Genomic DNA, 113191 nt, shown 5'->3' on the forward strand with positions numbered 1-113191 from the left:
CACAAGACCCATAAATATGACTCAGAGGCATAACGCCGAGAAGTGCATCATCTTCCGGGAGCCGGGAGCCGGGAGCCGGGAGCCGGGAGCCGGGAGCCGGGAGCCGGGAGCCGGGAGCCGGGAGCCGGGAGCCGGGAGCCGGGAGCCGGGAGCCGGGAGCCGGTCCGTCAGCGGCCGCCGCGCAGCCCCAGGCCGCGCAGCTCCAGCGCGGCGAGCGCGTCGACAGTCTCGTCGTCGCCGCGCCGCCACGCCTCGGCGACGTCCGGCGCGATCCGGGTCAGCTTCGACAGCGGCTGGCCGGCCAGCGCGCGCAGCGCCAGCAGGTCCCGGCCGGCCGGCACGCCGGCCAGGGCCTTCGCCGCGCCGGCCCGGCGCATCCAGCGCACCCGCAGCGGCAGCCAGCCGAACAGCACCAGGCCGAGCGGGAACACCAGCACCGCGATGGTCAGCCCGAGCGCCAACTGCCCGACCAGCTCCTGCTGGTCGCGGCCGGCCTCGGCGACAGCGCGGGCGGCGTCGGCGGCCCGGGTGAACGGCGCGGTCAGCTCGTCGCCGACGATCGGCACCCGGCCGACCTTGCCGCCGGCGTCGGCCAGGTTGTCGGCGAGGCCACCGCCGGCCCCCTCCAGCTTCTGCCCGGGTACGGCGAGCTTCTCGACCACGTCGTGCAGCCACAGCGCGAAGCGGATCGCCGCGTACACCCAGGCGACCACGAGCAGGTCGGTGAGGAACTGGCGGACGGCGGTGGGAAAACGGTCGGCGTAAATCTTCACGCCGGACAGCCTGCCACGACGCGGGCGCCCCGGCACGAGACAGTTTCGCGCCTCAGGACGGCCCTTCACCGGCGTGGCTGACCGCGTCCGCCACGATGTGCGCGACGTGGTCGTCCACCAGGGCGTACGCGATCTCCCGGCCGCGCCGCGACCCGCGTACCACCCCGGCGCCGCGCAGCACGCGCAGGTGCTGGGAGACCAGCGGCTGCGGCGCGCCGAGCTTCTCGACCAGTTCGTGCACGCAGCGCTCGCCCTCGGCCAGTTCGCTCACGATCGCGAGCCGGATCGGGGCCGAGAGCGCGCGCAGCAGGTCACCCGCACCCTCGAAGGCGTCGTACCCGTTCGTGCCGGTCACCCTGTAACGGTAACCAATCCCAGCTGCGTCAGCCGGTAGGGCCTCATCCGAGCAGCACCTCGTGCTCGGCGGGCTCGGCCGGCGGCGCGATCCGGTCGTTCCCGGTCCGGCGCCGCACCGCCCGCACCCCGGCCGCGCCGAGCGCGACCAGCAGGAACGAGCCGATCGCCACCAGCACCACCGACGCGCCGGGCGCGGTGTCCGCGGTGGCCGCGACCCAGACCCCGGCGCCGGCGGCGAACAGCCCCAGCGCCATGGCCGCCGCCATGGTGGACCGGAAGCCCCGGGTCACCTGCTGCGCGGCGGCCACCGGCACCACCATCAGCGCGCTGATCAGCAGCACGCCGACCGCCCGCATGGCGATCGTCACAGTGATCGCGGTGCCGACCGCGATGATCAGGTTCAGCGCGCGTACCGGCAGGCCGGAGACGCGCGCGTACTCCTCGTCGTGACAGACCGCGAACAGCGCCGGACGCAGCACCAGCATGGTCACCAGCAGCGCCGCGCCGAGCACGCCGATGGTGACCAGGTCACCCTGCGAGGTGGTGGTCAGCGACCCGAACAGGTACGCGTTGAGCGCCCCGCTGCTGGCGTCGGAGAGCCCGACCAGCACCACGCCACCGGCGATGCCGCCGTAGAACAGCAGCGCCAGCGCCAGGTCGCCGGAGGTGCGCCCGTACGCCCGGACCAGCTCGATGACGATCGCGCCGAGCGTCGCGGCGATCACCGCGACCAGCACGGGGGAGCGGTTGAGCAGCAGGCCCGCGCCGACGCCGGTGAGCGCCACGTGCCCGATCCCGTCGCCGATCAGCGCCAGCCGCCGCTGCACCAGGTAGATGCCGAGCGCGGGCGCGGCCAGCCCGATGATCAGCGCGCCGACCAGGGCGCGGAGCATGAAGTCGTACTGGAAGAGGTCCATCTCAGATGCCTGTCCAGAGCCGGGCGGGCTCCTCGTCGCAGTGCGGGTGCACGTGCTCGTGGTCGGGGTCGGCGTGGTGGCCGGCGGGTTCCGGCACCGCGCCGTCATGGGCGATGCCGCCCTGGTGCACCACCACGGCCCGGCTGATCAGCGGGCGCAGCGGGCCCAGCTCGTGGGCGACGAGCAGCACCGTGCCGCCGCCGTCGCGGAACGAGCGCAGCGCCCCGGCGAACGCCTCCTGGCTGGCCGCGTCCACCCCGGCGGTCGGCTCGTCGAGCACCAGCAGCTCCGGCCCGCCGGCCAGCGCGCGGGCGATCAGGGTGCGCTGCTGCTGGCCGCCGGAGAGCGTGGACACCGGGTCACCGGCCCGGTCGGCGAGCCCGACCGCGTCCAGCGCCGCCGCCACCGCCTCCCGGTCCGCCCGTCCGGCGGGCCGCAGCACGCCGCGGCGGGCCAGCCGCCCGGACGCCACCACCTCGCGCACGGTGGCGGGCACCCCGCTGCCCGCGCCGAGCCGCTGCGGCACGTACCCGATGCGGTGCCACTGCCGGAAGCGGCGCTGCGGCGTGCCGAACAGGGCGACCGACCCGGCGCCGACCGGCACCAGGCCGAGCGCGGCGCGCACGAGCGTCGACTTGCCGGAGCCGTTGGCGCCGAGCACGGCGACCACCTCGCCGACGGTCACTGTCAGCGAGACGTCGCGCAGCACCGGGCGGCCGTCGTAGCCGACTGTGGCGTGCGCGATCTCGATCACGGGTGAGGTCATGAACAGTCCAGGGCGGTTCGCAGGGTCTGCAGGTTGGCGCGCATCGCGGAGAGGTAGTCGCGGTCGGCGGGCGGGCCCTCCAGCGGGTCCAGCACCGCCGTCTTCGCGCCCACCTCGCGCGCGATCGTCTCGGCGACCTTCGGGTTGACCAGCGTCTCGAAGAAGATCGTGCCGGCCTGGTGCTCGCGGGCCTCCTCGGCGACCTCGGCGAGGCGCTGCGGGGACGGCTCGGACTCCGGGGTGAGCCCGCTGATGCCGATCTGCTCCAGCTGGTAGCGCTCGGTGAGGTAGCCGAACGCGGCGTGGCTGGTCACGATCTCCCGGCGCGCGCAGGTGCGCAGGCCGTCGGTGAACTCGGTGTCCAGCTTCGTCAGCTCGGCGCGCAGCGCGCCGGCGCGGGCGGTGTAGTCGGCGGCGTGCTCCGGGTCGGCCTTGCCGAGGCGCTCGGCGAGCTTGTCGCCGATGGTGGCCAGCCGGGTCGGGTCGAGCCAGACGTGCGGGTCCTTGCCGCCGCCCTCCCCGGAGTGCCCGGCCTCGCCCTCGTGGTCGTGGTCGTGACCACCGGCGGCGGCGTCGCGCAGCGGCGTGACGCCCGCCACGTCGAACGCGCGGTCGCCGCCGTTCTGCTCCACCGCCTCGTCCACCGCCGGCTGGAAGCCGCTGAGGTAGACGACCACGTCGGCGTCGACGACCTGGCCGACCTGCCGCGGGTTGAGTTCCAGGTCGTGCGGCTCCGCGCCGGGCTTGGTCAGGTTGCTGACCGTGACAGTGTCGCCGCCGATCCGCTCGGACAGGAACTGCAGCGGGTAGAACGCGGCCACCACGCCGACCTTGCCCGGCTCGCTCGCGGCGCCCGTGCCGTCCGCGCAGGCGGTCAGGCCGGCGGCGGCGAGCAGGGCGGTGGCTGCGGCGGTCAGGATACGGCGAGGTGCGCGAACGGTCATGGGCTCAACTGTCCGCGACAACGAAAACTATTGTCAAAAACGCATGATTGCATGTCAGCGCAGGTCAGCTCGGCTCTGCTCCCGCACTCAGCCGACCATGAGCTTCGCCAGCGCCACCGTGATCAACAGGGTGAGCATCACCAGCCGGAGAATCCGGGTCGCCGGGGCCTGCACCGGCCAGGTGACCGACATCAGCCAGACCAGGCCGCCGGCCAGCGCCAGCAGCAGGACGCCGCCCGCCGGGCCGGGCGCGAAGAGGCCGACCAGCATCAGGGCCAGTACGGCGAGGAACACCGCCGTCGGGTTGAGTCGTGCCAACCGGGACAGCACGGGACTCTGCGTACGCTGCATGCCACAAACTCTACGAGGAGGAACGCCGTGCTGGTCACCAACCGGTTCGTGGTGGAAGCCGAAACGGTGGACGAGTTCACCCGGGAGGCGCACGCCGCGCTGGCCGCGCTGGCCGCCCGCCCCGGCTACCTGCGCGGTGAGCTGCTCCGCGCGCTCGACGATCCGGACCACTGGCTCCTGGCCACCGAGTGGGAGTCGGTCGGGGCGTACCGGCGGGCGCTCGGCGGGTTCGACGTCAAGGTCACCGCGGTGCCGCTGCTCGCCCGATCGGTGGACGAGCCGTCGGCGTACGAGACGCTCGCCGGCGCCGCCCCCGAGGGGGAGATCGTCGTCGTCGCCAGCGATCGGGCCGCAGGTCCTTACCGGTGAGTGCCGGGGCACTACCCTGGCGCGTATGACCGCTCCCGGACCGGCCGCGCCACCCCCGTCGTCAGTGCCGCCCGCGCCGCCGGCGGACCCGGGGACACCCGCGCCGCCGCAGGGGCCCGGCGCCGCGCCGCCGTTCGCCGCCCCGCCCACCGAGGGCGGGCGGACCCGGCTCTGGCTCGGCCTCGGCGCTGGCGCGCTGGCCGTGCTGATCTGCTGCGGCGGGGGCGGCGCGGCGGTGGTCGGCCTGGCGGTGAGCAACGCCCAGGCGATCGGCGAGCAGGGCCGGGCCGTCACCAGCGACTACTACCAGGCGCTCGTGGCCCGGGAGTGGTCCAAGGCGTACGACACGCTCTGCGCCGACCTCCGCCGACGCGAGCCCCGGCGGGAGTTCGAGCGGCGGGTGGCCACCGAGCCGCAGATCTCCGGCTACCGGGTCGGCGAGGTCGACATCACCACGCTCACCGTGCCGGTGGACGTCACGCTGGCCGGCGGCCGGCGGGAGGCGCAGACCGTGACGCTGGCCCCGGACCAGCAGACGGGCGGCGTGGAGGTCTGCGGGGTGAGCTGACCGGCCCCCGGTATTCTGCTGGGCCCGGGGCGAACGCGGTCGTACCGTTGTCCCGAACAGCCCGGTTCCATCCATCTCAACCGCGCCGACCGCCAGCCGGCGTAGGAGGAAACATGCCAGCCGACCGTATCGACGCCGTCACCAGCCTCGCCAAGCGCCGGGGCTTCGTCTTTCCCTCCAGCGAGATCTACGGGGGCACCCGGTCGGCCTGGGACTACGGTCCGCTCGGCGTCGAGCTGAAGGAGAACGTCCGCCGGCAGTGGTGGCGCACCATGGTGCAGCAGCGTGACGACGTCGTCGGCCTCGACTCGGCGGTCATCCTGGCCCGCAAGGTGTGGGAGGCCAGCGGCCACATCGCCGAGTTCGTCGACCCGCTCACCGAGTGCCAGTCCTGCCACAAGCGGTTCCGGGCCGACCACCTGGAAGAGGCGTACGAGGCCAAGCACGGCAAGCCGCTGACCTCGCTGACGGAGCTGAACTGCCCCAACTGCGGCAACAAGGGCACCTTCACCGAGCCGAAGATGTTCAACGGCCTGATGAAGACCTACCTGGGCCCGGTGGAGAGCGACGAGGGCATGCACTACCTGCGCCCGGAGACCGCCCAGGGCATCTTCGTCAACTACAAGAACGTCGAGACGGTCGCCCGCAAGAAGCCGCCGTTCGGCATCGCGCAGACCGGCAAGTCGTTCCGCAACGAGATCACCCCGGGCAACTTCATCTTCCGGACCCGCGAGTTCGAGCAGATGGAGATGGAGTTCTTCGTCGAGCCCGGCACCGACGAGCAGTGGCACGAGTACTGGCTCTCCGAGCGCTGGAACTGGTACCTCGACCTCGGCCTGTCCGAGGAGAACCTGCGCTTCTACGAGCACCCCAAGGAGAAGCTCTCCCACTACTCGAAGCGCACCGTCGACATCGAGTACCGGTTCCGGTTCGGCGGCAGCGAGTTCGCCGAGCTGGAGGGCATCGCCAACCGCACCGACTTCGACCTGTCCACGCACAGCAAGCACTCCGGCGTCGACCTGTCGTACTTCGACCAGGGCAAGGGCGAGCGCTGGATGCCGTACGTGATCGAGCCGGCCGCCGGTCTCACCCGCGCGGTGCTGGCGTTCCTGCTCGAGGCGTACGACGAGGACGAGGCGCCGAACACCAAGGGCGGCGTGGACAAGCGCACGGTCATGCGCTTCGACCCGCGGCTCGCCCCGGTCAAGGTCGCGGTGCTGCCGCTGTCGCGCAACGAGGCGCTGTCGCCGAAGGCCAAGCAGCTCGCCACCGACCTGCGCAAGCGCTGGGTGGTCGAGTTCGACGACTCGCAGGCGATCGGCCGCCGCTACCGCCGGCAGGACGAGATCGGCACGCCGTTCTGCGTCACGGTCGACTTCGACACGCTCGACGACAACGCGGTGACGGTCCGGAACCGGGACACCATGGCCCAGGAACGCGTCTCGCTGGACCAGGTCGAGCGCTACCTGATCGAGCGCCTCCCCGGCTGCTGAGCTGATGTAAGGAAGGGCCCCTTCTTAACGCCTCGCGTAGAGAAGGGGCCCCTTCTTAACACCCGTCACCCGGGGGAGATCGGCTCCGCCCGTACACCGGTCCGGGTGCCCACGCCGCGCCGGGCCGCGTACGCGTCCTCCACCGTGCGCCGCACGCGGCCCGGCTCCCGGCGGATCTGCGCCGGCGTGAAGTGCAGGACGAGCACCCCGTGCCGGCTCAGCTCGTTGTGCCGGTCCAGCGTCCGCGCCCAGTCGGCCGGGCCGAGGTGGTACTCCCGCGAGTCGACCTCCAGCGCCACCGCGCACTCGGCGAGGTAGCCGTCCGGCGTCGGCAGCCGGGCGCCGTCGGCCGCCGACAGCCGCGGATTCCACAGGATCTCGGTGAGCACGCGGCTGCTGCCCAGGCACTCCCGCAGCTCCGTCTCCGGGGCCGAGCGGACCCCGTCGGTGATCTCCGCGAACGCCTTCCGGATCAGAGCGGTGCGGCTGCGCCGGGCCCGCCGGATCTCCGCGTCCAGGCTGTCCAGGTCGGTGAAGCCGCGCTGCACGGCCTCGGCCACCGTCGCCCGTACCGGCCGCAGGTGGCGCAGGTCGCGGGCGGCGTCCACCACCGCCCGCGCCGGCGAGCACACCGGATAAAGCGCGGTCCGCCGGGCCCGCGGATCAAGCTCCAGGGCCCGCGCGATCACCGCGTGACCGGCCGAGCGGCGTCGCACGTGGTGCGGCAGGATCAGGTGTACGTCAGCGGTGCGCGGGCTGTGCCGGAAGCCGTACCAGATGAGGGCGGCCAGGCCGGTGAGCTGCGCGTCGGCGCCTGCGTAGAGCGCCGCCGAGATGCGTCGCTGCTCGTCGGTGAGGGTGCCGCTGACGAGCGCGTACGTCGCCGGCAGCACGCGCTGCCACAGGCCGCGCCGGGTCTGCCGGTACAGGTACATGTCGTCGAATCCGACGCCGAGAAGCTGCGTCCGCGTGACGATCTGCTGCTGGCGTTCCGCCAGGTCGCTGAGTTCGGGTGGCTGTTCAGGCATGCGCGGCAGCCTGCGCGTTCGACCGCTTCTCTTCCGGCCCGCGCGCCCGCCCTGTGGACACCGGGCCCTGGTGTGGAGAACCGTCTCGTGGCGGGCCGGCTGTGATATGGGTCCTGTTAAGAAGGGGCCCCTGCACTACCGGAGACGTTAAGAAGGGGCCCTTCCTTACACTTGGGCGGTGACTGCCCCGACGCTGCCCGCGCTGACCATCGGCCCGCACCAGGTGTGGCCGCCGGTGGTGCTCGCGCCGATGGCCGGGATCACCAACGTCGGCTTCCGCCGGCTCTGCCGCGAGCAGGGCGGCGGCATCTACGTCTGCGAGATGATCACCACCCGGGCGCTCGTCGAGCGGAACCCGAAGACGCTCCGCATGATCGCCTTCGGCGCCGAGGAGCAGCCCCGCAGCCTCCAGCTCTACGGCACCGATCCGGAGATCACCGCCGCCGCCGTGCGGATCGTGGTCGAGCGCGACCTGGCCGACCACATCGACCTGAACTTCGGCTGCCCGGTGCCCAAGGTCACCCGCCGTGGCGGCGGCTCGGCCCTGCCGTGGCGCCGCCGGCTCTTCGCCCGGCTGGTCAAGGCCGCTGTCGACGCCGCGTCACCCGCCGGGGTGCCGGTCACCGTCAAGATGCGCAAGGGCATCGACGACGACCACCTGACGTACGTCGAGGCGGGCCTCGCCGCGCAGGACGCGGGCGTCGCGGCGGTCGCCCTGCACGGGCGTACGGCCGCGCAGCGCTACTCCGGCACCGCCGACTGGGACGCGATCGCCACGCTCAAGGCGGCCCTCGACGTGCCGGTGCTCGGCAACGGCGACATCTGGGAGGCCGACGACGCGCTGCGGATGGTCGCGCACACCGGCGTCGACGGCGTGGTGATCGGGCGCGGCTGCCTGGGCCGGCCGTGGCTCTTCGCCGACCTGGAGGCCGCGTTCAACGGCAGCCCGCAACGGCGGCTGCCCTCGCTCGGCGAGGTGGCGGTGACCATGCGCCGGCACGCCGAGCTGCTGGTGGAGCAGTTCGTGGCCGGCGCCCGCAACCCGGCCCGGGGCGAGCGGGACGGCTGCACCGACTTCCGCAAGCACGTCGCCTGGTACCTCAAGGGCTTCCCGATCGGCAGCGAGCTGCGCCGCTCGCTCGCCATGATCGAGAGCCTGGCACAGCTCGACGACCTGCTCGGCAAGCTCGACCCGGCCGTACCGTTCCCGGTGGAGAACCTGGGCCAGCCGCGCGGCCGCACCAACTCCCCGGGCAAGGTGTTCCTGCCCGACGGGTGGCTGGCCAGCCGCGACGACGACACCCCGCCGGACGGCGCCGAGTTGGACGACTCCGGCGGCTGACCCCTGACACGCCGAAGGGCCCGACCCCGCGGTGGGGGTCGGGCCCTTCGGCATGGTCGTTCGGTCAGGAGCTGTAGCCGCGGCTGGCGATCCAGCGGGCGAGCTCGTCGACGTCCATCCGGTAGGAGGCCTGGGTCGGGTTGGCCGAGTCGGCGATCGTCACGATCTTCCCGCCGTCGCGGTAGCCCACCACGCTGATGTAGTGGCCGCCTTCGAAGGAGTGGGTGTTGCCGTCGGTGTCGGTGGCGGTGCCGGCGATGTTGGCCACCACGGCGCGGCCGTCGTCGACGGTCTTGACCACGTCGGCGCGCAGCTTGTCGACCTTGTCGCGGTCGCGGGCCTTGTCCACAGGGATCTCGGTGGACTTGTAGACGTCCTTGCCGGTCTCCTTGTTCAGGATCGGGGTGATGTCGTTGATGGAGTTGGTGCCGGCCTCGGTGGTGCCCATCTCCTCGGCCATGGCGTGCACGTCGATGTTCTTGCCCTGCACGCTCAGCGCGTTACGGGCGGCGGCGGGGCCGCAGAAGTAGAAGTTGGGCTGCGCTTCGTAGCGCACGTCCAGCTCCCGCTCGCCGTGCTTGCGGTCGGTGGTGACCTGGGCGGCGGCGCGCTCGGCCGGGGTGGCCTGGGCGGCGATGGCGGGGCCGGCGATGCCACCAGCGGTGGCGACGACACCGGCAGCGGTCAGAACGGTCTTGCGCAGCAGAGTGGTAGCCATGATCAGTTGCCTCTCTGTCGGGGGTACGCGGCGATGGGGGATGCCGCGGAAGTCGAAGGGGCCCGGTGTGTGCTTCGGGCCGGTGGCCTGCACGGGCGACCAGGGGGTGGCCTGCTCCGGCGGCTCGGGGATGTAACGACCGGGGGCCCGGGGTCATTCCCGGCGGGCGTCGCCCGGTCTGGCGGCCCGCTCGACAGGCGCTGTCGGCCTGCTCGGCGGCCCGGGGATATAACGACCGGCGTACCGACCTGATTCCCTGCCCGCTGGGGGCGGGGCGGGGTGGTCGGCGGGGGTGCGGCGCGGTCTGCCATGTACAACGCCCCGCACCCGGCCCCGATTCCAGCCCAGCCGTGGCGCCCACCACCCCGAATCCAGACAATCCACCCAACGCCCGCTCGGTCAGCGTTGATCAAGGAGTTTGTGTCCGACGGAGCGCCCAGAACGGACGCAAACTCCTTGATCGCCGGGGTGGGGTGCCTGTGTGGGCGTGGGGTAGCCGCGCCCCGAGGCTGCGGTGATCAAGGAGTTTGTGTCAGTCGAACGCCCCGAACAGCCACAAACCCTTGGTCAACACGTGCTTGGCTGTCCCGCCCGACATGATCAACTCCAGCTCGCCGAAGTGGTGGTGTCGCGGAGCCTCCGATGCCGCCACTTCGCCGAGATTGTGTTGATCAAGGGTGATTTTCGGTGATCATGAAGTTGGCGGCGTTTTGTGTCCGGTTTGTCGCCGTCAACTTCATGATCGGCGCGGGCTGTCCTCCGGGTGGGGTCGGGGGGTGGGGATGGACGAGGGGGTGGAGGGCCAGGGGATGTCGGGGGCGGTGTGGAAGGTGATGCCGGCGGTGGTCCAGCGCGGGCCGTGGCCGGCGAGCCGCATGCGGAACCGGGACCAGTCGTGCGTGGCGCGCGGTGACCAGCCCAGCTCCGCGACGGCGGGCAGGCGGGGAAAGAGCATGTACTCGACCTCGGCCCGCGTACTCACCGACTCGGTCCACAGCGGCGCCTCCACGCCCAGCACGGCCTCGGCCGGTACGCCCCGCACGTGGGTGCCCGGATCCCACTCGTACGCCCGGCGCACGTCGATGAGGCCCGCCCAGTCGTGCCCGATCGGAGTGTCCGGCGCGTACTTCATGTCCAGGTACGCGTGGTTGGCGGGGGAGAGGATCAGCCGGGCGCCCCGGCGTACCGCGTCGGCCGTCTCCGGGTCGTCGCCGTTCGTGCCCCACCACTGCAGGACGCGCCCGTCGACGTGCCCGGCCGGGGCGAGCTGGTGCCAGCCGACCACCGTCTTGCCGGTGGCCTGCACCAGCCGCTGCGCCCGCTCCACGAAGGCGCGGTAGCTCTCGGCCGGCACCTTGAACGCCTCGTCGCCGCCGAGGTGCAGCCACGGCCCCGGCGTCAGCGCGGCCATCTCGCCGACCACGTCGGCGACGAAGGCGTACGTCTGCTCGTCGGCGGGGTCGACGTAGCTGAACCCGACCTCGGTGCCGGTGTACGGCGGGGGCGCGACCTTGCCGGGCGCCAGTTCGGGATACGCGACGAGCGCCGCGTTGGTGTGGCCGGGCAGGTCGATCTCGGGCACCACAGTGACGTGGCGGCGGGCGGCGTACGTGACGATGCGCCGGTAGTCGTCCCCGGAGTACCAGCCGCCGGGGCCGCCGTCGACAGCCGTCGCGCCGCCGACCTCGGCGAGCCGGGGCCAGGAGTCGACGGCGATCCGCCAGCCCTGGTCGTCGGTGAGGTGCAGGTGCAGGTGGTTGAGCTTGTAGCGGGCCAGGTGGTCGACCACCCGCAGCACGTCCTCGACGGCGAAGAAGTGCCGCGCCACGTCGAGCATGGCGCCCCGGTAGGGGAAGCGCGGACGGTCGACGATAGTGCCGCCGGGCACGGTCCAGCGCGCGGCGACCGGCGTACGGTTCTCGACCGCCGCCGGCAGGAGCTGCCGCAGCGTCTGCGCACCGTGGAACAAGCCGGCCGAGGTGGCGGCGGTGATCCGGACGCCGGTGGCGGCCACGTCGAGGCGGTAGCCCTCGTCCCCGAGCCCGTCGCCGACCGACCCGCCGGAGCCGTCGTCGGTCGCCCGGGTCCCGGGAGCAGCGTCCGGTGCGGACGGCGACAGCGTGAGCGTCAGCGGGCCGTCCTCGCCGGCGGGGGCGTCGGCGACCGGCAGCGGGAAGCCGGTGGCCGGGCGCAGCCAGGTGGCGAGCTGCTCGGCCACGTCCCGCCCGGCGGGGCTGACCCGCAGTGCCGCGTCCGCGCTCAGCGTGAAGTCGCCCGCGGGGTCCGGGAACACCTGCTCGGGCGCGGGCACCACGTCGTCGAGCCGGACCGGCGCCGGCCCGGCCAGCGCCTCGGCGGCCCGGCCCGCGGCGACACGCGCCAGCTCGGCGGCGGCCGTCGGCACGCCGGGCAGCACCTCACCCGCGGCACCGGGCACGCCTTCGCTCGCCGCCGCGTCGGCGGACCGCACCGCACCGGCGGGCGCTGCCACGTCGGCCGCCGCCGCACCAGCCGAGGGCGCCGCGCCGGTGGACGGCGGGGCCTGGTCGTGGGTGGACGTGCTGGTGGGGCGGGTGTCGGTCGGCTCCGGCCCGGTCTCCGGGGCGGCGGGTGTGGTCGGCACGGCGACGGCTCCGAGGGGTGTATTCGCGCGGGATATGGCAAAGGTGAGGATCCGCGAGACGCAGTGAGTCAAGAGTACGAGAGGAACGGTAATTGCGTGATCGTGCTCGTGGAAGCGTTCCCAACAACCCGTACGAACGCGCATAGTGGCGACCGTTGTGCCGAAAGTCACCGAACGCTCCCAGGTTTCACGAAACTGGCCTAGCCTTCGGCCCACCGACGCTGACGAGCCGGGATTACCGGTGGTCACTCCCGGGGTATGTCCGAACTAAACCTTCGTTAAGTGTCAATGGCGCGCGTTGGAGGCTCTGGTGGAAGCGCAGGAATCGGGCGAGCACAAGTACGTGTACGACTTCGCCGAGGGCAACAAGGAGCTGAAGGATCTGCTCGGCGGCAAGGGGGCCAACCTGGCCGAGATGACCAACCTCGGCCTGCCGGTTCCGCCCGGCTTCACGATCACCACCGAGGCGTGCAAGGCGTACCTGACGACCGGGCGTGAGCCCGACGGCCTGGCCGGGCAGATCGAGGCGCACCTGGAGTCCCTGGAGCGCGAGATGGGCCGCCGCCTCGGCGAGCCGGACGACCCGCTGCTGGTCTCGGTACGCTCCGGCGCCAAGTTCTCCATGCCCGGCATGATGGAGACCGTCCTCAACGTGGGCCTCAACGACCGCAGCGTGATCGGCCTGAGCGCCCAGGCCGGGGGGAACGACAGGTTCGCCTGGGACTCCTACCGCCGGCTGATCCAGATGTTCGGCAAGACCGTCTGCGAGGTGCCGGGCGAGGAGTTCGAGCACGCGCTGGACGAGATCAAGAGCGCCAAGGGTACGCACAACGACCTCGACCTGGACGCCGACGACCTGCGCGGGCTGGTCGACGCGTACAAGAAGATCTTCGCCAAGCACACCGGCCGCGAGTTCCCGCAGGAGCCGCGCGAGCAGCTCGACCTCGCCATCCGCGCGGTCTTCGACTCGTGGAACGCGGAGCGGGCGGTGCTCTACCGCCGGCAGGAGCGCATCCCGGCCGACCTGGGCACCGCCGTCAACGTGGTGGCCATGGTCTTCGGCAACCTCGGTCCCGACTCGGGTACCGGCGTCGCGTTCACCCGCGACCCGGGCAGCGGCGCGCAGGGCATCTACGGCGACTACCTGGCGAACGCCCAGGGCGAGGACGTGGTGGCCGGCATCCGCAACACAGTGCCGTTGCAGGAGCTGGAGCAGCTCGACAAGACCTCCTACGACCAGCTGCTCGGCATCATGGCCCGGCTGGAGGAGCACTACAAGGACCTCTGCGACATCGAGTTCACCATCGAGCGCGGCAAGCTCTGGATGCTCCAGACCCGGGTCGGCAAGCGCACCGCCGCAGCCGCGTTCGTCATCGCCGGGCAGCTCGTCGACGAGGGCCTGATCGACCTGGACGAGGCGCTGCACCGGGTCAACGGCGCCCAGCTCGCGCAGCTCATGTTCCCGCGCTTCCAGCTCGACCACGAGTTCGAGCCGGTCGCCAAGGGCATCGGCGCCTCCCCGGGCGCCGCGTCCGGCAAGGTCGTCTTCACCTCGGCCCGCGCGGTCGAGCTGGCCGCCGAGGGCGAGGCGGTGATCCTGGTCCGCCGGGAGACCAACCCGGACGACCTCAACGGCATGATCGCCGCCCAGGGCATCCTCACCTCCCGGGGCGGCAAGACCAGCCACGCCGCGGTGGTGGCCCGCGGCATGGGCAAGACCTGCGTCTCCGGCGCGGACGAGCTGGAGGTCAACGTACCGGCGAAGAAGTTCACTGTGGGCGGGCACGTGGTGAACGAGGGCGACGTGGTCTCGATCGACGGCACCACCGGCAAGGTGTACCTCGGTGAGGTGCCGGTCATGCCGTCGGAGGTGGTGCAGTACTTCGAGGGCGAACTCGACCCGGAGACCATCGACGACGCGCTGGTCCGCGCCGTACACCGGATCATGACGCACGCCGACGCGGCGCGGCGGCTGCGGGTGCGCACGAACGCCGACACCGGCGCGGACGCGGCCCGGGCGCGGCGTTTCGGCGCCGAGGGCATCGGCCTGTGCCGCACCGAGCACATGTTCCTCGGCGACCGTCGCGAGCTGGTCGAGCGGCTCATCCTGGCCTCCGGCGAGCGGGAGCGGGAGGACGCGCTCGCCGCGCTGCTGCCGCTGCAGCGGGCCGACTTCATCGAGATCTTCCGGGAGATGGACGGCCTGCCGGTCACCGTGCGGCTGATCGACCCGCCGCTGCACGAGTTCCTGCCCCCGCTGGAGCAGCTCGCGGTGAACGTCGCGGTGGCCCAGGAGCGCGGCGAGGACGTCGCGAAGGAGGAGGCGCTGCTCGCCGCCGTCCGGCGGATGCACGAGGAGAACCCGATGCTGGGCCTGCGCGGCGTCCGGCTCGGCCTGGTCATCCCGGGCCTGTTCGCCATGCAGGTCCGCGCGATCGCCGAGGCCGCCGTGGCCGTCGTCCGCGACGGCGGCACGGCCTGCCCGGAGATCATGGTGCCGCTCGTCGGGGCCGTGCAGGAGCTGGAGACGGTACGCGCCGAGGCCGAGCGGATCATCGCCGAGGTGGTCGGGGACAGCGGCGTCGAGGTGCTGATCGGCACGATGATCGAGGTGCCCCGGGCGGCGCTGACCGCCGGGCAGATCGCCGAGGCGGCGGAGTTCTTCTCCTTCGGCACCAACGACCTGACCCAGATGGGCTGGGGCTTCTCCCGCGATGACGTGGAGGGCGCGTTCTTCTGGCGCTACCTGGAGCTGGGCATCTTCGGCATCTCGCCGTTCGAGTCGATCGACACCGACGGCGTCGGCCGGCTGATCCGCATCGCCGCCGAGGAGGGCCGGGCGGCCCGCCCCGGCCTGAAGCTCGGCGTCTGCGGCGAGCACGGCGGTGACCCGGACTCGGTGCACTTCTTCCACTCCGTCGGGCTGGACTACGTCTCCTGCTCGCCGTTCCGGGTGCCGGTGGCGCGCCTGGAGGCCGGACGGGCCGCGATCACCACCGCCGGCTCCGACTCCCGCTGACGCCGACGCGGGGCCGCCGGTGTCCATCGACGGCCCCGCGTACCGCCCGGCGCGCCTTTCCGGCCACCTCGGCGTAACCTGAGCTTCCGCCGCGTGTCGATCAGGAGGGGTGTCCACATGACCGCCGTCTGGGAGAACCTGGTAGTCGACGCCCGGGACCCGTCCCGGCTCGCCAGTTGGTGGGCGGAGGCGCTCGGTTATCAGGTGATCACCGACAAGCCGGACGAGGTGGAGATCCGCCGCACCCCCGACACGCTGCCCGGTCTCGTCTTCGTCCCGGTCGCCGGGGCGAAGGAGGGGAAGAACCGGCTGCACATCGACCTGCGCCCGGCCGACATGGAGGCCGAGGTCGAGCGCCTGGTCGACATGGGCGCGCGGCACGTCGACATCGGCCAGGGAGACGTGGAGTGGACGGTGCTCGCCGACCCGGAGGGCAACGAGTTCTGCGTTCTCCGGGAGCGCGAGGAGTGAGGCGGTCTTGCGAGCCCCGCAGTCGCGACCACCTGCCAGTCCGGCAGAGGTGAGCGACGCGGCGCGGCTGGTCGACGAGGCGCCGAAGGACACCGGGTACGGCCGGTCGCCGTTCGAGCGGGACCGCGCCCGGGTGCTGCACTCGGCGGCGTTCCGGCGGCTCGCCGCGAAGACGCAGGTGCACACCGCCGGCACGAACGACTTCCTGCGTACCCGGCTGACCCACTCGCTGGAGGTCGCGCAGATCGCCCGCGAGATGGGCGCCCGGCTCGGCTGCGACCCCGACGTGGTGGACACCGCCGGGCTGGCCCACGACCTGGGTCACCCGCCGTTCGGGCACAACGGCGAGTACGCGCTGGACGAGCTGGCCGCCGCCGGCGGCGGGTTCGAGGGCAACGCGCAGACGCTGCGGGTGCTCACCCGGCTGGAGGCCAAGGTGCTCACCCCGGACGGGCGCTCGGCCGGGCTGAACCTGACCCGGGCCGCGCTGGACGCGGTGAGCAAGTACCCGTGGCCGCGCCGCCCCGGCGAGCGCAAGTTCGGCGTGTACGCCGACGACCGCCCGGTCTTCGACTGGCTGCGCGAGGGCGCCCCGCCCGGCTCGCGGCGCTGCCTGGAGGCCCAGGTGATGGACTGGGCCGACGACGTGGCGTACTCGGTGCACGACGTCGAGGACGGCATCCACGGCGGGTACGTGGACCTGCGCCCGCTGCTGGCCGACCCGGACGAGCGGCGGGCGCTCTGTGCCGACGTGGCCGCCACCTACTCCGGTGAGGCGCCGGAGGACCTGGGCGAGGTGCTGGCCGAGTTGCTCGCCGATCCGGTGCTCGCGCCGCTGGCCGCGTACGACGGCAGCCACCGGGCCCTCGCCGCGCTGAAGGCCACCACGAGCGTGCTCACCGGTCGGTTCGTCTCCAGCGTGGTGGCCGCCACGCAGCAGCGCCACGGTCCCGGCCCGCACCGCCGGTACGCCGCCGACCTGGTGGTGCCGCGCCGGATCCGGGCGCAGTGCGCGCTGCTCAAGGGCATCGCCCTGCGGTACGTGATGCGCCGCCCCGGTGCCGAGGGCCGGTACGCGCGGCAGCGCGACGTCCTCGCCGGGCTGGTGACGGCGCTGCTGGACCGGGCGCCCGACGTGCTCGACCCGGTGTTCGCGCCGCTGTGGCGGGACGCGGCGGACGACGCCGCGCGGCTGCGCGTGGTGATCGACCAGGTCGCCTCGCTCACCGATCCGGCCGCGCTGGCCTGGCACGCCCGCCTGGTGTCGCCGGGCTGACCGCACCGCCCCGGGACCGGATCCGTGAACTTAGGCTAGCCTAAGCAGCATGACGGACCGCCCGAAGAAGCTCACCGCCGCCACGGTCGTCCGGACCACGCGGCCCACCCCACACCTGATCCGCCTGGTCCTGGGCGGCGCCGAGCTGGCCGGGCTGCCGGTGGGCGCGTACACCGACCACTACGTGAAGTTCGTCTTCCCGCCGGCCGGGGTGACCTACCCGTACCCGGTCGACCTGGCCACGATCAAGCGGGAGTTCCCGGCGGAGCAGTGGCCGCGGCTGCGCGCGTACACGGTGCGGGCCTGGGACGCCGCGGCCGGTGAGATGACCGTGGACGTGGTGCACCACGGCGACGAGGGGCTGGCCGGGCCGTGGGCGGCGGCGCTGCGTCCCGGCGACCGGGTGTTGTTCACCGGGCCGGGCGGCGCGTACGCGCCGGACCCGGCGGCCGACTGGCACCTGCTGGCCGGTGACGAGAGCGCGCTGCCGGCCATCGCCGCCGCCCTGGAGCGGCTGCCGGCGGGCGCGCGGGCCAAGGTGTACGTCGAGGTGAGCGGCCCGGCCGACGAGCTGCCCCTGGCCGGCGCGGGCGCTGTCGAGGTGCGCTGGCTGCACCGCGACGGCCGCTCGTACGGCGAGCCGCTGGTCGAGGCGGTCCGGGCGCTGGAGTTCCCGCCCGGCCGGGTGCACGCGTTCGTGCACGGCGAGGCCGGCGCGGTCAAGGAACTGCGGCGGCTGCTGCGGGTCGAGCGCGGCGTGCCGCGGGACGACCTGTCCATCTCCGGCTACTGGCGGCAGGGCCTGGACGACGAGGGCTGGCGCTCCACCAAGCCGGCCTGGAACGCCGCCGTCGAGGCCGAGGAGGCCGCCGCCGTCCCGGCCTGACCAGGATCCGCTGACCGTCCCACGGCGAGCGGGTATACCTCGAATTGTAGTAGGGATGCTACATTCCGGGGCATGACTGCGGTCGAACTCCCGGGGGCCGTCGCGTCCCCCCGACCTCCCGACGAGGATCTCGTCCTCGACGTGCGGGATCTGCGCATGCGCTACGGCGCCGTCGACGTGCTGCACGGCGTCGACCTCACCGCCCGGCGGGGCGAGGTGCTGGCGCTGCTCGGGCCCAACGGCGCGGGCAAGACCACCACCATCGAGATCCTCGAAGGCTTCCGGCTGCCCTCGGCCGGCACGGTACGGGTGCTCGGCGTCGACCCGGCCCGCGGCGACGAGCGGTGGCGCGCGCGGCTGGGCGTGGTGCTCCAGTCCTGGCGCGACCACGGCAAGTGGCGGGTGCGGGACCTGCTCGCCCACCTCGGCGACTTCTACGCGCCGTACGCCACCGACCGGATCCCGCGCCCGTGGCCCGTGGACGACCTGCTGGAGACCGTCGGGCTGAGCGCGCACGCCGGCAGCAGGGTGGCCAGGCTCTCCGGTGGCCAGCGCCGACGCCTCGACGTGGCGGTCGGCATCGTCGGCCGGCCGGAACTGCTCTTCCTGGACGAGCCGACTGTCGGCTTCGACCCGGCCGCGCGGCGCGAGTTCCACGAGCTGGTGCACCGCCTGGCCGACCTGGACGAGACCACGATCATGCTGACCACGCACGACCTGGCCGAGGCGGAGAAGCTGGCCGACCGCATCCTCATCCTGGCCGGCGGCCGGATCATCGCCGAGGGCTCACCGGACCAGCTTGCCCGGCGCGTCGCCGGGGACGCCGAGGTCCGTTGGACCCGCGACGGCGAGCGGTACGTGCACGCCACCGCCGACGCCACCGCGTTCCTGCGCGACCTGCTCCGCGAACACGGAGACCGGATACGCGAGCTGGAGGTGCGCCGGGCCAGCCTGGAGGACGCGTACCTGACGCTGGTGCACGAGGAGGAGACCGGCATCCGTACCGGCCGGACCGAGCGGGTGTGGCAGCAGGAGGCGAACCGATGAACCCGACCACCAACGCGCTGCGGGCCGGGCTGCGGCGCGGCGTGATCGAGCTGCGCGCCACGTTCACCAACGGCCAGGATCTCTGGACCTACTTCTTCCCCACAGTGGTGCTGCTGGTCGCCGTGTTCTGGATGCGCGGCTCGACGGTGCCCGGCACGGACTTCTCCCTCGGCGCCCGTACGCTGCCCAGCGCGCTCGGCATGGGCCTGCTCTTCGGCGGTCTGCTCGGGCTGGCCAACCAGCTCGTCATCGACCGGGAGGACGGCACGCTGCTGCGCGCCAAGGCCATCCCGGACGGCATGCTCGGCTATCTGGTCGGCAAGATCGTGCTGGTCTCGGCGGTCGCGCTGATCGGCGTGGTCATCCAGCTCACCCCCGGCCTGTTCTTCCTCGACGGGCTGCGGCTCGGCGACCCCGGCGCCTGGCTCACGCTCGCCTGGGTGGTGCCGCTCGGACTGGTGGCGACGCTGCCGCTGGGCGCGGTGATCGGCTCACTGATCGAGAACCCGCGCAACATGGGCCTGGTGGTGATGCCGATCTTCGGTCTCATCGCCCTGTCCGGCATCTTCTATCCGATCAACGGCCTGCCCGGCTGGCTCCAGGGCGTCGCCCAGGTGTTCCCGCTCTACTGGCTAGGCTTGGGCATGCGCTCGGCGCTGCTCCCGGGCGACCTGGCGGCTGTCGAACTCGGCGGCTCCTGGCGGCACCTGGAGACGGTCGGCGTGCTCGGCGCCTGGGCGGTGCTCGGGCTCGTGCTGGCCCCGGTGGTGCTGCGCCGGATGGCCCGCCGGGAGTCCGGCTCGCGGGTCGCGGCCCGGCGGGAGCGGGCCATGCAGCGGGTCGGATGAGAGGGCGTCGATGAGCGAGACCGTGCACAACCGGATCGCGGTGCTGCGCGCCGAACGGGGCATCTCCCGGCGGCAGCTCGCCGACGCGCTCGGTGTGCACTACCAGACCGTCGGTTACCTGGAGCGTGGCGAGTTCCGGCCCAGCCTGCACCTGGCGCTGCGCATCGCCGCGTACTTCGAGGTGCCGGTCGAGGTGGTCTTCTCCATCGAGCCGTTCCCGCGCATCGGCGACCCCGCCGCCGCCCGCTCGGCCTGAGCCGGCGGGCGGGCGAGGTCGGCCACACGCCCGTCCCCCCGGCCGCCGGAACGTCGGTCCGGCAGGGCAGGATGTACGCCGAGGGGGTGGCGGTCATGGCGGGGCGGATCCGGGACGAGGACATCGCGCTGGTCCGCGAGCGCACCGCCATCGCGGACGTCATCTCCGAGGTGGTGACGCTCAAGTCGGCTGGCGGCGGCAACCTCAAGGGGCTCTGCCCGTTCCACGACGAGAAGAGCCCGTCGTTCAACGTCTCGCCCGCCCGCAACGTGTTCTACTGCTTCGGCTGCGGGGTCGGCGGCGACGCGATCAAGTTCCTGATGGACGCCGAGCACCTCAGCTTCGTCGAGTCGGTGGAGCGGCTGGCCGACCGCGCCGGCATCCAGTTGCGCTACGTCGAGGAAGACCGGTCCACGCCGCGTGCCCGCCCGCAGCAGGGGCAGCGGCAGCGCCTGGTGGCCGCGCACGCCGCCGCCGTCGAGTTCTACCGGGCCCAGCTCACCACCGCCGGCGCCCGCCCGGCCCGCGAGTTCCTCGCCGGGCGCGGCTTCGACCGGGCCGCCGCCGAGCGGTACGGCTGCGGCTTCGCCCCCGACGGGTGGGACCTGCTCACCAAGCACCTGCGCCAGCAGGGCTTCACCCACGACGAGCTGGTCACCGGCGGCCTGTCCCGCCCGGCCCGCTCCGGTTCGCTGATCGACCGGTTCCGCCGCCGCCTGATGTGGCCGATCCGGGACATCACCGGTGATGTGATCGGCTTCGGCGCCCGCAAGCTCTTCGACGACGACGACGGCCCGAAATACCTGAACACCCCCGAGACGCCGATCTACAAGAAGTCGCACGTCCTCTACGGCATCGACCAGGCCAAGCGGGAGATCGCCAAGCAGGGCAAGGTGGTGGTGGTCGAGGGCTACACCGACGTGATGGCCTGTCACCTCGCCGACGTGCCGACAGCGGTGGCGACCTGCGGCACGGCGTTCGGCGGCGACCACATCTCGGTGCTGCGCCGGGTGCTGTTCGACAGCGACGAGCGGGCCGGCGAGATCATCTTCACCTTCGACGGTGACGCCGCCGGTCAGAAGGCCGCGCTGCGTGCGTTCGAGGACGACCAGCGCTTCGTCGGGCGTACGTTCATCGCGGTCAGCCCCGACAACATGGACCCGTGCGAGCTGCGCCTGGCCAAGGGCGACCTGGCCGTGCGCGACCTGGTGGCCCGCCGTGAACCGCTCGTCGACTTCGCCCTCCGGCACGTGATCAGCCGGTTCGACCTGGACACCGTCGACGGCCGGGTCGAGGCCATGCGCCGCGCCGCGCCTCTCGTAGCGAAGATCAAGGACCGGGAGAAGCGCCCGGAGTACGTGCGCAAACTCGCCGGTGACCTCGGCATGGAGATCGAGCCCGTGCAGCGCGCGGTGCTCGGCGCGGCGAACGGGCAACCGGCACCCGGTACGCCTGCCGCGTCCGCGCGCCCCGGCCGGAATGCGCCCAGTGTGGACAGCCCTCGGTCCATGGTGGAGCGGGAGGCGTTGAAGCTGGCGTTGCAGGAGCCGGTGCTGGCCGGTCCGATGTTCGACGCGGTCGAGGTGACCGACTACCAGCACCCGGTGCACGTCTCGGTACGCGCCGCAGTGGCCGCGGCGGGCGGCGCGTCCGCCGCCACCGGCGGTGCGGTCTGGATCGAGCGGGTCCGCGACGCCTGCGACGACCTGGCCGGGCAGGCGCTCATCGGTGAGCTGGCGGTGGAGCCGCTGCGCATCGACGGCGAGCCGGACCCGAGGTACGTCTCGATCACCATGGCGCGGCTCCAGTGGAGTTCGGTCACCGGCCGCATCCGTGACCTCAAGTCGAAGATCCAGCGGGTCAACCCGGTGAGCAACAAGGACGAGTACTTCGCCCTGTTCGGGGAACTGCTCTCGCTGGAACAGCACGCACGGGCACTGCGCGAGCAGGCCGCCGGAGGATTGTGATGGGACTGTTCAACCGCCGGCCGAAACTCCCGTCGGCCGACCGGCCGCCGCTGGCCGCCGACGAGCGGGTGCTCGCCTGGGCCGCCGCCGGCACCGGCGAGGGCGGCAACGACGGCGTGCTGGTCGCCAGCAACCGCGGGCTCTGGCTGCCCGGCCGGGTGGACCGCCTCGGCTGGCACGACATCCTCAAGGCGGTCTGGTCCGGCCGGGAACTGACAGTCACCCCGGCCGAGCCGGTCGCCGAGCGCGACGGATACCTGGTGGTGGCGGACAGCCACCCCGAGACGTACCTGCTCGTCGACCCGGGTGACCTGCCGCACCAGGTCCGGGACCGGGTCACCGGCTCGGTGGCGTACACCTCGCACCACGAGATGCCCGGCGGCTCCGGCCGGATCGCGGCCCGGCGGGTGCCCGGGGTCGACGGCCTGACCTGGACGGTCCGCTACGACCCGGGGACGCCCGCGGACGACGAGGACGTGGCCGCCGAGACCGCCCGGCTGGTAGCGGCGGCGCGGGCCGCCACCACGCCCGCCGACGTCTGAGGTCTACACCTTGAGGACGTCGACCTCGTAGAGCGGGATGGAGGCGTCGCGGGTGGCCAGGGTCAGGTTCTCCGTGACCGCCTGCGCCACCAGCATGCGGTCGAACGGATCACGGTGATGCGGCGGCAGGCGGCCTGCGGTGATGGCGTGGTCGTGGGTCACCGGGAGTTCACGGAACCCCATGTCCCGCACCCGTTCCGCGAGGTCGGGAGGACCGGAGAGCTTTCCCGCCTGCTGCTTGATGGTGATCTCCCAGAGGCTGACCGGGGAGAGGAAGACATCGGGGTCGTGGCGTAGCCGGTCGAGGAACTCGACGCCGAGGGTGGCGTCGCCGGTGATGGCCCAGAGCGCGACGTGGGTGTCCAGCAGCAGGGTCATGCGCCGATCCCGAAGTCGGCGGCGATCTCGGCGTTGGTCTGAGGCGAGTCCCAGTCACCCGAGAGGTCCACCTGCCCCGCGAGGGAGCCGATCGCCGTGCGGTCGGTCCGGCGCACCAGCGGTACGACCTTCGCCACGGGGGTGCCCGCCCGGTCGATGATGATCTCTTCGCCGCGTTCCACCCGCTCGATGATGCGCGACAGATGAGTCTTGGCATCATGCATGTTGTAGTGCACAGCCTCGGCCGACATGGCGCAACCTCCTCGGTTAGCTAAGTCCTTAGTTTAGGCACGTGGGCGGGCGCCGTCGAGGAAGAGCGCGACGACCCGGGCGGGTCCGGTCCCGGCGTCACGTCGCCCGGGCCGGTAGGGGACCAAATCCGATTGTCGACCTCACAGTCGCGCGGTTAGCGTCGCGGGATGTTCGCCACCGAGCGCGTCCGGCTGCGCCCGCCCACCCCCGACGACGCGCCGGCCATCTTCCGCCTGGACAGCGATCCGGAGTTGCACCTGGTCACCGACGACGAGCCGTTCCTGCCGCAGCACGTGGGCCAGGTCCGGGCCCGGCTGGAAAAGCGCGCCGGCGAGCAGCCGGACGCCCGGTCCTCGGTGTCGCTGCTGGCCGAGACCGTCGCCGACGGCACGTTCCTCGGCGCCGGCACGCTGTGGGGGATCAACGCGTTCAACGGGTTCGCCCACCTCGGCATCACGCTGCTGCCCGAGGCGCGCGGCCAGGGTCACGGCACCGACGTGATCCGGCTGCTCTGCCGGTACGGCTTCCGCAACCGCAACCTGCGGCGCCTGGAGATCGAGACGCTGGCCGGCAACACGGCGATGCGGCGTACCGCCGAGCGGTGCGGCTTCGTCCACGAGGGCACCCTGCGGGAACGCGGGTACGACGGCGACGGCTTCGCCGACATGGCGCTCTACGGCCTGCTGCGGCGCGACTGGACGCCGTAGGGGACCGCCCCGCGCTCAGCCGCCGTCGCGGTAGAACCGGGCCGCGCCCGGGTGCAGCGGGATCGGGCCGGTCGCGGCCGCGCTGGCCCGGTTGAAGTTCGCCGCCTCCGGGTGCACCTGGATCAGGTCGCCCTGCCAGGTGAAGAGCACCCGGGTCAGGTCGTACGCGAGCTGCTCCGGCATGTCCGCCGCCACCAGGATCACGTTCGCCACCGTGATGGTGGGCGTCGGCGCCGCCGTGCCGTAGACCTCCTTCGGCAGCGTGGCGGTGGTGTAGACGCCGCCGAACCGGGCGCCCAACGGCTCGATCAGCTCGTTCAGCGGCAGCAGCCGGAACTTCCCGGGCGCGGAGGAGAGCAGGTCCTTCACGCCGGGCGTGGGCAGGCCGCCGGAGAAGAACATGGCGTCCAGGGTGTTCGCCCGCATCCGCTTGACCGTCTCCGGCAACGACAGGTTGAGCCGCTGGATACCGGTGTTCGGGTCGATGCCGCCGGCGGTGAGCAGACGCCCGGCGATGATGTCGGTCCCGGACTTCGGCGAACCGGTCGAGACGCGCTTGCCGCGCAGGTCGGTGAAGCTCTCGATCTTGCCGTCGGTACGGACGATCACGTGCGTGTAGTTGCTGTAGACGCGGGCCAGCGCACGTACCGGCTGCGGCTGCTTGTCGAACGCCCCGCGGCCGTCGACCGCGTCCGCCGCCGTGTCGGCCAGGCTGAACGCGATCTCCATGTCGCCGCTGGCCACCCGGGTGATGTTCTCCACCGACGCGCCGGTCGGCTCCGCGCGCGCCTCGTACCCGGGCACGTGCCGGGTGATCAGGTCGGCGTACCCGCCGCCGAGCTGGTAGTAGACCCCCGTGGTGTTGCCGGTGGCCAGGAAGATCCGCCCCCCGTGCCACGCCTGCGGAGTGGTGTCCTCGGCGCCGCAGCCGGCCACCAGCACCGTCGCCAGCAGCGCCGCCACCAGCCGCACCGGGCGGCGGCTCACCGGCGGACCGCCGGTTCCAGCGCCTCCGCCACCCGCTGCACCAGCGTCGCCGTCTCGTAACCGATCTGGCCCAGATCGCAGCCGGGCGCGGCCAGCACGCCGAGCAGCGCCCGTTCGCCGACCGCCATCACCAGCATCACACCGCCGTCCATGTCGACGATCTGCTGGCGCACCCGGCCGGCGGACATCAGCCGCGCCGCGCCCACCGTCAGGCTCGCCAGGCCGCTGATCACCGCCGAGAGCTGGTCGACCTGGTCCGTGGAGAGATCCGGCGACGACGCCAACCGCAGCCCGTCCTCGGAGACCGCGAGCGCGTGCGAGACGTCCGGCACCTGCTCGGCGAAGTTCGCCAGCAGCCAGTCGAGCCCGGTGGAAGCGGGTGGGTTCATGGTCTTCTCCCGTTGGGTGGTGTGGTGTTCGGGGCACGGCGCGTCGCGCTGGCCACCCCCTCGGCGAGGGCGGACAGCCGGGCGCGTACCACTTCGGGGTCGAGCAGGTCGGTCGCGGGCGGCGGCGCGGCGGCGGGCGGCATCGACCCCGGCAGGTGCCCGCCCAGCGGCCGCCGGGGCAGCCCGGCGGCGGTGGTCGACACCGGCGCCGGGGGCACGCTCACCGGCCGCATCCGCGCCGCGCTCGGCGCCAGCAGCGCGCCACCCGGCGCCCGTACCGTGGCGACGCCGCGCACCGGCCCTCCGGCCGCCGGGGCGCTGGTGACCAGGTCGCGGGAACCGACCTGCGGCCGCAGGACAGGCGCGTTCTTGAACCACGGCGCGCCGCGCCCGTGCGGGCGCCGCTCGGCCGGCGGCCGGGACGCCACCGACTCGACCCGGGTCAGCACCGACTCCGGTACGTCCACCTGCGCCACAGTGCCGGCGCCGGGGTTGTGCAACTGCACCCGGATCCCGTGCCGGGCCGCCAGGTGGGCCACCACGTGCAGGCCCATGCTGCCGGCGGCGGCGCTGGAGAGCATCGCCGGCGCGGCGAGCCGTTCGTTGATCTCGGCCAGCCGGCTCTCGCTGATGCCGATGCCCTGATCGTGCACGCGCAGCACCAGCCCGTCGACGGTGCGCCGGCCGTCCACCAGCACCCGCGCCTCCGGTGGCGAGTAGACGGTGGCGTTCTCCAGCAACTCGGCCAGCAGGTGCACCAGGTTGCCGGCCGCCGCGCCGTGCACCGCCGCGGTCGGCACGTCGATCTCCACCCGCGGGTAGTCCTCGATCTCGGAGGCAGCCGCCCGTGCCACGTCGTCCAGCAGCAACGCGCCCTCGTGCCCCCGGCCCGGCTCGCCACCGGCGAGGACCAGCAGGTTCTCCCCGTTGCGCCGAAGCCGGGCGGCGAGGTGGTCCAGCGCGAAGAGCCGGGCCAGCGCGTCCGGGTCGGTCTCCTCGCGTTCGAAGTCGTCGAGCAGCCGCAACTGCCGGGTGATGAGCGTACGGATGCGCCGGGCCAGCGCCTCCGCCATCCGGGTCACGTCCAGCCGCAACTCGGCCTGCTGCCCGGCGAGCCGCAGCGCGGCCCGGTTCACCGTGTCGAACGCCTCGGCGACCTGCGCCACCTCGTCCTGACCCCGCCGGATCCCGTCGGTCATCCGGGTCGCCGGACCGTCGGCCGGCGCCCGCTCGCCCGCGGCGATCGCGGTGATCCGCTCCGGCAGTTCCCGGTTCGCCATGGTCAGCGCGGCCACCCGCAGCCGGCGCAACCGGCGGCTGGTGCGCACCGCCAGCAGCACGGCGGTGACGAGCGAGCCGAGCGCGACGGTGCTCGTCGCCCCGGCGGTCAGCACCGCGCGCAGCCGGGCCGCGGCGGCCAGGTCGGCCGCGTCCCGGTCCAGCCCGTCGGACAGGTCCCGGCCGAGCAGGTTGTACCGGCGGATCGTGCCGCTCTGCGCCACGTACCAGGCGTCACCGTCGGTCTTCAGCGCCTCCGGCGTGCCGTCGGTGTCGAGCACCGTGTCGCGCATCCGCCGGGCCGCTGTCACGTCCGCGCCGTCGACCACGCGGTACCAGGCGGTCCTCGCCGGCCCGGCGGCGATCCGCAGGAACTCGGCCTGCCGCTGCTCCCGGGCACCCCGCAGCCGGCCCAGCCGGGCCAGCTCGCCGCGTTCCAGTCCGCCCCTGACGAACACCGCCCGCAGCAGGTCGCGTTCCAGCGCGGAGAGGTGTTCCTGGGCGGCCACCGAAGCCACCTCGCGGGCCTGGTTGGCCAGGTCGGCGTCGCGCAGCTGGCTCGGCAGCGCGTCCGCGACCGCGAGCAGGGACTCCACGAGCGACACGTATGCCGGATCGGCGTCCGCGCCGGCCACCGCCTGCTCCCGGGTGGGCGCGAGCTTGTCCAGGCGCCGGCTGGCGTCGTTGAGCACGGCTGTCAGGTTGGGTGCGGCCCGGCGGGCGTCACCCTGCGCCGCGCGGTACCGCTCGGCAGCGGTGTCCACCCGGCGCCGCTGCGCGTCCACGAGCGGTCGGCCGGACGTGCCGCCACGCTGGCGTAGCGCGGCCGTCTCGCCGAGCTCGCGTTCCAGCTCGTGCACCAGGCGTACGGTCGCGGTGGCGGTGCCGGCGAGCACGCGGGCCCGGTCGGCGTCGGCGGACGCGTCCAGCGCGGCGTCGGTCTGCGCCCCGCCGAGCACGACCAGGCCGGCCGTGGCGACCAGGATCGGGGCCAGCAGTTGGACGCGGACCGAGCGGAGGCGTCCGGTGCGGTCCGCGGAGCGGTGGTGCCGGCGTACGCGAGCCGGATGGGGCAGCGGCACGGGGGTCTCCGGGTCGGGTCGGGCGGGCCGGGCCCGGACGCGCGTCCGGACCCGGCCCGTTCAGGTCAGCTCGCGCCGAGGTCGCTCAGTGCCCGCTCCGCGCCGCGGTGCAGCGGCACCGGGTCGGTCTTGCGGGCGTTGCCCAGCTCGATGCCCTTCGCCGCCGGGTTCGCCTGGGCCAGGGCGTCCTTGGAGTCGAAGACCGTCCGGGTGATCGCGCAGGCCACGTCGGCGTCGAGGTTCTCCCGCACCAGCAGCACGTTCGGCACCACGATGGTGGGCACGTCGGCCGAGGTCCGGTAGATGTCCTTGCCGATGGTGCCCGCCTGGTACGCCGGGTTCAGCTCGGCCATCTTCGGCAGCAGCGGGCTGATGTCGACGAACTTCACCTTGTCGCCGGACGTGGTGAACAGGTCGGTGACCCCGCCGGTCGGCACGCCGCCGGACCAGAAGAAGCCGTCGATGCTGCCGTCCTTCATGCCGTCGACCGTCTTGGTGAGGTCCAGCCGCTGCGCCTGGACGTCCTTGGCCGGGTCCAGCCCGGCGGCGGTGAGCAGCCGGTTGGCGATGACCTCGGTGCCGGACTTCGGCGAGCCGGTGGAGATCTTCTTGCCCTTCATGTCGGCCACCGACGTGATGCCCGCGTCGGCCCGTACGACCACCTGGGTGTAGTTGTCGTAGATCCGGGCCAGCGCCTTGACCGGCTGCGGCGCGGTGAAGCTTCCCTTGCCCTGCACCGCGTTGACAGCGGTGTCGAACAGCGAGAACGCCACGTCGTACTGGCCGGCGACGAGCTGTTCGACGTTCTGCACCGAGGCGCCGGTCTCCGCCGCCGTCCCGGTGAGCTTGCCGTCGGTGGTCTTGCTCAGCTCACCGGCGAGCGCGTTGCCGACCACGTAGTAGACGCCGGTGGCGTTGCCGGTGGCGATGCCGACCCGGGTGTCCTTGGTGACCTTGCAGCTGACCTCGCGGGCAGCGTCGTCCTTCGTCGCGCCGTCCTGACGGCCCCCGCAGCCGGCGGCACCGGCGGCGACCAGGACAAGTGCCCCGACGCCCGCCACTATCCTCGCGTCGATACGTCCCACTCTCTCTCCTCCCCAAGGTCCACGGATTTTTCGACCGCCGGGCGGCCGGCGTGCCCGGCGGCGCCACGTCGGACGTACACGCCCGCGACCGCGAGCGCGGCGAGCGCCGCGCCGATCGCCATGGGCAGTGGTTCCAGCCAGAGCAGCACCAGCCCGGCGACCGCGCCGACGATCCGCTCCGGCACGCCGGCCGGGCCCACGCCGGGCAGCCAGCCGCCGGCCGCGACCGCCAGCACCGCCACGCCGAGCGCGGAGACCAGACCGGCTGTCACGATCCGGCCGACCCCGCCGATGCCGAGCAGCCCGAGGCCGGTCGGCGTGATCACGAAGGCCAGCGGGATCAGGTACGCCGGCAGCGCGTACCGCAGGGTCTGCCACATGGTCGGCACCAGGCGGCCGCCGGTGACGGCGGCGGCGGCGACCGCTGCGAGCGCGGTCGGCGGCGAGACCTCGGACAGCACCGCGAAGTAGAAGACGAACATGGCCGCGGCGGGCGCGGCGACGCCCAGGTCCAGCAGCGCCGGGCCGATGATCACCCAGCCGATGACGAACGACGCGGTGACCGGCACCGCGAGCCCCAGCAGGCTGAGCGCGACAGCGGCGAGCACCGCGGTCAGCGCCAGCACCACCGCGGGCTCCGAGCTGACCGCCTGCGCGCCGCCGATCAGCAGCGAGGCGGCCTGCGGCCCGAGCCCGGTCTTCGTGGTGGTGGCGGTGATGATGCCGGCCGCGGCGCACACGGCGCTCACCGCGAGCACCCCGCGTACGCCGTCGCGCAGCGCCGCCACCAGCCGGGCCGGCGTGAGCCGGTGCCGCCGGTCCAGGAAGGACAGCACGGCGGCGATGACGGTGGCGATGACCACCGCGCGCATCGCCGACGCGCCGAGCGCCAGCACCACGATGATCACGAGGAGCGAGAGGAAGTGGTAGCCGAAGCGGGCCAGCAGCCGCCATGCCGAGCCGGTGTCGATGACCACCGGCCGGACCCCGGAGCGCCGGGCGTCGATCTCGACGGAGAGCAGGATGCCCAGGTAGTAGAGGATCGTCGGCACCGTGGCCCAGCCGAGCACCTGGAGGTAGGACACGCCCAGGTACTCGGCGATGATGAACGCGGCGGCGCCGAGCGTGGGCGGGGACAGGATCGCACCGACGCCGGCGGCGGCGAGCATGCCGCCCGCGCGCTCGGCCGGGTAGCCGGCGCGGCGCAGGATGGGCCAGGTCACCGCGCCGATGCTGACGGTGGTGGCGGCGCCGGAGCCGGAGACCGTGCCGAGCAGGAAGCCCGACGCGACGGCGGTGCGCCCGGCGGCCGTACGGGAGCGGCGGAACGCGGCGGCGGACAGCTCCACGAAGAACCGGCCCGCGCCGGACAGGTCGAGCACCGCGCCGTAGATGGTGAACAGCACGATGTACGAGGCGGCCACGTCGAGCGGCGTGCCGTAGAAGCCGCTGTCGGAGTTGTAGAACGCGTCGACGAGCTGCCCGAAGTCGAGCCCCGCGTGCGCCACCGGCCAGGCCTGCGGCAGCAGCCCGCCGTAGTAGCCGTATCCGAGGAACAGCACGCAGACCGCCGGCAGGATCCATCCCGTGGTGCGCCGGCACGCCTCCAGCAGCAATAGCAGCAGGCCGGTGCCGAACGCCACGTCCAGCGGATCCAGCAGGCCCTGCCGGTCCAGGAAGGCGTCGTACCCGCCGCCGCCCGCGCCGATGGCGACCGGCAGCACCGGGTAGAGGCAGACCACGAGCGCGGCGAGGGCCAGCAGCCAGTCCACGGGCGTGGGTCCGCGCCGGTCGTCCGCGTCGTCCGTGTCGTGCGTGTCGTCCGTGCCGGCCTTGGTGCTCCGCAGCCGCACCCCCGAGGGGTACGCGAGGAACACCATCGGCAGGATGCCGGCGAGGAAGAAGATGAGGTAGTACTTGCTGCCCTGGGCCAGCGGGAAGAACACCTGCCAGAGCGTCAGCAGCCCGACCGCGACGGTGACGCCGGTGAAGAGGAAGCCGACTCCTCCGGCGAGCACCCGTCCCGGCTTCTCCTCCTCGAACCGGGCGGCCAGTTCGCGAGCGTCCTGGTGGGCCTGATCCGGGGTGTCGTGCGCCTCGTCCGGGGCGTCGTGCGTCCCGGCCGGAGTGTGGTCCCGCGTCTCCGCCGGGGTGTGGTGCGGCAGGGCACGGCTGTGGTGGTGCGTCTCGCCCGGCCCGTCGTCGGACCACTCCGGACCGGCGACGCTGCCCTCGTCCGGCGGGAGCGACACCACCTCGGCGTCCACATCGGACCCCGGTCGTCCGCCGGAGGGCGGCCGGGGTTTCGGGGGAGTCTCGTCGGAGGGGCGAACGGGCGGCACGAGGGGGCACGATACGCGAATTGCGCGCGCGTTGGGAACATTGCTTAACGTGATTGCAATGAGTGACGGAATGGGGAATGGTTCACCCGTCAAACAGATTTCTGAATCTGTTTCGCGACCGCTTCGCCGACGGGCGAAGGGCGCTTCCGCAATCTCTTCCCAGCGAACTTCCAGGTGATTTTCCAACGATGAAGAACTGGTTCGCTGATCGGCCGTCGTCACTCAGGGTGTATTGCCTCTCGCCGCTGCCGGTCCCGGGCGGCTGCTCTCCCGGGGCGGGCGGGTTTCCGGATGCCGCCGCGTCCGCGGAGCGCGCCGGGGACGCGATTCGTGGGCCGGAACCGCGCGACCGCCGCCACTTCGCCGAGGTGGCGGCATCGGTCGTGCGCCGACCCCGCCGCTTCGCCGAAATGGCGCAGGCGCCGCCCGCGAGCCGGACCCGCCGCGCGCCGGTGGCCGGCGGGCACGGCGGAGTGGAACGCCATGGGTGTCTCCACCGCCTTTTGACACCCATGCGGTTCCACTCCTCGTGACCGTCGTGGAGATGGTGGCGAGTGGTGGCCCGGGGGGAAGGCGACTCGCCGCGATCTTCGGCCGTGCGTGCCGTCCGGGCGGGTGCGGGGTGCGGCGCCCGCCCGTCTTGCTCTGCAACCGCCGGAGCGACGGACACGCTGCGTGACCATGTGCGCCGATGGATGCAGAGCGGAGGGCGGGAGTGGGAGCGGGGCGGCGGCGGACGGGCCGGTTTTGCCGACGGGGGGTTATCGCCGCCCCGGTCAGGGCATGTCGTGCCTGACGACGAGCGACGAGGAGGTGCGATGGCCGCCGACGAGGCTCCCGCCCGCGACGGGCGCGACCACACGGGGCCGGTGGGCCCGGACGACGGTCCGGACAGCCCGACCGATCTGACGGCGACGGGCTGGATGGCGACGCTCAAGCGGACCGTCCGGGAGTTCCAGGACGACAGCCTGACCGACTGGGCCGCCGCGCTCACCTACTACGGCGTGCTCTCCATCTTCCCGGGCGTCCTGGTGCTGATCTCGCTGCTCGGCCTGCTCGGCGACCGGGCCACGGAGGGGGTCCGGGACACCGTCGGGCAGGCGGTGCCGGAGGAGAACATCCGCAAGATCATCGAGAGCGCCATCGACCAGGCCGGCCAGTCCGGCGGGCTGGCCAGCATCGCGGCTGTCATCGGTCTGATCGCGGCCTTCTGGTCCGCATCCGGCTACATCGCCGCGTTCATGCGCGCCTCGAACAGCATCTACGACGTGCCGGAGGGCCGGCCGATCTGGAAGACGCTGCCGGTACGCCTCGGCGTGACCGCGGTGATCGGCGTGATGCTGCTGATCAGCGCCGTGATCGTGGTGTTCACCGGCGGCCTGGCCGAGCAGGCCGGAAACGCGATCGGGCTCGGCTCGACAGCCGTCACCGTGTGGAACATCGCCAAGTGGCCGGTCCTGCTGGTGCTGGTGAGCCTGATGTTCGCGATCCTCTACTGGGCCTCGCCGAACGCCCGGCACGGCGGCTTCCGCTGGGTCAGTCCAGGCGGCGTGCTCGCGGTGGTGCTCTGGCTCGTGGTGTCCGGCCTCTTCGCGCTCTACGTCAGCAACTTCGGCTCGTACAACAAGACGTACGGCGCGGTCGCCGGCGTGATCATCTTCCTGGTCTGGCTCTGGCTGAGCAATGTGGCGATCCTGCTCGGCGCGGAGTTCGACGCCGAGTTGGAGCGCAGCCGCGCCATCGCGGCCGGGCACCCGGCCGACGAGGAGCCCTACGTCGAGCTGCGCGACGACCGCAAGCTGCGCAAGAAGGGCAACACGTCCTCCCACCACTGATCGCTGGCCGCACACCGCGCCGCCCCGCCCGGACGTCCTCGGGCGGGGCGGCGCGTTTTCATGATCCGGAGCTTCTTTTGTTCGTATGGACAAAAGTTTGCATCAGGCGTGCCGAAGCTATGGACATGCGGCCCGGAAGGCTCCTACTGTGTCGGACACAACACACATCGCCGCTGTCGATGTGACGGACTTCCGATGCGGAGGTGACTGCCGGTGCGGACGGTCGACCCCCTGCACGTACGGCTTCTGCGGCTGCTCCGGGACGAGGGCGCGGTGTCCCGCGCCGAACTCGGCGACCGCCTCCAGATGCCCCGCCCGCGCCTGCTCGCCGAGCTGGAACGGCTCGTCTCCCTCGGGTACGTGGCCGAGGCCGGGCTGGCCGCCTCCCGGGGCGGGCGGCGCTCCACCCTTGTCGAGCTGAGCCCGCACCTGCGGTTCGCCGCTGTCGACCTGGGCGCCAGCTCGATCGACGTGGAGGTGGTCAACGGCCGGCTGGAGCCGGTGGCCGCCTACACCGAGTCCGCCGACATCCGCTCCGGCCCGAAGGTGACGCTCCAGCGCGTCAACGAGCTGCTGCACAAGGCCAAGGTGGACGGCGCGTACGAGCGGCTCGACGCGGTCGGCATCGGCGTGCCGGGGCCGGTGAGCTTCCGCGACGGCGTGCCGGTCTCCCCGCCGATCATGCCGGGGTGGGACCGGTTCCCGGTCCGCGAGCTGCTCACCCGTGAGCACGGCTGCCCGGCGGTGGTGGACAACGACGTCAACATCATGGCGATCGGGGAGCGGCACGGCGGCGTCGCCCACTCGGTCGACGACTTCCTGTTCATCAAGATCGGCACCGGGATCGGCTGCGGCATCTACCTGCACGGCGAGGTCTACCGGGGCACCGACGGCTGCGCCGGGGACATCGGCCACATCCAGGTCGACCCGAACGGTCCGATGTGCTCCTGCGGCAACGTCGGCTGCCTGGAGGCGGTGTTCAGCGGCGCCGCGCTGGCCCGGGAGGCGACTGTCGCGGCCCGCACCGAGGTCTCCCCGGCGCTGGCCGAGCGGTTCGCCGCCCGCGGTGTAGTCACGGCGCTCGACGTGGCGCAGGGGGCGATCGAGGGGGACGTCTCCTGCATCCAGCTCATCCGCGACGGCGGTCGGCGGGTCGGCAGCGTCCTGGCCGGGCTGGTCAGCTTCACCAACCCGTCGATGATCGTGATCGGCGGCGGGCTGGCCCAGCTCGGCCACATCCTGCTCGCCGAGATCCGCAGCGTGGTCTACCGCCGCTCGCTGCCGCTGGCCACCGGCAACCTGCCGGTCGTCCTGTCCGAGCTGGGCCCGCGCGCCGGCGTCGCCGGCGCGGCCGTGCTGGCGAGCGACCTCGCGTTCGGGGAGGCAGCATGAGCGACACCGGCAAACCACTGGTCGAGGCGCCCGCCGACGCCGTCGCGGGCGAGGTCGTGCTGCGCCTCGCCGACGTCGTCAAGACGTTCCCGGGGGTACGCGCGCTCGACGGCGTGCAACTGGAGGTGCGGGCCGGCGAGGTGCACTGCCTGCTGGGGCAGAACGGCGCCGGCAAGTCCACCCTGATCAAGGTGCTGGCCGGGGTGCACCGGCCGGACTCCGGCGAGGTCGTGTGGCGGGGCGAACCGGCGGCGTTCGCCAACCCGCAGGCCGCCATGCGCGCCGGCATCGCGACGATCTACCAGGAACTCGACCTGGTCGACGACCTGTCGGTGGCGGAGAACGCGTTCCTCGGCCACGAGCCGCGCCGGTTCGGCTTCGTCCGGCGGGGGCACATGGCCCGGCGTACCCGGCAGATCCTGGCCCGGCTCGGCCACCCGGAGATCCCGCCGGGACGGCTGGTGCGGCACCTGCCCGCCGCCGGCAAGCAGATCGTCAGCATGGCCCGGGCGCTGTCCCACGAGGCCCGGCTGATCATCATGGACGAGCCGAGCGCGGTGCTGGCCCACGACGAGGTGGCGAACCTGTTCCGGATCATCCGGGAACTCACCGCGCAGGGCATCGCGGTCATCTACATCTCGCACCGGCTGGAGGAGATCCGCGAGATCGGCGACCGGGTCACCGTACTCAAGGACGGCCGGACCACGGCGGCGAGCCTGCCGGCCCGAGAGACGCCGACCCGCGACCTGGTGGCCCGGATGACCGGGCGAACCATCGAGTACGTCTTCCCGCAGCGCCCGGCCGACCACGGGGGCGGCGCGGAGCTGTTGCGGGTGGACGGGCTGACCCGGCCCGGCGAGTTCGCCGACGTCTCGCTCAGGGTCCGGGCGGGAGAAATCGTCGGCATCGCCGGGCTGGTCGGCTCGGGCCGGTCGGAGCTGCTGGAGACCATCTTCGGCGCGCGCCGGGCGCACGCCGGGACGGTCCGGGTGGACGGCCGGACGCTGCGCCCCGGCAGTGTGGGCGCGGCGGTGCGCGCCGGGATGGGCATGGCGCCCGAGGAGCGCAAGAGCCAGGCGCTGCTGCTCGGCGAACCGATCTACCGCAACGTCACGCTCGCCACGTTCAGCAGGTACGCCCGCCTCGGCTTCACCGACGCGGGACGGGAACGCGCCGAGGCGGACCGGATCGCCGCGTCGCTGGAGCTGCGGCCCCGCGACGTTCGGCGTCCGGTGCGCACGCTGTCCGGCGGCAACCAGCAGAAGGTGGTGGTCGGGCGGTGGCTGCTCGGGGACACCCGGCTGCTGCTGCTCGACGAGCCGACCCGGGGCGTGGACGTGGGCGCCCGCGCCGAGCTGTACCAGGTGATCCGCGATCTGGCCGCCCGTGGCGTCGGGGTGCTGCTGGTCTCCAGCGAGGTGCCCGAGGTGCTGGGCCTGGCCGACCGGGTGCTGGTGATGCGGGAGGGCCGGGTGGTCCGCGAGGCGCCGGCCGGCGAACTGGACGAGAACACCGTGCTCGACCTCGTCATGGCGGGGTCCCTCATGGAAGGCACACCGGCATGAGCGAAGCCACTGACACCTCGCTGCCCGCGCAGTCGCCGCCGGTGGAGCGGACGGAGACCGCCAAGGTCGACGCGCCGGCGAAGCTCTCCTGGTGGCGCGGCGACGGCGGGGAGGGCGCGAAGCGCAACCTCGGCCTGCTCGCCGTGCTCGTGGTGCTCGTGGTCATCGGCATCCTGACCCGCCCCGACCTCTACGGTGACCCGAACTGGGTGTGGGGCAACACGCTCACCATCCTCAAGCTCGCCTCGGTGGTCGGCGTGGTCACCGTCGGCATGACCTTCGTGATCATCGGCGGGGGCATCGACCTGTCGGTGGGCGCGATCGTCGCGCTGGCCGGGGTCTGGTGCACCACGGTGGCCACGCAGAGCTACGGCGCGGGCGGCATGATCTTCACCGCGCTGACCGTCGGGCTCGCCGTCGGCGTGGTCAACGGGCTGCTCGTCTCGTACGGGCGGCTGGTGCCGTTCATCGCCACGCTGGCCATGCTCGTCGCCGCCCGAGGGCTGGCGGCGGAGATCTCCGACAAGCAGACCCAGGTGTCGGGTAACACGTTCATCAACGGCATCGCCAGCACGAACGTGCTCGGCATCCCGCTGCTGGTCTACATCCTGGTCGCGGTGGTGGCGGCCGGCTGGGTGCTGTTGAACCGGACCACGTTCGGCCGCCGTACGGTGGCGGTCGGCGGCAACCCGGAGGCGGCCCGGCTGGCCGGCATCAACGTCCGCCGGCACACAGTGCTCCTCTACGCGCTGTCCGGCCTGTGCTGCGGCATCGCCGCGGTCATGCTGACCGCGCAGGCCACCTCCGCGCAGGCGGCGATGGCCAACCTCTACGAGCTGGACGCGATCGCCGCCGCGATCATCGGCGGCACGCTGCTCAGCGGCGGGCGGGGCACGATCATCGGCTCCCTGCTCGGGGTGATCATCTTCTCCACGATCACCAACCTGTTCGCCATCAACAACCTCTCCGCCGAGGCCCAGAACATGGTCAAGGGCGGCATCATCGTCGCCGCCGTCCTGGTCCAGCAGGTGCAGTTCGGCAGTCTCACCCAGTTCCTCGCCCGCAACCGGGCCACCACCACCTGACCCCACCCGCGCACACCCCGGCTGCCGTCGCACCGACGGTGGTCCGGCCCGCCACACCCGAAACCACCCCACCACCTCATCCCAGGAGGCGTCATGAGAACACCGCGCCATGACCTGTCCCGCCGCCGGCTGCTCTTCGGCGGGGCCGCGGTCTCCGCCGGGGTGCTGCTCGCCGGCTGCACAAGCAACGAGCAGAGCCCGACCGAGGCACAGACCAAGGCGGCCGGTTCCGGCGCCAACACCGAGCCGGGCAAGAAGGTGACCATCGGCTTCTCCGCCCCGGCCGCCGACCACGGCTGGATCGCCGCCATCACCAACAACGCCAAGGCGCAGGCCGGGGCGTACCAGGACGTGGAGCTGAAGTCGGTCGAGGCCGGCGCGGACGCGGCGGCCCAGCGGGCGGCGCTGTCCACGCTGATCTCGCAGAAGCCCGACGTGATCGTGCTGCTGCCGCACGACGGCAAGGAACTCAACGCGTTCGGCCTGGAGGCGATGAAGGCCGGCATCCCGGTGGTGAACCTGGACCGGGCCTTCCCGGACGCGCGCGCCTACCGGTGCCAGATCAAGGGCGACAACTACGGCATGGGGGTGGCCGCCGCCACCTACATCGCCGAGCAGCTCAAGGCCAAGGGCGTGAGCAACCCGGTGATCGGCGAGATCCCCGGCATCGAGTCGCTGGAGCTGACCCAGGAACGGTCGAAGGGGTTCGCCGACACGCTCGCCTCGTACGGGTTCAAGGTCGCCAACCGGCGTCCGGCGGAGTTCACAGTCGACTCCGGCCAGCAGGCCGCCACCGGCCTGTTCCAGGCGCTGCCGAAGATCGACGCGGTCTGGAACCACGACGACGACCAGGGCATCGGCGTGCTCGCCGCGGTCAACCAGGCCAACCGCAAGGAATTCATCATGGTCGGCGGCGCCGGCTCCAAGAAGGCCATGGAGGACATCGCCGCCGACAACACGGTCCTCAAGGCCACAGTCACCTACAGCCCGTCGATGGCCTCCTCGGCGATCTCCCTGGCCCGCCTGATCGGCCAGGGCAAGGGCATGTCCGACCTGGTCGAACTCCAGGTACCGAAGGAGATCGTGCTCGCCTCCGAGACGATCACCAAGGAGAACGCGAGCGACTACCTGAAGCTCGGGTTCTGACACACGGGGGGAGACCCACCTTGTCCAGTCACGACAGCATCCTGCGGGTCGGCATGGTCGGCTACGCGTTCATGGGCGCCGCGCACTCCCAGGCGTGGCGCACCGTGAACCGGGTGTTCGACCTGCCGGCCCGGGTGCGGATGGCGCTCGTCTGCGGCCGGGACGAACCGAAGGTGGCCGAGGCCGCCGACCGGCTCGGCTGGGACGGCTACACCACCGACTGGCGGCGGCTCGTCGAGTCCGACGAGATCGACGTGGTCGACATCTGCACGCCGGGGGACAGCCACCGCGAGATAGCGCTCGCCGCGCTCGCCGCGGGCAAGCACGTGCTGTGCGAGAAGCCGCTGGCGAACAGCGTCGCCGAGGCCCGGGAGATGACCGAGGCCGCGGCCCGGGCCCGGGCGTCCGGGGTACGCGCGATGTGCGGCTTCAACTACCGGCGGGTGCCGGCGGTCGCCCTGATGCGGCAGCTGGTGGCCGACGGGCGGATCGGCGAGATCCGGCACGTCCGGGCGGTCTACCTCCAGGACTGGATCGTCGACCCGCAGTTCCCGCTGGTGTGGCGGTTGCAGAAGGACAGGGCGGGCTCCGGCGCGCTCGGCGACATCGGCGCGCACATCATCGACCTGACCCAGTACGTCACCGGTCAGCTCATCACCGGGGTCAGCGCGCTGACCGAGACGTTCGTGCGCCAGCGGCCACTGGTCGCCGGGTCGAGCGGCCTGGCCGCGCAGGCCGACGGCAACGGCAGCGCGACAGGCCAGGTGACAGTGGACGACGCGGCGGTGTTCGTGGCCCGGCTCGACGGGGGAGCGCTGGCCACGTACGAGGCGACCCGGTTCGCCACCGGCCGTAAGAACGCGCTGCGGGTCGAGATCAACGGCTCGCGCGGCAGCGTCGTGTTCGACCTGGAACGCCTCAACGAGCTGGAGTTCCTGGACGCCACCCGGCCCGCCGCCGAGCAGGGCTTCAGCCGGATCCTGGTGACCGAGCCGGACCATCCGTACCTGGGTGCGTGGTGGCCGCCCGGCCACATCATCGGCTACGAGCACTCCTTCACCCACCAGGCGCGTGACTTCGTCGAGGCGGTCGCCACCGGCGCCGACCCGGCTCCGTCGTTCGCCGACGCGCTGCAGGTCCAGCTCGTGCTCGACGCGGTGACCCGCTCGGCCGAGCGGGCCGCCTGGACGGAGGTGGAACCCGCCCTGGCCGAAGCTTCCGCCTGATCCGAGGCGGGCCAGGCCCGCCCGACACTCACCGGCGCCGGCCGGCGAGGGCCCGCCGCGGTTGCGCCCCGCGGCGGGGACGAGGCCGGCTCCGGGGAGCGTGCCGCCGGTGTCCGCCGGCACGACCAGCACGGCCCTCCGGTGCGGCCGGACCGGGATTCCCCGGCCGCACCGGCGGACCGGCCTTTTACCTGGGGAGGTAGCGCGAATGCGTACGGGTGTGTGGCTGGTGGGTGCGCGCGGCTCGGTCGCCACCACCGCAGTGGTCGGCGGGCTGGCCCTGCGGACCGGGCTCACCGCGCCGACCGGATGCGTGACCGAGCTGCCCGCCCTGCGCGGGCCCGCCCTGCCGGGCTTCGCCGATCTCGTCTTCGGCGGCCACGACGTGGTCGCCACCCCGCTCACCAAACGCGCCGAGGCGCTCGCCGCCGCCGGGGTGCTGCCCGGCCGGCTGGCCGACGCCGTGGCGCCCGACCTGGCCGCCGTCGAGGCGGCGCTACGGCCCGCGCCGGTCGAGGGCGACCAGGGGGAGCGGATCGCCACTGTGGTCCGCGACCTGACCGAGTTCCGCACCCGGCACGGGCTGGATCGGGTGGTGGTGGTCAATGTCGCCGCCACCGAACCGGCGCCCGCCCCGCACCCGGCCCACAGCGACCTGGCCACGCTGCGCGAGGCGCTGACCAGTGCGGCCGACGTGCTGCCGCCCAGCTCCGCGTACGCGTACGCGGCGTTCACCGCCGGCTGCCCGTACGTGGACTTCACCCCGTCCACGGGTGCCCGGCTGCCGGCCCTGGCCGCGCTCGCCGCCGAACGCGGGCTGCCGTACGCCGGGCACGACGGCAAGACCGGCGAGACGCTGCTCAAGTCGGTGCTCGCGCCGATGTTCGCGATGCGGCACCTCGCCGTGCGCTCCTGGTCCGGCACCAACCTGCTCGGCGGCGGCGACGGCGCCACGCTCGCCGACCCGGCCGCCAACGCCGCGAAGGTGGGCAGCAAGCAGCGGGTGCTCGCCGAGACGCTCGGCTACCTGCCGCAGGGTGGCACCAGGATCGAGTACGTCGAGGAGCTGGGCGACTTCAAGACCGCCTGGGATCTGGTCACGTTCGCCGGTTTCCTGGGCACCGGCATGCGCATGGAGTTCACCTGGCACGGCTGCGACTCGGCGCTCGCCGCGCCGCTCGTGCTGGACCTGGCCCGGCTCACCGCCGCCGCGCACGCCGCCGGCCGCCACGGCCCGCTGACCGAGCTGGCGTTCTTCTTCAAGGACCCGCTCGGCCCGACCGGCCACGCGCTCGGCGAGCAGTGGACGGTGCTGCGGGACTTCACCGCCGGCCTGCACGCCCGGATGTCGCCGTGACCCGCCTGGCCGACCTGGCCGAGCTGGTCCGGGCGCCGGCCGCGCTGTCCGTACCCGGGGACGTGCTCTCCGGTGCCGCCGCGGCCGGGGCGCTGAGCCGCCGTACGCCCGCCCTGGCCGGCGCGTCGGTGCTGCTCTACTGGGCCGGGATGGCCGCCAACGACTGGGCGGACCGGCGGCTGGACGCTGTCGAACGGCCGGAGCGGCCGATCCCGTCCGGCCGGGTGCGCCCGTCGGTGGCACTCGGCGTCGCGTCCGGCCTGACCGCCGCCGGGCTCGCGGTAGCCACCGCCGCCGGGGGCCGCCGGGCGGCAGCGGTCGCGCTCCCGCTCGCCGCCACCATCTGGGGGTACGACCTGCGCGCCAAGAACACCGCCGCCGGCCCGGCGGTGATGGCCGCCTGCCGAGGGCTGGACGTGCTGCTCGGCGCGTCCGGCGGCCGGGTGGTCCGGGCGCTGCCGGCAGCGCTCACCGTCGCCGCGCACACCTGGACGGTGACCGCGCTGTCCCGCCGCGAGGTGACCGGCGCGGACCGGCGTCTGCCGGGCCTCACGCTGGCCGGCACCGCGCTGATCGCGTTCACCACCCCGGCCCGGCCCACCGTGTTAAGCGGGGCCCCCTCCTCTACTGGATGCGTTAAGAGGGGGCCCTTCCTTCGGCTCGGGGAGCTGGTGCCCGCGGTGCTCGCGGCGGGGTACGCCGCCCGGTACGGCCGGGCGCAGGCCCGGGTGCTCGCCGACCCGTCACCGGCCCGGGTGCGCGCCGCCGTCGGGGCCGGGATCACCGGGCTGCCCGCCTTGCAGGGCGCGCTCACCGCCCGCGCCGGGGCCCGGCTGCTCGGCCTCGCCGTGGCCGGGGCCGCCCCGCTCGGCCGCCGCCTGGCCCGACTGATCTCGCCGACATGACAGCTGTCCCCGACCCGCTGCCCGGCCCGGGCGCGCTGCGTTTCGGGTACGGCACCAACGGCTTCGCCAACCACCGCCTCGGCGACGCGTTAGCGGTCCTCGCCGACCTCGGCTACCAGGGCGTCGCGCTCACCCTCGACCACGACCACCTGGACCCGTTCGCCCCCGGGCTGATCCGCCGGGTGGCCGCCGTACGCCGCCGGCTGGACGCGCTCGGGCTGTCGGTGGTGGTCGAGACCGGCGCCCGCTACCTGCTCGACCCCCGGCACAAGCACGCGCCGACGCTGCTGCACGACGACCCGGCCCGGCGGGTGGAGCTCCTGCGCCGGGCCGTGCGGATCGGCGCCGAGCTGGGCGCGGAGGCGGTCTCCTTCTGGGCCGGCGTACGCCCGCCCGGCGTACCGCCCGACGTCGCCGCTGACCGCCTGGTGGCCGGCTGCGCGACCGTCTGTGCCGAGGCCGCCGACGAGGGCGTGGCGCTGGGCTTCGAGCCGGAGCCGGGCATGTTCGTCGAGGACATCGCCGGGTGGTGGCGGCTGCGCGAGGCGCTCGGCGCGCCGCCCGGCTTCGGCATCACGCTCGACATCGGACACTGCCGCTGCCTGGAGCCCTTGCCGGTGCCGCGGTGCGTGACCGAGGTCGCCGCGCACCTGGTCAACGTGCAGATCGACGACATGCGCCGAGGCGTGCACGAGCACCTGGAGTTCGGCGCCGGTGAGATCGACTTCCCGCCGGTGCTGCGTGCCCTGGCCGACGCCGGCTACCGCGGGCTGGTGGCCGTGGAGCTGCCCCGGCACTCGCACGCGGCGCCGGCCGTCGCCGCCCGCTCACTGGACTTCCTGCGCGCCGCCGCCTCGCGCGGCGAGGGGCGGTGACCCACCACCTTCCACCCGGCAGAGGGGAGACGGCATGACACCCGACCGACTGCGCGCCGCGCTTCGGGGCGTACCCGATCCGCAGTGGCTGGACGCGGCGTTGCGCCGCGTCGCGACCGAACCCACGGCGATCGAACGGTTCTTCGCCACCGCCGCCCGGCGGTGCGGTCGCGGGCCGCTGCCCGACCCGCCCGGCTGGACGGCCGACGAGGCGGCGCGGGCGCTGCTGCTGACCGCGCTGCCGGGCGGTCACGCCGCCGCGGCCGAGACGCTCTACCGGCAGGGCGACGCCGCCGAGAAACGCGCCGTGCTGCGCGCGCTGCCGCTGCTGCCCATCGGGGCGGAGTGCGTGCCGCTGCTGCACGACGCGATCCGCACCAACGACACCCGGCTGGTCGCCGCCGCGCTCGGCCCGTACGCCCGGCACCTGGAGCAGCCGGCCTGGCGGCAGGCGGTGCTCAAGTGCGTGTTCACCGGCGTGCCGCTGGCGGTGGTCGACAGCCTGGCCGACCGCGCCGACGGCGAACTGGCGCGGATGCTCGCCGCATTCGCCGCCGAGCGGCACGCCGCCGGCCGGACCATGCCCGACGACGCGGCCGACCTGCTGCGCCGGCTGACCATCCCCACCACGGAGGCGTGACATGCGCATCTTCGACCCGCACATCCACATGACGTCCCGCACCACCGACGACTACGAGCGGATGGCCGCCGCCGGGGTCCGCGCGGTGGTCGAGCCGGCGTTCTGGCTGGGCCAGCCACGCACGAGCGTGGACAGCTTCGTGGACTACTTCGACTCGCTGATCGGCTGGGAGCCGTTCCGGGCCGGGCAGTTCGGCGTCCGGCACCACGCCACAGTGGCGCTGAACCCGAAGGAGGCGAACGACCCGCGCTGCCGCCCGGTGCTCGACCTGCTGCCCCGCTACCTGGACAAGGACGGCGTGGTGGCGGTCGGCGAGATCGGCTACGACGCGATGACGCCGGCCGAGGACGCCGCGCTGGCCGGGCAGCTCGCGCTGGCCGTCGCGTACGACCTGCCCGCGCTGGTGCACACGCCGCACCGGGACAAGGCACGCGGCGTACGGCGCACGCTCGACGTGGTCGCCGAGTCGGACATCGCGCCGGAACGGGTGCTCGTCGACCACCTCAACGAGGTGACGGTGGAGCTGGTCCGGGACACCGGCTGCTGGCTGGGCTTCTCCATCTACCCGGAGACGAAGATGTCGCCGCCGCGCATGGTCGAGCTGCTGAAGCGGTACGGGACCGAGCGGATGCTCGTCAACTCGGCCGCCGACTGGGGGCGGTCGGACCCGCTGCTGACCCGGGCCACCGGGGAGGCGATGCAGCTGGCCGGGTTCAGCGCCGACGACGTGGACCGGGTGCTGTGGCGCAACCCGGTCGAGTTCTACGGCCAGTCCGGCCGGCTCGACCTGACCGCCCTGGAGGCCGCGGCGCCCACCTTCGCCGGCAACTCGATAGCGCGCGGAGGCGAATGATGCGGCTGCGCCACGCCGACGGCACCACTGTCCATCTCGGCTACTGCACGAACGTCCACCCGGCCGAGGATCTGCCCGGCATCGTCGCCCAGCTCGACACGTACGCGGTCGCGGTGCGCCGGGCGCTCGACGCCGACCTGCTCGGGCTCGGGCTCTGGCTGGCCGCGCCGGTGGCCGCCGCGCTCGCCGCCGACCCGGCGGCCCGCCGCCGGCTGCGCCACGAGCTGACGGTACGAGGTCTGGAGGTGGTCACGCTCAACGGTTTCCCGTACGCCGCGTTCCAGGCCCCGGTGGTCAAGGGCGCGGTGTACCACCCGGACTGGACCACGCCGCAGCGTTCCGCGTACACGCTTGACCTGGCCCGGGTGCTGGCCGACCTGCTGCCCGACGACGCCGTCCACGGGTCGGTCTCGACGCTGCCGCTGGCCTGGCGTACGCCGTGGGACACCGCGCGTACCGCGACCGCCCGGCGGCGGCTCGACGCGCTGGCCGACGGGCTGGCCGCGGTGCAGCGGGAGACCGGCCGGGTGATCCGGGTCGGCTTCGAGCCGGAACCCGGCTGCCTGGTGGAGTCGACGGGACAAGCACGCGAGGTATTCTCAGCCATGGATACCGACCGGCTCGGGATCTGCCTGGACCTCGCACACCTGGCGTGCGCCTGGGAGCAGCCGGCGGATGCCCTGGCCGGGCTGCGTGCCGCCGGGCTGCCGGTGGTGAAGGTCCAGGTGTCCGCCGCGGTCGAGGCGCCCGACCCGGTGACGGCGGGCGCTGCGCTGCGCCGCTTCGTCGAGCCGAGGTTCCTGCACCAGACCCGCGCGGCCGGTTGCGCGGGCGCCGCCGACCCGGCCGATCCGGCGTACGCGGCCGACGACCTCGACGCCGCGCTCGACGCGCGGCTGCCCGGGGCGTGGCGGGTGCACTACCACGTGCCGCTGCACGCCCCGCCCGAGCCGCCGTTGCGCTCCACGGTGCCGGTGTTGCGGGAGGCGCTGGCCGCGTTGTTCGCCGGTCCGGCCGCCGGCTGCGACCACCTCGACGTCGAGACGTACACCTGGGGGGTGCTGCCGGAGGCGCGGCGGCCGCGCGGCGACGCGGAGCTGGCCGCCGGCATCGCCGCCGAGGTGGCCTTCGCCCGCGACGAGCTGACCGCGCTCGGGCTGGCGCCGACGGCGGTGATGTCCTCGTGAGCCGGCGGCTGGTGGTGCTCGACGTGGTCGGGCTGACCCCGCGGCTGCTGGCGCACATGCCCCGGCTGCGCGCGGTGGCCGAGGCCGGGTTCGCCGCCGAGCTGGGCACCGTGCTGCCGGCGGTGACGTGCTCGGCGCAGTCCACGTTCCTCACCGGCGAGCTGCCCGCCGGGCACGGCGTGGTGGGCAACGGCTGGTACTTCCGTGACCTGGGCGAGGTGCTGCTCTGGCGGCAGCACAACGCGCTCGTCGGCGGCGAGAAGGTGTGGCAGGCGGCCCGCCGGGCCGAGCCGGGCTACCGGGTCGCCAACGTCTGCTGGTGGTACGCGATGGGCGCGGACGTGGACTGGACCGTCACGCCGCGCCCGGTCTACCACGCCGACGGGCGCAAGGAGCCGGACTGCTGGACCGACCCGCCGCGGCTGCGGGACACGCTGACCGAGGCGCTCGGCACGTTCCCGCTGTTCAGCTACTGGGGGCCGGGCGCCGGGCTGCCGTCCTCGGCGTGGATCAGCCGGGCGGCGCAGCGCATCCTCGCCGACCACGCCCCCGACCTGACGCTGGTGTACCTGCCGCATCTGGACTACGACCTGCAACGCTTCGGTCCGTCCGGGCCGGAGGCCGCCGCCGCGGCGGCCGAGTTGGACACGGTGCTCGGCCCGCTGCTGGATGCCGCCCGTGATCGGGACGCTACTGTTGTGGCGTTGTCCGAGTACGGCATCACCGACGTGTCCCGCCCGGTGGACGTGAACCGGTTGCTGCGCGCCGAAGGGTTCCTGCGGGTCTACACCCAGGCCGGGATGGAGTACCTCGACCCGTGGACGTCACGGGCGTTCGCGGTGGCCGATCACCAGGTGGCGCACGTCTACGTCCGGGATCCGGCGGACGTGCCGGCGGTGGCGAAGCTCTGCGCGGCGCTGCCCGGCGTGGCCGAGGTGCTTGATGCCGCCGGGCAGGCCGGGTACGGCCTCGACCATCCCCGCTCGGGCGAGCTGGTGCTGGTGGCCGAGCCGGACGCCTGGTTCACCTACTACTACTGGCTCGACGACGCGCGGGCGCCCGACTTCGCCCGGCTGGTGGAGATCCATCGCAAGCCGGGTTACGACCCGGCCGAGCTGTTCTTCGACCCGGCCGCTCCGGGCGCGGCGAAACGCCGCGCGGCGGTGGCGCTGGCCCGCAAGAAGCTCGGCCTGCGCCATCTGATGAACGTGGTCGGGCTGGACGCCGGGGCGCGGGCGGTGCGTGGTTCGCACGGGCGCCTGCCGGCCGATCCGGCGGACGGCCCGGTGCTGCTCTGCTCCGACCGGGCCGCGATCCGGCCCCGGGTGGAGGCGACCGATGTGAAGGCGTTGTTGCTCGAACTCGCCGGATTGGCCTGGGAGGCACCATGACCGTAACCGTCGCACCGACCGACCCGGCCCTGCTTCGGGGCCGCTTCGACGCCGAGCTCGCCGCGTTCCTGGACGCGAGACGGCCGGGTCGGCCGGACGACGGTACGGGGGCCGTCCACACCGCTCTGCGCCGGTTCGTGCTGGCCGGTGGCAAGCGGATGCGACCGCTGTTCTGCTACTGGGGCTGGCGGGGTTTCGGCGGCCCGGACGAGCGGCCGATCGTGGTGGCCGCGGCGTCGCTGGAGTTGTTCCACGCGTTCGCGCTGATCCACGACGACATCGTGGACCGCAGTGACCGTCGCCGGGGCGCGCCGACGCTGCACCGCTTCTTCGCCGACCTGCACGAGCGGTCCGGCTGGCGCGGTGATCCGGCGGCGTACGGCCGGCAGGTGGCAGTGCTCTGCGGGGACCTCTGCGCCACCTGGTCGGCGCAGATGTTCCACGGCTGCGGGTTGCCGCCGGAGCGGCTGCGCCGGGGGCACGTCCTGCTGGCCCGGATGCGCTCCGAGGTGATCGCGGGGGAGTACCTGGACGTGGTGGCGGCGGCCGGGGACGGCTCGGTGGCCAGCGCGCTCGCCGTGGTGCGGCTGAAGACGGCCCGTTACACGGTGACCCGTCCGGTGCAGATCGGCGCCGCGCTGGCCGGCGCGACGCCGGAGCAGGTGGCGGCGCTCGCCGGGTTCGGCGACCCGCTCGGGGACGCGTTCCAGCTCCGCGACGACGTCCTCGGCGTCTTCGGCGATCCGGCGGTGACCGGCAAGTCCAACCTGGACGACCTGCGCGAGGGCAAGCCGACGGTGCTGCTGGCGCTGGCCCGGGCGTCCGCCTCCCCGGCCGGCGTGGCCCGGCTGCGGGAGCTGGTCGGCGATCCGGGACTGGATCAGGCGGGCGCGGCCGAGGTGCGGGGCATCGTCGAGGAGTCCGGCGCCCGGGAGGCGGTGGAGCGGATGATCCGGACCCGGGCCGAGGCGGCAGTTGTCGCGCTGGACGCGGCGGGGCTCGCGGAGCCGGCGCGGCGGGTGCTCGCCGCGCTCGTGGAACGGGCTGTCGACCGCCGCGAGTGACACCTACTTTTGTCGCGTAGCGGCGAAAGTGTAAGCCGATCGATCAGAAGCTATGGACAGACTGATCGAAAGGTTTTAATGTCGTGCACAGCACCTAGCTGTCTCGTCGAGGCGACCCGCCCCGCACCGCCCGCCTCGTCGAGGCGCAGCATCCCCCGCTCGGCATCCGGCGCGACGCGCGCCCGGTCCTGGCTGCGCGCGTCAGGAAGGGACAGCACAGCATGTCCAGCCACCACCACCCCCGTGCCCGACGACCGTTCGCCGCCGCAGCAGCGCTGCTGCTCGCGGCCACCGCCGGCACCGTCACAGCGGCCGCGGCGCCCGTCCCGGCGTCCGCCCACCCCATCACGGCGAGCGACTTCCAGCAGGTCGAACTCGCCCGCGGCGTCGCCGAGACCGGCGAACCGATGTCCCTGGCGGTACTGCCCGACCGGTCGGTCCTGCACACCGCCCGCAACGGCACGCTGCGCCGCACCGACGCGGCCGGCGCCACCACAGTCATCGGCACGCTGCCGGTCTACACCCACGACGAGGAGGGCCTGCAGGGCGTCGGCGTCGACCCCGGCTTCGCCTCCAACCGGCACATCTACCTCTACTACGCGCCGCCGCTGTCCACCCCCGCCGGCGACGCGCCCGCCACCGGCACCGACTTCTCCGCCTGGCAGGGCGTCAACCGGCTCTCCCGGTTCACGCTCAACGCCGACTTCACGCTCAACCAGGCCAGCAAGGTCGACGTGCTCGACGTACCGGCCGACCGGGGGCTGTGCTGCCACGTCGGCGGCGACATCGACTTCGACGCCGCCGGCAACCTCTACCTGTCCACCGGCGACGACACCAACCCGTTCGACTCGGCCGGCTACGCGCCGATCGACGAGCGCACCAACCGCAACCCCGGGTACGACGCGCAGCGCAGCGCCGGCAACACCAACGACCTGCGCGGCAAGATCCTGCGGATCAAGGTGAACGCCAACGGCACGTACTCGATCCCGGCCGGGAACCTCTTCGCGCCCGGCACCGCGCGGACCCGCCCGGAGATCTACGCGATGGGCTTCCGCAACCCGTTCCGGATCAGCGTCGACAAGGCCACCGGCGTCGTCTACGTCGGCGACTACGGGCCGGACGCCGGCACCACCACGGCCCGCGGCCCGTCCGGGCAGGTCGAGTTCAACCGGGTCACCGGGCCCGGCAACTACGGCTGGCCGTACTGCACCGGCACCAACACGGCCGCCGAGACGTACGCCGAATGGGACTTCGCCACCGGCACCGCCGGGCCGAAGTACAACTGCACCGGCGGCCCGACGAACAACTCGTTCCGCAGCACCGGCCTGACCACGCTGCCGGCGGCGAAGCCGTCCTGGATCCGCTACGCCGGTGACGCGGGCAGCCCGCCCGAGTTCGGCGGCGGCTCCGAGTCGCCGATGGGCGGCCCGGTCTACCGGTACGACGCGGCGAACCCGTCCACCACGAAGTTCCCGCAGTCCTTCGACGGGCAGTTCTTCGCCACCGAGTTCGGCCGGGGCTGGATCAAGCCGATCCACGTCAACGCCGACGGCTCACCCGGCACCATTGACACGTTCCCGTGGACCGGCAAACAGGTGATGGACTCCGCGTTCGGCCCGGACGGCGCGTACTACGTGCTCGACTACGGCACCGGCTACTTCAACGGCGACGCCAACTCGGCGCTGTACCGCTTCGACTACCTGGGCGGCGCCAACCGCGCCCCGGTGGCCCGCGCCGCCGCCGACCGGACCTCCGGCGCCGCGCCGCTCGCCGTCGCGTTCTCCTCGGCCGGCTCGTCCGACCCGGAGGGCGGCGCGCTCACGTACGCCTGGACGTTCGGCGACGGCGGCACCTCCACCGCGGCGAACCCGTCGCACACCTACACCGCGAACGGCAGGTACACCGCCACGCTCACCGTGCGCGACCCGCAGGGCGCCACCGGCACCGCCAGCGTGACGGTCACTGTCGGCAACACCGCCCCGACTGTGGTCATCGAGACGCCCGGCAACGGCAAGCTCTTCTCCTTCGGCGACACCGTGCCGTTCCGGATCACCGTCACCGACCCGGAGGACACCACCATCGACTGCACGAAGGTCAAGATGACCTACGTGCTCGGCCACGACCAGCACGGCCACCAGATCACCTCGGCGACCGGCTGCACCGGCTCGATCGCCGTACCGGTCGACGGTGAGCACGACGACGCGGCGAACATCTTCGCGGTCTTCGACGCCGAGTACACCGACTCCGGCGGCCTCACCACGCACACCCAGCACACGCTCCAGCCCCGCCACCGGCAGGCCGAGCACTTCGCCACCTCCGCCGGGATCAACACGTTCGACAAGGGCACCGCCGAGGGCGGCAGGACCGTCGGCGACATCCACAACGGGGACTGGATCGCGTTCCGGCCGTACCTGCTCGCCGACGCCACCGGGTTCACCGCCCGGGTCTCGTCCGCCGGAGCCGGCGGCACGCTCCAGGTCCGGGCCGGCTCGGCCACCGGCACCGTGCTCGGCTCGGCCACCGTCCCGGTCACCGGCGCCTGGGACACGTTCACCACCGTGACCGGCACGATCACCAGCCCGCCGGCCGGCACCACCACGCTCTACCTCACGTTCGCAGGGGGCAGCGGGGCGCTCTACGACCTGGACGCGTTCACGCTCACCACGTCGGCCGTGCGCACCGGCCCGGTGAAGGGCCTGGCCGGCAAGTGCCTGGACGTGCGCAACGCCGCCACCGCCGACGGCACGCAGATCCAGCTCTACACCTGCAACGGCACGACGGCGCAGTCGTGGACGGTGACGCCGAACGGGCCGGTGAAGGCGCTGGGCAAGTGCCTGGACGTCTCCGGTGGCGCCAGCGCGGACGGCACCAAGATCCAGCTGTACACGTGCAACGGCACCGGCGCGCAGAACTGGTCGGCGCAGGCGGACGGGACGCTGCGCAATCCGTCGTCGGCCAAGTGCCTGGACGTGTCCGGCAACAACTCGGCCGACGGCACGGCGGTGCACCTGTGGACGTGCACCGGCGCGGCGAACCAGCGCTGGACCCTGCCCTGAGGATGAAGGAGAACAAGGTGAAACTCCTGCGTACCGCACTGGGGGCGGTGACCGCCGTCCTCACCGCCATCGCCTGCACCGTCCCCGCGGGCCCGGCCGCCGCCGCCGACGCCCCCTACGACGTGCTCGTCTTCTCCAAGACCGCCGGCTTCCGCCACGACTCCATCGCGGCTGGCACGCAGGCCGTGCGTGAGCTGGGCACGGCGAACAACTTCACAGTCACCGCGACCGAGGACGCCGCCCAGTTCACCACCGCCAACCTGGCCCGCTTCGAGGCGGTGATCTTCCTCAACACCACCGGGGACGTCCTCAACGCCACCCAGCAGTCGGCGTTCGAGGCGTACATCGGCGCCGGCGGCGGGTACGTCGGCGTGCACTCCGCCGCCGACACCGAGTACGACTGGCCGTTCTACGGCAACCTCGTCGGCGCCTGGTTCGCCTCCCACCCGGCCATCCAGCCGGCCACCGTCAAGGTGGAGGACCGGGCGCACGCGGCCACCGCGCACCTGCCCCAGCAGTGGAACCGCACCGACGAGTGGTACGACTACCGCTCCAACGCCCGCTCCACCGCGCACGTGCTGGCCAGCCTCGACGAGTCCTCGTACTCCGGGGGCTCGATGGGCGGCGACCACCCGCACGCCTGGTGCAAGACGTACAGCGGTGGCCGGTCCTTCTACACCGGCGGCGGCCACACCCAGGCGTCCTACGCCGACGCGGCGTTCCGCAACCACCTGCTCGGCGGCATCCGCTACGCGGCCGGGCGCACGAAGGCCGACTGCCGGCCGGAGACCGGCTACACCGCGCTCTACAACGGCGGCACCACCGGCTGGTCGCAGGCCGGGCCGGGCAGCTTCACCAACGCCGACGCCACGCTCACCTCGGTGGGCGGCATGGGCCTGTACTGGTACAGCGCGAAGCAGTTCACCAACTACTCGCTGAAGCTGGACTGGCGGCTGGCCGGTGACGACAACTCGGGCGTGTTCGTCGGCTTCCCGCCGTCGAGCGACCCGAACTCCGCGGTGGACAACGGCTACGAGATCCAGATCGACCCCACCGACTCAGCCGACCGGACCACCGGCGCGATCTACGGCTTCAAGTCCGCCGACCTGGCGGCCCGGGACGCGGCGCTCAACCCGGCGGGGGAGTGGAACACCTACGAGATCCTGGTCGAGTCCGAGCGGCTCCAGGTGTTCCTCAACGGCGTACGCATAAACGACTTCACAAACACCGACCCGGTGCGGTCGCTCGCCGGGCACGTCGGCATCCAGAACCACGGCACCGGCGACGACGTGTCGTTCCGCAACATCCGGATCAAGGAGCTGGGCGGGACGCCGCCGCCGACCGGCAACACCACGGTCCAGGCCGAGGCGTTCGGTTCGGCCAGCGGCGTCAGCGCGTACCCCAAGGCCGGCGCCAACGGCGGCCAGACCCTGGGGTACGTGGACCCGGGCGACTGGGCCGCGTACCCGGGGCTGGACCTGACCGGTGTGACGTCGCTGCGCGCCCGGGTGGTCTCCGGCGGCCCCGGCGGCACGCTCCAGGTGCGGACCGGCTCGCCGACCGGGCCGGTGCTCGGCCAGGTGGCGGTGCCGAACACCGGCAGCTGGACCACGTTCGCCGACGTGTCCACCGCGCTCACAGGCGTGCCGTCCGGTACGCGGACCGTGCACCTGACGTTCACCGGCAGCGGCTCCGGGCTGTTCGACGTGGACGACTTCACGCTGGTCCGCTCGACCGGCAGCGGTGGCACCGGCCTGATCAAGGGACTGGCCGGCAAGTGCCTGGACGTGCGGAACGCCTCGTCGGCGGACGGCACCCAGATCCAGCTCTACACCTGCAACGGCTCGACGGCGCAGACGTGGACGGTGACGCCGAACGGGCCGGTGAAGGCGCTGGGCAAGTGCCTGGACGTCTCCGGTGGCGGCAACGCGAACGGCACGAAGATCCAGTTGTGGTCGTGCAACGGGACCAGCGCGCAGAACTGGTCGGCGCAGGCGGACGGGACGCTGCGTAATCCGTCGTCGGGCAAGTGCCTGGACGTGTCCGGCAACAACTCGGCGGACGGTACGGCGGTGCACCTGTGGACGTGCACCGGCGCGGCGAACCAGCGCTGGACCCTGCCCTGAGGAAGGCCATAGAGTGGAGGCGGCGACCGCGAGGTGGCCGGTGACCCGGCGGGAGGCGCAACCCGCCCGGGAGGCAGACGCTCCGGCGTCCACCGGTGCCCTCAGGCCGCCGCCTCCGGTCGTCCTCGCCCCGGTCCGCGACGGAATCCCCCATCACCACAGGGGAGAAGGACAATGGCGCGACCCATCACGCTCTTCACCGGCCAGTGGGCCGACCTTCCGTTCGACGAGGTCTGCCGGCTCGCCGCCGAGTGGGGCTACGACGGACTGGAGATCGCCTGCTGGGGCAACCACTTCGAGGTGGACAAGGCGCTCGCCGACGACTCGTACGTCGAGCGCAAGCGGGCCACCCTGGCCAAGCACAACCTCCAGGTGTTCGCCATCTCCAACCACCTGGTCGGGCAGGCCGTCTGCGACCACCCGATCGACGAGCGGCACCAGGACATCCTCCCGGCCCGGATCTGGGGCGACGGCGAGCCGGAGGGCGTGCGGCAGCGCGCTGCCGAGGAGATCAAGGACACCGCGCGGGCGGCGGCGAAGCTCGGCGTACGCACTGTCGTCGGCTTCACCGGCTCGTCCATCTGGCACACACTGGCCATGTTCCCGCCGGTGCCGCCGGCCATGATCGAGCGCGGCTACCAGGACTTCGCCGACAGGTGGAACCCGATCCTGGACGTCTTCGACGAGGTGGGCGTGCGGTTCGCGCACGAGGTGCACCCCAGCGAGATCGCGTACGACTACTGGACCACGAAGCGGACGCTGGAGGCGATCGGGCACCGGCCCGCGTTCGGGCTCAACTGGGACCCGTCGCACTTCGTCTGGCAGGAGCTGGACCCGGTGAACTTCATCTTCGACTTCGCCGACCGGATCTATCACGTCGACTGCAAGGACGCGAAGGTCCGTACCGGGGACGGGCGGCGCGGCCGGCTCTCCTCCCACCTGCCCTGGGCCGACCTGCGACGCGGCTGGGACTTCGTCTCCACCGGGCACGGTGACGTGCCGTGGGAGGACTGCTTCCGGGCGCTGAACGCGATCGGCTACGACGGCCCGATCTCGATCGAGTGGGAGGACGCCGGCATGGACCGCCTGGTCGGCGCGCCGGAGGCGCTCCAGTTCGTCCGCCGCCTGGCGTTCGACGCCCCGAGCGCGGCCTTCGACGCCGCCTTCAGCAGCCGCGACTGACCCCCGGGGCGCCCGCGATCTTGCACTTGCTGCCCTCCCAAAACGGGAATAACCGGCATCGCGCGGGCCGCAAGTGCAAGATCGGCGGGGCCGGGTGGGGCGGGGGTGGGGTCAGCGGGCGGCGTAGGCCTGGTCGCTCACCAGGTGGGCTGCGCCTACCAGGGCGGCGGTGTCGCCGAGGTCGGACAGGACGATCGGCAGGCTGCCGGTGGCCAGCGGCGTGGAGCGCCGGTAGACCACGCCCCGGATCTCCGCGAGCAGGACCGGCCCGATCCCGGCCGGCGCGCCCCCGATGATGACGATGGCCGGGTTGACGAAGCTGACCAGCCCGACCAGCACCTGCCCGAGGCGGCGGGCGGCGTCGCGGACGATGACCTGCGCCGCCGGGTCGCCCTCGGTGGCCGCCGCCGCCACGTCGGCCACCGACAGCGTCCCGGCCTCGGCCAGCCGTTCCGCGAGCACCGTCGAGCGCCCGGCCCGCGTGGCCGTCACCGCCTCCCGCACCAGCGCGGCATCCCCGCAGTACGCCTCGACGCACCCGTTGTGGCCGCAGCCGCAGAGCGGTCCGTCCTCGCTGAGCTGGAGGTGACCGATGTCGCCGGCCCCACTGGCCGCGCCCCGGTAGAGCGAACCGGCGAGCACCAGCCCGCAGCCGACCGCGTCGCCCAGCTTGACGGCGAGGAAGTCGTCGAACGGGCGACCGGTGCCGGCGTGCCGTTCGCCGATGGCCATCGCGTTGGCGTCGTTGTCGACCTGCACCGGGCAGCCCAGCTCGGCGGCGAGCGTGTCGCGTACCGGGAAGCGGTGCCAGCCGGGCAGGGCCGGCGGGGACACCGGCGTGCCGTCGCGGACCTCGACCGGCGCGGGCAGCGCGACACCGACGCCGGTCAGCGACGTCAGTCCCGCCTCGACGCGCAGCTTGCCGAGCAGCTCGACCATGCGTCCGACCACCACGTCCGGGCCGAGCCGGACGTCCACCGGCTCGTCGTGCCGGGCCAGCGGGTTCAGCTCGCCGTCGGTGAGCGCGACCCGCAGCGTGCCGCCGCCGACGAGCACCGCGCCGAACCGGACCTGCGCGCCGATGCGCAGCAGCGACGACCGTCGCCCGCCCCGTGAGGCGGCCGGGCCGGCGCTCTCCACCAGGCCCAGCGCTGTCAACCGGTCCGCCTCGGCGGCGAACCGGGCCCGGGGCAGGCCGAGGAGGTCGGTCAGCTCGACCCGGGACCGTGGGCCGTCGTCGCGCAGCAGGCGCAGCAGCCGTGCCTGATCCGCCGTCTCCGGTCCGACCATCGGCATGTGGTCACCTCCCCACCGAGAATGTGCCACATCGGCGCCCGGGCACACGGGAGCGGGCCGGTCACCCGAAGGTGACCGGCCCGCTGTCCGCTTGCGTCAGAGCGTGTTGCCGGTGGACGGCTTGGTGCTCGTGCCGGTCGTGGTCGAGCCGGACGCGCTGGTCGAGCTGGTCGAGCCCGTGCCGTTGGCGCTGCGGCTGCCGACGGCTGCCGGCGTGCCCGCGAACGGCTTGTCGGCCTCGGTCATGCCCGGCTTGCCGCCGTTGCCGGTGGCGAGCTTCTCACCCAGCTTGGTCTGCCCCAGCTTGTCCTTGCCCTCGGAGTAGAGCCGGGTCGCCTGCGCCTGCGCGACCCCGGCCGCCTCCTGGACGGTCGGGTGGTCGAGGACCTTGCGCCCGCGGACCACCAGCTCTTCGTACTTCTCCCGGCCGGCACGGGCGCCCAGGACGAATCCCGCAGCCAGCCCGCCAAGAAACATGATCTTTCCGCGCATGGCGGCTCCTTCCGTACCTGACGCTCTTTGCCGATTTCCGCCGGCTCGGCGGAACGACCATCTCGCGCCTGCTTCTCTGTCGACGGCTAACTACCCATCCTGCTCTCTGCTCATGCCTCCCTGTGCCGAGATGACGATTTGTCCGTAATCCTGGCGCGTCCGACGGTCGGGGCCGGTCCGGTAACCCCCTGGCGCACCACCCCCGGATGTCCTGTACTCTTGTCCCCGTCGCACGGAGCGGAAAGATCCGATCCGGGCGGTGCACGGTCCCCTGTAGCTCAATTGGCAGAGCAGCCGGCTGTTAACCGGCAGGTTATTGGTTCGAGTCCAATCGGGGGAGCTTCGCTCCATGTCACGCCCGTCGGCCCCGCCGACGGGCGTTCGTCGTTCCCACCCCTCGCGTGTCCCGGCTGCCCGGTTTCTGCCCCCGGGTCACCGTTCGCCCGGCAGGATGGTCGGCGTCGACCTAGACTCCCGCTGCGTCGATTGATGCGTCGATCCGAGGACGGTGGAGATGGCCGCAGGACGCAGCCGCTGGACCGCGACGCTCGTCGCGGTGGCGGTGGTGCTCGGCTGGCTGATCATCGGCGGCGTCGCCGGGCCGTACTCGGGCAAGCTCGGCGAGGTCTCCACAAACGACAACGCCTCCTTCCTGCCGGCCGATGCCGAGGCCACCCGGGCGCAGGACCTGGCCGCCGGATTCGTCGACCGGGAGACCACCCCGGCGCTCGTCGTCTACGAACGCGCCGGCGGCCTCACCTCGGCCGACCAGCAGCGCATCCAGGCCGACGCCGCCCGCTTCGCCGACGTACCAGGCGTGGTCGGCCCGCTGCCGCCACCGATCGTCAGCCAGGACCGGCAGGCCGCCCAGGTGATCGTCCCGATCGAAAGCGGCGAGGGCGAACAGATACGCGCGGTGGTGGAACGCCTGCGCGACATCGCCGGCCCGGACCGCGACGGGCTCACCGTCGACGTGGCCGGACCCGCAGGGCTGCTCGGCGACCTGATCGAGGTGTTCGGCGCGATCGACGGGCCGCTGCTGCTCGTCACCCTCACCGTGGTCCTGGTCATCCTCCTCGTCGTCTACCGCAGCCCGGTGCTGTGGATCTTCCCGCTGCTGGCCGCCGGGATGTCGTACTCGCTGGCGGCCGTCTTCGTCTACCTGCTCGCCGACCACGACATCGTCAAGCTCAACGGGCAGGCGCAGGGCATCCTCACAGTGCTCGTGTTCGGCGCCGGCACCGACTACGCGCTGCTGCTCATCGCCCGCTACCGGGAGGAGCTGCACCGGCACGAGCGGCCCTGGGACGCGATGAGGACCGCCTGGAAGGGCGCCGCGCCGGCCATCGTCGCCTCCGGCGCCACAGTCATCGTCAGCCTGCTCTGCCTGCTGCTGTCCAGCCTCAACTCCAACCGGGCGCTCGGCCCGGTGAGCGCCGTCGGCATCGCCGCCACGCTGCTGGTGATGCTCACGTTCCTGCCCGCGCTGCTTGTCCTCGGCGGCAGGTGGGCGTTCTGGCCCCGGCGGCCCCGGCACGACGAGGCCGACCCGCGCGCCGAACACGGCATCTGGGCGCGGATCGCCGGCTTCGTCGCGCGCCGCTCCCGTACCGTCTGGATCGTCACCGCCGTCGCGCTCGCCGTGCTCGCGATCGGGGTGACCCAGCTCGGCGCCACCACGCTCGGCCAGTCCCAGCTGTTCACCCAGCGCACCGACTCGGTGGCCGGGCAGGAGGTCATCGACAGGCACTTCCCGGCCGGCACCGGCAGCCCCGCCACCATCTTCACCAGCCAGGACACCGCGCGGCAGGTCGCCCAGGTGGCGCAGGGCGTCCCCGGGGTGGCCGCTGTCGCGCCGCTCGGCCAGCGCGGCGAGAACGCGCCGCCCGACCCGGCCGCTCCGCCGAAGGTGGTCGACGGGCGGGTGCAGCTCAACGTCACGCTCGCCGACGCGCCGGACAGCAACGGCGCCGAACAGGCCATCCGCGACCTGCGAGAGGCGGTGCACCGGGTGCCCGGCGCGGACGCCGTGGTCGGCGGCTTCACCGCGATCAACGTCGACACCGCCGACGCCTCCGTCCGCGACCGCAACGTGATCATCCCGGTGGTGCTGCTGGTCATCGCGGTCATCCTGGCCGTGCTGCTGCGTGCCCTGGTCGCCCCGGTGCTGCTGATCGCCACGGTGGTGCTGTCGTTCCTGGCCACGCTCGGCCTGTGCGCGCTGCTGTTCCGGTACGTGTTCGACTTCCCCGGCGTCGACCAGTCGTTCCCGCTGTTCGCGTTCGTCTTCCTGGTCGCGCTCGGCATCGACTACAACATCTTCCTGATGAGCCGGGTCCGGGAGGAGTCGGTACGCCGCGGCACCCGCGCCGGTGTGCTCGTCGGCCTGGCCGTCACCGGCGGCGTGATCACCTCCGCCGGCATCGTGCTCGCCGCCACGTTCTCCGCGCTCGCCGTACTGCCGCTCGTGGTGCTCGTCGAGCTGGGCGTGGCCGTCGCCGTCGGCGTCCTGCTCGACACCATAGTGGTCCGCTCGCTGCTGGTGCCCGCGCTCGCGTACGACATCGGGCCGAAGGTCTGGTGGCCGGGCCGGTTGTCGCGGTCGCACCGCGAGGGCGACCGGGCCGGCGCGGGGGTGGACCGTGCCTGACACCGACGTGGTGGTCGTCGGCGGCGGCCTGGCCGGTCTCGCCGCCGCCCGGCGGCTGCACCGCGCCGGCGTGCCCTGGCGGCTGCTGGAGGCCGCCGACCGGCTCGGCGGGCGGGTCGCCACCGACCGGGTCGACGGGTTCCAGCTGGACCGCGGCTTCCAGGTGCTGAACACCGCGTACCCGCGCCTGGCCGGCCTGGTCGACGTCGGCGCCCTCGGGATGGGCTGGTTCACGCCCGGCGTGCTGGTGCGCCGCGGCGACCGGCTGGAACGACTCGTCAACCCGCTGCGCGAACCCGCCGGCGCGCCCGCCACGCTCACCGCCGGCATCGGGACACTGACCGACCGGCTGCGGTTCGGCGCGCTCGCCGCCGGCTACGCGACGCTGCCGGTCGGGCGGCTGCTCAACACACCCGAGACCACAGCCGAAAAGGCGCTGCGCCGAGCCGGGCTCTCCGACGCGATCATCGAGGAACTGCTCCGGCCGTTCCTGTCCGGCGTGCTGCTCGACCGCGAGCTGGCCACCTCCAGCCACGTCCTCGCGGTCATCCTGCGCTCCTTCGCCCGGGGCCGGATCGGCCTGCCCGCGGACGGCATGGCGGCGCTGCCCCGGGCACTCGCCGCGCCACTGCCCGCCGAGCTGATCGACCTGAACACCCCGGTCACCGAGGTCGCGCCCGGCCGGGTCCGCACCCCGTCCGGCGAGATCACCTGCCGCGCCGTCGTGGTCGCGGCCGACCCACCGGCGGCGGCCACGCTGCTGCCCGGGCTGCCACGGGTACGCATGCACGCCTACACCACCTACTACCACCGCACCGGCACGGCGCCACTGGACGAGCCGATCCTGCTGCTCGACGGCGACCGGCGGGAAACGATCGCCAACACGGTGGTGGTGAGCCGGGCCGCACCCACGTACGCCCCCGACGGCCAGCACCTGGTCGCCACCTCGGTGGTCGGCCCGCAGACCCCGCCCGAACCGGTGATCCGCCGCGAGCTGGACCGCCTCTACGGCCGCTCCACCGCCGACTGGACCCACCTCACCACAGTCACCGTGCCGGACGCGCTGCCCGCCGCCCCGCCGCCGCAGGGCCGCCTGCGCAAACCGGTCGCGCTGGGCGACGGCCTGTACGTGGCCGGGGACCACCGGGACAGCCCGTCCATCCAGGGCGCGCTCGCCAGCGGCTGGCGTACGGTCGGCGCCGTCCTCGCCGATCTCCGGCGCGCGTAGAGCCGTTGGCCGGTGGGTTGCGCGTTGTTATCCTCGCGTAGCCCATCGTGCTGTCGCGGTAGTCTTTCCGCCCGGCAGGTGGTGGTCCGCGAAACGATCGGCGGGTTACGATCCGGCGCGGTGACGGGGCGGTAGCTCAGCCGGTTAGAGCAGGGGACTCATAATCCCTCGGTCGCGGGTTCGAACCCCGCCCGCCCCACCAAACGTTTCCCTGGTCAACCACGCTGCCGACGACCCGGACCGACCGCATCGAGGTCGGGTCCGACGCCCTCAGTCCGCACTGAGTCCGCAGCAGCACGACCCGCCGCCCGGTCGAGGCGATCCGCCACCTGGTCCAGGTCGTCCTCGAACAGGTCCGCGTACACGTCCAGCGTCATGGCCGCCGTGTGCCGCAGCTCGTGCGGGGTCAGGCCGGCGAGCCCGACCGACACAGCACCTCGCCCGCTGGGGGAGGTGAACACCAGCTCGTCACCGGGGCACATCAGTGGGCGTCGGGACGTGCGGTCTGCCGATGGGTGGTTGGCTCGGAATCCTTGGTGTCAGGGGGCCGACGGAGGCCAGCGATGCCTGCGCCAGTCCTCCCACGTCGCGAATTCTGCCGGCGGGCAGTCGACGGGTTCACTGCCGTCGAGTTCCCCTTCGGTCGGGATGCTGATGATGGCAGCCCACCTGGCGAGTTCCTCGTCGGACATGTGCCACGTCGTGTGCGGCTCTTCGGCTTGGCGCCGGTCGAGTCGTCTCCGCTGCTCGGCCGGTGGGAGTTCGAAGTAGCGCATCTCCACCGCCGCGCCGAGGTCAGCAGCTGCCTGCCGTAGCGCGGAGCGCTCATCTCGACCCCAGAGGCCGAAGTCGATGACGACGTTGATGCCGAGATCGAGGGCGCGCAGCCCGATCTCGATGAGCCGTCCTTCGATCACGTCCGAGGCCGACGGCGGGTTCGCGAGGCCGTACAGGGCCTTTACCCACTCGTCCTTCGTGAGGCGAAGAGCCTGCTCCTCGACTTCTATGCGCCGCGCTTCTGTGGTCTTCCCGGTGCCTGGCAGTCCTACCGTCAGGAACAGAGTCGGTCGTGTCGTCATCGTTTCCCCATCTGAACGGTCGCGCCATCATCGCTGACGCTCGCTCGTGCCGCGACCAGCGCGTAGGTGTCGCCGATCAGTTGGCGGACGGGTGTCGCACATCAGCCGACGGAGGACAAAGAGTTCTACACCGCGAACTGCCGAATTGGCCTCTTTAGGATCAAGGCGGCCCGCAAGCGGGCCGCGCCGGCCCGGCCTCGGCCTGCTGGCGGCGCAAGCGCCGGCATCGGCCGGGCCGGCCGGCCACGCTGACGGGGCCAACCAAGGGCTTGAAGGGCTGTGAGGCGGGACGATCGCCGTAGGGGTCGCTCCCAGTTGAGGTTGGGGCGATCGGCTGCCGCGCAGCGGAGCTGCTTGCCCCCGGCCTCTCGTTGGTCGCCGAATGCGGTTTGCCGACGATGAGGACCAGGGCGTGAACCGTCCCCGGGTGCCCGATCCTCTACGCCACCCGCCCGGCGTCAAGGGCGCTGCGCGTCGGCATGCCGATGGCCTACAGCACACCCTTGACCCCAACCGGGCACCGCAGTTCTTGGCACCTATCCGGGGGACGGGGGCAGACTGGCGGCTATCCGTCGAGGATCTGGACGGTCTGCGACGGCATCTTGATCCAGAGGGGCAGCCTTGGATGTGAACCGCGACGAATCAACGGTGACCGTCCCAACTTGACCGGGCGATCGAGGTAGCTCGCTTCCTTGAGTGCCTCACCCGCTCGATTGACCGGATCGGTTCAAGGATGGCCGGCGGCCAGGCAGACGCCGAGACCGTCGACCGCTTCATCGACGAGTGGCTGATCGGCCCTCAAGCGTCTCGGGCGCGAAGGGTCCTATGGGATGCCATCAGTCAGGTGATCGGTGAGGAGGCGGTGGAGGGAATCGCTGAAGCAGTGCCCAGATTCCCGGACGCCCCACCTGATGAGGTGGGACGGCTTCGACAGGAGCTGTCGGCGTGGCAGAATGCGCTCGATGGGTAGCGCCTCTTGCGGAACGAGAGGCTTGCGGGCAGTTCGCACCCATTCCGCAAGAGGCCGACCGCCGCTGGGGAGTGGTGAGAGATATCGAGAGGTGTTTCCGCTGGTGAGAGCCCATTCAGGCAGGTCGCTGGGTCGCCCATCTTGATCTCATGATTCCTCGGTGGCGCGGTCGAACCCCGCCCGCCCCGCCAGCCGTTTTCCCAGCTCAACCACGATCAGGACGTCATCGGGGTGCGACGCCGGGGCGCGACCATTGCGCGGTGGGGCGGCCGTCGAGACGCCACGGGTGCCCGGCGACCCGCGGCCAGCCTTCAGGCGAGTTCTCCCAGTTCTCCTGCCGGCCATACACCGTGAGATCCAGAGCGTGGTAGGTGGTCATCAACGCCTCCACGCCCCGCCCGGTGGTCCAGTAGGTCTCGTAGACCTTGTCGCCGTCGCGCAGGTAGCACGCGATGAACCCGAAGTGACGACCGTCGGCCAGAGCCGGGTCGGAGTCTTTCGCCGAATACCAGGGGAACCGGTAGCCCATGAACTCCGCGAACGGGGCGCTTTCGTCGTAGGGACCCTCGCAGAACACGGCGTAGGTGACGTCCCGAGCGTGCAGGTAGTCCAGCGTCTGCATGTGACAGGTCGAGAAGGTGCACCCCTCACACTGATGCTCGTACGGATTGCCGTCGTGCCACATGTGGAAGTACGCGATGAGCATCCGGCGGCCCTCGAACACCTCGACCAGCGGGGTGTCCCCGCCCGGGCCCCGCACCGTCACCGTCGGCATCAAGGTCATCGGCAGCTGACGACGAGCAGCGGCGATCGCATCTCCTTTACGGGTGTGGGCCTTCTCCCGTACCAGCAGTTCGTCGCGCTTGCGCAGCCAGGTCTCCCGGTCGACGACCGGGGGTGCGGCGGCGCTGGACGCGGGGGTTGCCGTCATGGCTGTCTCCCTCGTGGAGTGGGGATCGGTCACAGGTACAGACGACCGAGCCGGCGATTGTCATCGGTGACCGATGACGGATGGGGTCCACGGTCGTCAGTACGGTTGTGAGCACCACTCAGCCCCAGGGAAATCACATGCCCGACTCGCCGGACGAGAAGGCAATCTGGCTGCAGCGCGCCTTCGACGAGCACCGGCGTGAGCTGCACCTCCACTGCTACCGCCTCGCCGGGAACGTCACCGACGCGGACGACCTGGTGCAGGAGACCTTCCTGCGTGCCTGGCGGGCTCGCCACCGCTTCGAGGGCCGGGCGTCGGCGCGCACCTGGTTGTACCGGATCGCCACGAACGTCTTCCTCGACAGCCGCAAGGCGGCCGGTCACCGGACGCTACCGTACGGTGATCCGCTGGAGTGGTCCACCGAGCTCGGTCCCTATCCCGACGCCCTGCTGGCCGACGACCCGCAGACCGGTCTCGCCGCCCGGGAGACCGTCGAGCTGGCCGTGATCGCAGCGCTCATGTACCTGCCGCCGCGGCAGCGGGCGGCCTTCGTGCTGCGCGACGTCCACGGCTGGACGCCGCAGGAGATCGCCGCCGCGCTCGACACCGCCGTAGCTGCAGTCAACAGCCTCCTCCAGCGGGCCCGCCACACCCTCCGGCGGCGCGCTCCGTCGGACCCGACGGACTGGCGCCGCCCGCAGCTCACCCGTGAGGACGAAGAGATCCTGCGCCGCTACGCCGACGCGAAGGACCCGGAGACGATCCGGGCACTGCTCGCCGAGGACGTACGGATCACGATGCCGCCCGAGCCGCCGGTCGTCGGGATCGACGCGGCCGCGGAGTTCCTCGGCCGACCGCTCGACTGGCGTACGTTCCCCACCTCGGCCAACGGGCGCCCGGCACTGATCAACTATCTCCGCCGGCCCGGCAGCCGGCACTACGAGGCGTTGGTCGTCGACGTACTCCGGATCGAGAACGGGAAGATCGTAGAGAGCAACGCCTTCATCGGTGCCCGTCACGTCGCCGCCTTCGGCATGCCCACCACGCTCGAGCCCTAGACAAGTAAGCCTCAAGCTCAGGATTCCTACGAACTCGGCGGTTTGGTTCCGTCGCAGGGGACACCGACACCTAGTTGTACGTGCGCCGTCTGCCCCCGCGACGTGATGGTGAGCGGTAGGCAGGTTGGTCGCGCAACCCACGTGCCGCCGACGAAGGCCAGCCACTCAGGTCGGTCATCGGCAGATGCGCAGGCACGCACGTGGGCGCTCACGGCCGGCACCACTGACGAGCCCCATCCGAGGCGCGCCTTGTCCTCCCAGCCGGCTGCCACCCGAAGATCAACCACTGCGCCGCCGCGTACGACCAGTCCCCATTTGGCGAACAGCCGGGCTGCCGGGTCCGGTTCCCCCGATTCCTCTGCTTGAAGCACCGGCCGGGCAGGTACCGCAACGTCCTCTCCCACGAGCCGATAACCCGCCGGCGGTTCCTTGATCGCATCGACGGATACGGTGCACGACTCCGGTCCGGCGCTCACGTCAGCCGACGGGGACGCGCCGGGGTCGGTGCCCAGAGACGCAGTTGGTGCGGCTGGTCTGGCCTCACCCTGGCCGGTACCGCTTGAGGACGTACAGGCTGCCGGCGTCGCCATCAGGCAGACGCTGAGCGGCCAGCACAACACGCGGCTGGTCCTGCGCACGCGCGTCACCTCCTGAACGGCGAGGTCTTCGACGGTAAGGGCGCGACTCGTGAAGCGTCACCGTACCCGAAGGCGGGATGCGTTCGATGCCGTCGAACTTGATCTCATAAGCCCTTCGGTCGCTGGCCCGTCGGGTGTGGACCCCGACCGCTCTGTTGGTGCCGCCGCCGTCCGAAGGCCACACGACCGAGCCGCTCCGCCAGCGTCCCCCTGGCGAGGAGAACGAAGAACGCCACGCGTGAGTCGAGTGCCCCGTCCGTCGTGTGATGCCGGGCGGCGGACGGGCCGGCGATCAGCCCGTGCGGTTGGCGGCCATCCAGGCGGTGGCGAAGTCGACCAGGGCGCGTTGGCGCATCAGCCGGGCGGTCGCGCTTCCGACGCGGCCGATCGTCGCGCCGCCGGTGACCTCGAAGTCGGCGCCCAGCCGGTCGAAGTCGTCCTCGTCGGTGACGACGTCGGTCCACGTGGTCCACCGGCTCGTCCCGTCCGGCAGCCGTACCGCCGAGCCCGTCACCGCCCGCGGCGGCGACGCCTGCCGCCATTCCGCCAGGTGCAGCGAGGTGTTGGAGCTGTGTTCGCAGCCGAGCAGCAGCACCGTGCCGTCGAGCCGGTAGACCGCGCCCAGCGGTGAGTGCTCGCCCAGCGCGTCGTCGAGGCGGTGTCCGTCCACGACGTCGGCGGCGTGCGCGCCGAGCGCGGCGAACGACACCTGCGGATGGTCGCTGCGGCGGGCGCCCGGCCAGGTGCGTACCGTCTCGGCGACGGCGCCCATCCACCGGCTCGGCGTGCGCGCCGGGTCGAAGCCGGGCGTCTGCTCGCGGATGACGGGCCACCACGCCTCCGGTACGGGCGGATGCCGCCACCCGGCCGGATCCGTGTTCTCGCGCGTTTGCGTCGGGACGACGAGGGTGCCCTCCGGACCGAGCGCCTCCAGCAGCGCCAGCACCACTGCCTCGGTGCCTCCGGCGACGAACCCGAGACTCCGGTACGACGAGTGCAGCAGCAGGACGTCACCGGAGGTGACGCCGAGCGCCCGCAGGTCGTACGCGAGCGAGCTGACTGTGTGCGGTGCGGCCTGGTCCACGCGGCGCAGTGTAGGCGGAACTCCCGAGCAGGATGGTCGCCGATTTCGGGATAGCGGCGGCGTCTCCGCGCGTCTGTCACTGGTGAACGAGGAGACGAGGGTGGTGCGGTGGAAGAGGACGAGCGGGCAGTGCTGGCCGAGTTCGTGGCGAGCCGGGCGCCGGCGCTGATACGGGTCGCCTACCTGCTTACCGGTGACCGCAGCAGCGCCGAGGGCCTGTTCCAGTCGGCGCTGTCGAAGATCATTCCGAAGTGGCGGACCATCCGGCACGCCGACCCGGAGGGCTACCTCCGCGCCGTCATGTACCGGGAGCAGGTGAGCTGGTGGCGACGGTTGCGCCGCCGCCGGGAGTCGCCGGTCGGCGGGCACGAGCCGGTGGTGGCGGACCCTGCCGGAGGTACGGACGTCCGGCTGGCGCTGCGGGCCGCGCTGTGGCAACTGCCACCGGCGCAGCGCACGGTTGTGGTCCTGCGCTACTACGAGGACCTGCCGGAGGCCCAGGTCGCCGAACTGCTGGGCTGTTCGGTCGGGACGGTACGCAGCCGGACCCACCGGGCGGTCACCCGACTGCGTCAGATCCTGCCGGACAGCGAGCTTCTGGAGATGCAGCGATGAGTGATCCGTTCGAAGGTCTGCTCCGCTCCACCCTCACCGACATCGCCGAGGAGGCACCGACTGTGCGGGACTCATTGACCAGGGCGGAACGGCGCGCGCGTAGCCGTCGACGCAACACGGTGGCAGCAGGCGCGGCGGGCGTCCTCGCGGTGCTCGTGATCAGCGCGCCGTTCGCATACGCCGGCCGGAGCGACGACGCCGTGATCTCACCGCAGCCGGGAACGAGCGTCCCGCAGCCGGGCCGGAGCGAGCCCGTCGAGCCGCCGCCGGGCGTGCCGTCGCCGGTCCCGGTCGGCCCGGAGGACCCGAGCAACCCGGTCGCGCCGTCGCCGGTCCCGGTCGGCCCTGAAAACCCGAGCAATCCGGCCGCGCCGTCGCCCGTCCCGGTCAGCCCGGAGGACCCGACCAGGCCGGACAGCGCGCTTCCGGCTCCGCCGGGCGTGGCGTCGCCGGTTCCGATCGGTCCGCGGGACCCGCGCAATCCGGGGGTACGGTCCGACGACGCCGTCGTCCCGTCGCCGAGCCCGACCCGGCGCTGATCGACGCGCCCCTCCGAACCGGCGCGAGGCTGGGCCCGCCCCGACGACGGCGGGCCCAGCCCGTCCGTGCGCGCCGCGGGCGGTCAGCCGCGTCCGGTACGCCTCCGGGTTCCATCCGGCGTGGTCGAACGCCCAGTCCGCCCAGGTCGCGTACACGTGGAAGACGTGGCGCTCGCCCGCGAACCGCAACCCCGCGAGGCCGATCGGGCGGTCCGGATAGGTGTCCCGGCACACCCAGGCCAGGATGTGGCAGGCCCCGGCGGCGAAGAACGGCTGGTCCGCGCGATTCCAGGCGAGTCGCTGGTCAGCCCGTTCCCCTGGCGTACGCCGGAAGGCGCCCGCTGCCGTCGCTGCCACCGGCGCACCCTAGCCGGGCGGCTGGCCCCTCGCGACACCCGCAACGGAGGGCTGCTGACGATCTGAACCGGATTGACACGCGGGGTGGTCCGCGGGGGAGAGTCGGGCATGCGCTTTCCGGTGTCCACACCGCCCGCCGTTCCCGCCGGTTCGTTGGCCGCCGGCCCGCAACCGACGTTGCCCGCCGAGGGCGGCCTGGTCCTGCGCCCCTGGGCGGACGGGGACGCGCCGACCGTCCTGGCCGCGTACCAGGATCCGGAGATCCGCCGCTGGCACACCCGCCGGCCCGCGTCGCCGGAGCAGGTCCTGCAGTGGTTCGCCCACCTCCGTCGCTCCTGGCAGGAGGAGACGGGCGCGAGCTGGGCGGTGACCCGGGGCGACGAGCTGGTGGGCCGCATGGTGCTGGGCGGCTTCAACCTCGACGACGGCGAGGCCGGGTGCGCGTACTGGGTGGTTCCGGCCGCCCGCGGCACGGGCGTGGCCTCCGGCGCGCTGCGGGCGCTGAGCGCGTGGGCGCTCGCGGACGGCCGGCTGCACCGGCTCTGGCTGGACCACTCGACCGGCAACGTCGCGTCGTGCCGGGTGGCGGTCAAGGCCGGCTTCCGGCTGGAGGGCACGAAGCGCAGCGCGGCGGTGCACGACGACGGGCGGCACGACATGCACCTGCACGCCCGCGTCCGCGGGGACGCCTGACCGGATCACGACTGCGCGGCGGCCACCTCCCGGATGCGCCGCAGCGCCTCCTCCCGGTCCATCCCGGTCGCCTGGAGGATGTCGCTCGCGGCGGTCCGCACCTGCCCGACGATCACCGTGCCGGACAGCCCGGTCCCGGCGAGTTCCGCGCGCGTGGCCGCGGCCACCGCGTTCAGCGCGTGCCGGCGGGCGTCCTCCGGACCCTGGTCCGCGAGAACCTCCTCCTGTACGGCGTGCACCGCCGCGCCGAGCGCCTCCACGGCCTCCGGCAGGCTCTCCGGTATCGGCTCCCCGTCCTCGATCAGCACCACGGCCCGCCGGGCCAGCACGCGGGTGTTCCAGACCGCCTGGTCCACGTCCGGCGCGCCGAGCTGGTAGTGCTGAACGGATCGCCGCCTCGGCCACCGGGCCGGGGCGAGTTCGACGGTCTCCTTCGCGCCGCCGAAGACGTCCCAGAACCGGCCCAGGTCCGTGCCGATCGCCTGCGACCGGCTCAGCGCCCGGTCGGCCAGATCGTGGTCGCGTCGCCGTAGCGCGGCGGCGGTCGCCGCGAGCTGGCCGGCGAGTTGCCGCAGCGTCGGCGCGGCCACCCGCCGCATGATCCGCAGCGGGTTGATCGGCACCAGCAGCAGTGTCACCACCAGTCCCACGCCGCCGCCGATCAGCGCGTCGACGAAGCGGGGGAACTCCAGCGTGTGCCGGGACGAGGAGAGCGCGCCGAGCAGCACCGCCGTACCGCTGGCGTTGCCCACGATCCCGCCCCGCGTACTCAATGCCAGCGCGACCAGGACGGACGCCGCGACGATCACGCCGGTCTGCCACACCCCGGCGCCGACGGCGCCGATCAGCAGATCCGACACGATGATGCCGAGCGTCACCCCGGCGAGCAGCTCGACGGTGTTGGAGAGTCGCTGCCCGAGCGACGAGGTGATCACCGCGACCGCGGCTGCCGGGGCGAAGATCGGGCTCGGCATGCCGGTGAGCCAGCGCGCGACGGCCCAGGCCAGCGCCGCCGCCAGACCGGCCTGCACGGCGAGTACGGACTTGACGCGCAGCTGCTGCATCCGGTCCCGCCCGGCGGCCCGGCCGCGCTCGTTCACGCGCTCCCACGCCTCGTCGAACCGTTCCGCGTCCAGGCCGGCGCGCCGCGACGACCCCCGCCGGCCGCCGCGCCCCTCCCGCTGCCCGGTCACCGCCGGCGGCTACCCGCAAAAGCCGCCGCCAATCCCGGCGTCCGCCGAGGTCAGCCGCCCGGTTCGAGGTGCGCGGCCAGGTGCGCCAGCGAGGACGCGATGCCCTCCTCGTGCGCCGCCTGGTCGATGCCCGGCGGTACGCCGGTGGCGGTGACAGTCACAGCGGTGCCGTCGCCGGCCGCCGCGAGGTGCCACGTCATGGTCATGGTGCCCGCGTACGCCGGGTCGTCGGCCTGGAACACGGCCGTCTGCGTCACCCGGCGCGCCGGTACGAGTTCGGCGAACCCGACGTCGACCACGTCGGTGGCGTCCGACGTCTTGCCCGGGCTGCCCGCCGGATCGAGGTAGGTGAGCACCATCCGGAACCCGCCACCCGGGCGCGGATCCCACCGCTCGATCCGCCCGCGCATCCCGTCCGGCGGCAGCCACGCCTCCAGGGCGGCCCGGTCCACGAGCGCGTCGTAGACGGCCGCCGGTGTGGCGGCGATCGTCCGGCTGCCCCGATCGACCCTGCTCACCCCCCAACCCTAGGCCCGCGCCCTGGCCGCCCGCGGGCGCACTAGTCGATCTTGGAGTTGTGGCGGTTGACAAATGCCACCGAGTAGGGCGATTCAGGCGCCACAACTCCAAGATCGGCGGGGAAGCGGGGGCGGGGCGCGCCGGGTACGCTGCCGCGAATGCCGGTACGACCGCACCTCCACTACTCGCTGCTGTTCGATGCCGACGACGTGCCGCTTGCCCGGATGCGGCTGCGGGACGACGACGGCACGCGGGTCGCGGCCGACGTCCGGGCGCTACCCGGGGCGCCGTTCACCCGGCTCGTCGCGCAGGTGCGGCGTGACCTCGCCGGGCATCGGCTGGAGACGCCGGACGAGGCGCTGGCGGCGGCGCTGGTGGCCGACGGGCTGAAGCTGAGCCGGGCCGCCACTGACATGCGGCACGACCTGACCGACGTGCCCGCGCCGGTGGCGCTGCCGGACGGCTGGTCGCTCGGCGCACCCGGCTGGGACGACGACCTCGCCGCAGGGCTGGACGCGGCGTACGGCCCGGACCACCCGGACGGCCGCTGGCAGCCCAGCGACACCGACCAGGTGCGGGCGATGTTCGACACCGGTGAGCCGGTGCCGCCCCTGGTGCCCGCCTCGGCCCGGCTGATCGACCCGGACGGCCGCAGCGCCGGGCACGTGCTGTGCGCCGGGCCGGTGCCGTGGACCGACGACGACTGCGTCTGGATCCTCAACCTCGGTGTCGCGCCCCGGGCACAGCGGCGCGGGTTCGGGCGGGCGCTGCTCGTCCACGCGTTGCGCGGCGCGCGGGAGGCGGGACTGCCGTCCGTCGGCCTGTCGGTGGTCGACGGCAACCCGGCCCGCCGCATGTACGACGCGGCCGGCTTCCGCGTCCTCACCCGGGTGCTCACGGTCCGGATCCCCGACGCGTAGCCCGCTCGGCCCGACCCTCTGCGGCCGGGGCGTGGGTTCGCCGTCGTCGCGCCGTTTCCGCCACGGTGCCGTCCGTGTACTAGCGTCGGCTGGGTGGGGAGACATGCTGCGAGCTACGAGCCGTTGACTGTGGCGCGGCTGGGCGCGTTGCTCGTCGAGGCGGACGACAGCCGGCGCTGGCGGTTGGTGGCGGAGTTCCTGGAGGAGTTCCGCTGGGAACCGCGCGAGACCCGCGTGGGGTTGCTGGACGAGGAGCCGGCACCCACCGGCGACGAGCACTGGGACGTGTTTCTGGCAGCGCTGGTCGAGCATCTGAGCGCGAAGGACGGGCGCGGTGCGCCGCCGTGGGTCGAGACACGGTCGCTGCGGCGGTTCTGGTTCCCGTTCAACACGCGAGCCGCCCGAGTGGACGCGGTGGTTCACGCGCCGGCCGCGTTCCGTCGCCGTGGCGTCTACGTCTCCGCGCACGAGTTGGACGTGGCATGAGGCCGGAAGATCCCCTTCTGGACCGCACCGCGATCGAGGACGCCTTCCGCAGGTTGGGTGACCGTCAGGCGCCGGTGAGCAGAGGGTGGTGCTCGGACCAGAGCCAGCGCAGGTAGTCGCGTAGCCGTTCCGGGGTGGCGATCCACCCCTGGCCGGGATAGCGGAGCAGCCGGCTGACCTCGCCGGCCACCAGGTCGTACCCGGCCGCGCCGGTCTCCGGTACCGGGGCGTCCGGTGCGACAGCCACGGGCAGCGGAACCATCGGGATCCGCAGGCCGGCGTCGTCGCAGGCCCGCAGCACTGTGAGATAGACCCGGACCAGGTGGTACGGCGAGACGACGAGCGCGACGCTGCCGATGCCCAGCGTCCGCACCTGCTCCACGACCCATGCGGCCTGCCGGCCGGTGCCGGTGACCGGCTCGGCCTGGAGCACGACCCCGTCGACCCGGCGCAGGCCGAGCCCGCGCAACCGGTTCAGCGTGAGCGGGCGGTAGGTCCGCTCGGCCGAGTCGGTGTTCGCCACCAGCAGGTGCCGCAGCGCCGGGCCGGTCTCCCAGGCGCGGATCGCGTCGGTGAGACGCCAGTCCTCGCCCTGACCGGTGGCCACCACCAGCGCGTCCACCCGCTCGGCGGCGCGGTGGGGGAGCGTGAGGACCATAGTGACCGCCTCCAGCACCGCCAGGAGGCGGTCGGCGGGGACGTCCGCGAACGCCTCGGCCGGCACGAGCCGCGGCAGCGGGCGGGACACACTCGTCACGCCCGCGATCTTGCCACCGTCGGTTCGACGGCGGATGAGAGAGTGGCATGGTGCGGGTGGGGATCCTCGGGCCGCTTGAGGTCCGCGACGGCGATCGGCCGGTCGACGTCGCCGGGGCGCGGCTGCGGGCGCTGCTGATCCGCCTCGCCCTGGACCCGGGCCGGCCGGTGAGCGTGCCCGCGCTGGCTGAGGCGCTCTGGGGTGACGAGCCGCCGACCGACACCCCGAACGCCGTGCAGACGCTCGTGTCCCGGCTGCGCCGGGCGGTGCCCGGGCTCGGCGTACGCAGCAGCCCGGCGGGCTACCTGCTCGACCTGGACCCGGACGACGTGGACGCCGGGCGGTTCGAGCGGCTGACCCGGCAGGGGCGGGCGGCGCTTCGCGACGGCGACGCGGCGACGGCGCGGACGGCGTTGCGCGACGCGCTCGCGCTGTGGCGCGGGCCGGCGCTGGCCGAGGTCACCGACGCGCCGTACGCGGCGGCAGCGGTGGCGCGGCTGGCGGAGCTGCGGCTCACCGCGCAGGAGGACCGGATCGAAGCGGAGCTGCGCACCGGGCGGCCCGAGCTGATCGTCGCCGAGCTGGGGGAGCTGACCGCCGCGCATCCGCTGCGGGAGCGGCTGGCCGAACTGCACCTGCGCACGCTCGCCGCCGCCGGGCGGCCCGCCGAGGCGCTCGCCGCGTACGAGCGGATCCGGCAGCGGCTCGCCGACGAGCTGGGCGTCGACCCGTCGCCCCAGTTGCGGGCCGCGCATCTGGAACTGCTGCGCGGCGAGACGGCACCGCAGCAGCCTGCGGCGCGGCGGGGCAACCTGCGGACCGCGCTCACCACGTTCGTCGGGCGCGACGAGGACCTGCGCCGGCTCACCGGGCTGCTCGCCGGCAACCGCCTGGTGACCCTGCTCGGGCCGGGCGGAGCGGGCAAGACGCGGCTGGCGAGCGTGACGGCGGGCCGGCTCGCCGACGGCGTACCCGGCGGGGCGTGGCTGGTCGAGCTGGCGCCGATCACCGACCCGGCGGACGTGCCACGGGCCGTGCTCGACACGCTCGGCCGGCGGGACCGGACGCTGGAACCGGTACGCCAACCGGCCCGCGACACACTCGGCCGCCTGGTGGACACGATCGCCACCGACGAGACGCTGATCGTGCTGGACAACTGCGAACACGTCGTCGAGGCCGCCGCCCGGCTCGCCGAGGACCTGCTCGGCCGCTGTCCGGGGCTGCGCGTGCTGGCCACCTCCCGGGAGCCGCTGGGCATCGTCGGCGAGGTGCTGGAACCCGTACCTCCGTTGCGGCTGCCACCGGCGGACGCGACGCCTGAAGACGCGCTCGCGTACCCGTCGGTGCAGTTGCTGCGCGACCGGGCCGCAGCAGTGCGGCCCGGGTTCGCGGTGACCGGCGAGAACGTGGCGGCAGCGGTGGAGATCTGCCGGCGGCTCGACGGCCTGCCGCTGGCCATCGAACTCGCGGCGGCGCGGCTGCGCACGCTGTCGCCGCGGCAGGTCGCGGCCGGTCTGGACGACCGGTTCCGGCTGCTGACCGGCGGCAGCCGCACCGCGCTGCCCCGGCACCGCACGCTGCGGGCGGTGGTGGACTGGAGCTGGGGGTTGCTCACCGACGACGAGCGGCAGCTCGCCGAACGGCTCGCGGTCTTCCCGGCGTCGGTCACCGCCGACTCGGCCGCGGGCGTCGCCGGCCCGGCCGCCGCCGCGCTGCTCGACGCGCTCGTGGACAAGTCGCTGCTCCAGGTGGTCGGCGACGGGCGGTTCCGGATGCTGGAGACCATCCGGGAGTACGGGCTGGAACGGCTCGCCGCCGCCGGGGCGGTGGGCGGGGCGCGGGCCGCGCACGCGGCGTACTTCCGGGAGCTGGTCCGGACCGCGGAGCCGCACCTGCGCACGGCCGGTCAGCTGCCGTGGCTGCGGCTGCTGGAGGCGGAACGGGAGAACATCGTCGGCGCGCTGCACTACGCCTGCGACGCCGGTGACGCCGACACCGCGCTGCGGATCGGCGCAGGGCTGGCGTTGCCGCTGGTGATCTGGGGCGACGACGGCGGCATCGGCGGTGACGTGCTGGCCCGCGCGCTGGCGCTGCCCGGCCCGGCTCCGGCGGAGGAGCGGGCGGTGGTGCTCGCCATCCGCATCGGTTCGGAGCTGGCACGCGGCGAGCAGGGGCCGACGCCGGAGCAGATCGCCGAGCTGACCACGACCCTGCGGGCGGCGGAGGGGACCAAACATCCGATCGTGGGGCTGCTCGCACCGATGCTGTCGATCTTCGGCGACGACACGGCGGCCGGGATCGCGGCGATCGACCGGGCGCGCGGGCACCCCGACCCGTGGACCGACGGCACGTTGCTGGGGATGCGCGGCAAGTTCAAGGAGAACGACGGCGACGCCGAGGGCATGCTGCGTGACCTGACCGTCGCCGCCGCGGAGCTGCGCGCGGTCGGCGAGCGGATGAGCCTGTCGCACGTGCTCAGCGAGTACGCGGACGCGCTCACCAAACGCGGCGACTTCGACGCGGCGACCGCGGCGCTGGAGGAGTCGGTGCGGCTGGCCCGGGAACTCAACCCGGCCTCGGAGCCGGGCTTCCAACTCATCTGGCTCGCCGCCATCCGGGCCCGCTCCGGCGACGTCACCGGCGCCAAGGCCGAGCTGCGCCGGTTCGTGACCGACCGGGACGGCCGGGACGGCGCGTTCGGGCTGATGATGCTCGGCAGCATCGCCCGCTCCGAGGGCTCGCTGGACGAGGCGCAGGAGTGCCTCGCCGAGGCGATGCGCCGCCAGGCCGAGACGCCGCTGGTCGCCCCGCAGTTCCGTGGCCTGCTGCTGGCCGAGACGGGCCACCTGGCGTTGGCCCGCGGTGACCTCCCGGGTGCGCGCCGGTGCCTCGACGAGGCGACCACGCGGGCTCTCGCCGCCCGGGACATGCCGGTGGTCGCGATCGTCACGGTCGGCTGGGTGGCGTTGGCGGCGGCGGAGGGCCGGTACGAGCGGGCCGCCGAACTGCTGGGCGTCTCCGACTCGCTGCGCGGTCGGCCGGACCGCTCCAACCCGGACGCGCAGCGGCTCGCCGAGCGGCTGCGCGCCGAGCTGGGTGAGGACGGGTACGCCGCCGCGTACGCCCGGGGTCACGGCCTGAGCCGGGCCGACGCCCTGACGTTCGTGGGCGGCGACCCGGCTGGATGAGGCGCGGTCAGGCGCGGCGGCGGTAGGCGCGGACGGCGAGCGGCGCGAACACCGCGATGATGGCCACGGTCCAGAGCAGCGACCGGGTCACCGGACCGGCCACCGGGCCACCGATCATCAGACCCCGTGCCGCCTCCATCACGTCGGCCACCGGGTTGACCCCGACCCACCACTGCAACCAGCCGGGCAGCGTGTCCGTCGGCACCATCATGTTGGTGCCGAAGGTCAGCGGGAACAGCAGCAGGAACGCCGTGCCCTGCACCGCGCCCGGGCTGCGCATCAGCACCCCGAGCAGCACGCCGATCCAGCTGACCGCGAACGCGAACGCGATGGTGAGCAGGCAGGCGGCGAGCGCGGACAGCGGATCGGTGCCGATCCGGAAGCCGAGCGCGTACCCGAACCCCAGCAGCACCACGATGGAGACCACGAATCGGACCAGGTCGCCGACCACCGAGCCGACGAGCGGCGCGGACCGGGCGATGGGCAGGCTGCGGAACCTGTCGAAGACGCCCTTCTCCACGTCGGTGTTGAGGCTGACGCCGGTGGCGATGGACGCGAACAGCACGGTCTGCACCATGATCGCGGGAAGCAGGAACTGCAGGTACTCGTGCTGTGAGCCGGCGACCGCGCCGCCGAGCAGGTAGACGAAGATCAGCACGAAGACGACCGGCTGGAGCGTGACGTCGAGCAGTTGCTCCGGGGTCCGGATCGTCTTGATCAGGCTGCGGCCGGCCAGCGCGAGACTGTGCCGGACCAGCCCGAACGGACGGGCGGAGGCGCGGGGCGTGCCGGTCCGGGGCGGCGGCGTCGCCGTACGCGTCGTCGTGGTCATGCCGCCACCTCCGTGGGCTCCTCGGCGCCGTGGCCGGTCAACGTGAAGAACACCTCGTCGAGGCTGGGCAGCCGCAGCGCCAGCTCGACCACCCCGATGCCGGCCTCGTCGAGCCGGCGGACCACAGCGGTGAACGGGGCGTCGTCGTCCACCGGCACGGTGAGCACGCCCGGCCGGGGCAGCTCGGGATCGGCCCCGGTGGCGGCGCGCAGGATCTCGGCGACAGCGCCGATCCGGCCCGGATCGGTCGGCCGGACCACGATCGTCTGACTGCCGGCGATCCGCTTCAGCTCGCCCGGCGTACCGTGCGCGATCACCCGGCCGTGGTCGATCACCGAGATCTCGTCGGCGAGCGCGTCGGCCTCGTCCAGGTACTGCGTGGTCAGCAGCACCGTCGACCCGTCGTCGACAAGTGAGCGGACCACGCCCCACATCTCCTCCCGCTTGGCCGGGTCCAGCCCGGTCGTCGGCTCGTCCAGGTAGATCACCTCCGGCCGGCCGACCAGGCTCGCGGCCAGGTCCAGGCGACGGCGCATGCCACCGGAGTACGTCTTGGCCGGGCGCCCGGCCGCGTCGGTCAGGCCGAACCAGGCGAGCAGCTCCGCCGCCCGCGCCCGGGCCTCACGACGGCTCAGGTCGAGCAGCCGGCCGATCAGCACCAGGTTCTGGGTGCCGGTCAGGTCCTCGTCGACCGAGGCGTACTGGCCGGTCAGGCCGATCAGCCGCCGTACCCGGGCGGCGTCGGTGACCACGTCGTGGCCGCCGACAGTGGCGCGCCCCTCGTCCGGGCGCAACAGTGTGGCGAGGATCCGCACCGCTGTGGTCTTGCCGGCGCCGTTGGGCCCCAGCACCCCCAGCACGGTCCCCCGGCGTGCGGCGAGGTCGATCCCGGCCAGCGCGGTCGTCGTACCGAACCGCTTGACCAGGCCCTCTGCCTCGAATGCGTAACTCATGACGCCGACGATGACCGGGGCCGCTGGCACCGGGCGCACACGCCGCGCACACCGCCGTGTGCGCGGCGGCGAAATCGAGTACGCGTGCTCATTCGCCCGCCCCGCCGGCCGGGCAGGATCGAAGGCGTGACAACGAGACGTACGCTGCTCGGCGGTCTGTTCCTGGCGCTGGCCACGGCCGGCGCCTGGGTGGCCTGGCTGAGCTGGGAGTCCGGCTGGACCGTGGACCCGCAGACCGGCGACATGAGCGGGCCGTACGCGGTCTGGCAGGTCGCCGCCGCGGTGCTGACCCTGGGCGCGCTGGCCGCCGTCGCCGGCTGGTGGCTGAACATCTGGCTGGTGGCAACAGTGATGACAGTGGCGTTCACCGTCCCGTGGGCGGTGCACGCCGCCTCGACCGACGACACCGGCCTGTGGGCGGTCGGTGCGGCGCTGGTGGCCATCGGCACCACCATCGGGACGACGCTGGTCGGTGGTGCCGCCGGCTGGCTGCGCCGCCGCACCGGGTGACGGGCCGGATGCCGCGGCTACGCCTGCCGCTGCCATAGGATGGCGTCATGAGCGCTGAGGCAGTCGGCATGCACATGCCTGCCGTCGTGACGCTCGACGACGTGGCGACGATGAATGCCGCCGACCCGAACGGTCACCGCTACGAGACCAGCCCCGAGGGGGTTCTGTCGGTCATGCCGCCGCCCGACTCCGAGCACGCCATCATCGCGAGCCGGATCTTCGCCTGGCTGATCATGGCGGGCTGGCCCGCCGAGCAGGTGCTCCAGGCCGTCGGAGTGCGGGTGCCGGGGCCCAGCGGGGACGGTGGCCGGATCCCCGACATCACTGTATGGCGGAAGCCGCCCAGCCGTCGTGTGTGGTCCGCCGTGGCCGACCTGGTGCTGGTGGTCGAGATCGTCTCGCCCGGCTCGGAAACGATGGACTCGGTGACGAAGGCCCGGGAGTACGCCTCCGCCGGCATCCCCCGTTACTGGGTCGTGGAGCGGGACGGCGCGCAGACCGTCACGCTCCACGAACTCGGTGGCGACGGCCGGTACACCGAGCACGCCCGGATGCCGCTCGCCTGGCTGCTGCAGACCGCGCCCGCCGACCACCTCGACGCGTAGTCAGGAGCCGTCGAGGCGGTCGGCGTACGCGTCGCGCAGTTCCGCCCAGCCGAAGTCCTTCGCCTGCGCGCCCCGGATCGGGCCGACCGGGTCGCCGTCGAGCAGACGGGCGGCGACGTCGAGGCAGAGGTGCCAGCCGGCGGCCGTCATCGCGGCGAGGTCGGGACCGCCGACCCGGTGCCGCAGCGTGAGCGTGGTGCCGTCGCCGTTCGCCGTCAGCTCCCAGCGCAGCAGGTCGTCGCCCCAGGTGTACTCCAGCAGGTGCGGCCGGTCGGCGCGCAGCACACGGGCCGCCGCCGGGTAGGTCTGGTCGCCGTCGACGGCGCTGAGCACGGCGTCACCGGGGCGGCCCAGGTCGCGGTCGGTCAGGAACGGCGCCCACTCGGCGAGCCGATCCGGGTCGGTGAGCGCGGCCCACACGGTCTCCGGCGGGTGCCGCAGGTCGCGGACGAAGACCAGTTCGTTTTCGGCTGTCAGCGTCACCCGGGCGAGCGGGCCGGGTCGGAACGTGTCGCGGTCCATCTGTCACTCCTGACTGTCGAGATGGCGTTCCAGGGCGTCGAGGTGCGCGGTCCACATCGACCGGTACGGCCCGAGCCAGTCGTCGACTGCTTGTAGCGGCGCGGTGTCGACGCGGTAGATCCGCCGCTGCGCCGCAGTACGGCAGGTGACCAGGCCGGCGTCGCGGAGCACGCGCAGGTGCTTGGAGACGGCCGGCTGGCTCATGCCCAGCGCGTCCACCAGCTCGCCGACGCTGCTCTCCGCCCGGCGCAGCCGGTCCAGGATGCGGCGCCGGGAGGGCTCGGCCAGCACGGCGAAGGCGTCGACTGTCACGGCCCTAATATGCCGCATCGGTTATATGCCTGGCAAGGAATAGTGGGTCGCGCTGCCGAGCCCCGGGCCGCTCCATATGCTCGGGGCATGGAACTGCGGATCTTCACCGAGCCCCAGCAGGGCGCCACCTACGACCAGCTCCTCGCGGTGGCCCGGCGCGCGGAGGAGACCGGCTTCGCCGCGTTCTTCCGCTCCGACCACTACCTGAAGATGGGCTCGGTGAGCGGTGACCCCGGCCCGACCGACGCCTGGACCACGCTCGCCGGGCTGGCCCGCGACACCACCCGGATCCGGCTCGGCACGCTGATGAGCGCCGCCACGTTCCGGCTACCAGGTCCGCTGGCGATCACCGTGGCGCAGGTCGACCAGATGAGCGGCGGCCGGGTCGAGCTGGGCATCGGCACCGCCTGGTACGCCGAGGAGCACGCCGCGTACGGCATCCCGTTCCCGCCGCTGGGGGAGCGGTTCGACCGGCTGGAGGAGCAGCTCGCCGTGATCACCGGGCTCTGGTCCACCCCGGCGGGCTCCACGTTCGACTTCCCCGGCACGTACTACCCGGTCAGCGACTCGCCCGCGCTGCCCAAGCCGGTGCAGCGCCCCCGCCCGCCGATCCTGCTCGGCGGCATGGGACCGAAGCGCACACCCCGCCTGGCCGCCCGGTACGCCGACGAGTTCAACCTGCCGTTCGTCTCGGTCGAGGACACCGTGGCGCAGTTCCAGCGGGTACGCGACGCCTGCACCGAGATCGACCGCGACCCGTCCACGATGGCCTGGTCCAACGCGCTCGTGCTCTGCTGCGGCCGCAACGAGGCCGAGGTGAAGCGCCGCGCCGAGGCGATCGGCCGCGACCCGGACGAGTTGCGCGCGAACGGCGCCGCCGGCACGCCCGCCGAGGTGGTCGAGACGCTCGGCCGGTACGCCGAGACGGGCAGCTCCCGCGCCTACCTCCAGGTGCTCGACCTGGCCGACCTGGACCACCTGGAGCTGGTAGCCGCCGAGGTGATGCCCCACGTCTGACCCGCCCCCTGCCCGCCGGCCGTCCCGCCTCCCGGCTCCGTCGAGATCTTGGTGCCAAACGGCCCCCATAGGGGCCCTTTGGTACCAAGATCTCCATCGGTCCCACCTCGCGGAACGACAATCTCACGTTACGGGAGGCACTCCCGCGCCACCCCCACAAGCCCCGCGATCTTGCAGTTGCGGCCCTTTCGGTGCCGGATTTACCGCTCTTGTCGGGGCGGTAACTGCATGATCAACGGTGTGGGCGCCCCCAGATCGTGGAGCCAAGCCTCGTGCACGCGACAATCCGGGCGTCAGAACTCCAAGATCGTCGCCGAGTCGCGCGAGCGCCGGGCGGCCAGGGGTGGTCAGCGTGGGGTTGCGCGGCGGACGGTGTCGAGGCGGCCGTCGCGGTCGATGTCCAGGTACGTCACGTCGGGCACACCGTCGCCGTCCAGGTCGACCTGCACCACGTCGGCCACGCCGTCGCCGTCGAGGTCGGTCACCACCTCGACGGAGCCGTCCAGGTGCCGGGTCACGATCGACCGGCCCGACGCCTGGCGCGGCGGCGGCCCCGGGTGGGGCACCGGGGCGGGCTCGGGCTCCGGCGTGGGCCCCGGCACCGGGGCGGTCGCGGGAGGCGTGGTGCCGGTGAGGTCGGAGTCCACGCCGGTCGGGTCGATCTCCTCCTCCGACGGGTACACGTCGCCGCGGAGGCTCGGGTCGCGGTAGCTGCTCATTCCGCCAGGATTCCCGCCGAGTGGCCGGGGCAACCCTGCCGGCGCATGATGGCGGATGATGCAGCGCATGACGGACACCAACTGGGCCGGAAACGTCAGCTGGTCGGCGCGTACCCGATCGCGGCCGACCTCGACCGACGAACTGCGGCGGCTGGTCGCGGACGCCGACCTGGTCCGGGCCGTCGGCACCGGCCACTCGTTCAACCGGCTCGGCGACACCACAGGCACCCAGATCGCGCTGGACGGCCTGCCACCTGCCGTCGCGCTCGACCCGGACCGCGGCGCCGTCACCGTCGCGGCCGGCGTCCGCTACGGCGATCTGGCCACCGAGCTCCAGGCTCAGGGGTACGCGCTGGCGAACCTCGCGTCGCTGCCGCACATCTCGGTGGCCGGCTCGGTCGCCACCGCCACCCACGGCTCCGGCGCGCGGAACCGCAACCTCGCCGCCGCCGTCGCCGCGCTGGAACTGGTCACCGCCGACGGCGACCTGATCACCGTCGACCGCAGCGATCCGCGGTTCGCCGGGCTGGTGGTCAACCTGGGCGCGCTGGGCGTGGTCACCCGGCTCACGCTCGACGTGGTGCCCACGTACGAGATCCGGCAGCACGTCCGTCTGGGCCTGCCCCGCGCCGCGCTGGACGAGGCGCTCGACGCCGCGTACAGCGTCAGCGTCTTCACCTCGTGGCGCTCCGAGCGCTTCGACCAGGTGTGGGTGAAGCAGTACGCCGATCAGGCCCCGCCGCCCGCCGACTGGCTGGACACGGTGGCCGCCGACTCGCCCCGGCACCCGGTGCCCGGCATGTCACCGGAGCACTGCACCGCGCAGCTCGGCGAGCCGGGGCCGTGGCACGAGCGGCTGCCGCACTTCCGGCTCGGCTTCACACCCAGCAGCGGCGACGAGCTGCAGTCCGAGTGGCACGTGGCCCGCAGCGACGCGACGGCGGCGCTCGCCGCGCTCGACCCGGTCGCCGAGCGGATCGCCGCCGTGCTCCAGATCTGCGAGCTGCGGACGATCGCCGCCGACGAGCTGTGGCTGAGCCCGAACTTCCGGCGCGACTCGCTGGCGCTGCACTTCACCTGGATCGGCGACCCGGTGGCTGTCGCGCCGGTGCTGGCCGAGGTGGAGGAGCGGCTCGCCCCGTTCGCGCCGCGCCCGCACTGGGGCAAGCTGTTCGAGCGCGATCCCGCCGCCGCGTACCCCCGACATGAGGACTTCGCCAAGCTGCTGCGCGAGTTCGACCCGAAGGGAAAGTTCCGCACCGCCGAGCTGGACCGCTACTTCCCCCGAGACTGACCTCAGCGCCCGGCCGGCGTCTGCTGGCGGAGACTGCCGCGCTGGACCGCCCGGCTGATGTCGCTGGGCGAGACGATGCCGACCAACTGGTCGTCGATCACCACGAGTGCCCGGCCGTCGGTGCACTCGTTGAGGCGGGGCAGCAGGTCGGTGAGCTGCTCGTCCGGGCGGGCGAGCACCAGTTCGTCGGCGCGGCAGGACACCTCGGCCAGCGTGGTCGAGGCGCGGCGGTCCGCCGCGATGCCGCGTACCCGATCGAGCGTGACCAGACCGACCGGCCTGCCGTCGACGGTGAGCGGCAGCGCCGAGTGCCGGTACGCGAAAAGGTAGTGGTCGACGAAGTCGGCCACTGTGAGGTCGCCGGACGCGGTCTGCGGCTGTGGCGTCATCACGTCGCCGACCCGGATGCCGCGCAGCGCGTCGCCCATCCGGGCGGCGCGTTCCTCCTGGCCGGCGGCGCCGAGCAGGAACCAGCCGATCAGCGCCAGCCAGAGGCCGCCGAACCCGGCGCCGGTGAAGAACCGCCACAGCCCGAGCCCGATCAGCACGACGCCGAGCACCCAGCCCGCGCGGGCCGCCACCACCGACGCCTTCGTCCGGTCGCCGGTGAACTTCCAGACCGCCGCGCGCAGCAGCCGCCCGCCGTCCAGCGGGGCGGCGGGCAGCACGTTGAAGATCGCCAGCAGTACGTTGATGCCCGCCAGCCAGGCCAGCGCGCCGAGCAGCAGCCCGTGCCCGCCCGCGGCGGCGACGGCCACCGCGATCGCCGCGAAGAACACGCCGAGGATCAGGCTGACCAGCGGCCCGACCCCGGCGATCCGCAGCTCGGCGCCCGGGTCCTTCGCCTCGCCCTTCAGCTCGGCGACACCGCCGAACAGCCACAGCGTGATCCCCTCGACCTCGATGCCGTTGCGCTTGGCGACGACCGCGTGCGCCACCTCGTGGGCGAGCAGGCCGACGAAGAAGACCACAGCGGCGGCCAGGCCGGCCGCGACGTAGGCGACGGGGGAGTGACCGGGGTACGAGGCGGGGAAAAGGCTCGCCGACAGCGCCCACGCGATCAGCACGAAGATGACCAGGACACTCCAGTTGACGCCGACCGGTACGCCGGCGATCCGACCCAGACGGAAACTCGCCCTCATGTTTCCGTCATACCCGGCACACCCACCCGCACACCAGAACCTGCCGCACGGCGTGCCGGACCTGCGGTGAGTGCAGAGCCAGGAGGGTCGGGGCGCCAGGGGCGGGCGCTTGATTGATCAACTTTGATGGGAGAACTAGCCTTGCGTAGATGAGGAGTGTTCGCGGCGTAGCCGTCTGGGCGTTGTTGGTCTTCTTGGGAGGGCTTGCGCTGCTGCTCTCCCCGCCCCTGATCGACTACGCCTTCGATCCGAGTACCGACTGGGAGCGCTTGGCGAATATCGGCCAAGCCTACGGCTCGGTCTCCATGCTTCTGTCCGCGCTGGCTCTCGTGGGTGTGGTCGCCACCACCATCAGTCAAAACAGGCAGGCCCGCATCGCATTGGAATACGCGCAACGTGACCAGCACGCCTTGTTGCTCAAGATGGCCATAGACGATGCCGTGCTGATGGAGTGCTGGGGGTCGCTGACCCAGGACCCTGCCCCTGAACGGCGAAGGCAGCGGGCCTACATCAATCTGATCCTCAACTTCTGGGCCGCGACCTGGCAACTGGGCGGGATGCCTGAGAGCCAGTTGCGAGGTCTGCTGGCGGCTGACATCTTCGCCACCGAGATCGGCTTGAGGTTCTGGGAGCAGGCGCGGCTTACGCGAAAGGTCGTGCACGCGGGGGCGCAGCCAGCAGCGTTCGACCGGATCGTGGAGGACGAGTACCTGCGCGCCCTTGCGAAGCTACGAAGCGCGGAGGCTTCAGGCATCGGATCGTAGGGCAGGGTGCGCAGGCGATGCCTGCCGCGTTCAGTTCCGGAACGTCTCGTCCTTGACGCTCGCGACGAAGGTCGACCAGGCTGCCGGGTCGAAGGCGAGGATGGGACCGCGCGGGTCCTTGCTGTCGCGTAGCCCGACCACGCCGGGCAGGTTGTCGGCGACCTCGACGCAGTTTCCGGAACCGTTGCTACGGGTGCTCTTGCGCCAGGTCATCGTCGCCTGGTTGGCCTCTTCCACCCGCGCCGTCCTCTCATAGCTCGTCGATCGCCCCCAGGATGAGGTCGCGCGACTCCCGGGCGCCGGCCGCCGTGGCGACCAGGTGCTCGAAGACGCGGCTGTACTCCCTCACCTGTTGGCCTTCGAGATAGAGGCTACCCGCGCGGGTCTCGACGTAGACGACCCCCGGATCGGCCGGCTCGGGGAAGGTCAGCACGCTGAAGGCGCTGCCCATCGACCCGTACTCGCCCGCGCCGAAGGTCAGGATCTGGATGGTGCGGCCGGGCCGGTCCGCCTCCTCGGCCAGTCGTCGCAGCTGCGCCGCGAACAGCTCCGCGCCGCCGACCGGCCGCCGTAGCGCTGCCTCGTCCAGCACCACCCAGAGTTTCGGCGGAGTCTCGGTGTCCTGACGGCGCATGCGCAACTCGACCCGCCGGTCCACCTCGTCGGTCGGGGCGTCCGGGTGCTCGGCGCGGATGATCGCGCGGGCATAGTCGGCGGTCTGGAGTAGACCCGGAATCAGTTGTGGCTCGAACGCGCGGATCTCGGACGCCTCGGCCTCCAGCCCGACGTAAACCTCGAACCAGTCCGGCAGCACGTCGTCGTACGCCTGCCACCAGCCGCGCTTGCGGGCATCGCGGGCGACCTGGACGAGTGCGTCCACCTCGTCGCCCTCCACGCCGTACAGCTCAAGAAGTCCACGGGCGACCGGCGGCATGACGGACACCTGGGCGTTCTCGATGCGGCTGATCGCCGACTTCGAGATCCCCACCTCCTTGGCGGCCTGGTCGGCGGTCATGCCGGTCTGCTCACGGAGGCGACGGAGGGCAGCGGCCAGGCGTCGACGTCGGACGGTCGGGCTTCCAGTCATGCCGGTCAGTGTGGCGGAACCGGACGAGCTTCGCAATGACATCATCCCGAATCGGGAGTTGCGCAAAGGGGGCGGTCCACTGCACGATGAGTGAGTGGCCGGATCGGCTGGGTCATCGGGTGTCGACCTGGGCCACGCGTTGTGCCCTGCTGACGTACTGCTGGTCGAAGGCTGCGGTGGCAGGTGCCGGGGTGGGTCCGCCGGTGCGGGGCGGGCCGGTGGGCCCGCCCTTCCACGGTTCGATCTCGACGGTGAGGGGCAGGTCCTGTCATGCGCGTCTTCCTCCGGCGTGTCCGGCGTCGCCGGCGATCGGTCCTCGGATCGACCTGCTACCGCTCGTCCGCCTACCAGCCCCTGCGCCCGTGGCAGGTCCGTGAGCGGAGCTTCCGGACGACCCAACTGGGCCGGCGCGGGCTCGACCCGCAGGAGGTGCGGGAGTTCCTCGACCGCGTCGCCGGTGACCTGGCCGTCGTCTACGACGCGCTGGCGCAGAGCCGCCGGGAGACCGACCGGATCGAGAACGCGCTGCGCCGCTGGCAGTCGGAGCAGGCCCGGGCCCGCAACGAACGGGGGTACGACAGGTGACCGAGCGCTGGGTGATCCACCTGCCGGTCGTCGTCAACGACCTGCTCTCCGCTCAGCGGCTGGCCCGGGTGGTGGCGCACTGGTCGCACGTCCTGCCGCAGACCGAGCCCGGCGGCACCACGGTCTCGGCGGAGGACGACCAGAACGTCCGTCACTGGGTGTTCTGCGACCTGTTGCTGTCCGGTGGGCAGCGGTGTCTGCTCCGGCCCGGACACGACGGTGAGTGCTCCCGGCGGTTCCGGCCGCGATGAGAACGCCCGCTTACCGCACCGGAAGCGGAGTGTGCACGAGCCGGGGCCGACGGGCGGTCGGCGAACGGGCTCGTCCTGGACGCCTCGGCGCTGCTCGCGGCGGCCCCACCCGACCCTCGAGGGCCGGAGCCGGTCAGTCGGCCTTTCCGGCCGGGACGACCCACGTCGTCGGCTGCCCGGTGATCGCGGTGATCAGGTCGAAGTCGCCGTCGTAGTGCAGGACGGTCACGCCATGCCGTTCGGCGGTGGCGGCGATCAGCAGATCGGCCATCGAGAGCGCCCGGTGGTTGCCCTTGTGCAGCGCCTGCACCTGCACGTCGATCGCCCGATCCCAGATGTCGTCCGGCATGGCGAGCCAGTCAAAGCCGCGGAGCAGCCATCGCGCGCGCTTCGCGTCCGTGGCCGAGCGGGCGCTGTGCACCACCTCGATCTCGACCGCCCCGCAGACCGCCAGGAGACCGCGCTCGGACAACTCGTCCAGGACGGTTGCCACGGCAGGTTTCGGCCACCTGGCCAGCGCGGACTTGTCGAGAAGGTAGCGCTCCTGCGTCATGCCGCTTCGGGCTTCGACGCCTGCTGCGGGTCGGTGAGGTCCGGCAGGCCGCCGCTCTTGAGCCAGTCGGCGAACTCCCGGCGCTTCTCCCGGTTGACCACTTCCTGCAGCGCGGCGTTGACAGTGGCCTTCTTGGTGCCCGTGCCGAGGATCTCGGCGGCCTCGGCCAGGAGCTCGTCGTCGACGTCAAGGATGGTCCGGGACATGTGCGCCTCCTCGTCCGAGCACTCGAACGAGGTGATGATATCAATTTGTGCTGATCTTGATATACCCGTGGGTCAGCGCCGTCGAGGGGCCTCGGCGACCACTGTCGGGGAGAACTCGTTCGCCGCCTCGACCGCCCACTCCAGCGCGAAGTCCGCCTCCTCCTCCCAGCCCGGTTCGCCGCCGACGAAGTGCGACCGGCCGGGGAACTCCCGGTAGCCGGTGAGCGCCGTCGAACTCCGGTAGAGGTTGGCGATCGAGCTGGCCAGGGTTGCGGGCACCACGTGGTCCTCGCCGCCCGCGGTGATGAGAAGCGGGGCGCGGTCGCTGCGCTTCTTGTCGATCTCGGTGGCCGATTTCGGGTCCAGGTTGGCGAACGCCGCCTCGAACAGCACGTGCCCGGCGCCGGGCACGGCGTACCGCTCCCAGGCCGCGTCGGACTCCTGCTGGCTGATGGTGTTGCCGAAGGCGTACCGGAAGTCCTCCGGCGTGAACGGCACGGCGCGGTGCCGGTTCGCCGGGTTGTGCAGGATGGAGAACCCGGAGCGCAGCGTGCTGGGCGGCAGCTTGAGCACACCCCGTACCGGCGCGGGGTGCACGGCGACCACGGCGGCGCCGAGGCGCCGGTCCAGCAGCAACTGGGCGATCAGGCCGCCGAACGAGTGGCCCATGATGATCGGCGGGCGCGGCAGGTCCCTGATGATCGCCGCGTAGTGCTCGGCGATGTCGGCGATGCGCTGCGCGGCGATCGGCGCCGGGTCGGCCCGCAGCTCCTCCACCTCGCGGTCCATGCCGGGCCAGGCGGGCGTGAGCACCTGGAAGCCGCGCGCGGCGTACCGCTGCGCCCAGTGCTCCCAGCTCCGCGAGGTCATCCAGAGCCCGTGGATGAGCACGATCGTGTCGACCCGTCCCGTCGGTGCGCTCATGTCTAGTCTCCCCGTTCCGCCGCTGGACGGCCCGCGCGTACCCGGACTGGGTGCCGGCAATCCTGTCTGATCGAACGGACAGGAAATGGACGGCGACCCGGATGATCAGCGTCCTGAGTCGACTGTCAGGATGACGGCATGACGGTCAGACTTGCCGACAGGGTCGCCCTGGTGACGGGCGGGAGCCGGGGTATCGGCGCTGCCGTCGCGCGTCGGCTGGCCGAGGACGGCATCCACGTCGCGTTCACCTACCGCACCGCGGAGGACAGCGCGAAGTCCGTGGTGGCCGAGATCGAGGCGTACGGCCGGACCGGCCTGGCGATCAAAGCGGACAGTACCGACGCGACGGCCGTCGTCGGTGCCGTGGAGCGGACCGTCGCCGAGTTGGGGCGGTTGGACATCCTGGTCAACAACGCCGGGGTGTTCGCGGGTGGGCCGATCGAGTCGGTCAGCCTCGACGCCCTGGACCGGGCGATCGCGGTGAACGTGCGCGGGGTCTACCTCGCCACCCAGGCGGCGGTACGCCACATGGGTGCGGGTGGGCGGATCGTCAACATCGGCAGCAGCTTCGCCAGCCGTGTCCCGGCACCGGGGGTGAGCGCGTACGCGATGACCAAGAGCGCCGTGAACGGGCTGACCCGGGCGCTCGCCCGCGAACTCGGTCCGCGTGGGATCACCGTCAACCTGATCCTGCCCGGCTCGACCGACACCGACATGAACCCGGCGGACAGCGCGGGCGCGGACGGGCAGCGGTCGCACATCGCCCTCGGCCGGTACGCCGATCCGGAAGACGTGGCGGCGACTGTCAGTCACCTGGTGGGCGTCGGCGGACGGCACATCACCGGCGCGTCGATCGCTGTCGACGGCGGCGCGACGGCCTGAGCGGATCCGGGCCGACGGCCGGCTGCCGGGCTGAGCCCGGTCAGGGCAGGCGGTCGACCACCACGAAGGCGGTGCCCGGCTCGACCTCGGTCAGCAGCAGGCGCTGGGCGCTGCGGGTCAGCCGGATGCAGCCGTTCGTGACGTTCTTGCCGAGCGTGTCGTCGTTGTACCAGCTGTGCAGTCCGATGTGGGCGCCCCGCAGGCCGGTCGGCACCGCGTCCGGGTCGTCGGGGATCGCGCCGAGGGCGAAGATGTCGACGCCGCCGTAGACGGCTTCCGGGGGCGGGGTGCGGCCCAGCACGAACGTACGCCCCAGCGGCGTGAGCTGGCCGGACATGCCGAGGCTGACCGGCCAGGTGCGCATCGCGCGCCCGTCCCGGCTCCAGGTGAGCCGGTGGGTGCGCCGTTCCACCACGATCTGGTCGCGCAACGCCACGGTGGTCCAGCCGCCCGAGGGCAGCCAGGCGATGGTGCGGTTGGCCGACGGGAGCAGCACGGCGGTCCAGCCGGAGCGGCGTTCGACGATCGGCACGGTGAGCCGTACGCCGTTGATGGTCGGCGCGAGGAAGGCCAGCGGACGGCCGCCCGGCGCGTCGTACGCGGCCACGTTCCGGTTCGGGCGCAGCCCTTCGCTCAGCGGGCGGGTGTCGGCCGGATCCGGGTCGGGCGGGAAGCCGCGCGGCGCCGGATCGTAGGTGACCACCGGCAGGTCGTCCGGCGGGGGCGCGGCGGGCGGCACCGACTCGTACGGCGACGGGCTCGGCGCGGCGGTCGTGGCCGAAGGCGCGGCGGCGGCCGGCGCGGACGGCTGCGCGGGCGTGACGGTGAGCGCGCGGCCGACCAGCAGCGCGGTGACGAGCAGCAGCGGTACGGCGAGCGCGGCGATCAGCCAGCCGGGAGGCCGACGTGTGGCAAACCGGTCGAACAGCACGAAACTGACTGTAACTGACCGGAAGCCCCCGTACCCGGTACTACGGGTACGGGGGCTTCGTGGCCCGGGTGGCTCAGCTCAGCTTCGCGCCGATGTGGATGGCGATCGCGTCGTGCGCGGGGACGTTCGCGGCGAACCAGCCGGACGAGTCCACCGTGATCACCGGACCGCTGCACGAGCCGTTGCTGAACGTGCCGTGGACGACGTCGCAGTAGCGGCCCGCCGGCAGCCCGGTGTAGTACGAGCGCCCGTTCACCGCGCTGCCCTCGTCGTTGATCGTCAGGTAGCCCTTGCCGGTACGGCTGAACGCGATGTGCTGGTAGCCGTTGTCGTACCAGTTGGAGACCCCGGCGCCCTCGGTGGCGTTGCGGAAGCCGACCATGTTGGCGATGACCGGCCAGCGGTGCTCGCACTCCCAGCCCGAGTAGCAGGTGACGTTGGTGATCCGGTTGCTGCCGTCGGCGGGCGGGCCCTGGTCCCGGCCGCTGTAGGTGAAGCTCGACATCACCGCCGGGGTGCCGTACGGCCAGGCCAGCATGAACGCGTTCGCCAGCGCGTACGTGCCGCGGTCGCGGTAGGTGAGCACGCCGCCCTCGCGCTGGGTGTCGTGGTTGTCGGTGAAGACCACCGCCTTCGCGCTCGACAGGTAGCCCCAGGACTCGCCGAAGTTCCTCAGGTACGCGAGGCGCTCGTTGTTGAACATCCGGGCCAGGTCCTTGCCGTACCGGAACTCGTGCACGTCACCGTTGCCGGTGTACTCGGTCGGCTGGATCGGCTCGCCAGCGCCGTAGATGACCTCCTGCACCAGGTACGCGCTGCGGTTCAGCTTGGCCTTGATCGCGGCGATGTCGGCGGCCGGCATGTGCTTGCTGCCGTCCAGCCGGAAACCGTCGACGCCGAGGGAGAGCAGGTCGTTGAGGTACGCGGCGAGCCGGCCGCGCACGTACTCCGACTCGGTCTTGAGGTCGGCGAGGTTGACCAGCTCGCAGTTCTGCACCTCGTACCGGTCGTTGTAGTTGGCGATGTCGTTGTTGCCGTTGCGCCCGCAGTAGTGGAAGTCCTGCGCCGAGTAGACGCCGGGGTAGTTGTAGTGGCCGTACGACGAGCCGGCCCAGCCGGTGCCGCCGTTCTCCTGGCCGGACATGTGGTTGACCACGGCGTCGACGATCACCTTCACGCCCGCCGCGTGGCACGTGTTCACCATGGACTGGAACTGCGCGCGGGTGCCCTTGCGGGACTCGATCCGGTAGCTGACCGGCTGGTAGGACACCCACCACTGGTTGCTGTTGACGTGCTCCTGGGGCGGGGACACCTGCACGTAGCCGTAGCCCTTCGGGCCCAGCGTGCTGGTGCACTCGGCGGCCACCGAGGTCCAGTTCCACTCGAAGAGCTGGACGATGACCTTTTTGGCGCCCGGGGTGGCGGCGGTGGCCGGGGGAGCCGCCGCCGTGATCGGGACGAGCAGGCTCGCGGCCAGGCCCAGGGCGAGCGCCGCGGCGCGGAATCGGCGTCGATGCATCAGGACTCCTGCGGGTACGGGGGTACGGGGGAGTGGAGCCTGTCTCAGTGCTGGCTTCTTGCAACCTGCGCTGAAATTTTGCGGCAAGGTTACGAGAATGTTGCAAGGACTGTCAACGCATGCGCATTCGTCGTTGCGTCACGCGCTACACGCGCGTCCGCTGCGGACGGTTCGAAAAACCGGCCGAGAAATTCGCCACCGGAGGTGATCCGTCCGCGCCCTCGCTCCGTACCTGAGTGGGGAGCAGGGTCGGCCGGTGGGGGCGCCGCCGCGAGACGATCGAGGAGCAGATGGCCCGGGCACAGCAGAACGAGAAGACGACGACCGTCCGGACCACCACCAGCAGCCGTGGTGTCCGGACCATGTCGAAGTCCGCGATCGCGGCGCTGACCGCTTCCGCGCTCGGCCTCGCGTGGGCCGGAGTGGAGCTGGCCGGCGCCGGCGGGCTCATGTACTCGTACGGATTCTTCTTCACCGAGTTCTTCGCCGGGGTGGTCGCCCTGGTCGCGCTCAGCATCACCGTGATGCTGGGCCTGCTCGCCACCGACCGCCTGGTGCTGCTCATCCGGCACCGCGTGCTGCTCCAGTCGGCGCACCGCGCCACCGGCGTGCTCGGCGTGGCCGGACTGGTCTTCCACGTCATCACCAAGGTGGCGATCGGCCGGGCCGGCCCCACCGACGCGGTGGTGCCGTTCATCGGCGGCACCGGCCTCTACGTCGGGCTCGGCACCGTCGCCGCGTTGCTGATGGTGGGCGTGCTCTGGACCGGAATCGTCCGGGTCCGGTTCGCCGGAGTCGGTCCCAAGTGGTTCTGGCGGGCACTGCACTCGATGGCGTACGTGTCCTGGCCGTTCGCGCTGGTGCACGGCCTCAACGCCGGCCGGCCCGCGGCGACCTGGGTGCTGCTCAGCTACCTCGCCTGCGTGCTGGCCGTGGTGCTGGCGCTGATGGTGCGGCTCTCCGTCCACCTGGGCAAGCGCAGCCGGGAACAGCACCAGGCCGCCGCGCTCAACAAGGCCATGGCCGGCAAGGCCGAGGAGCGAACCGGCGTGTTCGCCGTGCTCACCCGCAAGAAGGCCACCGCCAAGGAGGACAGCGGTGCCGGCCGGGGCCGCTGGGCCGAGGCCACCGCCACCTGGACCGCGCCGGCCGGCACCGCCCGGCGGCGCGACCCCGAGCGGTTCGCCGTACCCGTGGTGCCGGAACCCGGGTCGCTGCGCGAACCGGTCCGCGCGACCGCCGCCCGGCGGCGCGACGCCGAACGGGTCACCGTCCGGGTACGCGAGGAGGAGCGCGAGCCGGTCCTCCTCGACCGGGACGAGGAACTGGTGCCGGCACGCCGGTCCGACGGCGAACGGTCCCGCCGTCGTCGCCGGTCCGGCGAGGAGCCGGCGGCCCGCCGGTCCCGGACCGACGAGGAGCGGGTGAGCCGCCGGTCCCGGCTGGACGAGGAACGGGCCGGTCGCCGCTCCCGGGCCGACGAGGACGTCGCCGCCCGCTACTCGGCGCCGCCGGAGAGCGGTGGCCGCCACTCCGCGCCCCCGGACACCGGGGGCCGCCACTCCGCCCCGCCGGACAGCAGCCGCTACGCCACCCCGGCCGAGGTGGCCCGCTACTCCGCGCCGCCGCGCGCCGGCAGCGAGCCGGAGGAGCCGTGGGACAGCCCGCGCCGCTGGGAGACCCGCCCGGTCTCCGGTAAGCCGATCTCGGCCGGACCGATCTCCGGCACCCCCATGTCGGCGGAGCCGCTCAGCGGGTCCGGCCGGCGCTACCGGGACGAGGAGGACGTGCCGGAGGAGCCGGACTACTGGCGCCCACCGGCCCGCTACGACGCCGACGAGGCGTTCGTGGACGACACCCCGACGCTCGTCGACCTCGCCTCCCGCCGCGCCATGCGGGCCGGCAAGGACAGCCGGTCCGGCCGTCGCAAGCGGGCCGACGCGGACGCGGTCGACGGGGCGTACTGGGCCGGGCTGCGGGGTGAGGCCCGGTGACGCGGACCGTCCCGCCGGTCGCCTGCGTCGGCGAGCCCCGCCTGACCGCCGGCTTCGCCGAGTTCGGCCGGCTCGACCTGCTCGCCCACGAGGAGGTGCACGGCCCGATCGGCCCGATGGAACCGGCGGCGCTGCTGCGGCTCGCCGAGGCGATCGACCTCAAGGGCAAGGGCGGCGCGGGCTTCCCGTTCGCCCGCAAGCTGCGCGCGGTGCTGGAGTCCTGCGAGCGGCAGGACCTCTCCGCCGTGGTGGTCGTCAACGCCACCGAGGGGGAACCGGCGAGCTGGAAGGACAAGGTGCTGCTCACCCGCGCCCCGCACCTGATCCTGGACGGCGCCGCGCTGGCCGCGTTCGCGCTGGACGCGGAGGAGATCGTCATCGGCGTCGCCGACGACGACGTGGGCCGGCCCTCGCTGGCCGAGGCGTTGAAGGAACGCCGGATGCCGGTGCCCACCACGATCGTCACGGTGCCGCACCGGTTCATCTCCGGCGAGGGCGGCGCGCTCGTCAACGGCATCAACGGCCTGCCGCACATCCCGCCCGGCACCAAGAAGCGCTCCAGCGACTCCGGCGTCGGCGGGCTGCCCACCCTGCTGTCGAACGCCGAGACGTACTCCCAGCTCGCCGTCGCCGCCCGCATCGGCCCGTACGAGTACGCCGCGCTCGGCACCGACGACGAGCCCGGCACCGTGCTGCTCACCGTCACCGGGTCGGCGAAGCGGCCCGCCGTGGTGGAGTGCGCCGCGGGCACCCCGCTGCGCGAGATCCTCGACCTGTGCGAGGTCCCGCCCGGCCCCGGCATCCTGATGGGCGGCTACCACGGAAAGTGGATCACCGCGGCGGCGGCGGACCGGGCCGAGGTGTCCCGCAAGGGGCTCACCGCAGTGGGCGGCACGCTCGGCGCCGGCATCATCGTGCCGCTCGGCGCCGACACCTGCCCGCTCGGCGAGGCCGCCCAGGTCGTGCGGTACCTGGCCGGCGAGTCCGCCGGGCAGTGCGGCCCGTGCAAGATGGGCCTGCCCGACCTGGCCCGCTCGGTCGACCTCGCGGTCTCCGGCAGCGCCCCGGTCGAGCTGGTCCGGGCCGCGGCCGGCGACGTCAAGGGACGCGGCGCGTGCAGCCACCCGGACGGCACCGCCCGGTTCGCGCTGTCCGCCATGGAGGTGTTCGCCGACGACCTGCGGCTGCACGCCACCGGCGAGGGCTGCGGCAAGCGGGTCAAGGGCACGATGGGCCTGCCCGGCGCGCCCGACGCCAACCCGCAGAAGCTCACGCTGGACTGGTCCCGCTGCGACGGGCACGGGCTCTGCGCGCACGTGGTGCCGGACTTCATCCGGCTCGACGGCAACGGATACCCGGCGTTCCCGCCCACCCCGGTGCCGACGTGGCTGCGCGAGGGCGCGCTCAAGGCGGTAAAGGTCTGTCCCGAACTCGCGCTCCGGCTGGTCCGGGCCGAGTAGCGACCACTCCAGGAGCCGCCGATGCCACCGCGCGCCGCCAGCCGTCTCACCGCCGCCGCCGTACTGGCCGCCACGCTCGCCGCCGCAACGGCCTGCGCGGCCGGACCTGAGGCCGGCGCGGTGCCCCCCGCGGCCCCGGCCGCCGCGTCGTCGGACGCCGCGTCCCCGGCCGTGACGCCGGGCGGGCCGACGTCCGCGCCACCGGCCGCGGTGCCGGCCACGCTGTCGTTCACCGGCAAGACCCTCGACGGTACGGCGTTCTCCGCCGCCGACCTGGCCGGGCGGCCGGTGCTGCTGTGGTTCTGGGCGCCCTGGTGCGCCACCTGCGCCAGCCAGGCGTGGACGGTGGCCGAGATCGCCCCCACCTACCGGGACACGGTCCCGATCGTCGGCGTCGCCGGACTCGGCGAGCAGAAGGCGATGAAGGACTTCGTCACCGAGTTCGACCTGGCCGGCACGACCCAGATCGACGACCGCAACGGCGCGCTGTGGCGCCGGTTCAAGGTGACCGAGCAGAGCACATTCGTCGTCCTGGACCGGACCGGCCGGGTCGTCCACCAGGGATTCCTGGACGGTGAGGCGCTCACCCGGCAGGTCGAGACGCTGGCCCGGGGATGACCGGCGCGCTGCTGCTCGCCCTGACCGCGGGCATGCTCGGCGCGGTCAACCCGTGCGGCTTCGCGATGCTGCCCGCGTACCTGTCGCTGCTGGTGGCCGACGGGCGCGGCGCGGTCGGCCGCGCGCTGACCGCGACGGCCGCGCTCACCCTCGGGTACGTGCTGGTGTTCGGCGCGTTCGGGCTGGCCGTGGCGCCGGCCGCGGACTGGCTGCGCCCCCGGCTGCCGTGGCTCACAGTGACGCTCGGCGTGCTGCTGACGCTGGCCGGGTGCTGGCTGCTCGCCGGACGGCGACTGCCCGCCCCGCGCCCGCTGCGCGCCGCGCCCCGGCTCACCCGCACCTGGCCGTCCATGGTGCTGTTCGGCGCGGCGTACGCGCTCACGTCGCTGAGCTGCGCGATCGCGCCGTTCCTGGCGATCGTGGTGACCAGCCTACGGGCCGGGTCGCCGCTGCGCGGGCTGGCGCTGTTCGTGGCGTACGCGCTGGGGATGGCGCTCGTGGTCGGGGTGGCCGCGCTCGCCGTGGCGCTGCTGCGCGGCCGGGTCGTGGCGCGACTGCGCGGCGCGGGCGCGTGGGCGCCGCGCCTGAGCGGCCTGGTGCTCGTGGCCGCGGGCGGTTACGTCGCCTGGTACGGCTGGTACGAGGTGCGCCTCGCCGAGGGCCGGTACGACGCCTTCACCGACCCGGTGATCCGCGCCGCCGCCGAGGTCCAGCAGACCGTGGTGAAGGCCGTCGACACCCTAGGCCCCGCCGCGCTCGCCGCCGTCCTCGCAACCCTGCTCCTGGCCGCCCTGCCCCTCACCCGCCGCCGTCCCCGCTCCCTCTCCCGCGATCTTGCAGTTGGGGCCCGGGCGGAAGGGGTGAAGCGGACTTCTCGCGGGCCGGAAGTGCAAGATCGCGGGGAAGGGGCGGGGACGGCGGCGGGGGAGCGGGTCAGCGCGGGGTGAGGCGGTCGGTGCCGAGCTTGTCGCGCAGGACCTCCGGGACCACCACCGAGCCGTCGGGCTGCTGGTGCTGCTCCAGGATGGCCGGGAACAGGCGGCTGGTGGCGAGCGCCGAGCCGTTGAGCGTGTGCACGAAACGGGTCTGCTTCGCGCCCGGCTCGCGGTAACGGATCGCCGCCCGGCGGGCCTGGTAGTCACCGGCCCAGGAGACCGACGACACCTCCTTGTACTTGCCGGTGCTCGGCATCCAGACCTCGACGTCGAGCGTCTTCTTCATCGAGGCGCTGGCGTCACTGGCGGCGAGCAGGCTGGTCTGGAAGTGCAGACCGAGCTTGCCGACCAGGCCCTCGACGTGCCCGACCATCGCCTCCAGCGCCTCGCCCGCCTGCTCCGGCAGCGTGAACTGGAAGATCTCCACCTTGTTGAACTGGTGGCCGCGCACCGTGCCGCGCTCGTCGGAGTGCGAACCGGCCGCCTCACGGCGGTAGCAGGGCGTGTACGCGAACGCCTTCAACGGCAGCTTCGGCGTCTCCAGGATCTCGTCCTGGTACGCGCCGAGGATCGCCGTCTCCGCCGTGGGCAGCAGGAACTGGCCGCGCGAGGACGACTGCTTGTCGATGTGGTAGACGTCGTCGTGGAACTTCGGGAACTGCCCGGCCGCGAAACCGGCGCTCTCCAGCAGCAGGTGCGGCGGGAGCAGGAACTCGTAGCCGGCCTGGATGTTCTGCTCGATCAGCCAGTTCACCAGCGCCCACTCCAGCCGGGCGCCCATACCGGTGTACATCCAGAAGCCCGAGCCGCCGAGCTTCACGCCCCGCTCGTGGTCGACCAGGCCGAGCGCGCGGCTCAGCTCCACGTGGTCGCGTACCTTCTCGATGGCGGGCGCCTCGCCGAACGTCCGCACCACCCGGTTGGCCTCCTTGCCCCCGGCGACCACGTCGTCGGCGGGCAGGTTCGGCAGCTCGCTCATCGCCGAGCGGAGCCGGGACTGCACCTCGTCTAGCTGGGACTCCAGCTCCGCGAGCTGCTTGCGCTCGGCCTCCGGGGCGACCGGCTGCGGCGTGCCGCCGGACCGTTTCGCCTCCGCGTACGCGCGCGCCTCGGCCTTGCGGCGCTGCCGCTCGGCGTCGATCTCCGTGATCAGGGCGCGTCGTTCCTGGTCGAGCCGCTGGATGTCGTCCAGCGCCCGGGTGACCTCGGCGGGATCCAGACGCTTCGCCAGCGCGGTCGCCACCGCCTCGCGATCCTTCCGGATCAACTCCATGTCGAGCATGCTGCTCGTACGCCTCCGTCCAGGCAGTCAGGTGGGACCTCCAGATGCTACCGTCGCGCCCCCGCCGCCCCGGCCCGGCCCGCGCAGCCCGCCGCCGCGAGGCCCGTTCCGGTGACGGTGCGTGGTGGTGATGCTGTCGATCGGGTGTGCTCACAGTGCGTAACGGCGCTATGGGGCGTGCGTGGCCCCACGTCCGCTCGTGGTCGCGCTGACCTGGTCAATCTCATGGATCCGCTCTCGGGCGGGTTTGCCCCTCGGGCGACTTTGCTCTGCAGCCACCGACGCGGCGTTCGACGGAGCGTCAGCGTCGCGCCGATGGCTGCAGAGCAAAGTCCGCGCGGGGTGAAGCAGCGGGGGCAGCAGTGATGTCACGCACTGTCACGAATGCCTGCCGCTGGGGCGTGGGGGAGAAAAGGCCGGCGAACGCTGAGCGTCAGAGGCGTACCGGCATCAGCACCGAGAAGGCGTCCGCGTCGTCGGCCCGCCGCACGGCCAGGGGCGTGATCGGGCCGTCCAGTTCCAGCACGAGCTGGCCGTCGCCGGACCCCAGCGCGTCCAGCAGGTACTCCCGATTCACCGCCACCCGAAGCGCACCCGCACCGTCCGCACCGTCCGTGCCGCCCGCGCCGTTCGGGTCGACCAGGCGCAGCTCGCCGCGGCCGTCCAGGCCGAGCGCCACCACCTCGTGCTCGACGCCCTCGTGCGCCCGGCGGCAGACGGGTACGCCGTCGGCGGTGAGCGCCGCGCGCAGCGCCGCGCCGTCGAACGGGATCCGGTACGCGGGCGCGTCGCCGAGCTGCGCCCGCAGCAGCCGCCGGTAGTCCGGGAAGTCGTACGGCAGCGGGACGGCGGTCAGCGGCCGGCCCGCCACCGTGACAGTCACCTGGCCGGGAGAGACGACGACCTCGGCGACGTCCGAGCCGTCGAGGCCGGACAGCGAGCCGTCGCGGCCGGACAGCAGCGTCCGCAGCTCGTCGACGGCGGCCACCGGCAGCAGCACGCTCACCGGCGGGCCGTCGACAGTGGCGCCGACCCGGGCCACGGCGAGCCGGAACCGGTCGGTGGCGAACAGGTGCACCCCGTCGGGGGCGACCTCCAGCAGCACGCCGGACAGGACCGGCAGCTCGGGGTCGGCGCCGACGGCGAAGCGTACGGCGTCCACGGCGGCGGCGAGGTCGATGCGGGACAGTACGAGGCGGGTGGTCACAGTGGTCTCCTCCGGGTCGATCAGGCTGCGGATCCGGGAGAGCTCACGACGCGCGTCGGCCAGGCCGTCCTCCAGGCGGCGCAGGTGCGCGTCCAGCAGCCGGTGCACCTCGGCCGGCCGGTGCCGGTGCCGCAGCGCCTCGGCGATGCCGGTCAGCGGCATCCCCACCCGGCGCAGCCCGGCCACCAGCCGGGCCGGGGCCACCTGCTCCTCGGTGTACCAGCGGTAGCCGGTCACCGGGTCCACCCGGGCCGGGGGCAGCACGCCGGAACGGTCGTAGAACCGCAACGCGCTGACCGTCAAGCCGCTGGCCCGGGCCAGTTCGCCGATGCTGCGAAGCTCGCTCTCCACGGCCGTCATCCTGTGACCTCGACCGGGTCGAGGGTCAACCTCACGCCGGCAGCGTGCGGAACGTGATGCCCGCGCGGACCAGCCGGTCCAGCAGCGCGTCACCCATCGCCGCGACCGGCGTGACCTGCCCGGCGGTCTCCGGCAGGTCGTCGAAGGCCAGGCACAGCGCCGACTCGGCGAGCATCTTGGCGGTCTCGTCGTATCCCGGGTCGCCGCCGGCCACCTCGGTCACCACCCGACGGCCGCCGCCGGTGCCCACGAACCGCACCCGGAACCACGACTTCGCCCGCTGCTCGGCGGTCGGCCCCTGCCCGGAGGCGAGCCGCCCGAGCAGCCAGCGCCGCGTCGGCGCCACCTTCACCAGCCCCATCACACCGGCCAGCCCGACACCGGCGACAAGCACCGTGGGCAGCCGCTTCATGGCCGCGAAGTGCCGGTAGCGGAAGTCCGGGCCGTACTCCGGGCGGGCCGCCGCGGACCGGCGGACCACCTGCGGGTCGATGGTGGGCAGCGGCACCGCCCACTGGCCGAACTCGCGTACCCGGCCGACCTTGCCCGGCACCGCGCGGACCCGGCGCCCGTCGGGCTTCGGCTCCATCGCCCGCCGGGCCCGCGCCGCCCGGCTCGTCTCACCGGTACGGGAGAACGCGGTGAGCGCCGAGTGGTACGTCCCGGCGGAGAACCGGCCACCGGCCCGCACGTAGCCGTCCACGGCGATCGGCCCGTCCGCCGGCAGTTGCTTGACCGTGTACCAGACGCCCAGGTCATGCGGGATCGAGTCGAAGCCGCAGGCGTGCACCAGGCGTGCCCCGGTGCGTACCGCCTCGGCGTGGTGCCGCACGTACATCCGGTCGACGAACTCCGGCTCGCCGGTGATGTCGAGGTAGTCGGTGCCGGCCGCGGCGCACGCGGCGACCAGCGGCTCGCCGTGGTGCACGTACGGGCCGACGGTGGTGGCCACCACCCGGGCGCACTCGGCCACCGCCCGCAGCGACGCCGGGTCGGTCACGTCGGCGGTGAGCAGGGGCAGCTCGGCCAGGGCCGGGTCGATCGCGGCGAGCCGCTCCCGCACGGCGGCCAGCTTGTCCGGGTTACGCCCGGCCAGCGCCCAGCGCAGCCGCTCCGGCGCGTGCCGGGCCAGGTACTCGGCGGTCAGCCCGCCGGTGAAGCCGGTGGCGCCGAACAGGACGAGGTCGTACGGACGGTCTGCGCGCATCCGCCGAGTGTGCCATCCACGGCGCTCACCTTCACGGCGTGAAGACCACCCGGACGCAGCCGTCGGCCCGGTCGCGGAACAACGCGTACCCGTCAGCGCCGCGCTCCAGCGGCATCCGGTGCGTGGCCAGATGCTCGGTGACCAGCTCGTCGCGGGCCATCCGCGCCAGCAGCTCCGGGATGGCTGTCGCGCCCCGCCGCCGGGCGGCGCGGACGGCGAGGCCCTTGTCCGCGAGCGCGCCGAGCGGGAACCGGTCCACCACACCGGGCCGGGCGTCGAGCACCACCACGACGCCGCCCTTGCGGCACGCGTGCACCGCCTCGCGCAGCGCCGTTCCGCCGTCCGTATCGGTCAGCGGCCATCGGCTCGGCTCGGCCGGCGTCCCGGAGGCGTCGACGCACACGTCCGGGCCCCGGCCGCCGCTGCGCTCACGCAGCTCGGCGAGCACGTCCACGTACCTGTGGTTGAGCGCCTCCACCCCGGCGTGCCGGGCGACCATGCGCAGCCGGTCGTCCCGGTCGTCGACCACGATCACCCGGTCCGCGCCCCGGGCCACCGCCGCCCCGGCGGTGAGCTGGCCGACCGCGCCCGCGCCCCACACCGCCACCACGTCACCCGGGGCGACCTCGCCCAGCTCGGCGCCGTACCAGCCGGCCGGCGCGGCGTCGGCGGCGAACACCGCCCGGTCGTCGCTCACCGACTCCGGTACGGCGAACGCGCCCACGTCCGCGTACGGCACCCGGACGAACTCGGCGTGGCCACCGGCGAACCCGCCCAGCCGGGCCGGGCGGCCGAAACCGCCCGCTGACGGCTGGCCCCACTCCGGCTCGGCGGTCACGCCGCTCGTGCCGTTGTCGCAGCAGGCGAGCAGCCCCTGCCGGCAGAACCAGCACGACCCGCAGGCCACCGCGGCGCCCACCACCACCCGGTCGGCGACCCGGTGCCGGCGTACCTCCGGGCCGACCTCGACCACCTCGCCGAGGAACTCGCGTCCGAGCACCTCCCCGGCGGACGCCTCGGGCACCCGCCCGCCCAGGAGCGGCAGGTCCGCGCCGCAGGTCGTGCTCCGCCGCACCCGCACGATCATGTCCTGGGCGTTGCGCAGCTCCGGGTCCGGGACGCGGCGCACCTCCACCGCGTCGGCTCCGGCCCAGCACAGCGCCCTCATCGCACCGGCCCCGGCCGGTCCATCGGCGGGCGGTCCGCGCGCAGCACCTCGCCGGTCTCCAGAAGCTGCTTGGTCTGCCGCAGCACGTGGCGCAGGTACCGGCCCGGATCGTCGCCGACCAGGTGCGCGGCGAACCCCGGCAGCGTGCACTCCCCGCCCAGCGGACGGATCGCCAGCTCGGTGCCGCGACCGCCGGGTGCCGGGCGGGCCCACGCCTCGACCGCCCCGTCGAGACGACGCAGCGGCTCGGGCCACCGTCCGGCCGGGAGCACCCGCTCGGGCGCGGCGGCCACCGTCACCTTCTGCCACCGTCCCGGCCGTGGATCCGTTGCGGCCCGCTGCGGCAGGCGGTCGGCCAGCCTCCGCGCCCCGCCGGACGCCAGCGCCAGCGCGCCGGCCGTCAGCCGTCTGATCCGCGCCACCTGACCTCCCGAAGGTCCCGGCCTCGGGCGGCCGGCGCTGCCCGGCCGGCCGCCCGCGTGCCTCCAGGGTGGGCCGGGGCCGGGTGAGCCGGGTTCGCCCGGAAGGGGTGAACCGGCCCGGTCCGGGTAACCGCTGCCCGCGTCGACAGGGGGAGGGATGCATGCCGGAGGAGGCCGACCAGGTCCGATTCGTGGCCGCGCCGCACGACACCAGGGAGATCACCGGTACGCCCGATCTGCGTACCGCCGGCATCGATTCACCCGACCTGGCCGGTGGTGCGCTGCCGGGCGGCCCGCCGCTGCTGGCGTCCCGCTTGACGCCACCGGCGCCACCCGAGCCGGGTCTGCTGCGGCCCCGGCTCGTGGAGCGGGTGGAGCGGGGCGCGAGCGGGCCGGTGACGCTCGTGCTCGCGCCGGCCGGCTGGGGCAAGACGACCGTGTTGTCCGCCTGGGCGCGGGCGGAGCGGGACGGCCCGGCACCGGCCTGGGTGACTGTGGGCGAGGGCGACACGACCCGGCGGTTCTGGGGCTATCTGGCGGCGGCCCTGCGTACGGCCGCCGCCGAGGACCCGGACGATGCGCCTCCGCCCCTGACGGACGGCCCGCCCCGGCCCGAGCAGCTGGAGTCGCTCGCCGCCGCGCTGGCCGGACGGGAACGGCCGGTGCTGCTGGTCCTCGACGACCTGCACCGGGTCACCGACCCGGCGGCCCTGTCCGGGCTGGAGTTCCTGCTCCGGCACGCCGACGGGCGACTGCGGCTGGTGGCCGGCGCGCGGCGCGAGCCGCCGCTGGCGCTGCACCGCTGGCGGCTGGCCGGCGAGCTGACCCTGATCGGCCCGGACGAGCTGGCGTTCACCACCGACGAGGTCGCCGACCTGCTGGTCGCACACGGCGTGCCGGTGCCCGCCCCGGCGGTGTCCCGGCTGGCCGAGCGCACCGCCGGCTGGCCGGCCGGGCTGCGGTTCGCCGCGCTCGCGCTGGCCGACGGGACCGACCCGGCCCGCGCGGTGGACCGGTTCGGCGGTGACCAGCCGGACGTCGCCGCGTACCTGCGGGACGAGGTGCTCGCGCCGCTGGGCCCGGCGACCCGCGACGTCCTGCGCCGCGTGGCGGTGGCCGTCGCGGTCCGCGCCGACCTCGCCGCCGTGCTGACCGGCCGGGCCGACGCCGGGCAGGTGCTCGCCGAGGCGGCCCGCGACGGCGGCTTCCTCCACCAGGACGGCGGCAACCCGCAGTGGTACCGGCCGCATCCGCTCCTGGCCGACGTGCTGCGGGACGAACTGGGCCGGCTGCCCGCCGACGAGGTGCGCGAGCTGCACCGGCGGGCGGCGGACTGGCACGCCGCCCACGACCGGCCGGCCGAGGCGGTGCGGCACGCGCTGACCGCCGGTCAGTGGACCGCCGCCACCGAGCTGCTGGTCAGCCGCTGGCCGGAGCTGGCACCGGACGAGCCGACGACCGTGGCGGCCCCGCCCGAGCCGCCGGCGGACGCGGTCCGCCGCGATCCCGAGCTGGCGCTGGCCGCCGCGGCGGAGCGGGCGTACGCCGGTGATCCGGCCGCCGCCGACGGGCAGCTGCGGCGCGCGCTGGCCCACGCCGACGACCTGCCCGCGCCGCGCCGCGACCGGTTCCGCAGGCTGGCCGCCGCCGTGGAGTTGAGTCTGGCCCGGCTCGGCGGGAACCACGAGGGGGTACGCGAGGCCGCCGACCGCCTGCTCGCCACCGCTTCCGGCCCGGCCGCCGACGCCGCCGCCGATCCGCGTGCCGGGTCGGCCGAGCGCGACGACGTACGCGCGGTGGCGGGCGCCGCGCACGGGCTGGTCGCGCTGGCCGAGGGGGAGCTGCCGGTGGCCCGTACCCGGTTCGCCGAGGCGCGGGAGGCGGCACGGCGGGCCGGCCGGCCGCGGACCGAGTTGCTCTGCGTCAGCCGCTCGGCGGCGCTGGAGGCGGCCCGGGGCGCGTTGCGGGCGGCCGAGGAACTCGCCGGGGAGGCGCTGGCGATGCCGGCCTGCCAGGGCTGGTCGGCCCGGTCGGACTGCGGCTACGCGTACCTGGCGCTGGCGCTCGTGGCCTGGCACCGGGACCGGCCGGCGGAGGCGGTGGCCCACCTGGCGCTGGCCGGTCCGGCCGCCGCGGAGCCGGGGGGCGCGGCGCTGGTCGCGCTCTGCCGGGCCGGGCTGCTGGCCGACGGCGACGACCCGGGCGGCGCGCTGCGCACGCTCGCCGGGGCGCGGGCGGTCGCGCCCGGCCCGGAGCTGGGCGGGTGGCTGGCCGCCGAGGAAGCCCAGGTGCGCGTGGCAGCGGGCGATACCGACGGCGCCCGGGCGCTGCTCGACGCCACCGGCGACGGGCCCGCGCCGGCGCTGGCGTCCGCCCGGTTGCTGCTGCGCGCCGGTGACGCCCGCGCGGCCGAACGGGCGCTGCCCGACTGGGCCGGCCCCGGCGCGGCGGACTGGCCGTTGCCGGTACGGCTGAGCGCCGGGCTGCTCGACGCGGCGCTGGCCGGCGAGGCCGGGGACGCCCGGCGGGCCGGGCGGGTGCTGGAGGAGGTGCTGGCGCTCGCCGAGCCGGACGGCTTCCGGCGCGTCTTCACCCGGGCGGACCCGGGGGTACGGGACCTGCTGGCCGTGCACCTGGACTCCGGCACCGCGTACTGGGCGACGGTGAGCGAGCTGGTCCGGGGCGCGGACGCGCAGCCGGTCGCCGGGACGGCGGACGGTCCGGCGCGCGGGCTGGACGAGCCGCTCACCGAGCGGGAGCTGACCATCCTGCGCTACCTGCAGAGCATCCTGTCCAACGTGGAGATCGCCGCCGAGCTGTCGCTGTCGGTGAACACCGTCAAGACGCACGTGCGCAACATATACCGCAAGCTCGACGCGACCCGCCGGCGGGACGCCGTCCGGCGGGCGCGCGAGCTGCGGTTGATCTGACTCAGACGTCGGCGGCGGCGTCCACCACTGTCAGCAGTTCGGCAAGGTCGTAACCGCCGTCGTGGCGGACGTCGTTGACGAACAGCGTCGGAGTGCCGTTGACGCCGCTGCGGATGCCGCCGACGAAGTCCTGCCGGACCCGGTCGGCGTACTCCTGGCGGCCGACCTCCGCGGCGATCTCGTCCGGCGACAGTCCGATCTGCTCGACGCCGAGCGACAGGTGCACCGGGTCGAGCTGGTCCTGGTGCTGGAAGAGCCAGTCGTACATCTCCCAGAACCGGCCCCGGGCGGCGGCGGCCTCGGCGGTCTCCGCCGCGCTCTCCGCGTACGGGTGGATGTTGGCGATCGGGAAGTGCCGGTACGCCAGGCGCACCACGTCGGCCCGCTGGCGCAGCACCTCGGTGAGGTTCGGGTACGCGGCGCCGCAGAACCGGCACTGGAAGTCGCCGTACTCGACGATCGTGACCGGCGCGTCCACCGGCCCGCGGACGTGGTCGCTGTCGGTCACCGGGGTCCGCAGCCGCGCGGTGGTGACCTGAAGTGGCGTGGTCATCAGGCGCTCACCCGCCGATCCGAGTTGAGCCGCTCCAGGGCGTCGAGGATGCCGTCCACGCCCGGGTTCACCTCGGGCGGGGACAGGTGGCTCCAGGCCACCCGGCCGTCCGGGTCGACGACCACGAGCGCCCGGTCGGACTGCCCGCGCGGCGCGTACGCGCCGTATCGGCGCGACACCTCGCCCTTGGGCTCGAAGTCGGCGAGCAGCGGGAAGCGGATGCCCTGGGCTTCGGCGAACGCCCGGTGCGAGTCGACGCTGTCCACCGAGATGCCCAGCAGCACCGCGTCGTACCGCTCCAGCTCGGGCAGGGCCGCCTGGTAGAGGGCCATCTGCTCGCCGCAGACCGGTGACCAGTCGGCGGGATAGAAGGCCAGCACCACCGGACGGCCCCGGAACTGCCCGGGACCCACCTGTCGCCCGTCCGGCGCCGCCGGCAGCGTGAACCCGGGGGCGGCCCGCCCGGGTGTGATCAGCCCGTTCGGATCACTCATGCCTCCCACCATGGCCGGCACCCGGGTGAGGCGGGCTCACCCGGGCGGGGTGGTTCGGCTCAGCGCACGACGAGGTGGTTGTGCACCTCCCGGATGCCGGGGGCGTTCCACACCACCCGCTCGATCTCCGCGCGTTCGCCGGCCGAGTGGACCTGCCCGCCCAGCACCACGGTGTCGCCGTGCACCCGGACGTCGACGGTCTCGGCCTCGGTGGCGGCGTTGCGCGCGAGCGCGTCCACGATCCGCTCGGCCAGGTCGTGCCCGTCGGCGCGTACCGCCGGGCGCACGGCGATCCCGTTGCTCACCCCGCGTACGCCGGTGAGCCGGGCGACCGAGCGTTCCGCGGCGCGCCGCTGGTACTCCCACTCGACGTCGCCGTGCAGCGTGACCCAGCCGTCGGAGACGGTCACCTGGAGCGTCTCGACCGGTACGAACGCGTCCCACTCCAGCGCCCGTACGGCCGCGACGGCGATCTCCGGATCCTCCCGCCCGGCGGCGGTGGCGATCTGGACGAAGAGGTCGTTGGCGACCGCGCGGACCCGGGCGGCCCGGTGCGCGGCCCGCTCGGCGGCCCACTTCTTGGCGTAGCTGTCCACCCGGCCGGTCAGCGTCACCACGCCCTCGGTGACAGTCACCCCGATCTCGTCCGGGCCGACCCGGGGTTCCCAGGTCAGTTCGTCGAGCACCGCGGACTGGATGTCCCGGTCGGTACGCGTGATCGTGTCGGTGGCCATCCGGCTTCCCCTCCCGTCGACGGCGGCGCGGGCACGCGGTCCCGCACCCGCGATCCTGCGCGTGTCCCGGGTGAGCCACCCTCACCCGGTCCGGGTGAGGGGGAGGGGGAGCGCACCACGCAGCACGGTGGCCGCCCCGGGGAGTACCGGGAGCGGCCACCGTGCCGGTCGGGTGCGGGTCAGCCGTCCAGGCCGGCCGGGGAGTTCGGGCGGTCCACGTCGACGAACTCGATCTCGTCCGCGGCGCGGTCGCGGCTGCCCGCGGCGCGCGCGGCGGTGCCGGCGGCCCAGCCGATCGCCGCGCCCGCGAGCGCCGCCGCGATCAGCAGCGTCCAGGGCAGCGCGGGCCGGCGCCCGGCCAGCGCGTCGAAGGCGAGCGTGGCCCGCCGGCGCGCCTCCTCGGCGGCGGAGCCGACCAGGTCGGTGGCGTCGTCGGCGAAGCCGGAGGAGTTGCGGCGGGCGGCGCGGGTGGCGTCGCGCACGCTGTCACCGGCGGAGCCGGCCGCGGAGAGCAGGTGCTGCCACGCCTGGTCGGCGACCCGCTCGGCCTTGCCCCGGCGGTCCAGCAGGTTGGATCCGAACATCGTTCTACCTCCTCGGGTGCCGAAGGCCGGCGGCCACTTCGGACTCCGGTGTCCATCCGGCGCGTCACGGGTTGACTCCCCCGGGCAGTGCCCAGCGCGCGGCGGCGGCAAACCCACAGTGGGGCGCGGGCGGCTACCAGGCTTTCAAACCGGGACGAACCACCCGAACGCGCCGAGAGCGGGGTGTCGGCGCGAGGTGCGCGCGCCCGCTACCCTGGTCGGCGGATCGACGGGTCCGACCGGCCGTACGGCTGGCCGTGGCCCGCGTAGAAGGGGAAACTGGAACCCGGAGGTCCGGATTGGGTGCGCCCAGGTGTGCCCAGTTCGCGAATTGCTCATCCCGGGGGGTGGCGACCGGGCCGTTGGAGGAATACTCTCGGTCGCGGCCCGCGTACTGATGAGGCGCCCGTCAAGGGCGAGTGGAGGTGCTCGCGTGAGCCTGTCGATCGTGAAGTCGGTGCGGCCGGGTGGTGTCGTCCAGATCGCGCCCCGTGGGGAGATCGACGTCGACACCGCGTACGAGGTGCGGGAAGCGATCGCCGAGGTGCTCGCGAAGGGCCGTCCCGCGCGCATCGAGCTGAACATGCGGCTCGTCACGTTCATCGACTCGGTCGGCATCAGCGCCATGGTGGCCGGCTTCCAGACCTGCGAGGTCAGCGGCGTCAAGCTCGTGGTCACCGAGCCGAGCCGGTTCGTGCACCGGCAGCTCTGGGTGACCGGCCTGCTCGGCCTCTTCGGCGCTCCCGAACCGTGGTTCGCCGACGACACCCCCGAGGTGCTGCCCGGCGCCTGAGCGCCCGCTCGCACCCCCTCCGGCCAGGGACCTTCTACCCGTTGCCAGCCCGGCGTCCGTACGGGACGATCGTCGCGACGTACGACGGCGAGGGGGCCCGCTTGCAGAGCAGCGACAGCTTCAGCTACACCGTGCAGGCCCGGTGCAGCCGGGCCGACGCGGTGGCACTGCTGGGTGACCTCAGTCGCCAGGGCGAGCTGCATCCGCTGATCGTCCGGGTCCGGCAACTGCCGGCCCGGCCGGGCGCGCTCGCCAGCTACGCGATCACCGACCGGCTGCAACTGGGCCCGCTGCACTTTCCGGTCACGTACCAGGCGGACGTGCTGGTCGCGAGCGAGGACGAGGTGGTCACGGTGGCCCGGCAGCAGCCGGCGACGACGGTGCGCAACCACACCCGGCTGCGCGACGAGCCCGACGGCACCGTGCGCATCGACGTGGAGATCACGCTGACCGCGCCGGCGCCGCTGTTCGGGTACGCGTTCCGCCAGGCCCGGGCGGCTCACCTGAGCCTGGCGGCTCGTCTCGGCGCGACGCTGGAGGGCCGGCCCGATCCGGCCGGCCCTCCGGGAGCGCGCTAGTACACCGACAGGTGCACGTGGTTGGTGTGATCGCTGGACGGGTCGCCGTTGCCGCCGCTGTACGCCTTCCACCCGCTGCTGGGCAGCCAGATCTGCTTGAACCAGATCACGTAGAGCACGGCGAGCGGGTCGGCGTTGCGTACGAAGTACGCGGCCAGGTTGTTGCCGTACGTCCGGTCACCGCCGCTGGCCACGCCGCCGAAGCCGTTCTTCTGGGCGGCGAAGTCGCAGGCCCGCCCCTTCGGGTGCTCGCCCGAGCCGCTGGGCCGGTGGCACGAGACGTACCGGGTGAAGCCGGCCGCCTTGGCCTGCTGCAGCGCGTGCAGCGTCCGCGGGGTGATGCAGCCGTTGGCCGGGGTCGGGTCGTTGACGCTGCACGACTCCGCCGGCCACGAGCCGTCCGAGTTACGCGGCGCCGGCTTCGCGTTCTTGTTGGAGGTGCCCTGGACGCTGCCGCCGCCGCCACTGCTGCTGCGGGACGCCCTGTCGTTCGCCACTTCGAGCGCGCGCTCGGCCTGCTCCTTGCGCTTGCCCATCACCGCGACCTGCTTGCGTTGCTCGCGGATCTCGGTGTCGAGCGCGGCCCGGGTGCGGGTGGCCTCGTCGCGGGTGGCGATCAGCTCGCGCACCGTGCGGTCCTCGTGCGCGGCGACCTGTCCCAGGGTGGCGGCCCGGTCCATGAAGCCCGCCGGGCTGCTGCTGTCGAGCAACGCCGCGGCGGTGCCGAGGCGGCCCGCGCGGTATGCCACCCCGGCGATCTCGCCGACCTTGGCGTCGCGTGCGGCCAGTTCGGCGCCGACCGTCTTGAGCTGGTCGTTCAGCTGCTTCTGGCGGTTTACCGACTGGTTCAGCGCGGCCTTCGCCTCCAGCCAGCCCTTGCTGGCCGCGTCGAGTTGGGCGCGCAGCTCCGGCGTGCCGCCCTCGTCGTCGCCGGGTGCGGCGGCGAGCAGGGCGGTCCGGGGCGCCGCCGAGGCGGGGGAGGCCGGAACGGTCGCGACGCCGAGAGTCAGCGTCGCGACGAGCAGGGCCGCCAACCGGGCGGCCGTCCGTCGTACAGGTGCCACTGGGGGCATTCAACACGTCCTTCCGTCAACCGCCGACCGGGTTAGCTGACGGGTTCGGGACGGAAGATCCCTACCGCTGACGCGGATGCACCCCACGTACGTGGTTCCCCGGCTCGCCCCTTCGGGCGATTAGGCGACGGCCACCCCACCTGCGCCGGTGACGCCGGTGGCTGCGGCCGCGACCGAGCCTACCGGCGCGGCCCGGGCGCGGCTCCGACGCGTGGTGCCGCATGGCGGGGCAAAACCGACATTACTGTACAGCAGCCACAGTGATTTAAGTCTGTCCTAATCACCACTCGGTCTTTCCGCACACGCCCGCGGACGCTCCGGGTTCGACCTGCAACGTGGCGTGATCGATGGAGAAGTCCTCGTGCAGCGCGGCCCGCGCGGCGGCAAGCACCCCGCCGGGGTCGACGCCGGGGTCGGTGGTCAGGTGCGCCGAGGCCACCTCCATCCCGGAGGTGAGCGTCCAGACGTGCAGGTCGTGCACCTCGGCCACGCCGGGGACCGCGGCCAGCCGGTCGTGCACGGCGGTCACCTGCAGGTGTTCCGGCGCCGCCTGCACCAGGATGCGCACCGCGGCCCGGCCGAGCCGCCAGGTGCGCGGCAGGATGAACAGGCCGATCCCGACGGCGACCAGGGGGTCCGCCCACCACCAGTCGGTGACCGCGATGACCAGCGCCGCGGCGATCACGCCGAGCGAGCCGAGCAGGTCGCCGAGCACCTCCAGGTACGCGCCGCGCAGGTTGATGCTCTCCTTCGACCCGGCCCGCAGCAGCGCGAAGGCGACGATGTTGGCGAGCAGGCCGAGCACCGCCACCACGAGCATCGGGCCGGCGAGCACCTCCGGCGGCTCGCCGAAGCGGCGTACCGCCTCGACCAGGACGTAGACCGCGACGGCGCCGAGCAGCACGGCGTTGGCGAGTGCGGCGAGCACCTCCAGCCGGTAGAGGCCGAACGTGCGCTGCGGGTCGGTGCCGGCACGCCGGGTGGCGGTGATCGCCGCGAGGGCCATGCCGATGCCGAGCACGTCGGTGAACATGTGCCCGGCGTCGGAGAGCAGGGCGAGCGAGCCGGTGGTGAAGGCGGCCACCGCCTCGACCACCATCAGGACGGCGAGCAGCGCGAACGCGGCCCATAGGCGGCCCCGGTGGCGGTGTGCCGCGTTGGCCACCGCACCGCTGTGGTCATGACCTGCGCCCACGCCAACACCCTCCCTGCCGCGTACCGGCCGGGCCCAATGTATGTTCACATCGCTATGTATGCAAGTGAACTGTGGGTGGTGCCGGCGCGCCCACTCACCCCACCGGGTCGAGCGTGGTGAGGCGCTGGGTCGCCCGGGACAGCGCCACGTAGAGCGTGCGCACGCCCGACCCCGGATCGGCCCGGATCTCGCTCGGCGCCACCAGCACCACGCCGTCGTACTCCATGCCCTTGGCCTGGAGGCTGGTCACCACCTGCAGCCGGCCCGCGCCGCGCGCGCCCAGCCAGCTGGCCACCTCGTCCCGGCGCGGCACCGGCGTGATCACGCCCACAGTGCCCTCCACCTGTCCGAGCAGCGCCTCGGCCGCCTCGACGGTGGCCGCCGGCAGCTCGGCGGCGGGCACCACGCGCTCGACCGGCGGCACGCCGGTGGACCGGACCGCGTCGGGCAGCGGCAGATCCGGGTAGAGCCGGCGGATCTCCGCCGCCGCCACCGCGAAGATCTCCGCCGAGTTGCGGTAGTTGGTGGTCAGCTCGTAGCGGTGCCGCTTGCGCCGGCCCAGCGCCTGGTCCCGGGCCCGGTCCAGCTCCTGCGGGTCGCCGGTCCAGGCCGTCTGCGCCGGGTCGCCGACCACGGTCCAGGAGGCCAGCCGTCCCCGCCGGCCCACCATCCGCCACTGCATCGGCGAGACGTCCTGCGCCTCGTCCACCACCACGTGCGCGTAGTCGCGGTAGTCGGCCGGACGCTCCCGGGCCGCCGCCCGGGCGGCGCGCTGCCGATCGGCGTACGTGCTCAGCTCGCGCACGCCACCGGCGAGCTGGTACCGGTCGCGCTTGGGCCGGGCCCGCTGCACCGGCTTGCCCAGCAGCGCGTCCAGCTCGTCCAGCAGCGCGATGTCCGCCACCGTCAGACCGTCGGTCGCGAGCGTGCGGTACGCCTGCCCGAGCAGCCGGATCTCGGCCGAGGAGAGGATCCCACCGGCGTAGCGGCGCAGCCGGTCCGGACGGGCCAGCCAGTCCAGCACGTGCCGCGGGTGCAGCCGTGGCCACCACGCCTTGAGGAACTCGCGGAACTCCGGCCGCTCGATGATCTCGTCCTCGAACGCGGGCTGCTCCGGCAGCCGGCCCACCCGCAGCGTGCGGGCCTGCGCGTAGAGCGCGGCGAGCACCGCGTCGAACGCCGCCCGGCGTACCTCGTTGCGGCGCGCGCCCCGGGCCAGAGTCCGGTCCCGGATCGCGTCCAGCGCCTGACGCTCCAGGCGCAGCAGCTCACCCCGGTACAGCAGGCGCAGCTCGGCCGGGGAGTCCGGCACCGCGTCGCGTACCGCGCGCTCCAGCACCCGGCGCATCCGCAGCGAGCCCTTCACCGCCGCCACGTCCGGCGGGTCGGTCCGGGACGCCGACAGGCCCGGGAACAGCGAGCCGAGCGAGCGCAGCGTGGCGGTCTCCTCGCCCAGCGAGGGCAGCACCGAGGCGATGTACTCGACGAACACGCCGGACGGGCCGACCACCAGGATGCCGCCGCCGGCGTACCGGGCCCGGTCGGAGTAGAGCAGGTACGCGGCCCGGTGCAACGCCACCGCCGTCTTGCCGGTCCCCGGGCCGCCGGAGACGATCGTGACGCCGTTGCCGGGGGAGCGGATCGCCTCGTCCTGCTCGCGCTGGATGGTGGCGACGATGTCCCGCATGCCCCGGCCGGTGGCCCGGGACAGCGTGGCCAGCAGCGCCCCGTCGCCGACCACCGCCATCTCCGGCGGCGCGGCCTCCGGGTCCAGCAGGTCGTCCTCGATCCGGGTGACCTTCTCCGAGGCCGACTGGATCGTGCGCCGGCGCACCACGCCGCGCGGCTCGGCGGGCGTCGCCTGGTAGAACGCGGCGGCGGCCGGGGCCCGCCAGTCCACCACCAGCGTCTCCGCGTCCACACCCCGCACACCCAGGCGGCCGACGTGCAGCACCTGCCCGGTACGCAGGTCCAGCCGCCCGAACACCAGTCCCTCGTGTTCGGCGTCGAGCACGTGCCGGCGCTGGGCGGCGTGGAAGACCATCGCGTCCCGCTCGACCAGCGCGCCGAAGTTGCCGACCCGGGCCAGCTGGTAGCCCTCCCGCTCGGCGTCGGCCGCCGACCGGCGCAGTTCGGCCAGCCGGGCGTACACCCGGTCGAGGTGGCGCTGCTCGGCGGCGATCTCCCGGTCCAGCGTGGTCTGGTCGGTCAACGCGGGCGCTCCTGTGGTCGGACGGCACGACGGGCTGAATGAGGGTACGGGCCCTCGGCAACCGCAGTGCCGGGGCATGCCGTCCGCGTGGCGTACGTCAGTGCCGTCCGGGAGCGGGAGACGCTCAGAGGCGGGCCGCGGGGCGGCCGGTCAGCACCCGGTCCAGCACCCCGGCCACGGCGTCGTTCACCTGGTCCGGGCGCTCCATCATCAGCATGTGGCCGGCGCCCGGGCACACGGTCAGCTCCGTGGTGGGCAGCGCCGCCGCGATCGACTCGGCGCACGGTGGCGGGGTGAGCCGGTCCCGGTCCCCGACCAGCGCGGCGGCCGGCAGCCCGCCGAGCGCGGCGAGCGTCTCCAGCCGGTGCTGCGCCCCGATCGAGGCGCGGAACCCGCCGATCGAGCGCAGCGTGGCGCGGGCCACCGCCGAGGTGACCAGCCGGATGTCCGCCGGGTCGCAGCGGTCGCCGAACAGCATCCAGCGGATGCTCGGGCGCAGCGCGCGCAGCAGCGCGTGCGGCGGCCGCCAGCCGCCGCACCGGGCCAGCACCCCGGCGCCGGTGGTCTCGGCGAGCCGGATCAGCCGGGTGATGCGGGGGGAGAGGCCGTAGACGGTGTGCGTGTGACCCTCGGCGGTGGTCGAGACGAAGACCAGCCCGGCGGTACGCGCGGCGAACCGGTCGGGGTGGCGGTGGGCGTACTCCATCACCGACATGCCGCCCATCGAGTGCCCGACCAGCACGACCGGCCCGGCCGGGGCGATCTCGTCGAGCACCGTGGCCAGGTCGTCGCCGAGCTGGGCCAGCGTGGCGTCCCGCAGCGACAGGCAGCTCGACCGGCCGTGGCCGCGCGCGTCGTAGGTGACCAGGCGGACCCGGTCGCCGAAACGTTCCCGCATGTCGGCGACCTGGCGGTGCCAGCTGCGCCCGTCGAGCGTCCAGCCGTGCAGCATCACCACGGTGACCTCGGCGTCGACCGGACCGGTGACTGTCACGTGCAGGCGTACGCCGTCCGGAAGCCGCAGTTCCATGTCGTCCACCCCCGAGCCGTCCGGTTTGCGCCACCAGGTGTCCCGGCGGTGACACCGGCGTTACCCGTCATGACACCACGGCAACCGGGGCGGGGAGAAGATTCGCGTCCGGCCC

General features: G+C 73.3%; 106 protein-coding genes, 2 tRNA genes and 1 riboswitch. Of the genes, 57 read left to right on the forward strand and 51 right to left on the reverse strand.

Annotated features, from left to right (window positions below):
* Positions 1-167: 167 nt before the first annotated feature.
* From AMK25_RS26945 to AMK25_RS26970, 6 genes are all read right to left on the reverse strand, one after another.
* Positions 168-773, reverse strand: coding sequence for a hypothetical protein (locus AMK25_RS26945; protein ID WP_073831190.1), 606 nt, complete (start codon positions 771-773; stop codon positions 168-170).
* A gap of 52 nt (positions 774-825) precedes the next feature.
* A complete protein-coding gene (locus AMK25_RS26950; RefSeq protein WP_030503145.1) occupies positions 826-1128 on the reverse strand; it encodes an ArsR/SmtB family transcription factor in 303 nt (100 codons plus the stop codon).
* A gap of 43 nt (positions 1129-1171) precedes the next feature.
* Positions 1172-2047 (reverse strand): metal ABC transporter permease, encoded by an 876-nt coding sequence (locus AMK25_RS26955; protein ID WP_073831191.1) that lies wholly within the window; start codon positions 2045-2047, stop codon positions 1172-1174.
* Between the two features lies 1 nt (position 2048).
* Complete coding sequence (locus AMK25_RS26960) at positions 2049-2813, reverse strand: metal ABC transporter ATP-binding protein (protein WP_073831192.1); 765 nt, start codon at positions 2811-2813, stop codon at positions 2049-2051.
* Entirely contained in the window at positions 2810-3757 is a 948-nt protein-coding gene (locus AMK25_RS26965; RefSeq protein WP_073831193.1) for a metal ABC transporter substrate-binding protein, read from the reverse strand. The genes AMK25_RS26960 and AMK25_RS26965 overlap by 4 nt, the downstream gene beginning before the upstream one ends.
* An 87-nt stretch (positions 3758-3844) precedes the next feature.
* Positions 3845-4108, reverse strand: coding sequence for a DUF6703 family protein (locus AMK25_RS26970; protein ID WP_073831194.1), 264 nt, complete (start codon positions 4106-4108; stop codon positions 3845-3847).
* A gap of 27 nt (positions 4109-4135) precedes the next feature.
* On the opposite strand from AMK25_RS26970, the gene AMK25_RS26975 reads away from it, so the two are divergent.
* The 3 genes from AMK25_RS26975 (at position 4136) to AMK25_RS26985 (ending at position 6538) form a co-directional block, all read left to right on the forward strand.
* Positions 4136-4477 (forward strand): antibiotic biosynthesis monooxygenase family protein, encoded by a 342-nt coding sequence (locus AMK25_RS26975; protein ID WP_073831195.1) that lies wholly within the window; start codon positions 4136-4138, stop codon positions 4475-4477.
* A 25-nt stretch (positions 4478-4502) separates the two neighbouring features.
* Positions 4503-5045 carry an Rv0361 family membrane protein gene (locus tag AMK25_RS26980; RefSeq protein WP_225980419.1) on the forward strand — a complete coding sequence of 181 codons (543 nt, stop codon included), beginning with the start codon at positions 4503-4505 and terminating at the stop codon, positions 5043-5045.
* Positions 5046-5158: 113 nt separating this feature from the next.
* A complete protein-coding gene (locus AMK25_RS26985; protein WP_013475540.1) occupies positions 5159-6538 on the forward strand; it encodes a glycine--tRNA ligase in 1380 nt (459 codons plus the stop codon).
* A 65-nt stretch (positions 6539-6603) separates the two neighbouring features.
* On the opposite strand, the gene AMK25_RS26990 is transcribed toward AMK25_RS26985, so the two are convergent.
* Entirely contained in the window at positions 6604-7566 is a 963-nt protein-coding gene (locus AMK25_RS26990; RefSeq protein ID WP_073831197.1) for a type IV toxin-antitoxin system AbiEi family antitoxin domain-containing protein, read from the reverse strand.
* A gap of 178 nt (positions 7567-7744) precedes the next feature.
* On the opposite strand from AMK25_RS26990, the gene dusB reads away from it, so the two are divergent.
* Positions 7745-8908 (forward strand): tRNA dihydrouridine synthase DusB, encoded by a 1164-nt coding sequence (gene dusB / locus AMK25_RS26995; RefSeq protein ID WP_073831198.1) that lies wholly within the window; start codon positions 7745-7747, stop codon positions 8906-8908.
* A 64-nt stretch (positions 8909-8972) separates the two neighbouring features.
* Here dusB and AMK25_RS27000 read toward each other — a convergent pair whose 3' ends face one another.
* Complete coding sequence (locus tag AMK25_RS27000) at positions 8973-9626, reverse strand: C39 family peptidase (RefSeq protein ID WP_073831199.1); 654 nt, start codon at positions 9624-9626, stop codon at positions 8973-8975.
* Between the two features lie 736 nt (positions 9627-10362).
* Positions 10363-12249, reverse strand: a complete 1887-nt coding sequence (locus tag AMK25_RS27005) for a beta-N-acetylhexosaminidase (RefSeq protein WP_241826504.1) — start codon at positions 12247-12249, stop codon at positions 10363-10365.
* A gap of 310 nt (positions 12250-12559) precedes the next feature.
* Here AMK25_RS27005 and ppdK point away from each other — a divergent pair, with 310 nt between their 5' ends.
* From ppdK to AMK25_RS27050, 9 genes are all read left to right on the forward strand, one after another.
* Entirely contained in the window at positions 12560-15268 is a 2709-nt protein-coding gene (gene ppdK / locus AMK25_RS27010) for a pyruvate, phosphate dikinase (protein WP_073831200.1), read from the forward strand.
* Positions 15269-15385: 117 nt separating this feature from the next.
* A complete protein-coding gene (locus AMK25_RS27015; RefSeq protein ID WP_073831201.1) occupies positions 15386-15739 on the forward strand; it encodes a VOC family protein in 354 nt (117 codons plus the stop codon).
* A 49-nt stretch (positions 15740-15788) separates the two neighbouring features.
* The gene (locus AMK25_RS27020) at positions 15789-17015 is read left to right on the forward strand and encodes a deoxyguanosinetriphosphate triphosphohydrolase (RefSeq protein WP_073831202.1); all 1227 of its coding nucleotides are present in this window, start codon (positions 15789-15791) and stop codon (positions 17013-17015) included.
* Positions 17016-17064: 49 nt separating this feature from the next.
* Positions 17065-17901: a siderophore-interacting protein gene (locus tag AMK25_RS27025; RefSeq protein ID WP_073831203.1), complete on the forward strand. Its 837-nt coding sequence runs from the start codon at positions 17065-17067 to the stop codon at positions 17899-17901.
* Positions 17902-17973: 72 nt separating this feature from the next.
* The gene (locus tag AMK25_RS27030; RefSeq protein ID WP_073831204.1) at positions 17974-18948 is read left to right on the forward strand and encodes an ABC transporter ATP-binding protein; all 975 of its coding nucleotides are present in this window, start codon (positions 17974-17976) and stop codon (positions 18946-18948) included.
* On the forward strand, positions 18945-19796 hold the full coding sequence (locus AMK25_RS27035) for an ABC transporter permease (protein WP_073831205.1): 852 nt from the start codon (positions 18945-18947) through the stop codon (positions 19794-19796). Before AMK25_RS27030 ends, AMK25_RS27035 begins: the two co-directional genes overlap by 4 nt.
* Positions 19797-19806: 10 nt before the next feature.
* Positions 19807-20052 (forward strand): helix-turn-helix transcriptional regulator, encoded by a 246-nt coding sequence (locus tag AMK25_RS27040; RefSeq protein WP_013287928.1) that lies wholly within the window; start codon positions 19807-19809, stop codon positions 20050-20052.
* A 71-nt stretch (positions 20053-20123) separates the two neighbouring features.
* Entirely contained in the window at positions 20124-22019 is a 1896-nt protein-coding gene (gene dnaG / locus AMK25_RS27045; protein WP_073831206.1) for a DNA primase, read from the forward strand.
* Positions 22019-22561: a hypothetical protein gene (locus tag AMK25_RS27050; protein ID WP_073831207.1), complete on the forward strand. Its 543-nt coding sequence runs from the start codon at positions 22019-22021 to the stop codon at positions 22559-22561. The genes dnaG and AMK25_RS27050 overlap by 1 nt, the downstream gene beginning before the upstream one ends.
* 3 nt (positions 22562-22564) lie before the next feature.
* Here the strand turns inward: AMK25_RS27050 and AMK25_RS27055 are convergent, their stop codons facing one another.
* Together AMK25_RS27055 and AMK25_RS27060 are read right to left on the reverse strand one after the other, a co-directional pair.
* Positions 22565-22939 (reverse strand): type II toxin-antitoxin system VapC family toxin, encoded by a 375-nt coding sequence (locus AMK25_RS27055; protein WP_073831208.1) that lies wholly within the window; start codon positions 22937-22939, stop codon positions 22565-22567.
* Entirely contained in the window at positions 22936-23190 is a 255-nt protein-coding gene (locus AMK25_RS27060) for a type II toxin-antitoxin system Phd/YefM family antitoxin (RefSeq protein ID WP_043329066.1), read from the reverse strand. Before AMK25_RS27060 ends, AMK25_RS27055 begins: the two co-directional genes overlap by 4 nt.
* A 168-nt stretch (positions 23191-23358) precedes the next feature.
* On the opposite strand from AMK25_RS27060, the gene AMK25_RS27065 reads away from it, so the two are divergent.
* Positions 23359-23898 (forward strand): GNAT family N-acetyltransferase, encoded by a 540-nt coding sequence (locus AMK25_RS27065; protein WP_073831209.1) that lies wholly within the window; start codon positions 23359-23361, stop codon positions 23896-23898.
* A 15-nt stretch (positions 23899-23913) separates the two neighbouring features.
* Here AMK25_RS27065 and AMK25_RS27070 read toward each other — a convergent pair whose 3' ends face one another.
* The 5 genes from AMK25_RS27070 to AMK25_RS27090 form a co-directional block, all read right to left on the reverse strand.
* Entirely contained in the window at positions 23914-24885 is a 972-nt protein-coding gene (locus tag AMK25_RS27070) for a TAXI family TRAP transporter solute-binding subunit (RefSeq protein ID WP_073831210.1), read from the reverse strand.
* Positions 24882-25274, reverse strand: coding sequence for a roadblock/LC7 domain-containing protein (locus AMK25_RS27075; protein WP_073831211.1), 393 nt, complete (start codon positions 25272-25274; stop codon positions 24882-24884). The genes AMK25_RS27070 and AMK25_RS27075 overlap by 4 nt, the downstream gene beginning before the upstream one ends.
* Positions 25271-27634 (reverse strand): sensor histidine kinase, encoded by a 2364-nt coding sequence (locus AMK25_RS27080; protein WP_073831212.1) that lies wholly within the window; start codon positions 27632-27634, stop codon positions 25271-25273. The genes AMK25_RS27075 and AMK25_RS27080 overlap by 4 nt, the downstream gene beginning before the upstream one ends.
* 65 nt (positions 27635-27699) lie before the next feature.
* Positions 27700-28719, reverse strand: a complete 1020-nt coding sequence (locus tag AMK25_RS27085) for a TAXI family TRAP transporter solute-binding subunit (protein WP_073831213.1) — start codon at positions 28717-28719, stop codon at positions 27700-27702.
* Positions 28695-30974 carry a TRAP transporter permease gene (locus AMK25_RS27090; RefSeq protein WP_241826505.1) on the reverse strand — a complete coding sequence of 760 codons (2280 nt, stop codon included), beginning with the start codon at positions 30972-30974 and terminating at the stop codon, positions 28695-28697. Before AMK25_RS27090 ends, AMK25_RS27085 begins: the two co-directional genes overlap by 25 nt.
* 905 nt (positions 30975-31879) lie before the next feature.
* Between AMK25_RS27090 and AMK25_RS27095 the strand changes: the two genes are divergently transcribed.
* The 17 genes from AMK25_RS27095 to AMK25_RS27175 all read left to right on the forward strand — a co-directional run bounded on the left by AMK25_RS27095 (position 31880) and on the right by AMK25_RS27175 (position 53946).
* Entirely contained in the window at positions 31880-32896 is a 1017-nt protein-coding gene (locus tag AMK25_RS27095; RefSeq protein ID WP_143194798.1) for a YihY/virulence factor BrkB family protein, read from the forward strand.
* A 213-nt stretch (positions 32897-33109) separates the two neighbouring features.
* A complete protein-coding gene (locus AMK25_RS27100) occupies positions 33110-34288 on the forward strand; it encodes an ROK family protein (RefSeq protein WP_073831216.1) in 1179 nt (392 codons plus the stop codon).
* Complete coding sequence (locus tag AMK25_RS27105) at positions 34285-35853, forward strand: sugar ABC transporter ATP-binding protein (RefSeq protein WP_073831217.1); 1569 nt, start codon at positions 34285-34287, stop codon at positions 35851-35853. The genes AMK25_RS27100 and AMK25_RS27105 overlap by 4 nt, the downstream gene beginning before the upstream one ends.
* Positions 35850-36938, forward strand: a complete 1089-nt coding sequence (locus tag AMK25_RS27110; protein WP_073831218.1) for an ABC transporter permease — start codon at positions 35850-35852, stop codon at positions 36936-36938. The genes AMK25_RS27105 and AMK25_RS27110 overlap by 4 nt, the downstream gene beginning before the upstream one ends.
* Positions 36939-37031: 93 nt before the next feature.
* The gene (locus AMK25_RS27115; RefSeq protein ID WP_073831219.1) at positions 37032-38084 is read left to right on the forward strand and encodes a substrate-binding domain-containing protein; all 1053 of its coding nucleotides are present in this window, start codon (positions 37032-37034) and stop codon (positions 38082-38084) included.
* Positions 38085-38137: 53 nt separating this feature from the next.
* Complete coding sequence (locus tag AMK25_RS27120) at positions 38138-39310, forward strand: Gfo/Idh/MocA family protein (protein WP_443189931.1); 1173 nt, start codon at positions 38138-38140, stop codon at positions 39308-39310.
* Positions 39311-39518: 208 nt separating this feature from the next.
* Positions 39519-40667, forward strand: a complete 1149-nt coding sequence (locus AMK25_RS27125; RefSeq protein ID WP_073831221.1) for an inositol-3-phosphate synthase — start codon at positions 39519-39521, stop codon at positions 40665-40667.
* Positions 40664-41572: an SCO3242 family prenyltransferase gene (locus AMK25_RS27130; protein WP_073831222.1), complete on the forward strand. Its 909-nt coding sequence runs from the start codon at positions 40664-40666 to the stop codon at positions 41570-41572. Before AMK25_RS27125 ends, AMK25_RS27130 begins: the two co-directional genes overlap by 4 nt.
* Entirely contained in the window at positions 41569-42447 is an 879-nt protein-coding gene (locus AMK25_RS27135) for a sugar phosphate isomerase/epimerase family protein (RefSeq protein ID WP_073831223.1), read from the forward strand. The genes AMK25_RS27130 and AMK25_RS27135 overlap by 4 nt, the downstream gene beginning before the upstream one ends.
* A gap of 34 nt (positions 42448-42481) precedes the next feature.
* Positions 42482-43087, forward strand: a complete 606-nt coding sequence (locus tag AMK25_RS27140) for an EboA domain-containing protein (protein WP_073831224.1) — start codon at positions 42482-42484, stop codon at positions 43085-43087.
* 1 nt (position 43088) lies between these two features.
* Complete coding sequence (locus tag AMK25_RS27145) at positions 43089-43940, forward strand: TatD family hydrolase (protein WP_073831225.1); 852 nt, start codon at positions 43089-43091, stop codon at positions 43938-43940.
* On the forward strand, positions 43940-45127 hold the full coding sequence (gene eboE, locus AMK25_RS27150; RefSeq protein ID WP_073831226.1) for a metabolite traffic protein EboE: 1188 nt from the start codon (positions 43940-43942) through the stop codon (positions 45125-45127). The genes AMK25_RS27145 and eboE overlap by 1 nt, the downstream gene beginning before the upstream one ends.
* Positions 45124-46518: an alkaline phosphatase family protein gene (locus AMK25_RS27155; protein WP_073831227.1), complete on the forward strand. Its 1395-nt coding sequence runs from the start codon at positions 45124-45126 to the stop codon at positions 46516-46518. Before eboE ends, AMK25_RS27155 begins: the two co-directional genes overlap by 4 nt.
* Complete coding sequence (locus tag AMK25_RS27160) at positions 46515-47582, forward strand: polyprenyl synthetase family protein (RefSeq protein ID WP_073831228.1); 1068 nt, start codon at positions 46515-46517, stop codon at positions 47580-47582. Before AMK25_RS27155 ends, AMK25_RS27160 begins: the two co-directional genes overlap by 4 nt.
* A gap of 221 nt (positions 47583-47803) precedes the next feature.
* On the forward strand, positions 47804-50638 hold the full coding sequence (locus AMK25_RS27165; RefSeq protein ID WP_073831229.1) for a PQQ-dependent sugar dehydrogenase: 2835 nt from the start codon (positions 47804-47806) through the stop codon (positions 50636-50638).
* A gap of 17 nt (positions 50639-50655) precedes the next feature.
* A complete protein-coding gene (locus AMK25_RS27170) occupies positions 50656-52764 on the forward strand; it encodes a ThuA domain-containing protein (protein WP_083664842.1) in 2109 nt (702 codons plus the stop codon).
* Positions 52765-52938: 174 nt separating this feature from the next.
* Entirely contained in the window at positions 52939-53946 is a 1008-nt protein-coding gene (locus tag AMK25_RS27175; RefSeq protein WP_073831230.1) for a sugar phosphate isomerase/epimerase family protein, read from the forward strand.
* A 111-nt stretch (positions 53947-54057) separates the two neighbouring features.
* On the opposite strand, the gene AMK25_RS27180 is transcribed toward AMK25_RS27175, so the two are convergent.
* Positions 54058-55242, reverse strand: a complete 1185-nt coding sequence (locus AMK25_RS27180) for an ROK family transcriptional regulator (protein WP_073831231.1) — start codon at positions 55240-55242, stop codon at positions 54058-54060.
* A gap of 96 nt (positions 55243-55338) precedes the next feature.
* Positions 55339-55734, reverse strand: coding sequence for a hypothetical protein (locus tag AMK25_RS27185; protein WP_030503967.1), 396 nt, complete (start codon positions 55732-55734; stop codon positions 55339-55341).
* A gap of 267 nt (positions 55735-56001) precedes the next feature.
* Between AMK25_RS27185 and AMK25_RS27190 the strand changes: the two genes are divergently transcribed.
* The 4 genes from AMK25_RS27190 to AMK25_RS27205 all read left to right on the forward strand — a co-directional run bounded on the left by AMK25_RS27190 (position 56002) and on the right by AMK25_RS27205 (position 59814).
* A tRNA-Asn gene (locus AMK25_RS27190) sits at positions 56002-56074 on the forward strand.
* Positions 56075-56248: 174 nt separating this feature from the next.
* Positions 56249-58384, forward strand: coding sequence for an MMPL family transporter (locus AMK25_RS27195; protein ID WP_073831232.1), 2136 nt, complete (start codon positions 56249-56251; stop codon positions 58382-58384).
* The gene (locus AMK25_RS27200; RefSeq protein ID WP_073831233.1) at positions 58377-59612 is read left to right on the forward strand and encodes an FAD-dependent oxidoreductase; all 1236 of its coding nucleotides are present in this window, start codon (positions 58377-58379) and stop codon (positions 59610-59612) included. The genes AMK25_RS27195 and AMK25_RS27200 overlap by 8 nt, the downstream gene beginning before the upstream one ends.
* Positions 59613-59737: 125 nt before the next feature.
* Positions 59738-59814 (forward strand) — tRNA-Ile (locus AMK25_RS27205).
* 13 nt (positions 59815-59827) lie between these two features.
* Here the strand turns inward: AMK25_RS27205 and AMK25_RS27210 are convergent.
* The 3 genes from AMK25_RS27210 to AMK25_RS27225 all read right to left on the reverse strand — a co-directional run bounded on the left by AMK25_RS27210 (position 59828) and on the right by AMK25_RS27225 (position 62592).
* Positions 59828-60043 carry a hypothetical protein gene (locus tag AMK25_RS27210; RefSeq protein WP_073831234.1) on the reverse strand — a complete coding sequence of 72 codons (216 nt, stop codon included), beginning with the start codon at positions 60041-60043 and terminating at the stop codon, positions 59828-59830.
* Between the two features lie 108 nt (positions 60044-60151).
* A complete protein-coding gene (locus AMK25_RS27215; RefSeq protein WP_073831235.1) occupies positions 60152-60691 on the reverse strand; it encodes an AAA family ATPase in 540 nt (179 codons plus the stop codon).
* 1193 nt (positions 60692-61884) lie between these two features.
* Positions 61885-62592 carry a DUF899 family protein gene (locus AMK25_RS27225; protein ID WP_073831303.1) on the reverse strand — a complete coding sequence of 236 codons (708 nt, stop codon included), beginning with the start codon at positions 62590-62592 and terminating at the stop codon, positions 61885-61887.
* Between the two features lie 137 nt (positions 62593-62729).
* Here AMK25_RS27225 and AMK25_RS27230 point away from each other — a divergent pair, with 137 nt between their 5' ends.
* Complete coding sequence (locus tag AMK25_RS27230) at positions 62730-63650, forward strand: RNA polymerase subunit sigma-70 (RefSeq protein ID WP_073831237.1); 921 nt, start codon at positions 62730-62732, stop codon at positions 63648-63650.
* A 930-nt stretch (positions 63651-64580) separates the two neighbouring features.
* On the opposite strand, the gene AMK25_RS27240 is transcribed toward AMK25_RS27230, so the two are convergent.
* Positions 64581-65372 carry an aminoglycoside N(3)-acetyltransferase gene (locus tag AMK25_RS27240; protein WP_073831239.1) on the reverse strand — a complete coding sequence of 264 codons (792 nt, stop codon included), beginning with the start codon at positions 65370-65372 and terminating at the stop codon, positions 64581-64583.
* Positions 65373-65480: 108 nt separating this feature from the next.
* Here AMK25_RS27240 and AMK25_RS27245 point away from each other — a divergent pair, with 108 nt between their 5' ends.
* The 3 genes from AMK25_RS27245 (at position 65481) to AMK25_RS27260 (ending at position 67576) form a co-directional block, all read left to right on the forward strand.
* A complete protein-coding gene (locus AMK25_RS27245) occupies positions 65481-65987 on the forward strand; it encodes a SigE family RNA polymerase sigma factor (RefSeq protein WP_073831240.1) in 507 nt (168 codons plus the stop codon).
* Positions 65984-66526 carry a hypothetical protein gene (locus AMK25_RS27250; protein ID WP_241826506.1) on the forward strand — a complete coding sequence of 181 codons (543 nt, stop codon included), beginning with the start codon at positions 65984-65986 and terminating at the stop codon, positions 66524-66526. The genes AMK25_RS27245 and AMK25_RS27250 overlap by 4 nt, the downstream gene beginning before the upstream one ends.
* Positions 66527-66991: 465 nt before the next feature.
* Positions 66992-67576, forward strand: a complete 585-nt coding sequence (locus AMK25_RS27260; protein WP_073831241.1) for a GNAT family N-acetyltransferase — start codon at positions 66992-66994, stop codon at positions 67574-67576.
* Positions 67577-67581: 5 nt separating this feature from the next.
* Here AMK25_RS27260 and AMK25_RS27265 read toward each other — a convergent pair whose 3' ends face one another.
* Both AMK25_RS27265 and AMK25_RS27270 read right to left on the reverse strand, forming a co-directional pair.
* Positions 67582-68769, reverse strand: a complete 1188-nt coding sequence (locus tag AMK25_RS27265) for an FUSC family protein (RefSeq protein ID WP_073831242.1) — start codon at positions 68767-68769, stop codon at positions 67582-67584.
* 50 nt (positions 68770-68819) lie between these two features.
* Positions 68820-69287 carry an SRPBCC family protein gene (locus AMK25_RS27270; protein WP_073831243.1) on the reverse strand — a complete coding sequence of 156 codons (468 nt, stop codon included), beginning with the start codon at positions 69285-69287 and terminating at the stop codon, positions 68820-68822.
* 159 nt (positions 69288-69446) lie between these two features.
* On the opposite strand from AMK25_RS27270, the gene AMK25_RS27275 reads away from it, so the two are divergent.
* Together AMK25_RS27275 and AMK25_RS27280 are read left to right on the forward strand one after the other, a co-directional pair.
* The gene (locus AMK25_RS27275) at positions 69447-70208 is read left to right on the forward strand and encodes a GNAT family N-acetyltransferase (protein WP_073831244.1); all 762 of its coding nucleotides are present in this window, start codon (positions 69447-69449) and stop codon (positions 70206-70208) included.
* A gap of 93 nt (positions 70209-70301) precedes the next feature.
* The gene (locus AMK25_RS27280; RefSeq protein WP_143194799.1) at positions 70302-70694 is read left to right on the forward strand and encodes a hypothetical protein; all 393 of its coding nucleotides are present in this window, start codon (positions 70302-70304) and stop codon (positions 70692-70694) included.
* A gap of 64 nt (positions 70695-70758) precedes the next feature.
* Here AMK25_RS27280 and AMK25_RS27285 read toward each other — a convergent pair whose 3' ends face one another.
* Positions 70759-71451, reverse strand: coding sequence for a hypothetical protein (locus tag AMK25_RS27285; protein ID WP_443189930.1), 693 nt, complete (start codon positions 71449-71451; stop codon positions 70759-70761).
* Positions 71452-71498: 47 nt separating this feature from the next.
* On the opposite strand from AMK25_RS27285, the gene AMK25_RS27290 reads away from it, so the two are divergent.
* A complete protein-coding gene (locus AMK25_RS27290; protein ID WP_083664839.1) occupies positions 71499-74639 on the forward strand; it encodes a BTAD domain-containing putative transcriptional regulator in 3141 nt (1046 codons plus the stop codon).
* Between the two features lie 7 nt (positions 74640-74646).
* Here AMK25_RS27290 and AMK25_RS27295 read toward each other — a convergent pair whose 3' ends face one another.
* Both AMK25_RS27295 and AMK25_RS27300 read right to left on the reverse strand, forming a co-directional pair.
* Positions 74647-75471: an ABC transporter permease gene (locus tag AMK25_RS27295; protein ID WP_073831247.1), complete on the reverse strand. Its 825-nt coding sequence runs from the start codon at positions 75469-75471 to the stop codon at positions 74647-74649.
* Entirely contained in the window at positions 75468-76424 is a 957-nt protein-coding gene (locus AMK25_RS27300) for an ATP-binding cassette domain-containing protein (RefSeq protein WP_073831305.1), read from the reverse strand. Before AMK25_RS27300 ends, AMK25_RS27295 begins: the two co-directional genes overlap by 4 nt.
* Before the next feature lie 126 nt (positions 76425-76550).
* Between AMK25_RS27300 and AMK25_RS27305 the strand changes: the two genes are divergently transcribed.
* Both AMK25_RS27305 and AMK25_RS27310 read left to right on the forward strand, forming a co-directional pair.
* Positions 76551-76934 (forward strand): hypothetical protein, encoded by a 384-nt coding sequence (locus AMK25_RS27305; RefSeq protein WP_043329122.1) that lies wholly within the window; start codon positions 76551-76553, stop codon positions 76932-76934.
* A 47-nt stretch (positions 76935-76981) separates the two neighbouring features.
* Entirely contained in the window at positions 76982-77539 is a 558-nt protein-coding gene (locus AMK25_RS27310) for a Uma2 family endonuclease (protein WP_073831248.1), read from the forward strand.
* Here AMK25_RS27310 and AMK25_RS27315 read toward each other — a convergent pair whose 3' ends face one another.
* Positions 77540-78061 (reverse strand): SRPBCC family protein, encoded by a 522-nt coding sequence (locus tag AMK25_RS27315; RefSeq protein WP_073831249.1) that lies wholly within the window; start codon positions 78059-78061, stop codon positions 77540-77542.
* 3 nt (positions 78062-78064) lie between these two features.
* Positions 78065-78373 carry an ArsR/SmtB family transcription factor gene (locus tag AMK25_RS27320; protein ID WP_241826507.1) on the reverse strand — a complete coding sequence of 103 codons (309 nt, stop codon included), beginning with the start codon at positions 78371-78373 and terminating at the stop codon, positions 78065-78067.
* An 87-nt stretch (positions 78374-78460) separates the two neighbouring features.
* On the opposite strand from AMK25_RS27320, the gene AMK25_RS27325 reads away from it, so the two are divergent.
* A complete protein-coding gene (locus tag AMK25_RS27325; protein WP_073831251.1) occupies positions 78461-79390 on the forward strand; it encodes an LLM class F420-dependent oxidoreductase in 930 nt (309 codons plus the stop codon).
* Positions 79391-79737: 347 nt separating this feature from the next.
* On the opposite strand, the gene AMK25_RS27330 is transcribed toward AMK25_RS27325, so the two are convergent.
* Positions 79738-80109: a hypothetical protein gene (locus AMK25_RS27330; RefSeq protein ID WP_073831252.1), complete on the reverse strand. Its 372-nt coding sequence runs from the start codon at positions 80107-80109 to the stop codon at positions 79738-79740.
* A gap of 67 nt (positions 80110-80176) precedes the next feature.
* On the opposite strand from AMK25_RS27330, the gene AMK25_RS27335 reads away from it, so the two are divergent.
* The gene (locus tag AMK25_RS27335; protein WP_073831306.1) at positions 80177-81403 is read left to right on the forward strand and encodes an FAD-binding protein; all 1227 of its coding nucleotides are present in this window, start codon (positions 80177-80179) and stop codon (positions 81401-81403) included.
* Between the two features lie 2 nt (positions 81404-81405).
* Here AMK25_RS27335 and AMK25_RS27340 read toward each other — a convergent pair whose 3' ends face one another.
* The gene (locus AMK25_RS27340; RefSeq protein ID WP_073831253.1) at positions 81406-82545 is read right to left on the reverse strand and encodes a site-2 protease family protein; all 1140 of its coding nucleotides are present in this window, start codon (positions 82543-82545) and stop codon (positions 81406-81408) included.
* 149 nt (positions 82546-82694) lie between these two features.
* Here AMK25_RS27340 and AMK25_RS27345 point away from each other — a divergent pair, with 149 nt between their 5' ends.
* On the forward strand, positions 82695-83309 hold the full coding sequence (locus AMK25_RS27345) for a DUF6082 family protein (RefSeq protein WP_073831254.1): 615 nt from the start codon (positions 82695-82697) through the stop codon (positions 83307-83309).
* A 30-nt stretch (positions 83310-83339) separates the two neighbouring features.
* Here AMK25_RS27345 and AMK25_RS27350 read toward each other — a convergent pair whose 3' ends face one another.
* Positions 83340-83522, reverse strand: a complete 183-nt coding sequence (locus tag AMK25_RS27350; protein ID WP_073831307.1) for a DUF397 domain-containing protein — start codon at positions 83520-83522, stop codon at positions 83340-83342.
* A 37-nt stretch (positions 83523-83559) separates the two neighbouring features.
* Entirely contained in the window at positions 83560-84396 is an 837-nt protein-coding gene (locus AMK25_RS27355) for a helix-turn-helix domain-containing protein (RefSeq protein WP_073831255.1), read from the reverse strand.
* Between the two features lie 270 nt (positions 84397-84666).
* On the opposite strand from AMK25_RS27355, the gene AMK25_RS27360 reads away from it, so the two are divergent.
* Positions 84667-84981, forward strand: a complete 315-nt coding sequence (locus AMK25_RS27360; RefSeq protein WP_073831256.1) for a DivIVA domain-containing protein — start codon at positions 84667-84669, stop codon at positions 84979-84981.
* Positions 84978-85232, forward strand: coding sequence for a hypothetical protein (locus tag AMK25_RS27365; RefSeq protein ID WP_043329135.1), 255 nt, complete (start codon positions 84978-84980; stop codon positions 85230-85232). Before AMK25_RS27360 ends, AMK25_RS27365 begins: the two co-directional genes overlap by 4 nt.
* Before the next feature lie 133 nt (positions 85233-85365).
* Here AMK25_RS27365 and AMK25_RS27370 read toward each other — a convergent pair whose 3' ends face one another.
* The 3 genes from AMK25_RS27370 to AMK25_RS27380 form a co-directional block, all read right to left on the reverse strand.
* Positions 85366-85785, reverse strand: a complete 420-nt coding sequence (locus AMK25_RS27370; RefSeq protein WP_073831257.1) for a PIN domain nuclease — start codon at positions 85783-85785, stop codon at positions 85366-85368.
* The gene (locus tag AMK25_RS27375) at positions 85782-85991 is read right to left on the reverse strand and encodes a type II toxin-antitoxin system VapB family antitoxin (RefSeq protein WP_073831258.1); all 210 of its coding nucleotides are present in this window, start codon (positions 85989-85991) and stop codon (positions 85782-85784) included. The genes AMK25_RS27370 and AMK25_RS27375 overlap by 4 nt, the downstream gene beginning before the upstream one ends.
* Before the next feature lie 72 nt (positions 85992-86063).
* Positions 86064-86915, reverse strand: coding sequence for an alpha/beta hydrolase (locus AMK25_RS27380; RefSeq protein WP_073831259.1), 852 nt, complete (start codon positions 86913-86915; stop codon positions 86064-86066).
* A 138-nt stretch (positions 86916-87053) separates the two neighbouring features.
* On the opposite strand from AMK25_RS27380, the gene AMK25_RS27385 reads away from it, so the two are divergent.
* Positions 87054-87797, forward strand: a complete 744-nt coding sequence (locus AMK25_RS27385; RefSeq protein ID WP_073831260.1) for an SDR family NAD(P)-dependent oxidoreductase — start codon at positions 87054-87056, stop codon at positions 87795-87797.
* A gap of 40 nt (positions 87798-87837) precedes the next feature.
* On the opposite strand, the gene AMK25_RS27390 is transcribed toward AMK25_RS27385, so the two are convergent.
* Positions 87838-88728 carry a L,D-transpeptidase gene (locus tag AMK25_RS27390; RefSeq protein ID WP_073831261.1) on the reverse strand — a complete coding sequence of 297 codons (891 nt, stop codon included), beginning with the start codon at positions 88726-88728 and terminating at the stop codon, positions 87838-87840.
* 73 nt (positions 88729-88801) lie between these two features.
* Positions 88802-90247, reverse strand: a complete 1446-nt coding sequence (locus tag AMK25_RS27395; protein WP_073831262.1) for an alpha-amylase — start codon at positions 90245-90247, stop codon at positions 88802-88804.
* A 236-nt stretch (positions 90248-90483) separates the two neighbouring features.
* Between AMK25_RS27395 and AMK25_RS27400 the strand changes: the two genes are divergently transcribed.
* From AMK25_RS27400 to AMK25_RS27415, 4 genes are read left to right on the forward strand one after another with little or no spacing between them, the layout of a single operon-like run.
* Complete coding sequence (locus tag AMK25_RS27400) at positions 90484-92241, forward strand: hypothetical protein (protein WP_241826508.1); 1758 nt, start codon at positions 90484-90486, stop codon at positions 92239-92241.
* Positions 92238-93701 carry an NADH-quinone oxidoreductase subunit NuoF family protein gene (locus AMK25_RS27405; RefSeq protein WP_073831264.1) on the forward strand — a complete coding sequence of 488 codons (1464 nt, stop codon included), beginning with the start codon at positions 92238-92240 and terminating at the stop codon, positions 93699-93701. Before AMK25_RS27400 ends, AMK25_RS27405 begins: the two co-directional genes overlap by 4 nt.
* Before the next feature lie 21 nt (positions 93702-93722).
* A complete protein-coding gene (locus tag AMK25_RS27410) occupies positions 93723-94319 on the forward strand; it encodes a TlpA family protein disulfide reductase (protein WP_073831265.1) in 597 nt (198 codons plus the stop codon).
* Complete coding sequence (locus tag AMK25_RS27415; protein ID WP_073831266.1) at positions 94316-95266, forward strand: cytochrome c biogenesis CcdA family protein; 951 nt, start codon at positions 94316-94318, stop codon at positions 95264-95266. Before AMK25_RS27410 ends, AMK25_RS27415 begins: the two co-directional genes overlap by 4 nt.
* Here the strand turns inward: AMK25_RS27415 and serS are convergent.
* From serS to AMK25_RS27440, 5 genes are all read right to left on the reverse strand, one after another.
* Positions 95253-96536: a serine--tRNA ligase gene (serS, locus tag AMK25_RS27420; RefSeq protein ID WP_073831267.1), complete on the reverse strand. Its 1284-nt coding sequence runs from the start codon at positions 96534-96536 to the stop codon at positions 95253-95255. The genes AMK25_RS27415 and serS overlap by 14 nt on opposite strands.
* Before the next feature lie 433 nt (positions 96537-96969).
* Positions 96970-98103, reverse strand: a complete 1134-nt coding sequence (locus tag AMK25_RS27425; RefSeq protein WP_073831268.1) for a DNA polymerase III subunit beta family protein — start codon at positions 98101-98103, stop codon at positions 96970-96972.
* A gap of 31 nt (positions 98104-98134) precedes the next feature.
* The gene (locus AMK25_RS27430) at positions 98135-99310 is read right to left on the reverse strand and encodes a saccharopine dehydrogenase family protein (protein ID WP_073831269.1); all 1176 of its coding nucleotides are present in this window, start codon (positions 99308-99310) and stop codon (positions 98135-98137) included.
* A 31-nt stretch (positions 99311-99341) separates the two neighbouring features.
* Positions 99342-100478, reverse strand: a complete 1137-nt coding sequence (locus AMK25_RS27435; protein ID WP_073831270.1) for an alcohol dehydrogenase catalytic domain-containing protein — start codon at positions 100476-100478, stop codon at positions 99342-99344.
* Complete coding sequence (locus tag AMK25_RS27440) at positions 100475-100900, reverse strand: hypothetical protein (protein ID WP_073831271.1); 426 nt, start codon at positions 100898-100900, stop codon at positions 100475-100477. The genes AMK25_RS27435 and AMK25_RS27440 overlap by 4 nt, the downstream gene beginning before the upstream one ends.
* A gap of 161 nt (positions 100901-101061) precedes the next feature.
* On the opposite strand from AMK25_RS27440, the gene AMK25_RS27445 reads away from it, so the two are divergent.
* Entirely contained in the window at positions 101062-103830 is a 2769-nt protein-coding gene (locus tag AMK25_RS27445; protein ID WP_073831272.1) for a helix-turn-helix transcriptional regulator, read from the forward strand.
* A 1-nt stretch (position 103831) separates the two neighbouring features.
* Here AMK25_RS27445 and AMK25_RS27450 read toward each other — a convergent pair whose 3' ends face one another.
* From AMK25_RS27450 to AMK25_RS27465, 4 genes are all read right to left on the reverse strand, one after another.
* A complete protein-coding gene (locus AMK25_RS27450; RefSeq protein WP_073831273.1) occupies positions 103832-104383 on the reverse strand; it encodes a DsbA family protein in 552 nt (183 codons plus the stop codon).
* The gene (locus AMK25_RS27455; RefSeq protein ID WP_073831274.1) at positions 104383-104877 is read right to left on the reverse strand and encodes a redoxin domain-containing protein; all 495 of its coding nucleotides are present in this window, start codon (positions 104875-104877) and stop codon (positions 104383-104385) included. The genes AMK25_RS27450 and AMK25_RS27455 overlap by 1 nt, the downstream gene beginning before the upstream one ends.
* A 59-nt stretch (positions 104878-104936) precedes the next feature.
* Positions 104937-105611, reverse strand: a complete 675-nt coding sequence (locus AMK25_RS27460) for a BON domain-containing protein (RefSeq protein WP_073831275.1) — start codon at positions 105609-105611, stop codon at positions 104937-104939.
* A 179-nt stretch (positions 105612-105790) separates the two neighbouring features.
* Positions 105791-106195: a hypothetical protein gene (locus tag AMK25_RS27465; RefSeq protein WP_030503623.1), complete on the reverse strand. Its 405-nt coding sequence runs from the start codon at positions 106193-106195 to the stop codon at positions 105791-105793.
* Between the two features lie 433 nt (positions 106196-106628).
* On the opposite strand from AMK25_RS27465, the gene AMK25_RS27470 reads away from it, so the two are divergent.
* The gene (locus tag AMK25_RS27470) at positions 106629-106988 is read left to right on the forward strand and encodes an STAS domain-containing protein (protein WP_013475611.1); all 360 of its coding nucleotides are present in this window, start codon (positions 106629-106631) and stop codon (positions 106986-106988) included.
* 41 nt (positions 106989-107029) lie between these two features.
* Positions 107030-107566 (forward strand): SRPBCC family protein, encoded by a 537-nt coding sequence (locus AMK25_RS27475; RefSeq protein ID WP_241826509.1) that lies wholly within the window; start codon positions 107030-107032, stop codon positions 107564-107566.
* Here AMK25_RS27475 and AMK25_RS27480 read toward each other — a convergent pair.
* The 4 genes from AMK25_RS27480 to AMK25_RS27495 all read right to left on the reverse strand — a co-directional run bounded on the left by AMK25_RS27480 (position 107563) and on the right by AMK25_RS27495 (position 113076).
* Positions 107563-108639 (reverse strand): coiled-coil domain-containing protein, encoded by a 1077-nt coding sequence (locus AMK25_RS27480; RefSeq protein ID WP_073831276.1) that lies wholly within the window; start codon positions 108637-108639, stop codon positions 107563-107565. The genes AMK25_RS27475 and AMK25_RS27480 overlap by 4 nt on opposite strands.
* 5 nt (positions 108640-108644) lie before the next feature.
* Positions 108645-108776: riboswitch (cyclic di-AMP (ydaO/yuaA leader) on the reverse strand.
* A 143-nt stretch (positions 108777-108919) separates the two neighbouring features.
* Positions 108920-109834, reverse strand: a complete 915-nt coding sequence (locus AMK25_RS27485; protein ID WP_073831277.1) for a cation diffusion facilitator family transporter — start codon at positions 109832-109834, stop codon at positions 108920-108922.
* Positions 109835-109928: 94 nt separating this feature from the next.
* Positions 109929-112046 (reverse strand): HelD family protein, encoded by a 2118-nt coding sequence (locus tag AMK25_RS27490; protein ID WP_073831278.1) that lies wholly within the window; start codon positions 112044-112046, stop codon positions 109929-109931.
* Between the two features lie 124 nt (positions 112047-112170).
* Positions 112171-113076, reverse strand: a complete 906-nt coding sequence (locus tag AMK25_RS27495; protein ID WP_073831308.1) for an alpha/beta fold hydrolase — start codon at positions 113074-113076, stop codon at positions 112171-112173.
* Between the last annotated feature and the right edge of the window lie 115 nt (positions 113077-113191).

The organism is Micromonospora sp. TSRI0369, assembly GCF_001905625.1.
Lineage (GTDB): Bacteria > Actinomycetota > Actinomycetes > Mycobacteriales > Micromonosporaceae > Micromonospora > Micromonospora echinospora_A.

Bases quoted from the DNA above. Each gene is read 5' to 3' on its own strand.
- AMK25_RS26955 (WP_073831191.1), bottom strand. From the start codon at position 2,047: ATGGACCTCTTCCAGTACGACTTCATGCTCCGCGCCCTGGTCGGCGCG.
- AMK25_RS26960 (WP_073831192.1), bottom strand. From the start codon at position 2,813: ATGACCTCACCCGTGATCGAGATCGCGCACGCCACAGTCGGCTACGAC.
- AMK25_RS26965 (WP_073831193.1), bottom strand. From the start codon at position 3,757: ATGACCGTTCGCGCACCTCGCCGTATCCTGACCGCCGCAGCCACCGCC.
- AMK25_RS26970 (WP_073831194.1), bottom strand. From the start codon at position 4,108: ATGCAGCGTACGCAGAGTCCCGTGCTGTCCCGGTTGGCACGACTCAAC.
- AMK25_RS26980 (WP_225980419.1), top strand. From the start codon at position 4,503: ATGACCGCTCCCGGACCGGCCGCGCCACCCCCGTCGTCAGTGCCGCCC.
- AMK25_RS26985 (WP_013475540.1), top strand. From the start codon at position 5,159: ATGCCAGCCGACCGTATCGACGCCGTCACCAGCCTCGCCAAGCGCCGG.
- AMK25_RS26990 (WP_073831197.1), bottom strand. From the start codon at position 7,566: ATGCCTGAACAGCCACCCGAACTCAGCGACCTGGCGGAACGCCAGCAG.
- AMK25_RS27000 (WP_073831199.1), bottom strand. From the start codon at position 9,626: ATGGCTACCACTCTGCTGCGCAAGACCGTTCTGACCGCTGCCGGTGTC.
- AMK25_RS27015 (WP_073831201.1), top strand. From the start codon at position 15,386: ATGACCGCCGTCTGGGAGAACCTGGTAGTCGACGCCCGGGACCCGTCC.
- AMK25_RS27025 (WP_073831203.1), top strand. From the start codon at position 17,065: ATGACGGACCGCCCGAAGAAGCTCACCGCCGCCACGGTCGTCCGGACC.
- AMK25_RS27030 (WP_073831204.1), top strand. From the start codon at position 17,974: ATGACTGCGGTCGAACTCCCGGGGGCCGTCGCGTCCCCCCGACCTCCC.
- AMK25_RS27035 (WP_073831205.1), top strand. From the start codon at position 18,945: ATGAACCCGACCACCAACGCGCTGCGGGCCGGGCTGCGGCGCGGCGTG.
- AMK25_RS27040 (WP_013287928.1), top strand. From the start codon at position 19,807: ATGAGCGAGACCGTGCACAACCGGATCGCGGTGCTGCGCGCCGAACGG.
- dnaG (WP_073831206.1), top strand. From the start codon at position 20,124: ATGTACGCCGAGGGGGTGGCGGTCATGGCGGGGCGGATCCGGGACGAG.
- AMK25_RS27050 (WP_073831207.1), top strand. From the start codon at position 22,019: ATGGGACTGTTCAACCGCCGGCCGAAACTCCCGTCGGCCGACCGGCCG.
- AMK25_RS27055 (WP_073831208.1), bottom strand. From the start codon at position 22,939: ATGACCCTGCTGCTGGACACCCACGTCGCGCTCTGGGCCATCACCGGC.
- AMK25_RS27060 (WP_043329066.1), bottom strand. From the start codon at position 23,190: ATGTCGGCCGAGGCTGTGCACTACAACATGCATGATGCCAAGACTCAT.
- AMK25_RS27065 (WP_073831209.1), top strand. From the start codon at position 23,359: ATGTTCGCCACCGAGCGCGTCCGGCTGCGCCCGCCCACCCCCGACGAC.
- AMK25_RS27075 (WP_073831211.1), bottom strand. From the start codon at position 25,274: ATGAACCCACCCGCTTCCACCGGGCTCGACTGGCTGCTGGCGAACTTC.
- AMK25_RS27095 (WP_143194798.1), top strand. From the start codon at position 31,880: ATGGCCGCCGACGAGGCTCCCGCCCGCGACGGGCGCGACCACACGGGG.
- AMK25_RS27105 (WP_073831217.1), top strand. From the start codon at position 34,285: ATGAGCGACACCGGCAAACCACTGGTCGAGGCGCCCGCCGACGCCGTC.
- AMK25_RS27110 (WP_073831218.1), top strand. From the start codon at position 35,850: ATGAGCGAAGCCACTGACACCTCGCTGCCCGCGCAGTCGCCGCCGGTG.
- AMK25_RS27115 (WP_073831219.1), top strand. From the start codon at position 37,032: ATGAGAACACCGCGCCATGACCTGTCCCGCCGCCGGCTGCTCTTCGGC.
- AMK25_RS27120 (WP_443189931.1), top strand. From the start codon at position 38,138: ATGGTCGGCTACGCGTTCATGGGCGCCGCGCACTCCCAGGCGTGGCGC.
- AMK25_RS27125 (WP_073831221.1), top strand. From the start codon at position 39,519: ATGCGTACGGGTGTGTGGCTGGTGGGTGCGCGCGGCTCGGTCGCCACC.
- AMK25_RS27135 (WP_073831223.1), top strand. From the start codon at position 41,569: ATGACAGCTGTCCCCGACCCGCTGCCCGGCCCGGGCGCGCTGCGTTTC.
- AMK25_RS27140 (WP_073831224.1), top strand. From the start codon at position 42,482: ATGACACCCGACCGACTGCGCGCCGCGCTTCGGGGCGTACCCGATCCG.
- AMK25_RS27145 (WP_073831225.1), top strand. From the start codon at position 43,089: ATGCGCATCTTCGACCCGCACATCCACATGACGTCCCGCACCACCGAC.
- eboE (WP_073831226.1), top strand. From the start codon at position 43,940: ATGCGGCTGCGCCACGCCGACGGCACCACTGTCCATCTCGGCTACTGC.
- AMK25_RS27160 (WP_073831228.1), top strand. From the start codon at position 46,515: ATGACCGTAACCGTCGCACCGACCGACCCGGCCCTGCTTCGGGGCCGC.
- AMK25_RS27165 (WP_073831229.1), top strand. From the start codon at position 47,804: ATGTCCAGCCACCACCACCCCCGTGCCCGACGACCGTTCGCCGCCGCA.
- AMK25_RS27175 (WP_073831230.1), top strand. From the start codon at position 52,939: ATGGCGCGACCCATCACGCTCTTCACCGGCCAGTGGGCCGACCTTCCG.
- AMK25_RS27180 (WP_073831231.1), bottom strand. From the start codon at position 55,242: ATGCCGATGGTCGGACCGGAGACGGCGGATCAGGCACGGCTGCTGCGC.
- AMK25_RS27185 (WP_030503967.1), bottom strand. From the start codon at position 55,734: ATGCGCGGAAAGATCATGTTTCTTGGCGGGCTGGCTGCGGGATTCGTC.
- AMK25_RS27195 (WP_073831232.1), top strand. From the start codon at position 56,249: ATGGCCGCAGGACGCAGCCGCTGGACCGCGACGCTCGTCGCGGTGGCG.
- AMK25_RS27215 (WP_073831235.1), bottom strand. From the start codon at position 60,691: ATGACGACACGACCGACTCTGTTCCTGACGGTAGGACTGCCAGGCACC.
- AMK25_RS27225 (WP_073831303.1), bottom strand. From the start codon at position 62,592: ATGACGGCAACCCCCGCGTCCAGCGCCGCCGCACCCCCGGTCGTCGAC.
- AMK25_RS27230 (WP_073831237.1), top strand. From the start codon at position 62,730: ATGCCCGACTCGCCGGACGAGAAGGCAATCTGGCTGCAGCGCGCCTTC.
- AMK25_RS27250 (WP_241826506.1), top strand. From the start codon at position 65,984: ATGAGTGATCCGTTCGAAGGTCTGCTCCGCTCCACCCTCACCGACATC.
- AMK25_RS27260 (WP_073831241.1), top strand. From the start codon at position 66,992: ATGCGCTTTCCGGTGTCCACACCGCCCGCCGTTCCCGCCGGTTCGTTG.
- AMK25_RS27275 (WP_073831244.1), top strand. From the start codon at position 69,447: ATGCCGGTACGACCGCACCTCCACTACTCGCTGCTGTTCGATGCCGAC.
- AMK25_RS27290 (WP_083664839.1), top strand. From the start codon at position 71,499: ATGGTGCGGGTGGGGATCCTCGGGCCGCTTGAGGTCCGCGACGGCGAT.
- AMK25_RS27295 (WP_073831247.1), bottom strand. From the start codon at position 75,471: ATGACCACGACGACGCGTACGGCGACGCCGCCGCCCCGGACCGGCACG.
- AMK25_RS27300 (WP_073831305.1), bottom strand. From the start codon at position 76,424: ATGAGTTACGCATTCGAGGCAGAGGGCCTGGTCAAGCGGTTCGGTACG.
- AMK25_RS27310 (WP_073831248.1), top strand. From the start codon at position 76,982: ATGAGCGCTGAGGCAGTCGGCATGCACATGCCTGCCGTCGTGACGCTC.
- AMK25_RS27315 (WP_073831249.1), bottom strand. From the start codon at position 78,061: ATGGACCGCGACACGTTCCGACCCGGCCCGCTCGCCCGGGTGACGCTG.
- AMK25_RS27325 (WP_073831251.1), top strand. From the start codon at position 78,461: ATGGAACTGCGGATCTTCACCGAGCCCCAGCAGGGCGCCACCTACGAC.
- AMK25_RS27330 (WP_073831252.1), bottom strand. From the start codon at position 80,109: ATGAGCAGCTACCGCGACCCGAGCCTCCGCGGCGACGTGTACCCGTCG.
- AMK25_RS27335 (WP_073831306.1), top strand. From the start codon at position 80,177: ATGACGGACACCAACTGGGCCGGAAACGTCAGCTGGTCGGCGCGTACC.
- AMK25_RS27340 (WP_073831253.1), bottom strand. From the start codon at position 82,545: ATGAGGGCGAGTTTCCGTCTGGGTCGGATCGCCGGCGTACCGGTCGGC.
- AMK25_RS27345 (WP_073831254.1), top strand. From the start codon at position 82,695: ATGAGGAGTGTTCGCGGCGTAGCCGTCTGGGCGTTGTTGGTCTTCTTG.
- AMK25_RS27350 (WP_073831307.1), bottom strand. From the start codon at position 83,522: ATGACCTGGCGCAAGAGCACCCGTAGCAACGGTTCCGGAAACTGCGTC.
- AMK25_RS27355 (WP_073831255.1), bottom strand. From the start codon at position 84,396: ATGACTGGAAGCCCGACCGTCCGACGTCGACGCCTGGCCGCTGCCCTC.
- AMK25_RS27360 (WP_073831256.1), top strand. From the start codon at position 84,667: ATGCGCGTCTTCCTCCGGCGTGTCCGGCGTCGCCGGCGATCGGTCCTC.
- AMK25_RS27370 (WP_073831257.1), bottom strand. From the start codon at position 85,785: ATGACGCAGGAGCGCTACCTTCTCGACAAGTCCGCGCTGGCCAGGTGG.
- AMK25_RS27375 (WP_073831258.1), bottom strand. From the start codon at position 85,991: ATGTCCCGGACCATCCTTGACGTCGACGACGAGCTCCTGGCCGAGGCC.
- AMK25_RS27380 (WP_073831259.1), bottom strand. From the start codon at position 86,915: ATGAGCGCACCGACGGGACGGGTCGACACGATCGTGCTCATCCACGGG.
- AMK25_RS27385 (WP_073831260.1), top strand. From the start codon at position 87,054: ATGACGGTCAGACTTGCCGACAGGGTCGCCCTGGTGACGGGCGGGAGC.
- AMK25_RS27395 (WP_073831262.1), bottom strand. From the start codon at position 90,247: ATGCATCGACGCCGATTCCGCGCCGCGGCGCTCGCCCTGGGCCTGGCC.
- AMK25_RS27410 (WP_073831265.1), top strand. From the start codon at position 93,723: ATGCCACCGCGCGCCGCCAGCCGTCTCACCGCCGCCGCCGTACTGGCC.
- AMK25_RS27415 (WP_073831266.1), top strand. From the start codon at position 94,316: ATGACCGGCGCGCTGCTGCTCGCCCTGACCGCGGGCATGCTCGGCGCG.
- serS (WP_073831267.1), bottom strand. From the start codon at position 96,536: ATGCTCGACATGGAGTTGATCCGGAAGGATCGCGAGGCGGTGGCGACC.
- AMK25_RS27425 (WP_073831268.1), bottom strand. From the start codon at position 98,103: ATGACGGCCGTGGAGAGCGAGCTTCGCAGCATCGGCGAACTGGCCCGG.
- AMK25_RS27430 (WP_073831269.1), bottom strand. From the start codon at position 99,310: ATGCGCGCAGACCGTCCGTACGACCTCGTCCTGTTCGGCGCCACCGGC.
- AMK25_RS27435 (WP_073831270.1), bottom strand. From the start codon at position 100,478: ATGAGGGCGCTGTGCTGGGCCGGAGCCGACGCGGTGGAGGTGCGCCGC.
- AMK25_RS27445 (WP_073831272.1), top strand. From the start codon at position 101,062: ATGCCGGAGGAGGCCGACCAGGTCCGATTCGTGGCCGCGCCGCACGAC.
- AMK25_RS27450 (WP_073831273.1), bottom strand. From the start codon at position 104,383: ATGACCACGCCACTTCAGGTCACCACCGCGCGGCTGCGGACCCCGGTG.
- AMK25_RS27455 (WP_073831274.1), bottom strand. From the start codon at position 104,877: ATGAGTGATCCGAACGGGCTGATCACACCCGGGCGGGCCGCCCCCGGG.
- AMK25_RS27460 (WP_073831275.1), bottom strand. From the start codon at position 105,611: ATGGCCACCGACACGATCACGCGTACCGACCGGGACATCCAGTCCGCG.
- AMK25_RS27465 (WP_030503623.1), bottom strand. From the start codon at position 106,195: ATGTTCGGATCCAACCTGCTGGACCGCCGGGGCAAGGCCGAGCGGGTC.
- AMK25_RS27480 (WP_073831276.1), bottom strand. From the start codon at position 108,639: ATGCCCCCAGTGGCACCTGTACGACGGACGGCCGCCCGGTTGGCGGCC.
- AMK25_RS27495 (WP_073831308.1), bottom strand. From the start codon at position 113,076: ATGGAACTGCGGCTTCCGGACGGCGTACGCCTGCACGTGACAGTCACC.